Below are 112,687 nucleotides of genomic sequence, written 5' to 3' on the forward strand. Positions count from 1 at the left end.
CCGGAGAGGAAGAACCAGCAGCAGGTGGGACGGGTGGTGAACCCGGTGCCCTCGGCCACCCCGGTCAGATCCCCCGCGCCGATGAAGTTTGCCTGCTGGGACTGCCCGTGGAACGTGGTCGGGCCGGTCGGGGTCGGGAAGTGCACTGTGACCACCAGGTCGCTGTCGTCCGCGACCGGGAAGGCCAACGGGTCGCTGAGCAGTTCCGCGCCCCGGTTCATGGTCGCCGTGGTGGCTCCGGTGAAGGTCAGCGGGCGCACCGACGCCGCGTCGATGTCGGAGAGGTCGTCGGGGGTCGCGGTGTTCGGCCGGGCGACGGTGGCCCGACCGACTTTCACCGCCTGCTCGCCGTAGAGGTTGCTCAGGCGTACCCGCAGCGCGGGGCCGCCCACCGAGACGTGCACGATCATCCGGACGCTCTGGTCGTTGAGGCCGGTGTTGGTCAACCCGACCGAGTTGCCCCGGGTGACCGCTGTGGCCCAACTGCCCGCCCACTCGGCGCGGTCGGGTCGACTGGCGGCGGTGCCGGACGGACCGGCGCTGGCGACGACGGCGGGTGCGCCGGCGACCAACAGCGCGGCCGCAGCGGCGATGACAGGCCATCTCTTCGGGGTTGCCGTTGCCATGGAACCTCCATCGTGTGGCAGCCCAGGGCCGTCCGCTGACGGCGCCCGCCTGGACGATGGTCCAGAAACCTAGCCGCCGCCGCTGACGGGCGTCAATCAACCTGATCGACGCGATCAAATGTCCGGCGGGCCGCTCGGATCGCCCGTCGGCACGGTTCCGACCAGCCGTTTCGCGCCTAGGCTTCCAGGCGGCGGCGGTGCGGTCGCCCGAGCGCGCCACCGTCGCGTCGTCACCGGGAGCTTCCCGGGGACCGCCGATTTCTCGGATGGGGGCTGCCGGATGACTGACGGACCCGGGCACACCACTACCTACGTGCACAGGGTGTTGGACCTCTTCGCCGAATTCGGCGACCGGGAGGCGCTTGTCGGCGCCGATCGGCGACTGACCTACACCGACGCCGCCGCGCGGGTCCGGGCGATGGCCGCGACGTTGACCCGGCACGGCGTACGGCCCGGGTCGGCGGTGCTGGTGACCGTCGCGAACGCGGTGGAGGGTCCGCTACTGCAACTGGCCCTGCATCTGCTCGGCTGCCGGACGATGTGGGTCGCCCCGGTGACCGCGCGCCGGGAGGTCGACGAGTTCATCCGGTTGGCCCGCCCGGACGCCCTGGTCTACGACGCACGGGACCCGGCCAGTCTGGGCCCGGAACTGGCCGCCGCGCTGCCCGGCACCCCGGTCTGCTGTCTGGGCGCGGGCGGCGCCGGCCCCGACCTCACCGCCGACACCGACGTGACGGACCTGCCGGCGTCCGTGCCGGCGCCCGAGTCGTTCCTGCAGACCAGCGGCACCACCGGAAGCCCCAAGCTGGTGCACCACCGGGAGAGCTTCTACGCACAGATCCTCACCCTGGCCGCCGACTTCCGCGCCGCCGGGTTCCCGCTGCTGCGGCACCTGTCGCACTCGCCGATGTGGCTGGCCAGCGGGCAGATCACCACACTGTTCAACCTGTTCACCGGCGGGGTGCTGTTCCTGCGTGACGACTGGGACCCGGTGGCCTTCGTGGACACCGTGCAGCGGGAGCGGATCAACTCGACCTTCGTCACCCCGCCGATGCTCTACGAGGTGTTGGACCACCCGGCGCTGGTCGGCGCGGACTTCTCCGCCATGTTCATGTTCAACGTGGGCGCCGGGCCCGCCGCGCCCGCCCGGCTGCGCCAGGCCATCGGGCGGTTCGGCCCGGTGCTGCGCATCGTGTACGGCCTCAGCGAGGCGGTGGTGATCACCGCGCTGCCCGGGCTGACCGACGATCCGGAGCACCCGGAGCGGCTGCGCTCCTGCGGGCGGCCCTACGGCGACGTCCGCGTCGAGATCCGCGACGACGACGGCACGGTGCTGCCGACCGGCCGCGACGGCGAGGTGTGGGTGCGGACCCGACTGAGCTTCGCCGGCTACCACGGCCAGCCGGAGCTGACCGCGCAGACGCTCGTCGACGGGTGGGTGCGCACGCGCGACATCGGCCACCTCGACGACGACGGCTACCTCTACCTGGTCGACCGGGCGCACGACATGATCGTCACGCATCGCCGGAACTGGGCGATCTTCTGCCGTCCCATCGAGGACGTGCTGGTCGGGCACCCGCAGGTACGGGCCGCCGCCGTGATCGGCGTACCGGACGAGACGGTCGGCGAGGTGCCGCACGCGTACGTGGTGCTCGGGCCGGGCGCGACGGTCACCGGGGCGGAGCTGATCGACCTGGTGACCGCCGAACTCAACGAGATGTGGGCGCCGGCCGCTGTGGAGTTCCTCGACCGGCTGCCGGTGAACCGGTCGATGAAGGTGGACAAGCGGGCGCTGCGGGCGCGGTACGCGGCCCGTCGGGCGGCGGCGGTCGGGGCGTGACCCCCCGCCGGCAACTGGTCGTCCTGGTCAGCGCCGACCTGATCTCCAACCTGGGCACTCGCATCTCGGTGGTGACCATCCCGTGGCTGGTGCTGGTCACCACCGGCAGCCCCACCAAGATGGGCCTGGTCGCGTTCGCCGAGACCCTGCCGTACCTGCTGTCCAGCGCGCTGGGCACGCCCTGGGCGGACCGGATCGGTCTGCGCCGTACCTCCATTTTCTGCGACGCGGGCAGCGCGGTGGCGATGGTCGTCGTCGCGCTGACCCCGTGGTTGGGCTTCGTCCCGCTGGTGGCGCTCGTCGCGGTGGCCGGTGCGCTGCGGGGCATCGGGGACCGGGTGAAGCACGTGATGTTCCGCCCGGTCGCGGAGGCCGCCGGGGTGCCGCTGATCCGGCTGACGTCCGCGTACGACGGGCTCAGCCGGGTGGTGACCCTGTTCGGCGCCGCCGTGGGCGGTCTACTGATCGCCGTGTTCGGAGTGACCGAGGCGATCCTCATCGACGCGGCCAGCTTCGGCGTCTGCGCGCTGCTCATCGGCGTCCTGGTCCGCCCACCGGCCGCGCCGACGCAACCCGCCCAGCCGGAGAGCTACCTGCGTGCGCTGCGGGGCGGCTTCAGCTATCTGGGCCGGGACCGGCCGCTGCTCGGCATGCTCGCCGTCATCTCGGCGCTGAACATGGTGGCCAACGCCAGCGTGGCCGTGTACATCCCGGTCTGGGTCGCCCGGGAGCTACCCGGCCCGAGCGGTCTCGGGCTGGTGCTGGCGGCGTTCTCGGCGGGCGCGCTGCTGGGAAACCTGGTGTTCACCGCACTCGGGCCCCGGCTGCCCCGGCGGCTGACGTTCCTGATCGGCGCACTGGTCGCCGGCACACCCCGGCTGGTGGCGCTGGCGATCAGCGACGAACTGCCGGTGGTGCTCGTGGTGACGTTCCTGTCCGGAATCGGCATCGCGGCGGTCAACCCGCTGCTCGGGGTGGCGCTCTACGAGCGGGTGCCGCCGGAGTTGCAGACCCGGGTGATCGGCATCGCCGGTTCGTTGGCGTTCGTCGGGTTGCCGGTCGGCGCGCTGCTCGGCGGCTGGTCGGTGGACGCGCTGGGGCTCACCCCGGCCCTGCTGACCATGGCGGCGGCGTGTCTGGTGATCACCGCGTACCCGCTGCTGAACAGGACATCCGGCCCGGATACACCAGCGCGGCCGACCCCCGTCGCCACCCGGTAAACCCGTTGCGGGGCATGCCCGGCTGCCGCAGGCTCGGACCGGTGAACGCACAGCCGCCGCCAGGCGTCCCCGTGACCGACGATGTCGTAGCCGACCGGATCGACGTGGCGCTGGTCCGCCGACTGGTGGCCGAGCAGTTCCCCCGGTGGGCGGAGCTGCCGATCCGCCCCGTCGCTGTCGACGGCTGGGACAACCGCACCTTCCACCTGGGCGGGGAGATGAGCGTGCGGCTGCCCAGCGGCGCCGGGTACGCCCTCCAGGTCGCCAAGGAGCAGCGCTGGCTGCCGGTGCTCGGGCCGCAGCTGCCGGTGGAGGTGCCGACCCCACTCGGCCACGGCCGGCCCGGGGCGGGTTACCCGTACCCGTGGTCGGTCTACCGGTGGATCGACGGGCGGACCGCCCACGCTGAGCGAATCGACGACCTGACCCGGTTCGCCACCGACCTCGCCGCCTTCCTGCGCGCCCTACGCGGCGTGGACGCCACCGACGGCCCGGCGGCCGGCCCGCACAGCGCCTGGCGGGGCGGTCCGCTGTCCACCTACGACGCCGAGACCCGGGCGGCGATCGAGACGCATCGCGACCGGGTGCCCGTCGACGTCGTCACCGGCATCTGGCAGGCCGCCCTCGACGCCACCTGGACCGGGCCGCCGGTCTGGTTCCACGGCGACGTCGCGGACGGCAACCTGCTGGTCCGCGACGGCCGGCTCGCCGCCGTCATCGACTTCGGCTGCTCCGGCGTGGGCGACCCCGCCTGCGACACAGTGATCGCCTGGACCCTGCTGCACGGCCCCAGCCGGGCCGCCTTCCGCGCCGCGCTCGGTCTGGACGACGCCACCTGGGCCCGAGGACGAGGCTGGGCGCTGTGGAAGGCGCTGATCACCCTCGACGATCGGGACCCGGCCAAGGCCGAGTGGGCCGGGCGGGTGCTCGGCGAACTCCTCGCCGAGCGCCGCGTGGCCCGCTGAACCCCTTAGAGGCCGTGGCCCGTCAGCGCCCGGCCGCGGCCGGGGTGGCGTGTTCGGTACGGCAGCGCGGGCACCGCAGTCGCGTCCCGGCCGCCGTCCGGGGCACCCGGAGCCGCTGACCGCAGCCGCAGGTCACCACCGGGGCAGACGCCCGCAGGTATTCGTCCCGCTCCCGGCGCGGCCACCGGCCGTGGCAGCGGGCGCACCACTTCGGTGGGTAGCTGTGGTAGTGGGCCAGGCCGAACGCGCCCGCGACCATCAGCGCCGCGGGAACCAGCAGGCCGAGCGGCGCGAGCAGCGCGGTCGGCACTCCGCCGACGCCGTCGGAGACCAGCACGGCGACCACAGTGAGCACGACCACCGGCACACCGAGCACTGTGAACCCGAAACCCCAGGCGAAGGCCAGCACTGACGGCAGGAACATCCACATGCCGCCGGGCGCCCACCGGCGCACCCCGTACCCGCCGCAGCGTGGGCAGTTCGGCGAGGCACGGTGCGGCACCGACCGCAGCGCCTTCGGCGCCAGCCACTTCACCAGAAGCTTGAGGATCTCCTCGACCAATTTCGACGCGAGGGCCTGAAGGAACGAACCGAGCATGCCGTCACCTCCCTCGCCGATCGATTCCGCTGTCGGCCCACCACCCATCGTGGGCGACGGGTGCCATCAGCCCACCCCAGCGCGCCGACGCCGTGACGCCCACGACGCCAATCCGACAGCACCCCCACGTTGTTCGTCGGACGTTCGGCTGCCGGTCGCGCGGGCGTCGGCCCGGGGCGGCTAGCGTCGACCGTCGTCACCGCACCTGGAGGCCGCCGCGCATGACGTCGTCACCCACCCGCCGCCGCACCGCCGAGGTCACCGCCGTGCGCCGGATCGGCGACAGCGCGCCGCACAGCGCGTTCACCGACCTCGTCCGGTACGCCGGGAGCTGGTTCTGCGCCTTCCGGGAGGCCCGCACCCACCTCAGCGACGACGGCGTGATCCGGGTACTGACGTCGACCGACGGCCGGGCCTGGACCTCCGCGACCGTCATCGCGCGGCCCGGCACCGACCTGCGCGATCCGCGCTTCGTGGCGCGACCCGACGGGCGACTGCAACTGCTGGCGGCGGTCGCCACCGGCGCGGCCACCAAGACGTTCCAGACGGTGACCTGGCTCTCCACCGACGGGTACGCCTGGGGCGATCCGATCCCGGTGGGCGAGCCGGGCGTCTGGGTGTGGCGGGCCGCCTGGCACGACGACGCGATGTACGGCGTCGGCTACGCCACCCGGGAGCCGAGGTTCGCCCGGCTCTACCGCAGCACGGACGGGGTGGACCTGCGGCAGTGGGTGCCGACGCTGTTCGAGGACGGGTACCCCAACGAATCCGGTCTGGTCTTCGCCCCGGACGGCACCGCCCTCTGTCTGCTGCGGCGGGACGCGGGCACCGCGAGCGCGCAGCTCGGCCGGGCACTGCCGCCGTACCGGGACTGGACCTGGACCGACCTGGGCGTCCAGGTGGGCGGGCCGACGCTGCTCCGGCTGCCGGACGGGCTGCTGCTGGCCGGGGTGCGCCTGCACGACGGCGAGGTCCGCACCGCGATCTGCGTCGTGGACCCGGACCGGGGCGAGCTGACCGAGCTGGTCGCGCTGCCGTCCGGCGGCGACACCAGCTACCCCGGCCTGGTCTGGCACGACGACCTGCTGTGGGTGAGCTACTACTCCTCGCACGAGGGGCGGACAAACGTCTACCTGGCCGAGGTCAGGTTGACCGGCTGAGCCTGGCCGGGCAGCCCGCCGGCCGGTTAGCGTGCCGGCATGCCATCGACGCTTACCGAATCGACGGACCCGTACTGTCTGCGCCCCGGGGAGGCCGTCGACCTGCTGCACGGGCACCCGTGGCGGCGGTTCGTGGCGCTCGGCGACAGCGTCGTGGAGGGCATGTGTGAGCCGACACCCGGCTACCCGGACGTGCAGTGGGTCGACCGGGTCGCCGCCGAGCTGACCGTCGTCCGCCCCGAGCTGGCGTACCGGAATCTGGGTCGACGCGGGCTGCGCGCGCACCAGGTGCGGGCCACCCAGCTTGCCCCGGCGCTGGCCTTCGCACCGGACCTGGCGCTGGTCGTCTGCGGCGGCAACGACGCCTTCCACAGGGCGTACGACGCGGAGGCGGTGGACGCCGAGCTGACCGCGATGATCACCGCGCTGCGCGACGGGGGCGCCGAGGTGATCACCGTGGGCATGTTCGACGTCTCGCACAGCCCGGCGGTCCCCGAACACCTCCGGCCCGGTCTGGGTGAGCGAATGCGCCGCCTGTCCGCCCACACGGCAAACCTGGCCGAGAGCCTGAACACGATCCACGTCCACCTGACCGACCATCCCCTGACGGCCGACCCCACCCTCTACAGCACCGACGGCCGCCACGGCAGCGCCCGCAGCGACGCCATAGCAACGGCCGAAACCCTCCGCACCCTCTCCCACCGGCTCCCCTCACCCGGGTGATCATGAGGTTGGCGAGGCCAGGAGCGACCCAGAGCCCCGCTAACCTCATGATCAACCGGGAGATTGGCCCGGGGGGTGGTTCAGTCGGTTAGGAGGATTCCGGTTAGGAGGACGCCGTGGGCCAGGTTGAGGATTCCGTCGCAGCCGGGATAGCCGACCCTCGCCAGGCCGCCGGAGGCGTGGCGGCCGAACAGGTACGGGGCCAGCGAGTACGGGACGTCGGCGGTGACCGTCTCGCCCGTCTCGATCTGGACGAAGTCCATCGACACACGGTCGGTCGGTAGGTACTCCTGGAGGATCGCGCCGCCCTGGTCGACGGCGGCGCGCACACCGTCGGCCCAGTCCGCCGCGCTCAACTCCGGGCCGAGCAGCACACCGTGCCCGGCCGAACCGTCGGCCGGCTTCGCCACCAACGTGGCCTGCTCGGCGATGGCCCGGTCGAGCACCGCGGCGGTCAACGGCACCGTGTACGGCACGTGCCGGCGGATCAGCGCCTGGTCGTCGGCGGGCAGCCCGTCCACGTCCTCCCACAGCCAACCGAACGTGGCCTTGTTGCCGAGCAGCCAGGCCGCCGCCGACACGAACATCGGCAGGGTGCCGGCGGCGAGGGCCACTGCCACCGCGTCCAGGCCGGCGGTCGGTGTGACCCGGTTGGGCACGAACAGCCGGAACAGCGCGTCGACCGGTGCGCCGTCGACGACGAGGCGGTTGCCGGCGTCCACTGTGGCGGTGGACACCGGGGCGATGACCAGGTCGATGCCGAAGTCCCGGGCCCGTACGGCGAGGGGGTCGAGGATCCGGATGAACGTCTGCGGGTCGTCGAGGCCCGGGTAGTCGCCGTCGAAGTCCATCAGCAGCGCCACCCGGGCGCCCTCGGGCAGCCGCAGCTCCTCCCGGATCGCCACGAACCGCTGGTCCAGCAGGGACGGCGCGGCCCGCACCGGCAGGTCGTCGAGGATCCCGTGCTCCCGGTAGAGGCGCGCGTACCGCTGGATGACGGTGTCGGCGTCGAACCCGCCGCCGAGGCTGCTGTCGATGTTGTACTCGACGAACTTCGGCACCCCGGCGGAGAAGATCACGTCCGGGCGGTACGCGGCCAGCAGCGCCTCGGTCAGCGGCTCGGACTCGTCCAGCAGTCGGGTCTCCCCCGCGGGTACGCCGAGCAGCTGGCGCAGCTCACCAGCGGTGCCGGCCCGGCGACGGCAGGCGTCGAGGATGAGCTGGGCCAGCCGGTCGCAGACCTCGTTGAGCTCCCGCCAGGCGTCGGCGGTGAGCACCGGGGGGCGGGCCAACCGCCACTGCTTGTTGTAGGTGGCCCGGCCGTGGAAGACCTGCTCCCAGGCCGCCGCCCCACTGGCCACCATGGCCCGACGGGCCGGCTCCGGCAGGTCGGTCCAGGCCCGGTCGGCCGCCGGCCACTGATAGTTCGGGTCGATCATGATCCGTCCTTCATGGTCAGGTGGATGGCGGTGGCGAGCTGGTCGCGGCCGGGCTGGACGGCCCGGTCCAGTGCGGGGGCGAACGGCAGCACCGCCCCGTCCGGTCGGGTGACCCGGCGTGGCGGGGCGAGCAACCGGACCCGTTCCACCACCGACGCGATGATCTCGGCGGCCATGCCGCAGGAACGGTTACCGTCGTCGAGCACCACGAGGCGTCCGGTGCGGGCCACCGACTCGGTGAGACCCTCGATGTCGAACGGGTACAGGGTGCGCGGGTCGAACACCTCCACCGAGACCTGGTCGGCCACCTCCTCGGCGACGGCGAGCGCGTCGTGCACCAGGTGCCCGATCGCGACCACTGTCACGTCGTCGCCGAAGCGGTGGATCCGGCCCCGGCCCAGCGGCACCGGCGTCAGGTCGTCGACGTCCTCGCGCACGTCCATGGCGCCGGCCGGCGCGAACACCACCACCGGGTCGTCGTGGCGGATCGCGGTGACCAGCAGCCCGTACGCGTCGGCCGGGGTGGCCGGTACGACGGTGACCACGCCGACGTGGGCGAAGAGGCTGTACGGGTGGTCGGAGTGCTGCCCGGCCCACCCGGTACGCGAACCGGAGCCGGGCACCAGGTAGGTGACGGGGACACTGCACTGGCCCCCGGTCATCAGCGGGAACTTGTGCGCGTGGTTGACGATCTGTTCGAAGACCAGGAACAGCAGCGACGGGATCTGGAACTCGATCACCGGCCGCAGCCCGGCCAGCGCCGCCCCGGTGGCGAAGCTGGTGAACGCCTGCTCGGACAGGGGGGTGTCCCGGATCCGGTCGGTGCCGAACCGCTTGGCCAGCCCGGTGGTCACCAGGGACGCCCCGACCTGGACGTCCTCGCCGAGCAGGAACACCGCCTCGTCGCGGGCCAGCTCGTCGGCGAGGGCCCGGGTGAGGGCCCGGCGGTACGACAGTCGGGGCACCTCAGCCACCTCCGGTGCGCGGGGTCATTCAGCCACCTCCGGTGCGGGCGGTCAGGCCGCTGGCGTACAGGTAGGTCAGCGCGTCGGCCGGGTCGGGTTCCGGGCTGTTCAGGGCGAACCGCACCGCCGCGTCGAGGATCGCCTCGACCTCGGCGTCCACGGCGGCGCGGTCGGTGTCGGTGAGGCGCTCACCCTGGATGCGCACCGGATCCCGGGCCCGGGCCCGGCTCACCTCGTCGGGCGGGCGGTAGTCGAGGCGTACCGCGTGTTCGAAGGTGTGGTGGGCGTCGAAGCGGTAGGTCCGGGCCTCGATCAGCTCGGGGCCGCCGCCGGCGCGCATCCGGTCGACGGCGGCGGACGCGGCGACGCGTACGGTCTCGGGGTCCTGACCGTCGACCTGGACGGCCGGGATGTCGAACGCGGCGGCCCGGCCGGCGATGCTGCCGGCCACCGCGCCGGCGACCGGCATGGTGGTGGCGTAGCCGTTGTTCTCGCAGACGAACAGCACCGGCACCCGCCAGAGCGCGGCCAGGTTGAACGCCTCCAGCAGCATCCCCTCGTTGACCGCGCCGTCGCCGAAGAAGCTCACCCCGACGGTGTCGCGGCCCCGGCGGCGGTGGGCCCAGACCGCGCCCGTGATGATCGCCCCGGAGGCGCCGACGATCGCGTTGGCGCCGAGCACGCCGATGCTCAGGTCGGCGGCGTGCATCGAACCGCCCCGGCCGGCGTTGAGGCCGGTGACCCGGCCGCACAGCTCGGCGAGCATGCGGGCCGGGTCGGCCCCGCGGGCCAGGACGTGCCCGTGCCCGCGGTGGGTGCCGGCGAGCACGTCGTCGGCACCCAGTGCGGCGCAGACGCCGGCGGCGATCCCCTCCTGACCGAGGTACGGGTGGATGCCGCCGACGATCTGCCCGCCGTGGACCAGCTCCACCGCCCGTTCCTCGAACCGGCGGATCAGCCGGACCGTGCGGTAGAGCCGGACCGGGTCGGCGTCGGTCACGCAGGCCCCTTGATGGCGGCCAGGATGTCGTCCCAGAGCCGGGCCCGAGCAGCGAGGGCGGTGTTGACAGTGTCGGCGCACTCCTGCCACTTGGTGTCGTCGTCGCCGCACAGGTCGGCGAGCATCTGCATGGCCATCGGGGTGTGCTGTTCGCCGTCGACCTCGATGTGCCGCTCCAGGTAGTCGACGAACGCGTGCAGCCGGTCGCTGCTCTCGTTGACCGAGACGACCTGGGTGAACATGTCCGGGATCAGGTCCTCCCGACCGAACGCGAAGGCCGCCGCCTGGCAGTGCACCGGGGTGGACTCGATGATCTGCCAGGTCGTCGCGGCGAACCTCGCCGACGCGGCCGGCACCCCGGCCTCGGCGAGCGCCTCGGTGACCGGCCGGCCGGTGCGCAGCCTGTCGATCAGGGCGTTCACCGCTGTGGTGTCCGCGCCGGCCTCGGCCATGCCCTGCACGTACAGCTCGAAGTGGCTGATGTAGCCGCCGCCCAGTTCGTCGCTCTCCTCGACCATCACGATGTCGTTGATGAGGCGGCGGCTGCCGGTCGGCCCGGTCGGGATCCACGGCACTGTGACGCAGGTCAGTTGCCGTTGCAGCGACTTCAGCAGGGACATGAAGTCCCAGACCGCGAAGACGTGGTGCTCCATGAAGGTGACCAGCGCCTGGTGGGTGTCGAGGTTGGCGTAGAGCGGGTGCTTGACCACGGCGTCGCGCCGGTCGGTCACCGCCCGCTCCAACCGTTCGATGCCCGGGTGCGTCTTACCCCAGTCGTACCGTGACATGTCAGCCTCCCTGCTGGGCGCGGTGGCGCCAGATGACCGGGCAGTAGTCGGGGTCCGCGTAGTCCGGCCGCCCGTCGTGGGTGCGGCGGACCAGCACGTCGTGGTTGTACGCGGCGAGCGTGCCGTCGGAGAGCGGATACTCCCGCCAGGCGTTGTCGCCGTCCTGCAGGTGCAGCGAGATCGCCTGTCGGGGGCGACCGCTGACGTTGGGGCCGCTGCCGTGGTAGGTGCGGCAGTGGTGGAAGCTCACGTGTCCCTTGGGGATCACCATCGGGATCTTGCGGATCTCCGCGCCGTTGTACGCGGCGTTCTCGGCCAGCATCTCCTCCAGCTGGCTGCGGTCCCGGTCGGCGAAGTGCCGCACCACAGTGTCGTCCGCGCCGATCTCCTTCCACCGGTGCGAGCCGTCGACCATGGTGATGGTGCCCATCTCCTCCCCGCAGTCGTGGAAGGGGATGAAGGCGGTGAGCATCTTCTCCGACGACGAGGACGCCCAGTAGTGCTTGTCGAAGTGCCAGGGCACGATGTTGCTCGGCTCGCCGGAGATCGGCGGCTTGTAGATCAGCGTGGACTGGAAGACCCGGATCTCGTCGGCCTGGGCGAGCCGGGCGGCGACCGCGCCGAGCAGCGGCTTGCGCAGGATCGCGCCGAGCCCGTCGTGTTCGTGGTGGACGTAGTCGTTGTGCCGCTGCACCGGGCCCAAGGACTGCTCCCAGTAGGCCAGCTTCGGTGGGCGTACCGGCAGCCGCCGGTCCCGCTCCCCGTCGTAGTAGCGCTGCGCGGCGGCGGCGAGGGCGTCCACCTCGTCGTCGGTGAACACCTTTCCCGACAGGTACCAGCCGTGCTCGGCGTAGTGCCGCACGTCGTCGTCGGACGGCAGCAGCGCCTGCTCCTCGGCGGTCAAGCTCACGCCCCCACCCCCTGTGGTGTGGCCGCCACGGCGGCCAACTCCCGTTCCTTGGCCTCGTAGAGCGCCTTGATGTTGCCGCTGCCGAAGCCCCGCGCGCCGCGCCGCTCGATCAGCTCCAGGAAGAGCGTGCGACGCACGTGCATCGACTCGGCGAAGATCTGCAACAGCTGACCGTCGTGGTCGGAGTCGACAAGCACCCCCAGCTCACGCAGCCGGTCCAGCGGGGCGTCCACCCGGCCGACCCGCGCCTCCAGGGCGTCGTAGTAGCTGGCCGGGGTGCCGGCGAAGCGCACCCCGCGCCGGCCCAGCGCCTCCACCGCGCCGACGATGTCGTCGGTGCGCAGCCCCAGGTGCTGCACTCCCCCACCGGCGTGCTGGTCCAGGAACGCGTCGATCTGCCCGGGCCGCCGGGAGCGGTCCGGTTCGAGCAGGACCACTGTGACCCGCCCGGACGGGCTCTGCACCACCTTGGAGTTCATCCCCTGTCCGTCGACCTCGATGTGCTCCTCGAAGATCTGCGCGAAGTCGAACAGCGCTTCGAAGTGCCGGACCGTCTCGTCGAGCTGGCCGGGCGGCACGCAGACCGCCAGGTGGTCGATCTCGGCGAGCACCGGCGGGTGGCCGTCCGTCGTGGACGCCGCAGCGGTGATGGCACCGGGCAGGAACTCGCCCCGGTCACCCCGGCGCTGCACCAGCCGGTGCCGCACGTCGGCGAAGCCGTCCACCTCGGCGATCACCACCTCGGCGTCCGCGCCGGCGCGGGTGGTCGGTGGCGTCACTCCTGTCGCACCCCGACCCACCAGCTCGGCGTACGCGGCCGACACGTCGTCGACCTCGACGGCGACGACAGCGATGCCGTCACCGTGGCGCTGCACGTACCGCGCGGCCGGATGCTCGGCGCTCAACCCGGAGGTGAGCAGCAACCGGATGTCGCCGTGGCAGAGCAGCACTGTGCGCTGCCCCGCCAGCCCGGTCTCCGGGCCACCCTGGCCACAGATCTCGAAGCCGACGGCGGTGCTGAAGTAGAAGGCCGCCTGTCGGGCGTCCCCCACGTAGAGTTCGATGTGGTCGATACCACGGATGTCCATGTCCCCTGAAACCCTTCCCACCCGATTCCCCCTGTGTTGCCGTCCGGGCACTCACCGCCCGGGATGCCGCCCCGATCACCCCCTCGGCTCGGCGACGCGGGCCAGCAGCAGGCTCACGTTCTGGCCGCCGAACCCGAACGAGTTGGTGACCGCGTACTCCAGGTCGGCCTTGCGGGGGGTGCCACGGATGTGGTCCGCCGGGCAGGCCGGATCCGGATCGTCGAGGTGGTACGTCGGCGGCAGCAGCCCCCGACCGAGCGCCACCGCGGTGGCCGCCGCCTCCAGCACCCCGGAGGCACCGAGCAGGTGACCGGTGAGCGCCTTGGTGGAGCTGACCGGCACACCGCCGACGCCGAAGACGTCGGCCAGGGCGGTGGTCTCGGCGATGTCACCGAGCTTCGTGCCGGTGCCGTGCGCGTTGACGTAGCCGACCGCCGCCGCCGGCACACCGGCGCTGCGCAGCGCCCGGCGGATGCACGCCGCCGCGCCGGCGCCGTCCGGGCGAGGGGCGGTCGGGTGGTACGCGTCGGTCGTCGCGCCGTGGCCGGCAACCTCGGCGTACCCGACGACGCCACGCGCCGCCGCGTGCTCGGCGCGTTCGAGCACCAGCAGCGCGGCACCCTCGGACAGGACGAACCCGCTGCGGGAGGTGTCGAACGGCCGACTCGCCCGGCCCGGGTCGGTGCCGGCGCGCGCCAACGCCCGCGCGTTGCCGAACGTGTCGGCGAAGGTGGGGAAGAGCGGTGCCTCGCTGGCCCCGCAGAGCACCACGTCGACCTCTCCGGTCGCGATGAGCCGCACCCCGTCGGCGACCGCCTGTGCGCCGGAGGCGCAGGCGGTGCCGACCGACGAGCTGTAGCCCCGGATGCCGTGCGCGATGGCGATCCGCGCCGCCGGCATGTTCGGCAGGATCCCGGTGAGCAGGTACGGGCTGACCGCCGCCCGACCCCGGGCCGCCCGGGCCAGCACCTGCGACTCCAGGGTGGCCATCCCCCCGACCCCACCGACGATCACCCCGATCCGGTCGGGGTCGACGTCGCGGCCCACCTCGATGCCGGCGTCGGTGAGGGCGTCGGCGGCGGCGAGCAGGGCGAGGACGACGATCCGGTCCAGCACCCGTGTCTCCGGCCCGGACGCGACGGTCCGCGGGTCGATGTCGGGCAGCAGGCCGGCGACGTCCAGCGACTCGCTGACCGGGTGTCCCTCGGGCGGGCGGGTCAGCCCGGACCGGCCGGTGGTCAGCGCGTCGAAGGTCTCCTCGACGCCCCGCCCGACCGGTGTGAACAGACCCATCCCCGTGATCAATGCGGTCATGAAGGGGCCTCGGTGAGGTAGCGCTCGCGCAGGACCACCTTGCGGACCTTGCCGGTCACGGTGACCGGGATGTCGGCGGAGCGCACCGGCACGACCCGGCGCAGCGTGGCGCCGACGTCCGGGCCGAGAGCGGTGCGGACCCGCTCGGTGCGGTCCTCGGCCTCGTCGGCGCCGGCGGCCAACTCCAGCAGCACGTCGGTGACGACCACGCCGGCCTCGGCAACGATCACCACAGTGCAGTCGGTGACGTCCGGGCAGGCCGCGAGGATCCGCTCCTCGGACAGCGCGGTGTAGAAGCGCCGCCCGTCACCGGCGTCGACCGAGTCGACCGCCCGGTCCAGGTGGTAGTAACGGCCGTCGGCGTCGGCACGGACCAGGTCCCCGGTGAGGTACCAGCCGCGCTGGCGGAAGCGGTGGGTGGTGACCGAGTCGTTCCAGTAGCCCCGGAACAGCGACGGCGAGTCGATGCCCAGGAAACCCACCTCGCCGACCGGCACCGGGTCGCCGTCGGCGTCGAGCACCGCGACCTTGGTGAACCGGTACGGGCGGCCGATGCAGCGGCCGTACCGGTCGGTGTCGGCGCGGTGGGTGATGTGGAACATGGAGTGCCCCATCTCGCTGGAGCCCAGACCGTCGATGAAGACCGAACCGGGCACCTTCGCCACCCCGTCGCGGGTGACCGTGTCGTGCCAACCGACCGCGACGAGGCGACGGATGTGCGGCTCGTGCGAGGCGTCGCCGGTGTTGAACCACAGCCGTACCGAGTCCAGGTCGTACCCGGACAGGTCGAAGCGGGCCAGCTCCGCCCAGGTGACCGAGAAACCGAACACCCCGTCGGGGCGCCAGCGCTGGATCGCGTCCAGCACCCGCTCGCCGCCCTGCTCGGACAGCAGGAACATCTGCGCGCGGTTGCCCAGCGCCTGGTTGACCATCAGCACCGTGGCGGTGTGCGGGGCGGGCAGCGCGTTGAGGATCCGGGTGGTGCCCTGCGCCTGCGGCATGGTGAGCAGGTGCCGGGTGGCCGCGAACAGGCTGGCGTGCGAGTGCAGCACCGCCTTGGGCACCCCGGTCGTCCCGGAGGTGTGGGTGATCACGATCGGGTCGTCCGGGTGGTGCCGGTAGTGCGCCGGGGCCGTGGCCGGGTCACCAGCGCCGGCCTGCGCGGGGGTGCCGAGCAGCGGTACGCCGAGGTCGTGCCCGGCCAGCAGCGCGGTGTGCGCGTCGTCGGCCAGCACACCGACGCCCCGCAGGCGGCGGATGTACTCGGCGGCGATCTCCGGACGGAGTTTGCCGTTCATCAGCGCCGGGATCGCCCCGAGCCGGGCCAACGCCAGGAAGCTGAGCACCATGTCGGCGGCGGCGGTGGCCCAGACGGCGACCGGGTCGCGGGGGCGTACCCCCTGTTCGTGCAGCCAGGCGGCGCGGGCGGCGACCCGCTCGTCGAGCTGCCCCAGCGTCAGTGGCGTCTCGGCCGGGTGCCCGTCGACGGCGGTGTCGAAGGTCAGGCCGGGCCCGTCCGGGTCGGCGCCGTGCGCCAGTACCCGGGCCAGGACGTTGCCCGCACCCAGCTCGGTGTCGGCGGCCAGTGCGCCGCGCAGTCCTTGCGTCCTCATTGTCGTGCTCCTCCCCCCAGCAGCACCGCGACCGCCTCGGTCGGCCGGTCGGGTGCCTGTTCGATCAGGATCAGCAACACCTCGTCGGCGTCGCCGTCGTCGCGCAGCAGGTCGGCCTCGGCGACGCCGTCGCTGTACGGGTCGCCGGTCGGGCTGAGACAGACCACCGGGCCGCGCAGGTCCCAGCGGGCCGCGATGTGCCCGGCGACGCTGTTGGGCACGGACTGGAAGAAGAACAGCGGGCCGACCCGCCCGCCGGCCTCGACGGTCTCCCGTACGTGCTGGGCGCTGGCGAGATCGCCGCTGGCGCTGACCAGCACGATCCCCGTCCGCACCCCGGCGGGCACTCCCGCCGACCCGTACCCCCGCCGCAGACACCGCTCCGCGACGGCCACCACCACCGGCGCGAAGTCCGAGTGCACGAACCCCGGCACCCCCGCCGCCCCACCCGCGACGTCCCCACCCTCAGGCCAGCAGGCCCGCGCCCTCTCCCCCGCCGATCTTGCGGTTTCGGTCGTCGTTTCGAGTGGTTGGTCGGATTCGTCGGGGCAGAAAGTGCAAGATCGCGGGGAGTGGGGGGCGGTCATCCGACGCCGACCAGGAGAGCGGTGTTGGCGCCGCCGAAGGCGGCGTTGAGGGTCAGGGCGTGGGTTGCCGTCGTCTTCTGTGGTTGGTCCTTGACGACGTTCAGGGGGCAGGAGTCGTCGGGTCCTAGCCAGCCGGCGTTGACCGGAAGCTCGCCGTGGCGCAGCGCGAGGGCGGTGACCACCAGTTCGAGCAGCCCGGACGCCTCCAACGCGTGCCCGTGCACCGACTTCGTGGAGCTGACCGCGACCCGGGTGCCATGCCCGCCGAGGGCCCGACGCAGGGCGGCTGCCTCGGCGGCGTCGCTCTGCGCGGTACCGGTGGCGTTGGCGTTGACGTAGCCGACGGCCTCCGGTGGCAGCCCGGCCCGGCGCAGCGCGGCGTCGACAGCGCGGGCCAGTCCGGTGCCGCCGGGCTCCGGCTGGCAGGGATGGAACGCGTCACCGGCCCGCCCCCAACCGACCACTGTGGCCACCGGATCGACGCCGCGCCGCCGGCCGGTGCTCGATTCCAGCACCACCGCGACCACGCCGTCACCCAGTAGCAACCCCCGCCGGCCGGCGCTGAACGGGCGGACCGCCCCGTCGACAGCGAGGGCGCGACCGGCGTCGAAGAGCGCGAACTGGTCCGATTCGACCAGGTAGCCGGCCGCGACCACCACCCGCTCGACGTCACCGCGGGTGATCTGGGCGGCGGCGTCGGCCACCGCCGTGCTCGCCGACACGCAGGCGCTGGTGTAGACCCGGGTGTGACCGGACAGTCCACATCGGGCGGCGAGCTGACCGGCGAGCACGGCCGGGGCCGTACCGAGGGCCGGTCCTGCACCGGCGGCGGGGGCCGGACCCGCACCGAGGGCCGGGCCGCCGTGCACGGCGAGCAGCAGGGCGCAGCCCGTGCGCTGCGCACGGTCCAGGCCGGCCGCCCGGCAGGCCGCGTCGATCGCGGCGGCCAGCTCGTCGGGGAGCGTGCCCACCTCGGGCACCGTGGCCGCCACTGTGACCCGGCGGGCAGCGGTGTCGAACCGGCTCACCGGTCCGAACGCCGGCACCCCGGCCAGCGCACCGGCGAGCTGCGCGTCGGCGCCCCGCCCCAGGGCACTGACCGCGTACACGCCGGTGAGCTGGGCGACGCGCGCCTCAACCATCTGCGGAGGCGGTCAGCGACGCCCGGAACACCACCAGGGCGTCGTCGACGGTACGGATACCGGCCAGTTCGTCGTCGGTGAGGTCGAGCCGGCAGTCGTAGCGCTGCTCGACGAGGTGCACCAGCCAGGCAAGCTCCATCGAGCCGATCCGGTCGGACACCTCGGCAGCCGGTTTCGCGGTGAGTTCGGCGAGCATGGTCATCAGGTCAGCTCGCCCCAGATCGGGCTGACCGCTCATCAGGCTTTGTCGCTCGTCGCCTCGGTGACGCGGTTGGCGACCATTGTGGTGAACTCGCCGACCGTCATGAGGGCCAGCTGCTCCGACTCGTCGTCGGCGAACGTCAGGCCGTAACGGTCCTCGACCCGGACGGACAGGTCGGCCAGGGCGAGAGACTCCAGGTCGACGCCGGACGGGCCGAGCGTGGTGTCGTCGTCGAGCCCCTCGACGTCGTAGTTCATGTCGGCGAGCTGCTCGACGACGAAGGCGCGGACCTCGGCTCTCATGGATACCCTCTCTGCGTGGATCAGTTGACGGTGTCCGGTCGGGACACCGTCTACGTGTGGGTCGGCCGGGACACCGGCGGTCAGCCGGATCCGGCCGCTGTGCTGGTGCGGCGGGCGGGTTCGCTGCTGCTCGGTCGCGCGGAGACCGCTGTGGTGCTGACGCACGACCGCGAAGGACGGCCGGTCGTCAGGGTCGACGACGTCGGGTTGGCGGTCAGCGTCAGCCGCACCGCCGGGCTGGTGGTGGTCGCCGCCCGCCGCGCTGGCGCCGTCGGGGTGGACGTGGAGCGGATCCGCCCGCTGCCGGCGCTCGCGCTGGCCCGCCGCTGGTTCCCGCCCACCGAGCTGGCCCGGTTGGGCGATCGGCCCGAGGCTGGCCGGACTGTGGACTTCCTGCGGCTGTGGACCGCGAAGGAGGCGGTCGGCAAGGCGCTCGGGCGGGGGTTGCGGGACGACGGGCTGCGCCGGCTGATGCCGCCGCCGGGGCTGCCGTTGCGGCCGGTGCCCGGTGTCGAGCACCTGCGGGTCGGTCACCCGCACCTGGACGGGGGCCTCGTCCTGGCCGTCGCCGCGCACGCGAACGCGCCTGTCGACGTCGAGGTGGTGCAGTGGCCCGGTCACGGGGTGACCGCCGAACGCAGCGCGTCGGTCGAGCGGACCAACTTGCCGGTGGTGGTACGGGGCAACTGATCGAGCAGGTGCAGCACCCGGGGCCGTTTGTAGCCGGCCAACCGCTCGGCCAGGAGTTTGTCCAGCGTCTCCTCCGACAGCGGGCCGTCGGGTTGGACGTACGCGGTGATGCCGTCGTCCCAGACCACCACGGCGGCGGCCACCCCGGTCAGCTCGGCGACGGTGGCCTCCACCTCGGTCAGGTCGACCTTCATCCCGCCGACGGAGACCTGCGAGTCGAGTCGACCGCGCACCGTGACCAGGCCGGTGTGCTCATCGACGGTGCCGGCGTCGCGGGTGTGCAGCCAGCCGTCGGACCACCGGGTCGGGTCGCTCAGTCCGACGTACGGCGACGCCGGGCAGGACACCCACAGCTCACCGCCGGACTCCCGGACCTCGATCCCGGGCGCGGGGGCGATCGACGGTCGGTGCGCCCCGTACAGGTCGGTGCCGATCACCCCGACCTCGGTCATCCCGTACATGTTGCCCAGCGGCACCCCGTACCGGTCGGTGAACGCCCGGGCAACGGCCGCCGGCACCAGCTCGCCCCCGGTGGTCATCCGCCGCAACTGCGGCAATGGCCCGGTCGGGCGGGTGGAGGCGAGCAGTCCGATGTGGAACGGCACACCGAGCACGGTGGCCGGTGTGGTGCCGGCGCTGATCGCGGCCAGCGCGGCGTCGCCGCTGAGCCGCTCCGGCGGCACCAGTTCGACCCCGGCGTGCAGCCCGTAGAGCAGGCCGCCGACCAGGCCGAGCACGTGCACCATCGACGGCAGCAGGATGATCCTCTCGCCGGGCAGCGCCACCCCGTCGATCCGGGTGTAGCGGTGCACCTCGGCGACCAGGTCGGCGGCGGTGCGGCCGATCACCTTGGACGGGCCGGTGGAGCCGGAGCTGAGCTGGATCACGGCGTGGCGGCTGACCGCCGGCCGGTCGGCGTACCGGGTGACGCCCTCGGTGACGTCGACGAAGATCTTCAGCGCGCCGCCACCGGTCCGCACCGGGGCGACCACCACCTGCGGGGTCAACCGGGCCAGTGCGCGGTCCACCTCGTGGTCGGTGAGCCGGTGGTCGAGCAGGATCGCCTGCCCCCCGGCGCGCCAGGTGGCGAGCAGGTTCACCACGTACGCCAGCGACGGCGGCAACCGCAGCGCTGCGGCGCCACCGGGGCGCAGTCCGGCGGCGGTCAGCCGGTCCTGCGCGGCGGAGACCAACCGATGCAGGGTGGCCCGGTCGACGGGGTCGGGCAGACGGAGACAAACGTCGGTCGGGTGGCCCCCGAAGAGGACTTCATCCACCCAGCCAGGGTCTGTCGCCGTAGGATCTTCTGCCGTCACTGCCGTTCACCGCCCAGCATGAAAGAGGGCGAATCCGCCCATCACGTACGCTTGTCGGGGTGCTGCGGGGAACCATACGACGCCCACAGGGCCATTGCTAGATGCGAATGGATGGATCAAAAGCAGCGGCCAGCCGGATTGCCGACAGCCCGTTCGGCGGGCAGGATCGGGCGGGCGATCCGGCGGAGCGTCACCGAGGCATGACGCCTCGTACAACCGTCGCGTGGCCCCAGCCGGACGGCCGATGGCGTCACGCTCACCGGGTGAGTCCGACGGTTCGCGCGCGCTAGCTGTACTGCCCAGGGACGTTGGTCAACCTGGTGATGGGTGGTTGGCCTTTGGTGGCGGTGTGGGGTCGGTGGTGGTTGTAGTGGTGGAGCCAGGCGGGGAGGGCTGCTCGGCGGGCGTGTTCTGAGCTGTAGAAACGTCGTTTCGCCCAGCCGTCGGTCATGGTGCGGTGGAAGCGTTCGACCTTGCCGTTGGTTTGGGGCCGGTAGGGGCGGGTCTTCTTCGGGCGGATGCCGAGTTGGTGGCAGGCGTCGCGCCAGGCGTGTGATTTGTAGGCCGAGCCGTTGTCGGACAGGACGCGTTCGGTGGTGATGCCTCGCTCGGCGAACCAGGCGACGGCGTTTTGGAGTACGTCGACCGCGGTCAGGGCGGTCTCGTCGTCGCGGATCTCGGCGTAGGCGACGCGGGAGTGATCGTCGATGACGGTGTGCACGAACGCCGTGCCGATGCGCGGGTCGTAGTGGGTGTTGCGGGCGCCGGTGCGGTGCGCGGTGCTTCGCCGATGGCGTTCGCCCTGGGCTCGGCCGACGTAGCGCCAGCCGCCGCCATCGGGGATGTTGCCGTACTTCTTCACGTCGACGTGCAGCATCGCGCCGGGCCGGTCGTGTTCATAGCGGCGGATCGGCTCGCCGGTGGCGCGGTCGATGTGTGTCAGCCGGTTGATCCGGCAGCGGGTCAGAACGGCGTGCACGGTCGAAGCTGGCATGGCCAGCTGGCCGGCGATCTGCACGGGCCCGAGGCGTTGTTTCCACCGCAGGTGCACGATCTTGCGCACCACGGGCTGGGCTGTCCTCGTGGGGCTGTGGTGCGGGCGCGACGACCGGTCATCCATTGCGGCGGGCCCGTGCTCGGCATACCGCACCGCCCAACGTTTCGCAGTCGGCCAGGACACGTCATAACGTTCAGCCGCCCGGGCGACCGGCCAGCCCTCATCAACGATCAGACGCGCCAGGCGCAGACGTGCACGAGGAGTCAAAGCGGCGTTAGCGTGGGACACGAAGGCCTCCTGTTGCCGGAGCGGTTCCTAGACAGCTCCACTCCACAACCGGAGGCCTTCACCTACCTACGACATCAGATCGTGTCGTCACACAATCTCGACCAACGTCCCTGGGCAGTACAGCTAGCTCGGTTTGATGCTGGCGAGTTGGACGAGCAGCTGAACCAGCCGGTACGCCTCGGCGACGTCGGCGGCGTGGAAGGCGACCGTCCGGCCGCCGCCGACGCGGGTCACACCCGGCACCAGAACCGCGAGGTCGACCATGTACGGCCCGTACAGGTCGACCTCCACGTCCAACGGCCCCGCCAGCTTCATCGGCGGGATCAAGGCACGCCGGGCGACCGCGGCGGCGGCAGCGTGGCGCAGTCGCTCCCGCGCCTCCTGCGGATGCAGGGCCACCGCGGCGGCCTGCCCCAGGGTCTGCTTGACGGCGACGGTGACTGCCGAGGGCACCAGCTCACTGAACTCCGCGCAGGCGGTGTCATCCCCACTGAGCAGGACGACGGGCACGTCCAGGTGCCCGGCCATGGCGACGTTGAGGCCGATCTCGCCCACCGATCGTCCGGCCATCCGCACGTCGAGGATGGCGTCACTTATCGTGTGGGCCAGCACGGCGGGGCCGGCACCGGCCCGAGCGTGATAGCCGACGAGCAGAACGGCATCCGTGTGCTCGTCCAGCCCCTCGAGCATGCCGAGCGGGCGGGGTTTGCCCCGCACCAGGTGAGCACGCCGGTCGAGGTCCTCCGGCAGGAGGTTCCGAAACGTTCCGTGTGCGTCGGCGACCCACACGACGGCGTCGCGTTCGGCATCGAGAACACCGCCGATCACCGCGTTCGCCTCGGCCGTCATCAAAGCCCGGCCGCGCTCGTAGTCGTACCGATCCGGATTCGTCTCGGTGGGATGCACGATCCCCGAGATGCCTTCCAGGTCCACCGAGATCAGTACCTTCATGGCTCCAGGACCCTACGCGCTCCCGCCCCGATGTCGACCCCGCGCGGCGCAGCCCAGGCGTCGCCCCGCCGCGCCGATCTTGCACTTTCGGTCGTCGAGACGCGTGAAATGCCCCCGATGTCGCGACAGTAAGTGCAAGATCGCGCGGCGCGGCGCGGCGCGGGGCGGGGCGGGGCGGGCGCGGAGCCGTCAGGGCAGTGCCGGCGTCTGGGCGTGGATGTGGAAGCGCAGCGAACGGGCGTCGGTGAAGCACTCCCGCATCGGGCGCACCAGGTCCCGGTGCTCCGGGGTGCGTTCCCAGTCCTCGAAGTCGGCCAGGCTCGCCCACTCACTGGTGATCAACCACTGTTCCGGGTCGGTCGACGAACGGCACACCTGGTCGACCAGGTGCCCCGGCACGCCGCCAGCGACCAGGTGCCGCACCTCCTCGTACGCGGCGAGGAACTGCTCGGTGCGCGGCACCGGCACCCGTACCAGGAAGACCACCCGGGCCCGTTTGTCGCTCATGACGCCTCTCCCCTCATCGGCGCGGCCCCACGCAGGACCAGCGCGCTGTTGAACCCGTCGAAGCCCCGCGCGCAGACCAGCGCGAGCCGGCTGCGCGGCCGGCGGTGCTCGCGCAGGAAGTCCAACTCGCAGCCCTCAGCCACCTCGTCCGGCCCCGCCGACGCGGGCAGCGTGTCGTGGGCGAAGGCGAGCAGCGCGGTGGCCACGTCCAACGCCGAGCCGCCCTGGTACGCCCGACCGGTCAGCGGTTTCTGCGTGGTCACCGGGGGCGGCCGGTCGGCGAACACGGCACGCAACGCCTCGGCCTCGCTGCGGTCGTAGCGGGGCACCCCGAGCGCGTCGGGCAGCACCACGTCGATCCCGGCCGCGGCGACGCCCGCCCGGTCCAGGGCCAGGCGCATCGCCCGCGCGTACTGGGCCGGGTCACCGGTGCTCTCCGCCGTGGTGTGTGCGGCGTCGTGGGTGGAGCCCCACCCGCTCACCTCACCGTAGACCCGGGCGCCCCGGGCCAGGGCGTGCCCCAGTTCCTCCACCACGAACACCGCTCCCCCCTCGGCCGGCAGGTAGCCGCTGGCCGTGGCGTCGAACGGCCGGTACGCCCGCTCCGGGTCGGCGACGTCACTGAGCAGCCCCGAGCGCAGCTGACAGGCGAGCGCGTACGGGCTCAGCGGGCACTCGGTGGCCCCGGCGATCACCACCGGGGTGCCCCGGCGGACCGCGCGGGCGGCGTGCGCCAGGCTGTCCAGTCCGCCGGCCGACTCCGCGACCAGCACCCCGCTCGGGCCCTTGAACTGGTGGTGGATGGAGAGCTGCCCGACGCTGGCCGCGTAGAACCAGGCGATCGACTGGTACGCCCCGACCGTCCGCGACGTGCCGCCCCACAGGCGTTGCAGCTCCCGCTGACCGAACAGGTTGCCCCCGGACGAGCTGGCCAGGGTCACCGCGTAGCCGTACGGGTCGGGGGCGCGGTCGGGCAGGCCGGCGTCGGCCAACGCGAGCCGGGTGGCGGCGAAGCCGAGGTGCGTCCACCTGTCGGTCTGCACCAGTTGCCGACTGTCGGCGTAGGAGTCGGCGGTGAAGCCGGGCACCTCCCCACCGAAGCGGGTCGGATAGCCGGACGGGTCGAACAACGTGATCGGCCCGGTCCGGCGGGTGCCGGCGAGGACCGTGCGCCAGTGCGCGTCCGCGCCGATGCCGCTCGGTGCGACCACCCCGATGCCGGTGACCACGGCGCGAGCGACCTCGGCACTCACGCCAGCACTCCGCTTCGCTCCGCGCCGGCGCGAGACGCCACGCTGCTGTGCCTGATGGTTCGCTCGCTACGCTCACTCACGCCGCCACTCCGCTTCGCTCCGCGCCGGCGCGAGACGCCACGCTGCTGTGCCTGATGGTTCGCTCGCTACGCTCACTCACGCCGCCACCGTGCCGAGCATCCGGCGGAAGACCATCGCCGACTGGAAACCGCCGAACCCGCTGCCCACCGAGAGGGCGACGTCCACCGGGACCTCCCGCGCCTCGTTGGGTACGTAGTCCAGGTCGCACTCCGGGTCCCGGGTGCTCCAGTTCGCTGTCGGCGGCACCACACCGAACTCGATGGCGAGGGCGCACGCGGCCATCTCGATCGACCCGATCGCGCCGAGCGAGTGCCCCACCATCGACTTGATCGAGCTGATCGGTACCCGGTACGCGGCCTGGCCCAGCGCTCGCTTGAACGCGGCCGTCTCGTGCCTGTCGTTCTGCCGGGTGCCCGAGCCGTGCGCGCTGATGTAGGAGACCTGCTCGGGCAGGATCCGGCCCTGCTTGAGCGCGTCGGTGACGGCGAGGCCCATCTCCAGCCCGTCCGGCCTCAGCCCGGTCATGTGGAAGCCGTTGCTGCGGCTGGAGTAGCCGGCCACCTCGCAGTAGATGTGCGCCCCGCGCCGCCGGGCGTGCCCAGCCTCCTCCAGCACCAGCACCGCCCCGCCCTCGGCCAGCACGAATCCGTGCCGGTCGGCGTCGAACGGGCGGGAGGCGTGGGCCGGGTCGTCGTTGTCCGGGCTGGTCGCCTTGATCGCGTCGAACGAGGCAACAGTGACCGGCGAGATCGGCGAGTCGGCCGCGCCGGCCAGCATCACGTCCGCCTCACCGTCCACAATCATCTGGTGGGCGTACCCGATGGCGTCGATACCGGAGGTGCAACCGGTGGAGACCACCTGCGCCGGGCCGTGCAACCCGTGCCGGCAGGCCACGTCCGCCGCAAGGCTGCTGGGCACCAACGCCTGATAGAGGTACGGGCCACCGCGCGCCCCGTCCACGAGCCAGCGCCGGCCGTGCTCGCTCACTGTGACGTACTCCTGCTCCAACGCCATCGTGCCGCCGACCGCCGTGCCCAGCACCACTCCGGCCCGGTCCCGTTCCGCGTCGGTGAGCACCAACTGGGCGTCGGCCACCGCCTCGGCGGAGCAGGCCAGCGCGAACTGCACGTACCGGTCGGCCCGCCGCAGTTCGGCCTCGCTGAGCCCCGCCGCCACCGGGTCGAAGTCGCACTCCGCCGCGATCTGCGATCGGAACGCCGACGGGTCGAAGAAGCTGATCCGCCGGGTGGCGGTCCGCCCCTCGGTGATGGTCTTCCAGAAGCGGTCCCGGCTGGCGCCGCCCGGGGCGACCACCCCAATCCCGGTCACCACCGTGCGGCGCCCGGTCATCGAGTCACCTCTGTTCGCGACTGCGGGGCTCGCAAACCCGGCTCACTCCTCGCGCTCACGCTGCCATCGATGGTTCGCGACTGCGGGGCTCGCAAACCCGGCTCACTCCTCGCGCTCACGACGTGCCCCGCTGTTCGACAAGCTCGGTGTCGACGTGACCCAGCTCGGGCCGGGGGGCGAGTGGGCCCAGGTGGAAGACCACCTCGGCCGGCTCGACGCCGGTGTTGCGCAGCCGGTGCCGCACGTTCACCGGTACGAACAGCCCCTCGCCGGCGGCCAGCAGCGTCGGCTGGTCGTCCAGGTCGACGGTGATCGCGCCCCGCACCAGGTACAGGAACTCCTCGCTGTACGGGTGGTAGTGCTCGGCGATCCGCTCCCCCGGTTCGAGGGTGGCCACCCCGAGGAAGCCCGAGGTGCTGCCGACGGTGCGGGGGCCGAGCAGCACCCGCAGCTCACCGCCGCGACGGCGGTCGGCGGGTACGTCCCGGGCGGCGATCGGGCGGGTGCTCAGGTCACTCATCGTCGGCTCCCGTCGGCGCGTCGCTGGCGGTCGTGCTGCCCTGGTCGGCGCGCTGCCAGGCGATCCGCTCCAACCGGTCCTTGATCACCGCGAGTTGGATCACGCTGTTGGTGTTGATCCGCTCGGTCATCGCCGCGTTGTCGACCGGCGCGGTCGGCTTCATCGCGAAGTCCTGCGTCCAGGTCATCCGGGTGCCGTCGGCCTCCTCGGTGTAACGCCAGTGGATGCGCATGTACTCGAACGGCCCGGTCTCCACCCGGTGCGCCCGCACCTGCCTGCTCACCGGGTCGGCGGTGCGCTCGCTGACCCAACTCCAGGACACCCCGTTCTCGTCGGGGTACATGGTGAGCCGGAACCGCACCGTGTGCCCCTCGCGGTGCAGGATCTCCACCACGGCGTACTCGGTGAACAGCTCGGTCCAGTTCGCCACGTCGTTGGTGACCTCCCAGACCAGGCCCAGCGGCGCTTGGATGACCACGCTGTTCTCGGTGTGCCCGGGCGGGTCGGCGCGGCGGGCGACCAGGTCGGCCACGGCGGGGATGCTCAGCTGCCCGGCCTGCTCGGGGATGCTCACCTGCCAGCGGTCGGATACGACCGCCGACAGTTCCAGCAGGGCGAGCGAGTCCATGCCCAACTCCTCCAGCGACGCGGCGGGCGCCCGGGCCGCGGCGTCGGCGTCCAGCCCGCAGTGCGCCACCAGGATGTCGGTGATCTCGGCGGTCATCGGGCGACCATGGGTGACGGTCATCGGGTCCTCCTGTGGGTTGCGTCGGGATCTGCGGCGGGCGCGGTGCGCGGTGCGGGAGTGGCCGCCGGCCCCCGCGCCGGGGCGGCGAGCAGGCGGTCGACCAGGCCGGTGGTGTAGCGGCCCTTGCGGAATGCGGCGTCGTCGAGCACCCGCCGGACGAACGGGATGGTGGTGTGCACGCCCGGACCCGCGATGTCGAACTCGTCCAGGGCCCGCTCCAGGCGGTTGAGGGCCAACTCCCGGTCGGGCGCCCAGACGATCACCTTGGCGAGCAGGGAGTCGTACCAGGGGCCGACCAGGTATCCGGCGCTGGCGTGGGTGTCCACCCGGGTGAACGGGCCGCCGGGCGGGGTGAACCGCTCCAACCGTCCCGGGGTGGGGGCGAAGCCGCGCGCGGGGTCCTCGGTGTTGACCCGGCACTCCACAGCGACGCCGTGCAGGCGGATCTCCTCCTGCCGCCAGCGCAGCGGCACCCCGGCGGCGATGTGCAGTTGCTCGTGCACCAGGTCGATCCCGGTGACCATCTCGGTGACCGGGTGCTCCACCTGGATCCGGCAGTTGATCTCCAGGAAATGGAACTTCTCCTCGGCGTCGACCAGGAACTCCAACGTGCCGGCACCGACGAAGCCGACCTCGAGCGCCCCCCGCAGCGCGGTCTCGGCGATGGTGTCGAGAACGGCGGCGGGCAGTGCCGGGGCGGGGGCCTCCTCGACCAGTTTCTGGTGCCGGCGCTGCACCGAGCAGTCCCGGGTGCCCAGGTGCACGCCGTTGCCGTGGGCGTCGCAGAGCACCTGCACCTCGACGTGCCGCGCCTCGGTGAGGTACCGCTCGACGTACACCCGGTCGTCGCCGAAGGCGGCCTGCGCGGCGGCCCGGGTGCGCGCGTACGCCCGGCGCAGCTCACCCGGGGTGTGCACCACTGTCATCCCCCGGCCCCCGCCCCCGGCGGCGGCCTTCACGATCACCGGGTAACCGACGGCCTCGGCCACCTCGGCCGCCGCGGCGGCGGTCGGCACCGGCGCGACACTGCCCGGCGACAGCGGCAGGCCGGCGCGGCTCATCAGTGCCCGTGCCGAGGACTTGTCGGCCAGCGCGGCCATCACCGCAGGTGGGGGGCCGATGAACGTCAGCCCGTTGTCGGCGCAGATCTCGGCGAAGTCGGCGTCCTCGGAGAGGAAGCCGTAGCCGGGGTGTACGGCCTGCGCGCCCACCTGCCGGGCCGCCTCCACGATGGCGGCGGCGTTGAGGTAGCTGCGCCGACTGGACGCGGGTCCGATCCGGACGGCCTGGTCGGCGAGGCGGACCGCCGCCGAGTCGGCGTCGGCGGCGGAGTAGACCACCGCAGTCCGGACGCCGAGCTCCTTGCAGGCGCGCAGCACCCGCAGCGCGATCTCGCCCCGGTTGGCGATCAGCACTGTCTCGAACATGGTCAACCACCCCGCGCCGTCACGCCGGGTCCAGTTCGACGAGCGGCTGGTCGTACTCGACCGGCTGGCCGTCCTCGACGAGGATCGCGGCCACCCGGCCGGCCCGGTCGGTGGTCACCTCGTTCATCAGCTTCATCGCCTCGACGATGGCGACCGGCTGGCCCGGGCGGACCAGGTCGCCCACCGCGACGAACGGCCGCGCGCCGGGCTCCGGCGCCCGGTAGAAGGTGCCGACGATCGGTGCCCGCACCGCGGCGGGCCCGGGCACCGGCGGCCGGATCGCCGCTGGCGGCGGCGCCGTCGGCGTCGCCTGGGCCGGTACGGCGGGTAGGTCCGGTCGGCTCGCGTCTTCGGGGTGCCACTCGACCTCCAGCACCGCCGGCCCGCTGCGCAGCCGGATCCGGCGCACCGGCCCGGCCAGTTCGGCGATCAGGTGCTGCGCCTGCCGGCGTAGCCCGGCCAGCGCCTCCTCGCCGTCCACCCCGACCTCGTCGGACGCGTCGACTGTCGACAGCGCACCATCACCGGCGGTCATCGCAGGCCCGCCCGGGCGCCGGCGCGGTTCGCGCCGAACCGCCGGAAGCGTTGCCGGCGCAGGCGGACCAGCATGGCGGGCGGCACGTCCAGCAGCGGCAGGAGATTGGCCAGCAGGGCCGCCCGCAAACGGTGGGCGGTCTCCGCCGGGTCGTCGTGCGCGGCGCTCGTCGGCTCCGACACGACCTCGTCGACCACCCCGAGCCGACGCAGGTCGGGCGCGGTCAGTCGCAACGCGCGGGCCGCCTGCGGCGCCGCGGAACGGTCCGGCCAGAGGATCGCCGCACACCCCTCGGGGCTGATCACCGAGTAGACGGCGTTCTCCAGCATCAGCACCCGGTCGGCCACCGCCAGCGCCAACGCGCCGCCGCTGCCGCCCTCGCCGGTGATCACCGCGAGCACGGGGGTGGGCAGCACGGTGAGGGTGAGGATGTTCTCGGCGATGGCCGCCGCCTGGCCCTGCTCCTCGGCGCTCACTCCGGGGTCGGCGCCCGGGGTGTCCACGAGGGTGACCACGGGCAGGCCGAGGCGGGCCGCGAGGCGCATCAGCCGCAGCGCCTTGCGGTGCCCGGCGGGGCTGGCCATGCCGAAGTTGCGGGCGACCAGCTCGGCGGTGGTGTGCCCCTTCTGGTGGCCGATGACCATCACGTGCCGGCCGGCCAGCCGCGCCACTCCACCGACGATGGCCGGGCAGTCCGCGCCGAGCCGATCGCCGTGCAGCTCCACGAACCCGTCGAAGACGGAGTCCAGGTAGTCCAGTGTGGTCGGTCGTCCGGGGTGCCGCGCCATCCGGACGGTGTCCCACGCGTCGCGTACCGCCGGGGTGTCGCCCGCTCCCGGGGTGCCGGCGTCTCCCTCGACCGCCGGCCGCGCGAGAGCCAGGCCGTCGTCGGCGAGACGCTCGCGGTGCGACGCCGGCTCCTGCCGGGGTACGGGCGGACGCGCCGGACGGCCGGCGCGGGTCGCGGCGAGCAGCGCCACCAGCCGTCCACGCAGCGACCTTCGCTGCACCACCATGTCGACCTGCCCGTGTCGGAGCAGGAAGTCGGCAGTCTGGAAGCCCTCCGGGAGGGCCCGACCGGTGATCTGGCGGATCACCCGGGGGCCGGCGAAGCCCATCCGCGCGCCGCTCTCGGCGAGCACCAGGTCGGTGTTGGTGGCGAACGAGGCGGCCACCCCGCCGTAGGTCGGGTCGGTGAGGACGCTCACGGTGAGCAGCCCCGCCTCGCGCAGCGCGGCGATGGCCTGGCTGACAGTGGCCATCTGCATCAACGACAGCGCACCCTCCTGCATCCGCGCCCCGCCGGAGGCGGTGACCAGGACGAGCGGAGTGCGATCGTCCAGCGCCCGTTCGGCCGCCCGGGTGATCAGCTCGCCCACCGCGCAGCCCAGGCTGCCGCCGAGGAAGCGGAAATCCATCACCGCCAGGGCCACCGGGTGCCCACCGATGGTGGCCGTGGCGCAGACGACCCCCTCGGCCAGGCCGGTGCTGGCCCGGGCGCCGGTGAGCCGGTGCGAGTACGGCAGCACGTCGACGAAGTCGAGCGGGTCCGCCTCCGGCAGCAGGTCGGGCAGCAGACGCAGGGAACCCGGGTCGACCAGCTGGCGCAGGCGTTCCGGCGCGCCGAGTCGGGCATGTTCCCCGCACTCCGGACAGACGTCGAGGTTGCGGCGCAGCCGTTTGCGGTAGAGCAGGCTGGCGCATCCGGCGCAGCGGGACCAGAGCTGCTCTTCATGCGGCGCGGTGGCCGTCACGACCGCCGCCCGGCGTCCGGCGCGTCGAACCGGTAGAAGCACCGCGCCATGGCGTCGCGCGGCGAGCGCCAGGTCGGCAGGTACGGCGAGACGTACGGTCGCAGGCGGTCACTGACCCGGACGAACTCGGGGTGGTCACGAGCGGCCTCCACCGCGCCCTCCGCCGGCTGCGCGGTCTCGAGCAGATGCACGTAGAGGTCGTGCAGTCGGTACAGCGAGCGGTGCCGGACACCGACCAGGCGCGGCAGCTCCGTCGCGTCCGACTCGGCGAAGATCTCGGCGACTCGCTCCTCGGCGGTCGGATCCACCTTCGCGACGATCAGCGATCGCTCCATACTGGGCCTCCCCCCACGACGTCCGGCCGGCGACGGGTGGCCCCCGGACGCGCTGGACGACTGCCGACACGATGCGCCGATCCTCGTCACGGCGGCGTCACCGCGCCGGGCCGACCAGCGACGCATGGCGGTGACGCTGCGTTGACGCAACCTGTGTATCAGCTATGCGCCCAGCGCTCTCCGCTCGCTGATGTTTATGCAGTTCAGAACCGATCTCGGGTTGACTGTCACTAATAGACGGCGCCGCTGGCGTTGACTCAACGTGACCATCATTGATAATCTTCAGATTGGTCAGCCCGGCGGCCTCGGTGGGCGGGGCCGCGCCCGACCACGCCTCCGTCGGCGGGGTCGACAGTGGCGTCGCGGGCAACCGATCCGGGACACAGCAGACAGTCGGGACGAGCGTTCCGCAGGGGGTGCCGCCGTGGCCGCTGATCCGTCCGTGCCGACCGCCGGAGACCCGCCCGACGAGGGCGTCTCACTGCACCTGCTCGGAGGCTTCCGACTCCTCCGCGAGGCCGTGCCGGTCGTGGTGCCACGCGGGCTGCAACGGGTGATCGCGCTGATCGGGCTCCGCCCCGGCGCCACCCGCAGCCAGCTCGCCGGGCTGCTCTGGCCCGACGCGTCGGAGGAACGGGCGCTGTCCTCCCTACGTACCGCCCTGTGGCGGCTCCGACAGGACCCGTGCTGCCCGATGACAGTGGCCAGCGACACCGTACGCCTCGGCCCGGCGGTCCGGCTCGACGTGGACGACCTGGTCGGCACCGCGGCCCGGGTCCGGGACGGCGACGACCCCCGCACCGCGGCCGGGGCACTCGCCGCCGGGCGGTACGACCTCCTCCCCGGCTGGTACGACGACTGGGTGCTACTGGACCGGGAGCGCCTGCGCCAACTGCGCCTGCACATGCTGGAACAGGTAGCCGGGCACCACCTGGCCGCGGGGCGGCACGGCGAGGCCCTCGAAGCGGCGCTGGAGGCGATGGCCGCCGAGCCGCTACGGGAGACACCACACCGGCTGGTGGTCCGCATCCACCTGGCCGAGGGCAACGCCTTCGAAGCGGTGCACGCCTTCTACGTCTACCGGGACCTCCTGCGCCGGGAGTTGCGGCTGGAGCCGAGCCCCGCCATGAGCGCCCTGCTCGACGACACGCTCGCCCCGATCCGGCAGGCCAGCCGCGAGGCCATCACCGACCGCCCGTCACCCGCCGTCCGGCGTACGTGACGCGCCGCCCGTCACCGACCGCCCGGCGTACGTGACGGTGATGTGACAGGTGCTGCGGCACGGTGGGCGCACAGAGCACGTGGCACCGGTCCCCGAGGGGTCGGGCAGGCCACCGGCGGAAGGGGTCCCATGAGTCGTCTACTGATCGTCAGCCGGATCATCCCAGGAGCGGAGGGGCGGGTCGCGCAGATCTTCGCCGAATCCGACGCCACTGAACTCCCCGGCCTGACCGGCGTCACGCACCGATCCCTGTACTGCCTGCACGACCTGTGCGTACACCTGCTGGAGACCTCGGACGACGTCGACCCGGACGCGCTCGCGGCGGCCCGCAACCACCCGCTCTTCAAGCAGGTCAACGAGCGGCTCTCCGCGCACACGTCGCCGTACCTGCCGACCTGGCGCTCCCCCCGGGACGCGATCGCTGGCTGCTTCTACCGGTGGGACGCGGCCGAGGCGCCCACTGCGCGCCCAGCCAGCGCCGACGCGCCCGCTCCACGACCGGCCAGCAGCGAGGCGCCCGCCGCGCACCCGGCCGGCTGACATGTCCGCCGCGCCGCCGCACGTCCTGATCATCGGCGCCGGCACGGGAGGGCTGTGCCTGGCGCACGGCCTGCGCCGCGCCGGGATCAGCGTCGCCGTCTACGAACGACACCGCGACCGCACCGAAGGGCTGCTCGGCTACCGGGTCGGCATCGGCCCCACCGGTAGCCGGGCGCTACGGGAGTGCCTGCCCCCCGAACTGTTCGCCACCTTCCTGGCCACCTGCGCCCGGCCGCCGCACTACTTCAACGTCGTCACCCAGAGGCTCCGCCAGACCGCGACGTTCGGGCTGCGGCCGAGCGCCGACCCGGTACGCACCGAACACTCGGTGGCCCGGATGGTGCTGCGCCAGGTGCTGCTGACCGGCCTGGAGGACGTGGTGCAGTTCGACAAGACCTTCACCCGGTACGAGCAACGCGACGACGGCACGGTCACCGCGCACTTCGCCGACGGCACCAGCGCCACCGGCGACCTGCTGGTGGCGGCCGACGGCACGCACTCCGCCGTACGCCGCCAGTACCTGCCGCACGCCGTCACCCGCGACGCCGGGACGATCAACATCGCCACCCGGATCCCGCTGACCCCGCACACCAGCGGTCTCATTCCGGAGCGGGTTCAGCAGGGCATCTCGCTGATCTTCGGCGTCGGCGGGATGATGGGCGTGCTGCACGTCATGGAGTTCAAGTGGGACGCCGACCGTGCGATCAAGCCCGGCGTCAGCGAGGCCGACGCCGCCCGGCTCCGGGACTGGCCCGGCCTGGCCCACGACACCACCACCGACAACATCAACCTGATCATCTGGAGTGCGGCCAACCGGTTCCCGGCCGACATCATGGAACGCCGCGGCGAGGACCTGGTGCAGGTCGCCCTGAACCTCACCTCGAACTGGCACCCGCACCTGCGGGAACTGCTCGCCCACGCGGACCCGGCCAGCGCCCTACCGATCAAGGTGTCCACCTCCGAGCCGGTGCCGCCCTGGAAGAGCAGCACCGTCACCCTGCTCGGCGACGCCATCCACACCATGACCCCGGGTCGCGGCGTGGGCGCGAACACCGCGCTGCGCGACGCCCGCCTGCTCTGCGCGCAGCTCAGCCGCGCCACCGCCGGCGACAAGACACTGCTCCAGGCGGTCGCCGACTACGAGGCGGTGATGGCGCCGTACGGCTTCGCCCGGGTCGCCGAGTCGTTGAACCGCAGCGGCACCAACGGCGACGACCGGATGTACCGGCCGGTGGTGGGCCGGCTCGCGCTGCTCGGCGCGCGCGGCTACTTCGGAGTGACCAGCCGGGTGCCGCCGCTCCGGCGCCGGTTCGTCGACGAATTCCACACCTACGAGGGTGACTGAGACTGAACCCCGCATCGCCCGACCCGGGCTCGGCGTCCCTCGCCGGGCCCGGGTCGCATCATGTCCGGCGCGGTTGTGCCGGGTCGGTCTCGCCGAGGTCCGTTCCGTACCCGGCTCGATCTCATCGCGTCCGGGCCCTGCCAGGTCACGGTCTTTCCGGTCCTCGTCTCAACCTGTCGGATTCTGGTGTGATTGGGCGACGCTGTGTCACCCGGCAGGCACCGACTGAGGTGGCTGGCCCACCCTCAACGCTGTCGGCCGATCCTCTCTCTCGCCGGCAACACGCGTGTGCGAAGCTGCGGCGAGTTTTTCTCGTGACTTTTCCAACGAGCTGAGAGGGAGGTTCGCCGTGGCGTGGTCTTTCGGACACTCGCTGATACTGGTGCTGGCACTGTTGCTGGGCCTGGCCGCCGGGTGGCTGCTGCGCGGCCGGCGGGGCGTACAGGGCAATTCGATAGTGGATGGTGACCCCGTCGCCGGCCTGGCCGTCATCGAAACGCCCACGCCCGCTGCCACCACCGACGAGGCCCGGCCCGCGGCCGCCGTCGACCCGGCACCCGCCGCGGTCGCCGACGAGCCGGTGCCGGTCGACACGGTCAGCGCGCCAGCCGCGGTGACCGGACCGGACGGTCCCACGCCGGTGCCCGTGCCGGCGGACGCACCGAACACCGCCGACCCGGCGGACATGGCGCTGACCGAGGACCCGCCACCGGTACCGGCGACCGAGCAGTCCGACGTCGAGGAACTGCGTCAGGAATCGACCCCCGAGCCGGTCACTGTCGACGAGCAGCCCGCCCCGGCCGCCGCCGTGGTCTCTCCCCGGCAGCCCGCGGACGACCTCCCGCCCGCCAACGACGCGCCGGTCGCGGCCACCACCGTCGACAGCGCGCCCGCCGACACGACGCCGGCCGACGACGCGCCGGCCTCCGTCGGCGCGGCCGACGATGTGGAGACCAAGGCCACGACTGTGGACCCGGCAGAGGCACCGGCGACCGCCGATCCGTCGGCCGCCGATCCGGCGCAGGCCGACTCCGTGAACGCCGAGCCGGCCCAGGCCGATTCCGCAGTCGACGCTGCGGAGGCCGAGCGGTCGACGGTGGCCACGCCTCCGGTCCGGCCGGTCAGCACCGCGACCCCTCCGGTCCGGTCGGGCTCCGACACGACGATCAGCAGCGTCGACGCCGACCCGACGGGCCCGGCCGACGACTTCCGCCGGATTCAGGGAGTCGGGCCGAAGATGGCGGCCGCGTTGCAGCACGCTGGCGTGCGCACGTACGGCCAGCTCGGCGAGTTGGACGAGCCGGCGCTGCGCGACCTGATCCGGGCCGCCGGCCTGCGCGCCGCACCGGGGCTGGCCAGTTGGCCGCAGCAGGCGCGCGTGCTCGCCGGCGCCGGCGAGGAGATGGCGGCAGTGCTGCCGAACGGCAACCAGGCCTGACCGCCTGTTTTCGAGCCCCCGGCAGCCGTCACTTCGACGGCGCGCCGGGGGCTCGCCCGTAGCTGCCGAGAATCCCCCACGCCACCGTCTCGGTGATCGACTCGGCTTTCAGGAAACCGCGCCATCCACCCGCCCCGGACACCCCGACTTGCAGGAACCCCAGGCCGCGCGGCTGCGCCGCGTTAGCGCGGGAGTGACGTGCAGCCTCAGGCGCGCAGCTCGGCCGCGAGGTCGCCGATCGACGCCATCGCGTACCGCTGCATGCCCGGGCCGAAGGTGATGCGTGTGGCGCCCTGCCGGCCCAGCTCGGCCACGGGCTCCCGGTCCGGTCCGGCGGCCATGTTGATCGGCCCGGAGATGCCCTCCCGCAGCTGCGGGAGCACCTGTGGTGGCGCCAGGATCGGGTAGACGCAGTCGGCGCCGGCCGCCACGTAGAGGCGGGCGCGTTCCACCGCGTCGGCCGGGTCACCCGTCCCGACCAGGAAGGTGTCGACGCGCGCGTTGATGAAGAGATCGTCGCCCGCCTCCGCGCGTACCTCGGCAAGCCAGTCGGCGTGCCGCCGCGGGTCCTTGAGGGTGGCGTGTCCCTCCGAGTCCTCCAGGTTGCAGCCGACGGCGCCGGCCTCCAACAGCCGCCCGACCAGCTCGCGAGGGGCGAGGCCGTAACCGCCCTCGACGTCCGCGGACACGGGAACGGACACGGCGCGGACGATGCGGGCGACCGCCGCGAACATCTCGTCCGGCGGGGTCGCGCCGTCCTCGTAGCCGAGCGAGGCGGCGACACCCGCGCTCGGGGTGGCGAGCGCCGGGTAACCGGCGTCGGCCAGCACCCGGGCACTGGCGGCGTCCCAGGGGCCCGGCAGGACGAGCGGGTCGCCGGCGGCACGGTCGTGGTGCAGGGCACGGAAAGTGGCGGCTGTCATCGTTGGGGTCTCCCGACGGGGCTGCGGAGGGGCGGGGCTCAGGCGGTGTATCCGCCGTTGGAGTCAAGCACGGCCCCGGTGATGTACGAGGCCGCGGGGCTGGCCAGGAACACGATGGCCGCGGCGGTCTCGGCGGGGTCGCTGACCCGTTGGATCGCGAGGCTGGACACCATGCCCTTGAGCATGTCCGGGGACGGTGGCTCCATCCCGGTCAACATCAGCCCGGCCTGCAGCATGTTGACGGTGATGCCGCGCGGCGCCAGGTCGCGGGCGACACCGCGGGTGTAGCCGACCAACCCGGCCTTGGTCGCGGCGTAGTCGGCGAGGCCGGGTACCCCGACGCGGGTGCCGATTCCGGAGCCGATGTTGACGATCCGCCCGTTGTCGCGCAGCACCTTCGCCGCCGCGCGGATGATCGCGATGACGCCGGTGTAGTTGGTGGCGTGCATCCGGTCCAGGATGGCCACGTCGACGTCCGGGTCGTCGACCGTCCTGCCCTGCTCCAGGGAGATCGCGGCGTTGTTGACCAGGATGTCCAGGCCGCCGAGCCGGGTGACGACGTCGTTGATCAGCTGCGGTGCGCGGGAGCTGTCCGCCTGGTCGTTCTGCAGGGCGAGGGCGCGTACCCCCCGGCCCTCCAGTTCCTCCACGACGGCGGCGGCCTTGTCGGCGGAGCCGACGTAGGTGATGGCGACGTCCGCGCCGGCGTCGGCCAGAGCGCGGGCCGTGGCCGCGCCGAGACCGCGGGAACCGCCGGTGACGAGGGCGACCTTGCCGGCAAGAGGCTGTGTCATGGGTTGGTCCTCCAGGCGATCTGGTTATTGACTGATCGGTCCACCATACGTTTGGTGGACCGATCGGTCAATAATTGCTACGCTGGTCACATGGCCAGGCCACGACAGTTCGACGAGGAGCAGGTGATCCGCGCCGTCCGGGACCAGTTCTGGGACGCCGGCTACGCGGCGACCTCGCTGGAAGACCTGGTGCGCGTCAGCGGGCTGGGCAAGGGCAGCCTCTACGGCGCCTTCGGTGACAAACACCGGTTGTTCCTGCGGGCGCTGCGGGAATACACCGACACCAGCGGCGGCTACCTGCGCGAGATGCTCGCGTCCGCTCCCCGCGCCCTGGACGCGCTGCGCGCGTTCGTCATGGCGCCGGTGAACGACCCGGGCGGAGCCGCCGCTCGGCGCGGTTGCCTCATGGCCAACAGCACGTACGAACTCGCCACCAGCGACCCCGACGTTCTCGCCGAGGCGCGGCGCACCTACGAGGCGACAACCGCCCTGGTCGCCGAGAGCGTCGGGCGGGCCCAGGACGAGGGTGACCTACCGCGCGACGCCGACCCGGTGGAGACGGCGCGCGCGCTGCTCGCCGCGCAGCAGGGGCTGGTGTTCATGGGGCGGACCGGGCTGGACATCGACACCCTGACCGCGACCGCCCGCACCCTCGCCGCCACGCTCCTACCGGACGCCTGACAACGCCCGGCGGCGCGCGCTTATTTGATCTTGCGGGTGGACCGGACCACGATGCTCTCGTACTCCGGGTGCTTGACCACCCAGTCGGCGATGAACGGGCAGATCGGCACGACGGTCCGACCCTTGCCCCGGGCGTCGTCCAGCACGGCCCGCGCCAGCGTCGACCCGACGCCCTTGCCCTCGTACGCCGGATCGACCTCGGTGTGGGTGTAGGCGATGATCGCGCCGGTCAGCTGGTAGGTGACGAACCCGACGACCGCGCCCGACTCGTCGCGCGCCTCGAAACGCTCCCGCGCCGGCGCGTCTGTCACGGTGAACTGCACCCGACCATCCAACCACCCGGCCTGGCGGCGCTCCCGGCGAGGCCGGCAGGGACGCGGCGCCCCGCGCATTGTCGCTGCCGAAACGGGAACGCAGCGCCGCCGGCCAGACCGTGGGAGGAGACACGCCACCATGACGAATCCATCGGCCGACGGCGGCTTCGCCGTCGTCGAGATGTTCACGTCCCAGGGCTGCAACAGCTGCCCTCCCGCGGAGGAGTTGCTGAGCGAGATCGAGCGCGACGCACGGGACCGGGGACAGAACGTCTTCGCCCTCGGTTTCCACGTCGACTACTGGGACGACCTGGGCTGGCCCGACCAGTTCGCGGACGCGGCGTACACCGCGCGGCAGGAGGCGTACGCCCGCGCGTTCGGCACCCGAGGTCTGTACACCCCACAGATGGTCGTCAACGGCACCGTCGAGTTCGTCGGTTCCGATCGCCGGCGGGCGGCCGGCGCGATCATGTCCGCCGTGGCCGCGACCGCCACCACACCACTGACGCTCTCCATCGCCAACCTGGGCAATGACCGGGTGATGGTGGACTACCGGGCCGAACGGCCGCCGGAGCGCGCGGTGTTGCACGTGGCGGTCGTGGAACGGGATCTGACCAGCGACATCGCCCGGGGCGAGAACGCCGGGCGGACGCTGCGGCAGGACAACGTCGTACGCGCCTTCCGGTCGGTGGGCCTGGACGCCGAGCGGGGGCAGATGGAGCTGGCCACGCCACCTGATCTCGATCCGCGGAACGCGAGCGTGGTCGGCTATGTCCAGGAGAACGGCGAACGGGCGATCGTCGGCGCCACAGCCGTCGAGCTGTCCACCGCGTAATCTCGGCGCATGCGGATGGTGCGCGGTGCGAGGGGGTTCGGTGGCTGACGCGGACGACGTACGCCGGGTGGCGTTGGCCCTGCCGCACACGGTGGAGATTCCCAGTGACGGCTTCGACTTCCGGGTGGCCGACAAGGGTTTCGTCTGGTCCTATCCGGAGCGGATACCGGGCAAGCCTCGGGTGATCCGGCTCGACATCGCTGTGCTGTTCGTCGGCGACGAGGCCGAGAAGCAGGCTCTCCTGCTCGGGGAGCCCGAGATCTTCTTCACCACGCCCGGCTACCACGGCCTGCCCCTGGTGCTGCTGCGCCTGGCGGCTGTCGACCTGGACCGGCTGACCGAGCTGGTGACCGACGCGTGGCGGATGCGTGTGCCGGACTCGCTGGTGAGCGACCGTGAGGGCGAACCGCTGGGGGACCGTGCCGCCGCCGGCAAATAGCGACATCAGCACGCAACGGGTTGGACACATTGACGGGGATCTCGGTACTCCATTACCGTTGCCGAGAGAGCGCTCTCTCACCTGACCTTCCCCCCAATTCAGACGCAAAGCGCTGGACCCGGCAAGGGCCGCACCCGGCGCGCGCGATGGAGGCACGATGAAACCTCCCGTCCCCCACCGCCGATGGGCCCTGGCCGCCGCCACCGCGCTGGCCCTGGTCGTCGGCGGCCTCGCCATCCCCGTCACCCGCGCGGCCGAAGCCGCACCCGTCGGCGCCGGCAGCTACACCACCACCCCGGTCGGCCCGCTCCCCAGCGGCTGCGGCGCGATGTCCAGCAACCCCCGGCAGTTCGCCACCGCCAACGCGCCCACCGGTCCGATACCCACGAACGACTGGTGGTCCTCCCTGCTGTGGAAGCGCACCGACTGCTCCTTCAGCGAACCGCTGCACGCCCACCCGATCTCGTACGACACCTTCGGTGACGGGCTCGGCTTCTCCGCCAACTCCACTCCCGCCATCAGCGGCACCGCCACCGGCGTCGGTGAGTTCCACTACCCGTACGTGCAGGACATCCGGGTCGGTGTGGCCGGGCTCGCCGCACCCCTGGTCAAGGTCGACGGCTGGACGGACTGGACGGTCAGCCCGCACTGGAGCGACGGAACGCGCACCATGCGCGCGACCATCGGCCACGGTCTGCCCTTCGCGTACTTCCAGACCACCGGCGGGAACGCGCAGATCAGCACCGCCGGCACCCCCGACGTCTGGTCCAACAGCGGCGCCACCATCGGCTTCCGGGTCAACGGCCACGACTACGTCGGGTTCGCGCCCAGCGGCGCCAGCTGGACCGTGGCGTCGGGTCGGATCTCGTCCACCCTGGCCGGTCGCGGTTACTTCTCCGTCGCCCTCCTGCCCCCGACGTCGAGCGCGACCGAGCGCGCCGCGCTGGCCGCTACCTACGGCCGGTACGCCCACGCCCACGTGACCGGCACCCAGGTCTCGTACGCCTACAACCCCGCGACCAGCGGCCTGACCACCACATACGCGTTCACCACTACCGCCCGGGAGGGCACCGCCACGCAGACGGTGGTCAGCCTCTACCCGCACCAGTGGAAGTCGCTGAGCGGCTCCACCGCGATCACGCCGACCTACCCGTCGGCGCGCGGCCGGATGAAGGTGCTCACCGGCGTCAACCAGTTCCGCACCGCCATGAAGTTCCAGGGCATCCTGCCGGAGCTGCCGGCCGTCGGCGACGGCAGCGGTGGCGACCTGGCGACGCTCACCGGGCACCTGGCCGCCACCCGCGCCAACCCGATGGACCAACGTGGCAACGACACCTACTGGACCGGCAAGGGGCTCGGCCGGGCCGCGCGGATCGCCGAGATCGCCGACCAGGTCAACGACGTCACGACGCGCGACAGCGCGCTGAACGCGATCCGCAGCACGCTCACCGACTGGTTCACCGCGTCCAGCGGCAAGACCAGCCGGGTCTTCTACTACGACAACAACTGGGGCACCCTGATCGGCTACCCGGCGTCGTACGGGTCCGACCAGGAGCTCAACGACCACCACTTCCACTACGGCTACTACATCGCCGCTGCCGCGACCCTGGCGAAGTTCGACCCGACCTGGGCGGCCACCAGCCGCTACGGCGGGATGGTCGACCTGCTGATCCGGGACGCCAACAACTACCGTCGCGACGACACCCGCTTCCCGTACCTGCGGGACTTCGACATCTACGCCGGCCACGACTGGGCGTCCGGGCACGGGTCCTTCGGCTCCGGCAACAACCAGGAGTCCTCGTCGGAGGGGATGAACTTCGCGAGCGCCCTGATCCAGTGGGGGCAGACGACCGGCGACACGGCAGTCCGCGACGCCGGCGTCTTCCTCTACACCACGCAGGCCGCGGCCATCCAGGAGTACTGGTTCGACGTCAGCGACCAGAACTTCCCCAGCGCGTTCGGGCACTCGACGGTCGGCATGGTCTGGGGCGACGGCGGCGCGTACGCCACCTGGTTCAGTGGCGAGCCGGAGATGATCCAGGGCATCAACCTGCTCCCGGTCACCGGCGGTCACCTCTACCTGGGCAACAACCCGGCGTACGTGCGGACCAACTACGCCGAGCTCGTCCGCAACAACGGCGGACAACCGACAGTGTGGCAGGACATCCTCTGGCAGTTCCAGGCCCTCGGCGACCCCGACACGGCACTGGCGAACCTCCGCGCGAACCCGGGCTACACCCCGGAGGAGGGCGAGAGTCGGGCACACACGTTCCACTGGATCCGCAACCTCGCGGCCCTCGGCAATGTCGACACGACCGTGACCGGCAACCATCCGCTGTCCGCGGTCCTCTCCCGCAACGGGGCTCGCACCTACGTGGCGTCGAACCCGACGGCGGCGCCGATCACTGTGACGTTCTCCAACGGCACCACGCTCACCGTGGGAGCCGGCAAGACGGCCACGACCGGGGCGTACACCTGGAGTGGTGGCAACGCGGCCGGCGGCGTCCCCCCGACGACGCCGACAGACCCGCCGCCGACGACCACCCCGCCGCCGACGCCGGGCAACCCGACGCGGTACCTGTTGCCCGGCGGTGGGTTGGGCGCCGCCGGTAGCGCGGCCACGACGACGGTCGCGGCGGCGAACGGAAACCACGACGGTACGCCCACCAACGCCCAGGTCTTCACGGCGACCGGCCTCAACCTCGCCTACGCCGGCGGGCAGACGGCGTTCGACCTGTTCGTGGACGCCGGGACGGCGGTCGGCAACGGCGTGCAGGTGCGGATCTCCTACGACCTCACCGGCAACGGCAGTTGGGAACGGGTGGAGACGCTGCGTTACTTCGCCACCGACCCGGTCACCGGCTACGAGCACTACACCCAGAACGCCGGCCTGTCCTCGGCCACCGGCACGTTGGGCGCGCTGAGCAACGGCACGGTCCGGGTGGAGGTGTGGTCGGCTATCGGCAACAACCCGACCACTGTGGGCATCGGCAATCAGTCGGTGCTGCGGCTTCCGTACTCCTGATCGACCTGATCGTCGCGACACGACGTCGGCCGGTGTGGAGGACCAGTATCGGTCCCCCACACCGGCCGACGTGTGCGGTCAGTCAGTCGTGCTCAGGAGGCGGTGCAGGTCGGCGTGATGCCGGCCCCACTGCCCGTGCCCTGGAAGCCGAACTCGGTGACCTGGCCCGCGCCGAGCCGGCCGTTGTAGTCCACGTTGGCGAACCGGACCGTGCCGCTGGAGCCACTGGCCGTCGCGCTCCAGGTGTTCGTGACACTGGCACCGCTCGCAAGCGTGGCGCTGACGTTCCACCCGCTCGTTCCGGCGGAGCCGGCGGTCACCTTCACGGTGGCCACGAAACCGCCCGTCCACGAGTTCAGCGACACCGACGCCGAGCAGCCACCGGTTCCCGGCGGCGGGGTGGTCGGCGGGTCCGTGGGGATGGCGGGGCCGGCGTTGAGGGCGTTCAGAACGCTGGTGTACGCGGCCTTCTTGTTGCCGTTGCAGTCGAACAGCAGGGCGTTGTCGGACCCACGCCACGAGTCGCAGTCCCGCACCCCCCACACCGTGATGCCGGTGCAGCGGGAGACGTTCATGCAGGCGCGGGTGACGGCGCCGAAGATGTTGGCCTGGTTGCCACCGGTCATCACGTCCAACTCGGTGATCTGCACATCCACACCGAGATCAGCGAAACGCTGCAGGTTGGCCTGGTAGTCACCGGCCAGCGAGGTGCCCAGGTGCGACTGGAAACCCACGCAGTCGATCGGCACGCCACGGGACCTGAAGTCCCGCACCATGTTGTAGATGCCCGTCGACTTCGCGTTGATCCCGTCGGTGTTGTAGTCGTTGTAACACAACTTCGCACCCGGATCCGCCGCCCGCGCCGCCCGGAACGCCGCCTCGATCCAGTCGTTCCCGGTGCGCTGAAGGTTCGAGTCCCGACGCCCGCCACTACCGCCGTCGGCGAACGCCTCGTTCACCACGTCCCACGAGTGGATCTTGCCTCGGAAGTGCGTCGCCACCTGCGTGACGTGGTTGATCGCCGCGTTCCGCAACGCGCTGCCGGACATGCCCTGCGCCCAGCCCGGCTGCTGCTGGTGCCACAGCAGCGCATGACCCCGCACGCTCATGCCGTTGGCCTGCGCGTGACTGACCAGACGATCACCACCGGTGTAGCTGAACCGACCCTGCTGCGGCTCGGTGGCGTCCCACTTCATCTCGTTCTCGGCCACGACACTGTTGAACTCACGGTTCAGGATGGTCGCGTACACGCTGGTCGAAAGCTTGCCCGTCGCGACGGCCGCGCCGAAGTAGCGGCCCTTCTCGGCCGCCGAGGCCCGGAGGGTCGTGCCGGCGCTGGCCGTGGAGGTCAGCGTCAACGTCATACCGGCGGCGAGGGCGCCGGTAACGGCGATGGTCACCGCCGCTCGCAGGGCTCTTCTGTGATTCATGCGGATTCCTTCTCTGTGGTGGTGCAGCGATGGAGACGCACGCCCGAATCTGCTCCTGCGACATCGGAGACGTCAGCAACGGTCGCCGTCGCGGCAGCGGGTGCGGGAAAGTCCTGACCCGACGTCCGGCATGCCCTGGGCGGACGTCACGGGTCGAGGTGCCACAGCAGGTTCGCCCGGTGAACCACAGGTGCGGCCGCCCTCAACCATCGACTGTGAGCGATAACATGCCGTTCGTCAAGTCGTCACCAACCACGCCTGGCACCTGTCGCCCCGTCGCAGTGGCCGGGCACGTCGCCGTGCTGCCGGAGCCGCGCCGAGCACGGCTCCGGCAGCACCCGTCACTGGAACGAGGCGTCGTCGACGAGGAGGCTGTCGGTGCCCTCGGCCGTCTCGACGTAGAAGGCGGCGCTGGTCAGGGTGCCGCTCCACGACACGGTCGTGGTGCCGGTGAGCAGGGTCCAACCGTTGACGTTCACCCCGACCGCCGGGGTCAGCTGGAGGTAGTTCGTCGTGCCGTTCGCGGTCAGCGACAGTGTCGCCTTCGCCGACGGGGTGCCGCCCTGTGCTCGTACCCAGACGTTCGTGGTGTAGCTCTTGCCGTTGGTGAGCTTGCTGGTCACGTCCTGGCTGGGGCCGTTCCAGGCGCCGGTCCGGCCGGTGATGGACAGCGACCCGGTACCGCCGTGCGCGACTGTGGTGTTCCTGGCGAGCGTTCCGCTGCCGTGCACACCCCAGCCCGTCGTGCCGTTCTCCACATCGCCGTTGGTGATCAGGTTGGTGGCGCTGCCGCCGCCGGTGCCGCCGAACTGCCACCAGTTGATGTTGAACAGGTTGCCGCTGCCGCCGGCGAAGCGCAGGTAGAGATCATGGGTGCCGGTCGCTCCGCTGACCGAACAGGTGCTGGTGGTCCAGGTCTGCCAGCCGCCGGTGCCACCCACGGTGCAGGTGCCCACGGTCGGGCCGTTGGCGCTGTCGAGGCGTACCTCGATCCGGCCGCCGCTGGTTGCCGACGCGACCCGGGCGCTGAACGCTGTCGCACCCGCGCCGAACGCGACGCCCTTGACCTTGATGTAGTCGCCGTTCTCGATCCAGCCGACGTTCATCCCGCCCTCGCTGGACACTTCGGTCTCGATCCCCGAGCCCCACGCGATCGTCTCGGCCTCCTGCCGCACGTACGGGTTCAACGTGCCCACCTGCGGGGCACCCGTACTCGTCATCGTGATCGTCGGGAACAGACCATTGCTGGTGTAACTGAACTTCTCCACAGCGACCGAACGCGTGTAACCACCGCCACCGGGCAGTGCGCCGTTGTGATAGAAGAAATACGAACCACCCTGGAAATCGATCACACCCGCGTGATTGGTGAAACTGGCGCCCTGCCGCGGCATGATCGTTCCCCGATATGTCCACGGCCCCGTCGGTCCCGTGGCCGTGGAGTACGCGATGAACTCCGAGCAACACTCCGCCGCGAACACGTTGTAATACAACCCGTTGCGCTTGAACACCCACGGCCCCTCCTCGTAGAGGGTCGGCCGACTCGCGTTACCGCTACGGGTACCGAACCCCGCCGTGGTGAGCGGGATACGCGTCGCGCTGCCGGAGAACGAAATCATGTCCGGGTTCAACTTCACGTACCACAGACCCGGGTTACCCCAGTACAGATAGGCCTGCCCGTCATCGTCGATGAACGCGTGCGGGTCGATTTCGTTGTTGCCGACCAGTGGCCGACCGAGCGCGTCGCGAAATGGCCCGGTCGGGCTGTCCGCCACCCCGACGCCGATGACCATCTGCCCGTTGGAGCGCTGGCGCACCGGCACGTACCAGTAGAACTTCCCGTTACGGGGAACGACCTGCCCGGCCCACGCGTTCGCGTCCGCCCACGCGAACGTCGCCAAATTCATTGGCGAGCCGTGATCGGTCCAGTTCACCATGTCCGCGGACGAGTACACCCGCCACTCACGCATCGTGAAGTAGGTGGACCCGTCCTCGTCATGTCCGGTGTAGAGGTACACCCGGCCGTTGTGCACCATCGGCGCCGGGTCGGCTGTGTAGATGTTCTGGACGATGGGGTTGTCGGCCTTGGCCGTACCGGGGATCAGGGCGAGGACGCAGGCCATGCTGGCCAGCCAGGCGATGACCCGCCTGGCCCGGCGGGTGGCCCGGGTTGTGGTTCGATCTTCCACCTTCACGATTACTCCCACAGAGAGTGCGCCGTGCGCGATGCCTGACTGGGTGACGTGTTAGCGCTAACAGGTTGTTCCTGAGGACCCCTCCCCCGTCTGACCTGGATTTTTGCGGGTGCGAGATGACAGTCGTAACCACATCGCAGCAGTGATGTATCGACGTTGACATCGATAAGTTACGATGCACCGTACTGAGCGGCCGGGCGAGCGTCAACGGAAGAGCAGTCCTCGACATCCGTCACGCACGGTTACGCTCCACTGGTCGCAAGGCCGGCGGGTGTCCGTTTCGGACCATAGCTGCCATCTGAGCCCGGCACGCCAGGTCAGCCGCTCCGAGGGATGAGTCGGCGAGGCGCCTTGGGGGTTGCGGGCGTGTTAACGACCAACTATGTTAGCGATCACATCGATGTGCCGCGATAAGCGCAGGGGTGGGCACCCAGCGTCCACGGCGCCCCCGTCCCACCACCCACACCGCACCCGTCGCCGGCCCTCTGCCGCCGACGATCCCCCGCCATCGATGGCGGCCCCGACGTACCCGGCCACCTGGAGGTTCCCCATGCCACCCCCATCCCTCAGCCGCCGCCACCTGCTTCAGGCCGCCGGAGCCACAGTGGCGCTCTCCGCGGCCGGCACCGCCGTCTCCCCCGGGAGCGCGTCCGCCGCCGTCGTGCCCCCGGTCCGGTCCGACATCGGCGTCTCGGCGTACGCGTTCGACCTCGGTCAGGTGCGGCTGACCTCCGGCCGCTGGATGGACAACCAGTCTCGGACGCTCAACTACCTGCGGTTCGTCGACGTCGACCGGATGCTCTACAACTTCCGCGCCAACCACCGGCTGTCCACGAACGGCGCCGCCACCAACGGGGGCTGGGACGCACCGAACTTCCCGTTCCGGACCCACATGCAGGGCCACTTCCTGAGCGCGTGGGCGTACGCGTACGCGGTGCTGGGCGACACCACCTGCCGGGACAAGGCGAACTACATGGTCGCCGAGTTGGCCAAGTGTCAGGCCAACAACGGCGCCGCCGGCTTCGGCGCGGGATACCTCTCCGGCTTCCCGGAGTCCGACTTCAGCGCGCTCGAGGCACGGACGCTGTCCAACGGCAACGTGCCCTACTACTGCATCCACAAGACCCTCGCCGGGCTGCTCGACGTCTGGCGCTACATCGGCAACACACAGGCCCGTACGGTGCTGCTGTCACTGGCGGGCTGGGTCGACACCCGGACGTCGCGTCTGAGCTCCAGCCAGATGCAGTCGATGCTGGGCACCGAGTTCGGGGGCATGAACGACGTGCTCGCCGACATCTACCAGCAGACCGGCGACAGCCGGTGGCTCGCCACCGCACAGCGGTTCGACCACGCCGCCATCTTCGACCCGCTGGCCTCCGGCCAGGACCAGCTCAACGGTAAGCACGCCAACACGCAGGTGCCCAAGTGGATCGGCGCGGCCCGTGAGTTCAAGGCCACCGGGACCACCCGTTACCGGAACATCGCCAGCAACGCGTGGAACATCACCGTCGGCGCGCACACCTACGTCATCGGCGGCAACAGCCAGGCGGAGCACTTCCGGCCGCCCAACGCGATCGCCGGCTACCTCACCAACGACACCTGCGAGCAGTGCAACACGTACAACATGCTCAAACTGACCCGGGAGCTGTGGCTGCTCGACCCGAACCGGGCGGACTACTTCGACTACTACGAGCGCGCGCTGATGAACCACCTGATCGGCGGACAGAACTCGGCCGACAGCCGCGGCCACATCACCTACTTCACCCCGCTGCGGCCGGGTGGTCGTCGGGGTGTGGGCCCGGCGTGGGGTGGCGGCACCTGGAGCACCGACTACAACTCGTTCTGGTGCTGCCAGGGCACCGGCCTGGAGATCAACACGAGGTTGATGGACTCCATCTACTTCTACAACGGCACCACGCTGAGCGTGAACCTGTTCACGCCGTCGGTGCTGAACTGGACGCAGCGCGGCATCACCGTCACCCAGACCACCAGCTTCCCGGTCAGTGACACCACCACCCTGACCCTGAGCGGCTCGATGAGCGGCTCATGGAGCATCCGGGTGCGGATCCCGTCCTGGACCAGCGGTGCGACGATCGCCGTCAACGGCACTGTGGAGAACGTCACCACCACACCGGGCAGCTACGCCACGGTCACCCGCACCTGGGCCGCAGGCGACACCATCACCGTGCGGCTGCCGATGCAGGTCGCCATCAAGGCCGCCAACGACAACGCCAACGTCGGCGCGATCACGTACGGCCCCGCGGTGCTGGCCGGCAACTACGGCAACACAGCCCTGAGCACCCTGCCCACCCTCACCGTCTCCTCGATCACCCGGACCAGCACCAGCTCGCTCGCGTTCACCGCCAGCGCCAACGGGTCCACTGTGAACCTCGCCCCCTTCTACGACGCCCACGGCTACAACTACACGGTCTACTGGAACACCAGCGGAAGCGGCGGCCCCACCGGCAGCTACCGCCTGGTCAACGTCGGCACCGGGCTGGTCCTCGGCGTGCAGAACATGTCCACCGCCGACGGCGGTCTGGCCGTGCAGTGGGGCGACAGCGGCACCGCGGACCACAACTGGGTGGTCATCACCGACGGCAACGCGGTCCGGTTCCGCAACGTGCACAGCGGCAAGGTCCTGGGCGTGGAGAACATGTCCACCGCCGACAACGCGCGGGTCCTGCAGTGGGCCGACAACGGCACCGCCGATCACCGGTGGATCCTCGTCGACAACGGCGACGGCAGCTACAAGATCCGCAACGTCAACAGCAACAAGCTGCTCGGGATCCTGAACGGGTCAACCGCCTGGGGAGCGCAGGCCGTGCAGGATTCCGACAACGGCAGCGCGGACAACCGGTGGAGGCTGGTCCGCAACGCCTGACAGCCGCCCCGCTCGACGGGCTCACCGGCGCGGTCACCCGAAGGCCGCGCCGGTGACGCCGGGCGGGTGCCCGCCAGCGGTCGTACAGTGGGGAGGGTCCTGGCCCCAGTGAACGTGGCGGACGTGTCGGCTCGTGCCGCTTCCGCCCGGAAGGAGCACAGTGAACCGCCCCCTCCGCACCACGCTCGGCGGCGCGTTGACCGCCGCCATGCTGGTCACCGTCGCCGTCGCGCCGGCGCAGGCGCACCCCGCAGGGCGGCCGCCGACCGTCCTCGCCCTTCCCGACGGCTTCCAGCCCGAGGGCATCGCCACCGCCGGCCGGTACGCCTACTTCGGCTCCCGCGCGACCGGCGCCATCCAGCGCGTCGACCTGGTCACCGGCCGGGGCACGACGATCGGCGCGGCCACCGGCACGCCGTCGCTCGGCCTCAAGGTCGACCCACGCGGCCGGCTCTTCGTCTCCGGCGGCACGGCTGGCGACGCGCGCGTGCTCGACACCCGCACCGGCGAAGTCCTGGCCCGCTACCAGTTCGCCACCGCCCCGACGTTCGTCAACGACGTCGTGCTGACCCGCGACGCCGCGTACTTCACCGACTCGAACCGGCCGGTGCTCTACCGGCTGCCGCTCGGTCGCGGCGGGGCGCTGCCTCCCGCCGACGCCTTCACCACGATCACACTGACCGGCGCGTACGAGCAGGTCGGCACCGGCGTGAACCTCAACGGCATCGCCACCACACCGGACGGCCGGGCGCTGATCGTCGTCCAGTCCACCACCGGCACGCTGTACCGGGTCGACCCGGCGACCGGCGCGAGCACCGTCGTGGACGTGCCGGGCCACACCTTCACCAACGGCGACGGACTGCTCCTGCTCGGCCGCACCCTCTACGTCGTGCAGAACCGCCTCAACCAGGTCGCTGTGGTCCGGCTGAACCACACCGGCACCGCCGGCACGCTCACCAGCATCATCACCGACCCGACCTTCGACGTGCCCACCACCGTCGCCAAGTCGTTGGGCAGGCTCTACCTGCCCAACGCCCGGTTCACCACACCGCCGACCCCCACCACGCCGTACACCGCCGTCGCGGTCCGCACCCACTGACCGACCCGAGGGGGCACCCGCCGCGGGTGCCCCCTCTCGGCCCGCCGCTCTGGATCCCGATCGCCGATCGGCCGCCAGTAGGATCACTGGTACCTCGGCGATGACTGTCGCCTCGTGCACCCCGGAGTCCGTGTGGCCGCCCGTTCGTACCGGTTCCTGCGCCGCACCCTGGCGGTGGGCTGCCTCCTCGCCGCCGCCGCACTGCCGGCCACCCGGCCGACAGCGCCGCCGACCGTCATCGCCGACGCCACGGACGCCCCGCAGCCCACGGTCCTGCTGATGCTCCAGCTGAACCTCTGCAACAGTGGCCGCGCCGGCTGCTACACCGGACGAGCAATGGCCAGGGCCGCCGAGGTGATCACCGCCGAGGCACCCGACCTGGTCACCCTCAACGAAATCTGCGCGGGCGACCTGTCCGCCCTGCACGGCGTGTTCCAAACCGTCCACCCTGGCCGGACCGTGGTGGCCGCGTTCCAGGCCGCCGGCGACCGCCCGAGCGGCGACGACACCCGCTGCCGCAACGGCCAACGGTTCGGCATCGGGCTGCTGACCCACGTGCGGACGTCGGCCACCCCGCACACCGTGTACGCCGGAACCCACCCCACCCAGGACCTCGCGGACCCCGAGGAACGAGCCTGGCTCTGCGTCGACGTCGACGGCGCCCTGCTCGCCTGCACCACGCACCTGTCGGCCACCGGCTACCGCATCGCGCTCACCCAGTGCGACCACCTGCTCGACACCATCCTGCCGACGATCAGCCGCGACGCCGGGGACGAGCCCACAGTGCTGGGCGGCGACCTCAACCTGCGCGCCGGGCACGACCCCGACGTGCGGTCCTGTACACCACCGGGCCATCAGCGGATCGACGACGGTCGGCTGCAACACATCACGGCGACCACCGACATCACGCTCTGCTGTCGCGAGCTGGTGCCCATGCACGGCGCGACCGACCATCCCGGGTTGCTGGTCACCCTCACCATCGGCCCCAGCCGCCGGCCGGCCTGATCCGCGCCGCGCGGAAGGCGGGGCCGGCCGCACGTCGTCAGCGCGGCGGCGTGTCCCGGCGGGACGGGAACGGGGTTCCCGGCTGGCCGAGGGTGGACCGGGCGCGCAACCCGACCGGGTCGGGAGCGGCCGTGGGCGTCGAGGGCGCCGGTTCCGCGAGCCGGCGCCCGTCGAGGTACGCGGCGGCGGCCCGGTCGTCGTCGGTCGGGGCGGCGAGCAACGCGTAGAGCAGACCGACCACCCCGAAGAGCACCGCCAGCACGATCGGCACCAGCAGGGTGCTCACCCCGGCGCCGGTCACCTCACCCGCCCGCTCGTGGCGGTGCACCGACAGGGCGCTCATACCGGTGAAGTGCATACCGTTGACGGCAATCCCCATGACCAGCGCGGAGGCGAAGATCGCCAACCCCCGCCGGACGGTCATCGCGAGCCACAGCGCGACGGTGGACGCGACCACGGCGATGACCACCGAGAGCACGACCCGGACGGTGTCGTAGCCGAGGCTGCCGTTGAGGCGCATGGCGGCCATTCCGGTGTAGTGCATGGAGGCCACCCCGGCGCCGGTGAAGACGCCGCCGGCGATCAGTCGTACCGGATTCAGCCGACCGGTGCCCACGATGGCCAGGCCGATACCGACCGCCACCACGGCGATGGCCGTGCTGGCCGCGGTCAGCGGCACGTCGTAGCGGATCCGGGTGTTCTCGACGGCGAAGCCGAGCATGGCCATGAAGTGCATCGCCCAGATGGCGGTGCCGCCCAGCGCCCAGGCCGACAGCAGACCCCACCACGCCCGCTGACGGTTCGTCCGGGCCGTACGGATGCGTCCCGCGCAGACCAGACCGAGGATCGAACCGAGCACGGACAGCGCGTAACTCAGGGCGGGCGTGATCCACCCGTACTCAAAGTGATTGATCTCCGCCACGGCGTCTTTCTCCCCATTCGTTACCGACGCGTCAACAAGACGCCTCGGCAATGATCAGGGGTGCTGTGATCAGGCGCAACAGTGCCCCCCGGGCTATTCGCGGGGTGCCGCGGCGGTGACGGTCCGCTGCGTCGATTCGACAGCCGAAAATGACTGGGCGTAGTGGTCAGCCTGACGTGTGGTACGCGAGAACGCCTCGATTGACGGCCGCTATAGCCTGTCGCGCGGTCGAGCGCAGCTCCGTTGTGGCACCACCGGAGTCGGCAATCTGACCGAGCAGGTCGACCACCTGTCGGGCCCACCGGACGAAGTCACCGGCGGGCATCTCACCATCGATCTCGTGCCCGCTGCCGAGCACCTTGGCCAGCGCCTCGCCCCGCGCCCACCGGTAGACGGGCCAGGCGAAACCGAGATCCGGCTCCCGGGTCGCGGTCAGCCCTCGCGCCGCCTCGTCGGCCTCGATCTCCCCCCACAGCTTCAGCGTCTCGTCCACCGCGTCGGCCACCGGCCCGCGCGGCAGCGACGCCCGCTCGTCGACATCACGACGCGCCTCGAACACCACCACGGACACCGCGGCGGCCAACTCGGCCGGCGACAACCCGTTCCACACCCCCCGGCGCAGACACTCGGCGACCAGCAGGTCCGCCTCGGTCCAGATCCGGCCCAGCATCCGACCGGCGTCGGTGACCGCGCCGTCGTGGGCGAGGTAACCACGCTCGGTCAGCAGTGCCACGATCCGGTCGAACGTCCGAGCGAGGGAGCCCGTACGGCCACTGACCCGCTCGCGCAGCTCCTCGGTGTCGCGTTCCAGCCGCCGACGCCGCTCCGCCCAGCGGGCATGCTCCTCCCGCTCGGGGCAGGCGTGGCAGGGGTGGTTGCGCAGCTCGGTGCGGAGCTGGGTGATCCGGTGGTCCTCGCCGCTCACCTGGCGGGAGCGGCCCCCGCGTCGGCCACCATGCCGGTCCAGGCCGGTGCCGCTGACCTCGGCGGCCAGGTCCCGCCGGGCGCCCGGGGACCGGTGGTTGAAGTGCTTGGGCACCCGGATCCGGGCCAGCACCTCGGCCGGGGTGGTGAAGTCGCCGGGGCTGACCCGCCCGGCCCACCGGTCCTGGGTGAGCACCAGTGGCCGGGGCTCACCGAACCCGCCGGTCGCCGGGTCCAGCACCACGGCCAGCCCGGCTCGCCGGCCCGACGGCACCCGGATCACATCGCCGACCCGCAGCCGCTCCAGCGACGCCACCGCGGCGGCCTTGCGCTGGGTCTGCCCCTGCCGGGCGATCGCCTTCTCCCGCTCGGCGATCGCCACCCGCAGCGCGAAGTACTCGTCGAAGTCGCCGTGGTGGCAGGCGGCCTCCACGCCGTACGCCTCGATGGTCTCGGTGTTGCGCTGCACCTGCCGGGCCAGGCCGACCACCGACCGGTCCGCCTGGAACTGGGCGAACGAGGACTCCAGCAGAGCCCGGGCCGGCTCCGCGCCGACCGTGCCGACCAGGTTCACCGCCATGTTGTACGACGGCCGGAAGCTGGAACGCAGCGGGTAGGTGCGGGTGGACGCGAGCCCCGCGACGTGCCGTGGGTCGGTCTCCGGGGACCACACCACCACGGCGTGCCCCTCCACGTCGATGCCACGGCGACCGGCGCGCCCGGTGAGCTGCGTGTACTCCCCCGGGGTCAGGTCGACGTGCGCCTCGCCGTTGTACTTGACCAGCCGTTCCAGGACCACGCAGCGGGCCGGCATGTTGATGCCCAACGCCAGCGTCTCGGTGGCGAAGACCGCCTTGACCAGGCCGCGGACGAACAGCTCCTCGACGATCTCCTTGAACACCGGCAGCATGCCGGCGTGGTGGGCGGCCAGACCGCGTTCCAGGCCGTCCAGCCACTCCCAGTAGCCCAGGACCGACAGGTCCTCGCCCGGAATGGCGGTGACCCGGGACTCGACGACCCGACGGATCTCGGCCCGCTCCTCCGCCGAGGTGAGCCGCAGCCCGGCGGCGAGACACTGCTGAACGGCGGCGGCGCACCCGGCCCGACTGAAGATGAACAGGATCGCCGGTAGCAGACCCTCCCGGTCCAGTCGGTCGACGATGTCCGGGCGCATCGGGCCACGCCAGCGCGGGCCACGCCGGCCGGCACCGGGGCCTGCGCTGCGCCCCTCCCCCAACTCCAGGCGACGCACGGTGTCCCGGGTGTACCGCAGCAGCTCCGGGTGCACGTCGTGCTTGCGGGCGGCGTCGGCGTCGTGGAACAGGTCGAACATCCGCTTGCCGACCAGCATGTGCTGCCACAACGGCACCGGCCGGTGCTCGCTGACCACCACGGCGGTCTCGCCGCGCACGGTGACCAGCCAGTCGGCGAACTCCTCGGCGTTGGAGACGGTCGCCGACAACGAGACCAGGGTGACCGAGGCGGGCAGGTGAATGATCACCTCTTCCCACACCCCGCCGCGGAACCGGTCGGCCAGGTAGTGCACCTCGTCCATCACCACGTACGCGAGGCCCTGGAGGGTGCTGGAGCCCGCGTAGAGCATGTTGCGCAGCACCTCGGTGGTCATCACCACCACCGGCGCGTCGCCGTTGATCGCGTTGTCGCCGGTCAGCAGGCCGACCTGCTCGGCACCGTACCGGGCGACCAGGTCGTGGTACTTCTGGTTGGACAACGCCTTGATCGGCGTGGTGTAGAAGCACTTGCGCCGGGCCGGTGGGGTCGTCGCGTCGGCGGCGGGCGCCGGGTCGTCGGGCCGCCCGCGCAACGCCAGGTGGACGGCGAACTCCCCGACCACCGTCTTACCCGCGCCGGTGGGAGCGCAGACCAGCACACCGCTGCCCCGCTCCAGCGACTGACACGCCTCCCGCTGGAAGTCGTCGAGGTCGAACCCCAACTCGAGGGCGAACTCGTCCAGCGCCGGAAACTGTGCGGCTTGTGCGGCCTTGCGGCGCGCCGCTGCGTACCGCTCGGCGGGGCTCGACATGGCTCCAAGATTAGTGCGTGCCGAGTCACGTCACCGCACAAGGCCGTCCGGCGGTGCGGTCGGAGGCGGTCGGTAGGGTGCACGGCGTGCCGGACCATGCCGAACCGCCCCAGACCAGTCCGCCGGGCACCGCCGAGGCGCCCGCCGCCCGCCGGGCGTCCCGACGCCCTGTCAAAGCGGTGCTCTTCGACTTCCACGGCACCCTCGCCCAGGTGGAGGACCCCCAGCGGTGGGTGCTGGAAGCCGCGGCGGCGTGCGGCGTCACCCTGAACCGGGTCCGCGCCACCTCGCTGGCCGACCGACTGCTGACCGCCGGCCGGGCCGGCGGGCCACTTCCGGCGCGGGTGCCACCCCGACTCGCCGAACTGTGGGCCGACCGGGACCTCTACCAACACGCCCACCGGGGCGCGTACACCGGACTGGCCGAGACCGTCGACGCCGGCATCGACGGCTTCGCCGACGCGCTCTACGAGCGGCTGCTGACCGCCGAGGGGTGGCTACCGTACGCCGACACCGCCGCCACCCTGACCGCACTGCGCGACGCCGGGGTGCCGGTGGCAGTGGTCAGCAACATCGGCTTCGACCTACGACCACACTTCGACACCTGGGGGCTGACCGACCTGGTCGGCGCGTTCGTGCTCTCGTACGAGGTGGGGCGCTGCAAACCCGACCCGGCGATCTTCTGGCGTGCCTGCGGCATGCTGGGCGTCGACCCGGAGCAGACCCTGATGGTCGGTGACACCCCGGCGGACGCGGGCGCGGTGGCCGCCGGCTGCTCGGTGCTGGTGCTCCCGGCAGCCGAGCCGGGCCGGGAGAACGGGCTGGGCGCGGTGCTCGACCTCGCCCTGCCCGGCTGACCTGCGGTTGCCTCGGCCACGCCGGTGGACGCCGCCGCACAGTGGCCGACGAGGACCGCCTACCGTCGTGCCCGTGACGGAGACCCTGCTGCCCACGCCACCCGCGGGCGAGACACGACAAGCCCGGCGCGGCGGTGTCGCCGCCGTGGGGCTGGTGCTCGGTGGGGCGCTGTCGGTGCAGTTCGGTTCCGCAGTGGCCGCGTTGCTCTTCCCGCGTACCGGGGTGGCCGGCGCGGTGACACTGCGGCTGACCATCTCGGCGGTGCTGCTGCTCGTCGTGTGCCGTCCCCGCCTGCGCGGGCACGACCGGTCGGCCTGGCTCGCGGCCGGCGCGTTCGGGCTGGCGTTGGCCGGCATGAACTCGCTGTTCTACCAGGCCATCGAACGCATCCCGCTGGGCCTGACGGTGACGCTCGAGGTGCTCGGCCCGCTGGCGCTGTCGGTGTTGACCGCCCGACGACTGGCCAGTTGGGCCTGGGCGGGGCTGGCGCTGGCCGGGGTGGCGCTGCTCGGGCAGGGCGGCTTCGACCGGCTGAACCCCGCCGGAGTGGCCTTCGCCTTCGGCGCGGGCGCCATGTGGGCCGCGTACATCGTGCTGAGCGCCCGGGTCGGCGGCCGCTTTCCCGGCGCGGACGGGCTGGCCCTGGCGCTGGCCCTCGCCGCGCTGGTCACCCTGCCGCTGGGCATCGTCGACGGCGGCGCGGTGCTGCTCGACCCGCAGGTGCTGGCGCTGGGCACCGCCCTCGCGGTGCTCGCCTCCGGGTTGCCCTACACCCTGGAGCTGCTGGCGCTGCGGCGGATGCCCACCGCCACCTTCGCGGTGCTGATGAGCCTCGGCCCGGCCGTCGCCACGCTCGCCGGGTGGCTGGTGCTGCGGCAGGCGCTGACAGTGCTGGAGTGCGCCGCCATCGTGCTGGTCATCGCGGCGAGCATCGGCGCGGTACGGGTCAACGCAGCAGCCGCAGGGCGCCCGGAACGGCGCTGATCGTCACCGGCAGTTCCAGGGAGCGTTCCCCGTCGGCGTACGAGGTGATGCCCTCGGCTGCCAATTCGACGGTGCGGGCCCGGAAACTGCGCACCAGCGGGTGGCTGACGTGGGTGCCCTGGTAGATGCGTGGCTTCACCCGGACCAGGGTCCTCCGGTTGACCCGACCCGCCACCACCACGTCGAGCAGCCCGTCGGTCGGGTCCGCGTCGGGGCAGATCCGCATCCCACCGCCGTAGGTGGGGCAGTTGCCCACCGCCACGAGCACCGCGTCCAGGTCGTGCGGCACCCCGTCGAGGCGCAGCGTGTAGCGGCGGGGGCGCAGCCGGGCCAGCTCGACCAGGATCGCCAGGTCGTACCGGCGCGGACCGCGGGGCCAGCGCATCCGGTTGGCCCGCTCGTTGACGATCGCGTCGAACCCGGCCGCGAGGACCGCCCCGTACCAACGCTCGGCGCCGTCGACGGCGACCATCCGGGCCAGGTCGACCGGTTGGCTGCGCCCGTCGCGCACCGCCTCGGCGATCACCGCCGCCGCCGCGAGGGGGTCGGCCGGAAAGCCGGTGTCCAGGGCGAAGTCGTTGCCGGTGCCGGCCGGGATCGGCCCGAACGGTACATCGGTGCCGGCGACGGCCTGCAACGCCCGGTGCACGGTGCCGTCCCCACCGACCGCCACCAACGCGCCAGCGCCCTCGGCGACGGCGGCCCGGCACGCCGCCTCCGCCTCGGCGGGGCTGGACGCCGGCAGCAGCCGGACCGGCCGGCCGGCGGCGGCCAACCCGTCGAGCAGCCGGGGCAGCAGCGCGCGGTGCCGTCCCCGGCCGGCGGTCGGGTTGACGAGCACGGCGACCGGGCCGGGCAGGTGATCGTCTGCGGTCACGGGCAGCACCGTACCGGTCGGACACCAGCCGTTCACCAGGGGCAGGTGCCGTCACCATCAGTTCCGCTGCCGGCGCGCGTGGTGATGCAGCGACGCCGCCCCCGGTCAATGGGGGCGGCGTCGGCAGAACGGGTGGTGCGCGACCGTCAGGTCATGTCGTCGTAGCGGCGTTCGATCGGTGCCGGTGGGGCGACCGGTTCGGGTACGCCGATCGGCGCTGCCGAGTCGACCCGCTGCCCGGCCACGACCGGGTCCGCGTCGAACTCCAGCGGCGACACCTCGTCGTCGTCGATGCCGGCGTAGATCTCCTTGCCCCGCCCACGCCGCTTGTCGTTGAGGAAGGCGATGCCCACCGCGCCGAAGTACAGCGCGGAGAGGCAGATCGCCAGGGCGGTCATCCCGAACGGGTCCGGGGTGGGGGTGACCACGGCGGAGAAGGCGAAGAACACGAAGATCGCCACCCGCCACCAGCTGAGCAACCGTTTCGCGCTGGCGATGCCCACGAAGTTGAGCATCAGCACGACGAGCGGGAACTCGAAGGCCACACCGAACAACAGGATCAGGTTGGTGACGAAGGAGATGTACTTGGTGATCTCCAGTGTCGTGCTGATCTCGCTGTCCGAGATGCTGAGCAGGAACTCCAGGCCCTTGGCCGTGACGAAGTACGCCAGCACCGCACCGGCCGCGAACAGCGGCGCGGCGAGGGCGGTGAAGAAGTACGCGTAGCGCCGCTCGTGCCGGTGCAGGCCGGGCGCGATGAACGCCCAGAGCTGGTACAGCCAGATCGGCGCGGCCACGATCAACCCGACCCAGAGCGCGACCTTCAGGTTGAGCAGGAACAGGTCGGCCGGGCCGAGCTGCACGAACTCGCACTTGCCGTCGACATATCTGGCCTGCGGCAGGTCACAGTAGGGCTGCTGGAGCAGGTGCAGCACCGGCTTGGCCAACCAGAAACCGAAGCCGAACCCGACGAGGATCGCCACGGACGCGCGGAACAGCCGGTTACGCAGTTCGCGGACGTGCTCGATGAGCGTCATCGAGCCGTCGGCGGCCCGCTCGAACGCCTTTGGGCCGCGTTTACGCAGTGCGAAGGCCACGGTGGTGGGGCCCTTCGGTCAGTTGTCGCGGACGCGGTGCACCGGGTCGACGACCGGCTGCTGCGGCGGGGTCTGCTGGTACGGGGCCTGCTGCGGCTGGCCGGCGTACGGCGCCTGCTGCCCGGCGTGCGGCGGCAGCGGCTGGTAGCCGGCCTGCGCGTCGGCCTTCTCGGCGAGGTCGCGGTCGTCGTCCTGCAGGCTCTTGGTCTCGGCCTTGATGATCCGCAGCGACCGTCCCAGCGAACGGGCCGCGTCGGGGAGCCGCTTCGCACCGAAGAGCAGGATCAGCACAACCACGAGAACAGCGATGTGCCACGGCTTGAGGGCACCCATGAGAAGCTCCAGTCGCTCTGTGTCCGGGGGGTGGTACGCAGCCCATCGTACGTGCGGATCGGCTGCCCGCCACCCGCTGGGTGGTGGTGGTATGGCCGGGAGGGTGAAGTCTTGACCAACCCGCGATGATCCGTCAACCACCGCCGGGTGCGTACACGATCAGCCGCGCTTGGCCTTGATCACCGCGAGTCGATGGGATGTGATGTCGAGCCGACGTTGGACGTCCTCGGCACGCTGTTGCAGCGCCTCGGCGGTTTCCCGCAGCGCCTCGGCCTCGGCGGCCCGCCGCTGCAACGCCACGGCGGCGCGGCGCAGTCGGGGCAGCCGGGCCAGCACCGGCCGCACGGCCAGCGCGAGCGCCACGAGGGGTAGCAGCACCACGGCGAGCACGATCCAGATCAGCACGGCGGTCAGCCTACTGGGTGCGGCCGGCCACCGCCGGGTCACCCGACGGGGTGCGCTCCGGCTCGACCTCGGCGGGCCGGGGCACGGCCGTGGGCGTGGGCGTGGGCACGGCGTACGCGTCCAGCGCGGCGGCCGCCGTCGCCCGCACGTGCTCGGCCAACTCGACCGGGGCGACCACGGTCACCTCCGGGCCGAGGCCCAGCACGAACCGGCGGGCCCATCCCAGGTCGGTCACCCGCAGGGAGACCAGCCACTGGTCGCCGTCACCGGCCTCCACCCGCTCGCACGGGTAGTACTCGGTGATCCACCGCTCGCCCCGGCCGATGCGCAGGGTGATCAGCGGCAGGTCGGCCGAGGGGCGGAACACACCCTCGGTGAGGTCGTGCGGGACGGCCTGCGGCGGCACCGCGGCCGGCTCGTCCAGTTCGGTGATCGCGTCGATCCGGTCGCCGCGGAACAGCCGAACGGCCTCCGCACGCCGACACCACGCCTCCACGTACGCCCGGCCGCCGACCATGAGCATCCGCAGCGGGTCGATGACGCGCTCGGTGGTCTCGTCCCGGGCGGCCGTGTAGTAGGTGATCCGCAGGGCCTTGCCGCCCTCCACGGCGGCGCGCAGCGCCTCGACCCGACGGGTGTCCCCGGGCAACCGGACCGCCACCGGGGCACCCACCAGGTCGCCCGCGTCCTCGATCTTGGCGAGGGCCCGTTCGACCGCCTCCCGGTTGGCCACCCCGGGTGTCTCGGCCAGCATCCGCAGCGCCACCACCAGCGCGAGGGCCTCGTCGGGCGTCAGCCGCAACGGCCGGTCGATGCCGGCGTCGTAGGTGATGGTCACCCGGTCGCCGTCGAACGCCATGTCGATCAGGTCACCGGGGCCGTAGCCGGGGAGCCCGCACACCCAGAGCAGCTCCAGGTCCTCCCGGAGCTGACGTTCGGTGACGCCCAGGTCGCCGGCCGCCTCGGCGATCTCGATGCCGGGCCGGGCCAGCAGGTAGGGCACAAGGTTCAGCAGTCGGGCCAGCCGGTCGGCGGACGCGCGGGAACCGTTGCGGGCGGCCGGGCGGGTCACCGGGCACCCCCGCTGCCGGCCAGCTCGTCGTGGCGCACGGCGATCTCCTTGAGTCGTTGGATGACCGCCTCGCGGACCTCCGGTGGGTCGAGGACCCGCACGTCCGGGCCGTAGCCGACGAGATGGCCGGCCAGCCCGTCCGGGTCCGCGTACGGCAGGACCAGCCGGTCGCCGTCCGGCCCGGCGGTCACCTCCACCGCCCAGCGGCGCAGCCCGGCGGCCCGCCCCGGCGCGGCCAGCACTGTGGCCCGGCCGGTGCGCTCCACCGGGCCCGACCAGCGGGCCACGTGGCTGATCAGGTCGACGTTTGCCGGCGGCTCGTACGCGCCGGGGGCGCCGGTCACCCGGACCGCGCCGACGACCCGGGACAGCCGGAAGCAGCGGGTCGCCTCACGGTCCTGGTCGTGGCCGACCACATACCACCGGCCGCGCCAACAGACCACGCCCCACGGTTGCAGCCGGCGCCGGCTGGGCGCGTCGCGGTCGGGCACCCGGTAGTCGAACCCCACCTCGCGGCGGTCCCGGGCGGCGGCGGTCAGCGGCGCGAACGCCGGGTCGACAGTGACCATCGGCTCCAGGCCGAGGGTCGCCTGCGGGTCCACGTCCACCCCGGCGGCCCGCAGCTTGGCCAGCCCGGACGACGCGGCGGCGGCCAGCCCGGCGTGCTGCCACAGCCGGGCGGCGATGCCGACCGCGGCGGCCTCGTCCGGTTCGAGGAGGATGTCGGGCAGCGCGTACTCGCGGTGGGCGATCCGGTAACCCGGCTCGGCGTCGAAGGCGCTTGCCGTGCCGGTCTCCAACGGCACACCCAGCTCGCGCAGCTCGGCCTTGTCCCGCTCGAACTTGCGCTGGAACGCCTCGTGGTCGCGCGCGTCGTCCGGATCGTGCTCGTAACCGGGCACGGTCGCGGCGATCTGCGCGGCGGTCAGGAACCGTCGCGTGGACAGCAGGCAGATCACCAGGTTGACCAGGCGTTCGGTGCGGGTCCGCGACACGCGGTAGACGCTAGCAGCCGACCCGCCCACACCGTGCACCCACGCGGGCGTGCCGCACACTTGTTCGGATCGGGCCTCCCCCGGCGCGTCGCCGTCCCCGGTCATAGGGTGATCCTCATGTCGCAAGCGGAGGCCAGGCCCGAGAGCGAGAGCACCGGCACAGTCGTCGTCGCCGGCGCCGCCAACCTCGCCATCGCGGTGGCCAAGCTGATCGCCGGGCTGATCTCCGGATCCGCCGCGATGCTCTCCGAGGCGGCGCACTCGGTCGCCGACACCACCACCGAGGTGCTGCTCTTCCAGGCGCTGCGCCGCGGCGCCCGTCCGGCCGACCAGCGACACCCCTTCGGGTACGGCAAGGAGAGCTACGTCTGGGCGTTCTTCGCGGCCATGTTCACGTTCGTCGCCGGCGCCGGTTTCGCCGTCACCCACGGCGTCACCACGATCCTGGTGCACGAGCACAGCGGCGACTACCTGCTCTCGTACATCGTGCTCGGGGTGTCGTTCGTCATCGAGTCGATCTCACTGGCCCGGGCCGTGCGGCAGGTCCGCCGCGAGTCGCGGCGCTGGCGGACCACGCCTCGACGGTTCCTGCGGCTGACTGCCGACACCACAGTCAAGGCGGTCTTCCTGGAGGACAGCGCCGCCCTGATCGGTCTGGTGCTGGCCGGGCTCGGCGTCGGCCTGTCGCACGCCACCGGCGACGAGGTGTGGGACGGCGTCGCGTCGATCCTGATCGGGCTCCTGCTGCTGACGGTCGCCGGGGTCCTCGCCGGCAACAACCTGTCGCTGCTGGTGGGCCGGGCCGTCCCGGAGCGGCTGCGTCACGAGATCGAGCAGGATCTGGCCGGGCTGCCCGAGGTGGAGCGCATCGACACCCTGTTGACCATGCAGCTCGGCCCGCAGGACATCCTGGTCGCCGCGAAGGTCGACTTCCGCGACGAGGCCACCGGCGCGCAGATCGAGGCCACCGCCGACGAGGCCGAGCGGCGGCTCACCGACCGGTACCCGGAGATCCGCTTCGTCTTCCTCGACCCCACCCGTTCGATGCCGGGCGCCACCGGCACCGCCCGGCACACCCAGGCCGGGCCGAGCCCCGACGCCGGCGGCGCCGAACCGACCTGACCCACACCCGGGCGCGGGCCGCCGGGCCCGCGCGGCTAGCGTGCCCGTCATGGTGCGATGGCGTACGGGGACGGTGGCGACGCTGCGACGGCAGTGGACCGGGGCGGTGGAGCTCGACGTCGACCTGCCCGACGGCACGCGGATGCGGGCGTTGGCCTACCCGGAGCTGGTCGGCACGCCCGAGCCCGGCGACCGGGTGCTGCTCAACGCCAGCGCGCTGCTGATGGGGCTGGGCACCGGCGGGTACGCGCTGGTGGTGGCCCTGCCGGACCGGCTGCCGCCGGACCCGCCGGACGTCGCCGACACCCGCGACGCCGGGCACCTGGTCAAGGCCCGCTACACGCCGTTGCAGCCGATCCTCCTCGGCGTCGACGAGGAGGCCTCTCCGCACCGCGACGTGCTGGCCGACGCGGACGACCTGGACGGTCTGCCGGTGGTCACCGCCGACCTGCACTCGGCGCTCCCGGCGATCCTGGCCGGCATCCGGGCCGACGCCCCGCAGGCGCGGGTCGCGTACCTGCTCACCGACGGTGGGGCGCTGCCCGCCTGGTTCTCCCGCACCCTCGCCGGGCTGCGGTCCGAGCTGGCCGGCACGATCACCGTCGGGCAGGCGTTCGGCGGTGACCTGGAGGCCACCACCCTGCACGGCGGTCTGCTCGCCGCCCGGCACGTGCTCCACGCGGACGTCGCGATCGTCGCTCAGGGCCCCGGCAACCTGGGCACCGGCACCCGGTGGGGGTTCTCCGGCGTCGCCGTCGGCGAGGCGGTCAACGCGATCGCCACACTGGGCGGCCGACCGGTCGGCTCGTTACGCATCTCCGACGCCGACCCCCGCCCCCGACACCGGGGCGTGTCCCACCACAGCCTCACCGCGTACGGCCGGGTGGCGCTCGCCCCGGCGGAGCTGGTGGTGCCCGAGGACCTGGCGCCGTCCCTCGCGGCCGAGGTGCACGCGGCGCTGGCTCCCCTGGCGGCCCGGCACCGCATCGTCCGGGTGCTCGTCGACGGTCTCGACGCCGCACTGCGGGCCAGCCCCGTGCCGCTGTCCACCATGGGCCGCGGTCTCGACGGCGACAAGGCGTACTTCCTGGCGGCCGCCGCCGCCGGCCGCCACGCGGTAACCCTCCTCCCCTGACCCACCCTGTCGCGGGTGGGCGCCGGGGCGGGGGTTGGGGGTTGGGTCAGGCCAGGAAGATCAGGGCTAGCCAGCCGCCCACGATGAGCACCAGGGCAAGGGCCAGCACCCAGGTCGGCACCGTGTACTCACCGCGCCGGTTACGGTCGATCTCGGCGCGGATCTTCTCCCGCCGGCGTTCGACCCAGTTCTGCCGCTCGGAGCCGCGCTCGGAGCGGTCGGAAGGTCCAGAAGTCGTCATGGCGCGCTCAGCTTAACCGCTCGGTGCGCCGGACCGACCGGCCCCGTCGGCGCAGCGCACCGCCGGGGCCGGCAACCGGTCACATGCTGGCGATCAACCGCTCCACCCGCTCGTCGTACGCCCGGAACGGGTCCTTGCAGAGCACGGTGCGCTGGGCCTGGTCGTTGAGCTTCAGGTGCACCCAGTCGACCGTGAAGTCCCGGCGCTTCTCCTGGGCGTGCCGGATGAACTCGCCCCGCAGCCGGGCCCGGGTGGTCTGCGGCGGGGTCTCCTTGGCCTCGAAGATCTCCGGGTCGGTGGCCACCCGGTCCACGTCGCCGCGGCGCTCCAGCAGCCCGTAGAGGCCCCGGCCACGACGCACGTCGTGGTACGCCAGATCCATCTGCGCCACCCGGGGGTGCGACAGCGGCAGGTCGTGCTTGCGCTGGTAACGCTCGATCAGCCGCAGCTTGCTGACCCAGTCGATCTCCCGGGAGACGGGCTCCAGATCGCCGGTCTCCACCGCGTTGAGCACCCGGCCCCACAGCTCGACGACCCGCTTGGCGGCCTGGTCGCCACCGCGTCGCTCGACGAACTCGGTGGCCTTGGAGAGGTATTCCTGCTGGATGTCCAGGGCGCTGACCTCCTTGCCGTTGGCCAGCCGCACCTTGCGCCGGCCGGTGATGTCGTGCGACACCTCCCGGATGGCCCGGATCGGGTTCTCCAGGGACAGGTCGCGCATCACCACCCCGGCCTCGATCATCCGCAGCACGATGTCGGCGGTGCCGACCTTGAGCAGCGTGGTGACCTCGTTCATGTTGGAGTCGCCGACGATCACGTGCAGCCGCCGGTAGCGCTCGGCGTCGGCGTGCGGCTCGTCCCGGGTGTTGATGATCGGGCGGCTCCGGGTGGTCGCCGAGGAGACGCCCTCCCAGATGTGCTCGGCCCGCTGCGAGAGGCAGTAGACCGCGCCGCGTGGGGTTTGCAGGACCTTGCCGGCCCCGCAGATCAACTGCCGGGTGACCAGGAACGGGATGAGCACGTCGGCGAGCCGGCCGAACTCGCCGTGCCGGGAGACCAGGTAGTTCTCGTGGCACCCGTACGAGTTGCCGGCCGAGTCGGTGTTGTTCTTGAACAGGTAGATCTCACCCGCGATGCCCTCGTCGTGCAGCCGCTTCTCCGCGTCGACGAGCAGGCCCTCCAGGATCCGCTCGCCGGCCCGGTCGTGGGCGACGAGATCGGTCACCGAGTCGCACTCCGGTGTCGCGTACTCCGGATGCGACCCGACGTCCAGGTAGAGCCGGGCTCCATTACGCAGGAAGACATTGCTCGACCGACCCCAGGACACCACGCGACGGAACAGATACCGCGCGACCTCGTCCGGGGACAGCCGCCGCTGCCCGCGATAGGTGCAGGTGACGCCGTACTCGGTCTCGAGGCCGAAGATTCGCCGCTCCATGGTGTGACATTAGCCGCCCGGAGGCCCGGTTCGTCACTGTCAGACCACAGGTCGTGCCCCGAGCGCTGTCACATACCGGTTGAGTGCGACATTCCGTCCGGGCCGAGGCTCGCCACGAACCGCCGGCAACTGTTGTACTCCGGGAGCAGGCCCCGCTCGCGTGCCTGCGCGAGGGTCGGCGCGGCGTCGTCCCGCGCGGACAGCAGCGGCACCTCGGCGGGCCACTCGATGCCCAACTCCTCGTCCAGCGGGTGCACCGCGTGCTCGCCGGTCGGGTTGTAGGTGGCCGAGCAGAGATAGCTCAACGTGGCGTCGTCGGTCAACGCGCAGAACCCGTGCCCCAGCCCCTCGCTGAGGTAGACCGCCCGACGGTCGGTGTCGTCCAGCCGGACGCCCTCCCAACGGCCGAAGGTCGGCGAACCCACCCGCAAATCCACGATCACGTCGAGGACCGCGCCCCGCACACAGGTGACGTACTTGGCCTGCCCGGGCGGGACGTCGGCGAAGTGCACGCCGCGCACCACGCCACGCGCAGAGACCGACAGGTTGGCCTGGGCCAGCCGCAGCGGATGCCCCACCGCCTCGGCGAGCTTGTCGAAGCGGTACCACTCCATGAACATGCCGCGCGGGTCACCGTGCTGCTGGGGGGTGATCTCCCAGGCGCCCTCGATGCTCAACTCACGGATCTTCACCAGGAACCCCCGTCGCCGGACTGCTCGGTGAGCAGACGGAGCAGGTAGTCGCCGTAACCGCTCTTGGTCAGCGGCTCGGCGAGCGCGCGCAGCTGCGCGTCGTCGATCAGGCCCGCCCGCCAGGCGACCTCCTCGACACAACCGATCTTGAGGCCCTGCCGCTCCTCGACCACCCGGACGAACTCGGCGGCCTGCATCATCGAGGTGAACGTGCCGGTGTCCAGCCAGGCGGTGCCCCGATCCAGCACCGTCACCGACAGCTCCCCGGTCTCCCGGTACGCCTCGTTGACCGCCGTGATCTCCAGCTCGCCCCGGGCGCTCGGGGTGAGCTTGCGGGCGATGTCCACGACCCGGTTGTCGTAGAAGTAGAGGCCGGGCACCGCGTAGCGGGACTTCGGCCGGGCCGGCTTCTCCTCGATCGAGAGCACCCGACCATCGGCGTCGAAGTCGACCACGCCGTACTCCTGCGGGTTGGCCACCTGATAGGCGAAGACCCGCCCGCCGACCGGGTCACCGTGGGCGGCGAGCTGCCGACCCAGACCCACGCCGTGGAAGATGTTGTCGCCGAGCACCAGCGCGACCGACTCGGTGCCGATGAAGTCCGCGCCGAGGATGAACGCCTGCGCGATGCCCTCCGGACGCTCCTGGCTGACGTACTCCAGCCGCAGCCCGAACTGGCTGCCGTCGCCGAGCAGCCGACGGAACTGGTCCTGGTCGTCCGGAGTCGTGATCACCAGGATCTCCCGGACCCCGGACATCACCAGGGTGGAGAGCGGGTAATAGATCATCGGCTTGTCGAAGACCGGCATCAGCTGCTTCGAGACGGCCCGGGTGATCGGCCAGAGCCGGGACCCGGTGCCGCCGGCAAGTAGGATTCCACGCACCGGGAGAGCCTAGCCGCACCCGGGCACATTGTGCGGGGGTCGCATAGCAGGTGCCGCACCGCCTGTCGCGTATACTTCCGGACCCGTGAGGATCCTCGTCACCGGCGGAGCCGGATTCATCGGGTCGGAGTACGTTCGCCTGCTGCTGGGCAAGCCGCTCGGCAGTGCAGCCGGCGTGCCGCCGCTCGAGCCGGCCGTCGTGACCGTGCTGGACAAACTGACCTACTCAGGCAACCTGGCCAACCTCGAACCCGTCCGCGACGATCCGCGACTGCGGTTCGTGCAGGGCGACATCTGCGACCCGGTCGTTGTCGACGAGGTGGTGGCCGAGCACGACGTGATCGTGCACTTCGCCGCCGAGTCACACGTCGACCGCTCGATCGCCGGCGCCGCACCCTTCGTGACCACCAACGTGCTGGGCACCCAGACGCTGCTCGACGCGGCCCTGCGCCACGGCACCGGCCGGTTCGTGCACGTCTCCACCGACGAGGTCTACGGCTCGATCGACGAGGGCTCCTGGACCGAGACGTGGCCCCTCGCCCCCAACTCGCCGTACTCGGCGTCCAAGGCCGGCTCCGACCTGCTCGCGCTGTCGTACCACCGCACCCACGGCATGGACGTGGTCGTCACCCGCTGCTCCAACAACTACGGCCCGTACCAGTTCCCCGAGAAGGTCATCCCGCTGTTCGTCAGCAACCTGCTCGACGGTGGCACCGTCCCGCTCTATGGCGACGGCGGCAACATCCGCGACTGGCTGCACGTGCACGACCACTGCCGCGGCATCGCCCTCGTGCAGCAGAAGGGCCGCGCCGGTGAGGTCTACAACATCGGCGGCGGCACCGAGCTGACCAACAAGGAACTCACCGGCCTGCTCCTGGACGCCTGCGGCGCCGGGTGGGACCGGGTCGTTCCGGTCACCGACCGCAAGGGCCACGACCGCCGGTACTCCCTCGACATCACCAAGATCAGCGACGAGCTCGGCTACCAGCCCAGCATCACCCTGGAGCAGGGCCTCGCCGACACCGTCCGCTGGTACCGGGACAACCGCGGCTGGTGGGAGCCCCTCAAGTCCGCGCCGACCGCATGACCCGAGTACTCGTCACCGGCGCGGGCGGCATGCTCGGCCGGGACCTGGTCACCGTGCTGGGGACACGGCCCGACCTCAAGGTGACCGCCGCCACCCGCGCCGACCTGGACGTCACCGACCGCGCGGCGGTGGACGCCGCCGTCGCCGGGCACGACCTGGTGATCAACGCGGCGGCGTGGACCAACGTCGACGCCGCCGAGGCCGACGAGGCCGCTGCGACGGCCGTCAACGGCCACGCCGTGGCCAACCTGGCCGCGGCGTGCGCCACCGACGGAACCCGGCTCATCCAGGTCTCCACCGACTACGTCCTCGCCGGCAACGCGGACACCCCCTACCCGGAGGACGCGCCCACCGCGCCGGTCAACGCCTACGGCCGCGGCAAACTGGTCGGCGAACAGGCCGTCGCGCGGCTGCTACCCGACACCGGGTACGTCGTACGCACCGCCTGGCTCTACGGCGCGCACGGCCCGAACTTCGTGGCCACCATGCTCCGACTCGCCACCCAGCGCGAACACCTCGACGTGGTCGACGACCAACACGGCCAACCCACCTGGTCCTACGCGCTCGCCGAGCGGCTCGTCGCGCTCGCCGACGCGGCGCTGGCCGGTCACGCGGCGCCCGGCGTCTACCACGGCACCTGCGCCGGGCAGACAACCTGGTACGGGCTGGCCCGCGCCGCGTTCACCCTGGCCGGGCTGGACCCGGACCGGATCCGACCCACCACCAGCGACCGGTATCCGCGTCCCGCCCCCCGGCCTGCGTACAGTGTGCTAGGGCACAGCCGCTGGGCAGCCGTGGGTCTGGCCCCGCTTCCGGACTGGCACAGCGCCCTGGTCGACGCGTTCCACTCCCCCGCTCCACCCGCCCCGTGGAAGGTCGCATGAAGCTCACACTCGTCACCGGACTGACCGGCCTGCTGCTCCTCGGCACCATCGTCGAGCTGCTGCGCCGCCGTCAGCTGCGCGAGAAGTACGGCATGCTCTGGCTCGCCGTGCTGATCATCGTGATTCCGCTGTCGCTGTTCCCCCGGCTGCTCGACAACGTCGCCGAGACGCTCGGTGTCGCCTCCGGTGTCAGCCTCGTGCTCTTCCTCGGCATCGTCTTCCTGCTGCTGGTGTGCGTCCACCTCAGCTGGGAGGTCAGCGCCCTGGAAGAAGAGACCCGGACCCTGGCCGAAGACCTCGCCCTGCTCCGCGCCGAGATCGACGCGGACCGGGCAGCCCGAGACGAACTGGTGTCGACCGATGGTTAACGGCAAGCGCACCCTGATCATCATCCCGGCTCTCAACGAGTCGGGCTCGATCGCCGACGTCGTCGGCGAGGTCCGCGGCGAACTGCCCGGCGTCGACGTGCTCGTTGTCGACGACGGCTCCACCGACCGCACCGCCGCCGTCGCCGCCGCCGCCGGCGCGAAGGTCGCCAAACTGCCGTACAACCTCGGCGTCGGCGGGGCCATGCGCCTGGGCTACCGCTACGCCCGCGACCACAACTACGACGTCGCCATCCAGATCGACGCCGACGGCCAGCACGACCCCCGGTACGTGCCGAAGCTCGTCGACCTGCTCGAGGACAACGACCTCGTCATCGGCGCCCGCTTCGCCGGTGAGGGCGACTACAACGTCCGCGGCCCCCGCCGCTGGGCGATGGTGATGCTCTCCGCCGTGCTGTCCCGGGTCGCCCACACCAAGCTCACCGACACCACCTCCGGCTTCCGGGCCGCCAACCGGCGAGTCATCGAGATGTTCGCCAGCTGGTACCCGGCCGAGTACCTCGGTGACACGGTGGAGACCCTGGTACACACCGCCCGACGCGGATACCGCATCCGGCAGGTCCCGGTCGCCATGCGCAAGCGGATGGCGGGCACCCCCAGCCACTCCCCCGCCAAGGCGATGGTCTACCTCGGTCGCGCGTTCGCCGTCCTCACGCTGGCGCTCATTCGCCGGTGATCCGCCGCCTGCTACGCCTGATCCCGCCCGGCACCATCGCTGTTGGTGCCGGGCTGGGTCTTCTCGGCCTCGCCTCCTACGTCCACCTCGCCGTCGCCGGCCACAGCCTCAGCGGCGCCGACTACAACCGCCTGTCGGTGCTCTGGTCGATCGTGTTCACCCTCGGCATCGGCGTGTTCCTGCCGATCGAGCAGGAGGTCGCCCGGGTCGTCGCCGCCCGGCACAGCCAGGGGCTCCCCCCCGGGCCCGTGCTGGCCCGGGGCGTCACCGTCGCCGCCGCGATGCTCGCCGTGCTGGTGCTGGCCGTCACCGCCGGGCGCCAACTCCTCGCCGACCACCTCTTCCACGGCGACGGCACCATGGTCACCGTCCTCGTCGGCGCGCTCGCCGCGATGGCCGTCGCCTACGCCACCCGCGGTGTCCTCTCCGGCCTGCAACTCTTCCCCTGGTACGGCACCCAACTCGGCATCGACGGCGGGCTGCGCATCGCCATGGTCGCCCTGCTCGGGCTGGCCGGCGTCACCTCCCCCGTCTGGTACGGCGTCGTGCTCGTCGTCGCCCCGCTGGCCAGCGTCCTGCTCACCCTGCCGCCGGTCCTGCGCGCCATCGGCGGCGGCCCACCGGTCGCCTGGGCCACATTGCTGCGCGGCCTCGGGCTGCTCACCGCCTCCAGCCTGCTCTCCCAGGTCGTGGTGAACGTCGGCGTGATCAACCTGCAGCTGCTCGCCCCCTCCGACACCGCAGCCGCCGGCGCGCTGCTCTCCGCCCTCGTGCTGGTCCGCATCCCGCTGTTCGTCTTCGGCTCCCTACAGGCGTCACTGCTGCCCGGCCTGGCCACCACCGCCACCACCGGCGACCAGGCCGGCTTCCACAGCCTGCTACGCCGGGCGCTCGCCATCGTCACCGCGCTCGGCCTCACCGGAGCCGTCGGCGCCGTACTGCTCGGCCCGTGGCTGGTCGGCGTACTCTTCGACGCCCCCGGCGTCCTCGGCCACGGCGACTTCGCCTGGCTGGCCGCCGCCACGCTCGCCTACCTCTGGGCGATGGTGCTCGGCCAGGCCCTCCTCGCCCTCGACCGGCACCGCGCCCAAGCCCTCGCCTGGACCGTCGGCGTCGCCGCCCTGATCATCGTGACGCTGCTCCCCGCCCCGGTGATCCTCCGGGTCGAGCTGGCCTACACCGTCGGCTCCGTCATCGTGGCCGCCACCATGGCGGTGCTGCTGCTACGCGGCGGCGTCCGCCGACCCACCACCCTCACCCGGCCGCTCGCCGACGCCGTCACCCCCGCCGTATCCGGAGGCATCCGATGACCCGCCCACAGGTGACCGCGGTAATGCTCGCCTACGGCGCCGAGCCATACCTGGTCGACGCCGCCCGGGCCGTACTGGCCAGCACCGACGTCGAGATCGACCTCGTCGTCGTCGACAACGGCTGCACCGGCGACGGCATCGACATCGTCAAGGGCCTGCCCGGGGTGCGGGTGATCCGACCGGAAGAGAACACCGGCTACTCCGGCGGTTGCCGCGTCGGCGCCGCCGAGGCCACCGGAGACTGGCTCGCCTTCGTCAACTCCGACGCCGTCGTCGCCCCCGACGCCCTCGCCAAGACGGTGGCGGTCGCCGCCGAACCCGGCGTCGGCGCCGCGATGGCGTCGATCCGGCTGGCCGACACCCCGGAGCTGATCAACACCTCCGGCAACCCGCTGCACTTCACCGGGCTGTCCTGGGCCGGCGGCAACGGCGAACCCGCCACCGCGCACGCCGCCCGCACCAGCGTCCCGTCGCTCAGCGGCTGCTGCTTCGTGATCAGCCGCCAACGGTGGCAGGAGCTCGACGGCTTCGCCGCCGAATACTTCGCCTACCACGAGGACACCGAGCTGAGCCTGCGGCTCTGGCAACGCGGCCTGCGACTGGAGTACGTCCCCGACGCCGTCGTGCGCCACCACTACGAGTTCTCCCGCAACGACCTGAAGCTCTACCTGGTGGAACGCAACCGACTCGTCACGCTGCTCACCGCGTACCAGACCCGGACGCTCCTGGTGCTCGCCCCGATGCTGCTGCTCACCGAGGCCGCCATGCTCGCCGCCGCGATGGCCGGCGGCTGGACCAAGCAGAAGACCCGCGGCTGGGGCTGGCTGTGGCGCAACCGGGCCTGGGTCGGTGCCCGTCGCCGCCAACTCCAGACCGAACGGACAGTGCCCGACGGGGTGATCGCCGAGCTGATGACCGCCCGGGTCGCCCCCTCGAACGTCGACTCGCCTCCCGGCATGGGCGTCTTCAACGCGGTCGCCGCCGGCTACTGGGCTCTCGCCCGGCCGCTGCTCCAGCGCCGCTGACCCGGCCCGTACCCAGACGACAGCGCCGGGGCCCACTCACGCGGGCCCCGGCGCTTTCTCGTCACACAGTCAGCTGTCGGCCTGCCCGGGCCGATCCTCCAGGTCCGCGGAGCCCGCCGAACTGGTCGGCTTACCCGACTCCCCGGTCGGCACGCTCGGCGTGTCCGGGAGGTCGCTCGCCGGCGGCGCCGCCTTCCCGTCCAACAGCGCGGTCAGCGCAGCCCCGGTGATCCGCCGGAACGTCCGGCCGACCCGCTGACGGTCCAGTACCGCCACCTCGAGCTGGTTCGCGGCGATCGTCCGGGCCGCCCCGCCCTCCCCGCCGACACTGCTCAGGGCCTGCACGGCGACCTTCGCGGCCTCCCCGAGCGACATGTCCGGCCGGTGGTTGGACTTCAGCACACCGGTGATGGCCTCGGCCTGCCCGCCCATCGCCATCCGCCCCGGCTCGTCGTTCACCGAACCGTCGTAGGTGAGCCGGTACAACTCGTCCTCGGCGGCGGTGGCCCCCACCTCCGCCACGCAGATCTCCACCTCGAACGGCTTCGACTGCTCGGTGAAGATCGCACCCAGGGTCTGCGCGAACGCGTTGGCCAGGGCCCGCCCGGTGACGTCCCGCCGGTCGTAGCTGAGCCCGTTCAGGTCGGCCATCCGCACACCGGCCCGACGGAGATTCTCGAACTCGTTGTACCGACCGACAGCGGCGAAGCCGATCCGGTCGTAGATCTCACTGACCTTGTGCAGGGCGCTGGAAAGGTTCTCCGCGACGAAGAGCACGCCGCCGGAGTAACTCAAGACCACCGCGCTGCGCCCCCGGGCGATGCCCTTGCGGGCCAACTCGGAACGGTCGCGCATGATCTGTTCGGGCGAGGCGTAGAACTGCATGGCCACGGCGGCGGTTCTCCTTACGGCGCTGTGCTGACGACTGCTGGCTGGTGGGGGTGGACGAGACTAACCGCCCGGGTTCTCCATCCGGCCGGCGACCACGCCCTCGGCGATCGTCGCCGTCTCGGCGTCGGTGAGCCGGTAGGTGCCCTCGGCGGTAGCGGTCATCACCACCGGGTAGATCCGCCGGGTCAGGTCGGGCCCGCCGGTCGCGGTGTCGTCGTCAGCCGCGTCGTAGAGCGCCTCGACCGCCAGGCGGGTCGCGTCGGCGACCGACAGCCCGGCGCGGAAACGCTTCTTCAACGCGGACTTGGCGAACAACGACCCGGACCCGATCGCGTCGTAGCCGGTCTCCTCGTACGGGCCACCGGTCACGTCGAAGCTGAAGATCCGACCGGCCCGCGCCGGGTCGGCGGCAGCCAGGTCGAAGCCGGCGAAGAGCGGCACCACGGCGAGCCCCTGCATGGCCGCGCCCAGGTTGCCCCGGATCATCGAGGCCAGCCGGTTGGCCTTGCCGTCCAACGAGAGCATCGCGCCCTCGATCTTCTCGTAGTGCTCCAGCTCCACCTGGAACAGTCGCATCAGCTCGATCCCGATGCCCGCGGTGCCCGCGATGCCGACCAGCGAGTACGCGTCGGCCGGGTGCACCTTCTCGATGTCGCGCTGAGCGATCAGATTGCCCATGGTGGCCCGTCGGTCACCGGCCATCACCACACCCTCGGCGGCCGCGATGGCCACGATGGTGGTCGCGTGCGGTGCCAGGTCGGCGGCCATGCCCGGCGGCAGCGGTCGCCGACCGGGCAGCATCTCGGGGGCCACCCGACTCAGAAACGTCGTGAAGGAGGACGTCCCCGCGTTGGTGAACACATCTGGTAGACGCCCGGATGGATCAAAGCCCGCTGCCACGTGGTTCCTCTCAGGTACGTGATCGCCCTGGCCAGCCTCATGGGACTGTCACGGAACTGGCCAAGACCACCGTTGCAGTTGAAGCAGAGTATCCCGCGCACCCATCCGGTGCGATGATCGTGGTCCAGATGTTGCGGGTCGGCACCGCCACAGATCGCGCAGACCCCGCCCTGCTCGGCCAGGAGCTCCTGAAACTCCTTCTCGCCCACGCCGTACCGCCGCCGCAGGTGGTACTCGCGAGTCCCGCCGTAGAGCCGCTGCGCTGTCTCCTTACCCCGGGCATTATGGCAGGGTTTGCAGTAGCTGTGCCGGCCGCTGGCCTTGGTAGTCGTGGTGGGAAAATCGTCCAGAGGCTTGATCTGCTCGCAGTCCGGACACCACTTGAGACCTTCCCCGACGGGCGTGGGCGACTTCCGCTGCGGAGCAATGCCGCGCTTGCGCCGGCTCGCCTCCGACCGGACAGCGGCACAGGCTTTGCAGTAGAAGGCGAGCCCGTCTACACGTCGGCGGTCACGGTGAAACTCCGTGCTGCACAGCGTTCTCTTGCACTGCGGGCATACCTTGTCCGGAAGGCCTGCCGAATCGGACATATGCCTCTATTCCCCCCCTTTCTGGACGTAACCTCTCACGAATTCTTCTGCGTTTTCTTCGAGGACGGAGTCGATCTCGTCGAGGAGGTCGTCGACGTCCTCGGTGATCTCGGCGTGCCGCTCGGCCACCTCGGGGTTGGCCTCGGTGGTGACGTCCTCGATTTCCTCGCCCTGACGGGACTTGCCGGACTGCGACTGGCCGCCGCTGTCATGAGTGGCCATTGCTGCCTCCTCCACGATCGTCTGCGATGAACTTACCTCGCGCAGGCGACGAAAAGCCCGCCGCGCGCCGGCTTGCGGCACACGGCGGGCATTCGCACCGGGGCTCAGCCTCCGGTCAACGTCTCCAGCAGGTCCTTGGCGCTGGCGCAGCGGTCGAACAGGGCGCCGACGTGCGCGCGCGTCCCCCGCTCCGGTTCCATCATCGGCACCCGAACCAGCGACTCCCGGCCCACGTCGAAGATCACCGAGTCCCAGCTCGCCGCGACCACCTCGGAGGCGTACTGGGCGAGGCAGCGCCCCCGGAAGTAGGCCCTGGTGTCCTCCGGCGGCTCGGTCATCGCGCTGCGCGTCTCGTCGTCGGTGAGCAGCGTCTTCATCGCCCCCCGGCTGACCAGCCGGTGGTAGAGGCCCTTCTCCGGCCGGACGTCGGAGTACTGAAGGTCGACGAGTTGCAGCTTGTGCGCGCCCCAGCCGAGCTTCTCCCGCTCCCGGTAGCCCTCCAGCAGTCGCAGCTTGGCCACCCAGTCCAACTCGTCGGCGCAGAGCATCGGGTCCCGGCCCAGCCGGTCGAGGACGCTCTCCCAGCGGTCGAGCACGTCGATGGTCTGCTCGTCGGCGTCGGTGCCGTACCGGTCGTCGACAAAGGACCGGACCCGCTCCAGGTACGCCCACTGCAGGTCGAGGGCGGTGAGCCGACGGCCGTCGCGCAGTCGCATGCGGTGCGTCAGGGCGGGGTCGTGGCTGACGGCGCGCAGCTCGCTGACCGGGTCGGCGATGCCGAGGTCGGCGCCGAGCGCCTTCTCCTCGATCATGGTGAGGATCAGCGCGGTCGTGCCGACCTTGAGGTAGGTGGAGATCTCGGAGAGGTTGGCGTCGCCGATGATGACGTGCAGCCGGCGGTACTTGTCGGCGTCGGCGTGCGGCTCGTCGCGGGTGTTGATGATGGGCCGCTTCAGGGTGGTCTCCAGGCCCACCTCGACCTCGAAGAAGTCGGCGCGCTGGGAGATCTGGAAGCCGCTCTGGCCGCCGTCCTGACCGATGCCGACCCGGCCGGCGCCGCAGACGATCTGCCGGGTGACGAAGAACGGCGTCAGGTACGCCACGATGTCGGCGAACGGCGTCTGCCGGCGCATCAGGTAGTTCTCGTGGGCGCCGTAGCTGGCGCCCTTGTTGTCGGTGTTGTTCTTGTAGAGGTGGATCGGCTGGGTGCCGGGGATGGTGGCGGCTCGGCGCGACGCCTCGGCCATCACCCGCTCGCCGGCCTTGTCCCAGCGCACGATGTCGCGGGGGGTGGTGACCTCCGGGGTGGAGTATTCGGGGTGGGCGTGGTCGACGTAGAGCCGTGCGCCGTTGGTGAGTATCACGTTGGCCAGGCCGAGGTCTTCGTCCGCGAGGGCCTCGGCGGGGTCGTACGCGGCACCGGAGTAGGTGAAGCCGCGGGCGTCGCGCAGCGGCGACTCTTCCTCGTAGTCCCACCGTGCCCGGCCGCCCCGGTTGAGTTCCGGACGTGCCCCGTAGGCGTTGACCACCTGCGATGAGGTGACCATCGGGTTGGCCCCGGCCTGCCCGGGCACGGAGATGCCGTACTCGACCTCGGTGCCCATGATCCGTCTTACGCTCATCGACCTACCCGCTTCGCTCGCCCGACCCGGTCCACCGTCAGGTCGAGCGTAGTCCGCCCTGGGCGCCTGCACTCTGTAGGTGAGTGCCGGCGGGGCGGAACAGTTCGGTGGATTCGGTGTCGGAATTCGCTGCCGGGGCGACGCCCTGACCTACCCGCAGCGAGGGTGTCCGCCGGGATGGCGGACACCCTCGCTGGTGGGTCAGAGGTACTGGCCGGTGTTGCTGGCGGTCTCGATGGACCGCCCGGCCTCGGCGCCCTTGCCGCCGGAGACGAGCGTGCGGATGTAGACGATCCGCTCGCCCTTCTTGCCGGAGATGCGCGCCCAGTCGTCGGGGTTGGTGGTGTTGGGGAGGTCTTCGTTCTCGCGGAACTCGTCGACGCAGGCGTCGAGCAGGTGCTGCAGGCGCAGCCCCTTGCGACCCGAGGTGAGGAACTCCTTGATGGCCATCTTCTTGCTCCGGTCGACGATGTTCTGGATCATCGCGCCGGAGTTGAAGTCCTTGAAGTAGAGGACTTCCTTGTCACCGTTGGCGTAGGTGACCTCGAGGAATCGGTTCTCCTCGGTTTCGGAGTACATCCGCAGCACCACGGCGTCGATCATCGCCGCGACGGTGGCCTGGGCGTCGCTGCCGTGTTCGGCCAGGTCGTCCGGGTGCAGGGGCAGCCCGGAGAGGATGTACTTGGAGAAGATGTCCTTGGCCGCCTCGGCGTCCGGTCGCTCGATCTTGATCTTCACGTCGAGGCGACCGGGGCGCAGGATCGCCGGGTCGATCATGTCTTCCCGGTTGGAGGCGCCGATGACGATGACGTTCTCCAGCCCCTCCACGCCGTCGATCTCGCTGAGCAGCTGCGGGACGATCGTGTTCTCCACGTCGGAGGAGACACCGGAGCCGCGGGTCCGGAAGATCGAGTCCATCTCGTCGAAGAACACGATCACCGGCGTGCCCTCGCCGGCCTTCTCCCGGGCGCGCTGGAAGATCAGCCGGATGTGCCGCTCGGTCTCACCGACGTACTTGTTGAGCAGCTCCGGGCCCTTGATGTTGAGGAAGAAGCTGGTGTGCTTCTCCTTGCCCTGCCGCTCGGCGATCTTCTTGGCCAGCGAGTTGGCCACCGCCTTGGCGATGAGCGTCTTACCGCAGCCGGGCGGGCCATAGAGCAGGATGCCCTTCGGTGGGCGGAGCTGGTGCTCACGGAACAGGTCCGCGTGCAGGAACGGCAACTCCACCGCGTCGCGGATCTGCTCGATCTGCGACTGGAGGCCACCGATGTCGCCGTAGTCGACGTCGGGCACCTCCTCCAGGACCAGCTCCTCGACCTCGCTCTTCGGGATCCGCTCGTACGCGTACGCCGAGCGGGGCTCGATCATGAGCGAGTCGCCGGCCCGGATCGCCGAGCCGATGAGCGTCTCGGCGAGGTGCACGATGCGCTCCTCGTCGGAGTGGGAGACCACCAGCGCCCGGTCGCCCGGCCCGCCGTTCGGTCCCTCCAGGATCTCCTTGAGCATCACCACTTCGCCGACCCGCTCGTAACCGAACGCGTCGACGATGTTGAGCGCGTCGTTGAGCAGGACCTCCTGGCCGCGCCGCAGGTCACCCACGTCGAGCGAGGGCGAGACCGCGACCCGTAGTTTGCGGCCGCCGGTGAACACGTCCACCGTGCCGTCCTCGTGCTTGGCCAGGAAGACGCCGTACCCGCTCGGCGGTTGCGCGAGCCGGTCGATCTCCTCCTTGAGCGTCACGATCTGCGTGCGAGCTTCCTTGAGGGTGCTCACCAGCCGGTCGTTGTTCTCGGTCAGCCGCGCCAACTGTGCCTGGGTGGCCGCCAGCCGCTCTTCGAGCTGCCGGACGTGTCGGGGGCTTTCGGTCAACTTGCGCCGCACCAGGGCGAGTTCCTCTTGCAGGAACGCGACCTGCGTGGAGAGATCGTGGGCTTCCTTCTCCCACCGTGCGGCGCGCGAGTCCGCGTCGTCGCTACGTGCTGCCACGTCCCACCTCCCCGGGGGGCTTGAACGTTCTGCCCTAACACTAGCCGCTATGAGGCCGATTCGGTCCCACGCAACACCCTCGTCACCGAACCTTGATCGCCAAGGGTGGCCTGACGGGCCGTTACCGGCGTTCGGGTACCGTCGGAGCGTGGCACGGGAGAACATGGGGGGTGCACAGGTGGCCGAGGTCGCGACCGACGAACTGCAGGTCTGGGTCGACCAGGACCTCTGCACGGGCGACGGGCTCTGCGTGCAGTACGCGCCGGAGGTGTTCGAGTTCGACATCGACGGCCTGGCCTACGTCAAGGGCGTCGACGGTGAGCTGCGGATGGCACCGGGCAGCCGGGTCGACGTCCCCGCGCACCTGCGGCTCGAGGTGATCGACTCCGCGAAGGAGTGCCCGGGCGACTGCATCCACGTGGTGCGCGGCGACGGCGTCGAGGTCGCCGGCCCGGACGCCGAGGAAGACTGACCCACCGGCCGGGCCACGCGGCCCGGCCGGGCCCGGTACGGGGTACGCCTCAGAGCAGCGGACGGCCGACCACCGAGGCGACCAACCGCGCGAACTCCTCCAACCGGGCGATCTGCCCGGCCCCGCCGTCGTCGAGGGTCTTGCCGAAGCGGAGCGCGTCGTGTCGGGGGGTGCCCGCCATCTCCTCGCTCGGCGGCGCCTCGTCCAACGAGGTGAGCAGCAGGTAGACGTCGATGCTGTCGACCCTGATCTCGCCGCTCTCGGCACGGTTGAGCCGCCGACGGCAGCCCACCTCGGTGACTGTGGAGACCGGCACCACCCGCAACGACGAGGTCATCGAGCCCGGCGGGCCCTCCTCCGGCGGTACGTCCTCGCCGTGCCAGAGAATCAGCCGACTGCCATCGCAGACGACGACCTCCTGCCACACCCCGTTGACCTCGTTGACGAAGCGTTCCAGGGTGAAACCGAGCACCGACGCGCCACGCAGCACGCCGCCGAGCGCCTCCAGGGCGACGTCCGGGTCGCGCAGGTAGGCCCGCGCCGCTGATTCCAGGTCCTGGTAGGGCGACCAGTCGGGAAAGACCGCGGGGAGGTCTCCACCGCCGTAGCCCGGTCGGCTCATGCCAGCGTCTCCCAGTGCTCGGCGGTGCCGACACCCAGCTCGATGGTCACGGCCTGTCCATCTCCCCCGCACCGTCGGCCTGGGCGCCTGCCGCCTGGGCGGCCGCGGCCTGTCGGGCCGCCTCCGCCTCGCGCAGGTCCTGGCGGCGCTGCGCGTACGCCTCGGTGCCCTTGCTGGGCTTGCGCCGGCGCGGCGGCGCGGTGACCCCCGGGGCCAGCTTGCGCGCGGACACCAGGAAGGCGGTGTGCGCGATCATCCGGTGGTCCGGGCGGACGGCGAGGCCCTCGGCGTGCCAGTCCCTCACCAGGGACTCCCAGGCCCGCGGCTCGGTCCAGCCGCCGCGCTCGCGGAGCGCCTCCACCAGCTCGGAGAGCTGCGGTGTGGTGGCGACGTAGCCGATGAACACCCCACCGGGGACCAGCGCCCGCTCGACCATGTCGAGGGTCTCCCAGGGGGTCAGCATGTCCAGGATGATCCGGTCGAAGCCGGTCTCCTGGCACTGCGCGACGTCGCCGACGTGCAGGTTCCACGAGGGGTGCGGCCCGTTGAAGAACGCCTCGACGTTGCGCTTGGCGATCTGGGCGAAGTCGTCACGCAGCTCGAACGAGTGCAGCTCACCCTCGGTGCCGACGGCGCGCAGCAGGGAGCAGCTCAGCGCGCCGGAGCCGGCGCCGGCCTCGAGGACCTTGGCGCCGGGGAAGATGTCGCCCATCGCGACGATCTGCGCCGAGTCCTTCGGGTAGATGACCTGGGCGCCGCGCGGCATGGACAGCACGTAGTCCGACAGGAGTGGCCGCAGGGCCAGGAAGGCGGTGCCGCCCCCGGAGGTGGTCACCACGCTGCCGTCGGGGAGCCCGATCAGCGCGTCGTGCGCCAGGATGCCGCGGTGGGTGTGGAACTCCTTGCCGGGCTCCAGCGTCACTGTGTGCATCCGCCCCTTGGGGTCGGTCAGCTGGACCCGGTCGCCGGGCCGGAACGGCCCCCGGTGCACGGGTGTCAGCGCCGGGTTGGCGGGGTCGACGGCGACGGTGGAGGGAGTTGCGGTCACGGTGTCATCTTCCGGTTGGGTTCGAGGAGCTGGGCCAGGTCCGCGATGTGCAGAATGCCGACGACATCTTCGCCTGACGTCACCACGTACTGCGCGCCCGGGTGGGTCTGTACGGCCTCCATCACCCGCTCGCCGTCCCAGCCGACCGGCAACGTGGGAAGTGTGCCCAGTGACCGGGCTACGGCGTCGACCGCCAACCACGGTCGGCGCTCGACCGGCACCGCGTCGGCGGCGGCCGGGTCGACCAGCGCCACCGGTCGACCGGTGGAGTCGGTGACCAGCAGCGCGGAGCCGGGCTGCCCGCTCTCGGCGTGTCGGCGTTGGGCCTCGGCCAGCGGCGTTCCGGTGGCCACCGGCCAGGCCGGCCGGGCCAGCCGGGCGAGGTCGATCAGCGGGAACCGGCGGCTGACCCGGGCAGCCCGGATCGACTGCCCGGCGCCGCGCCAGAGGGTGACGGCGACCAGCAGCATCAGCGGCAGCGCCAACGGCGCCAGCCGCCGCTCGACGGTGAGCAGCAGGACCAGGGCGGCGGTGCCGACGGCGACGATCCGGCCGGCCCACCCGGCGACCTCGGTGCCGAGGTGCCGGTCGCGGGTCAGCCCCCAGACGGCGGCGCGCAGCGCCCGGCCGCCGTCGAGCGGCAACCCGGGCAGGCTGTTGAACAGCGCCACGATGACGTTGCTGACCGCGAGCTGGAAGGCGAGCTGGTGTGCCACGGTCCCCTCGGGCAGGGCGAGAGTGGCGGCGACCGCCAGGATGCCGAGCACCGCGGAGACCGCCGGTCCGGCCAGCGAGACCAGCAGGTCGACGCGGGGCGACGGGGCGTCCCGGTCCATCTCGGTGTAGCCGCCGAGCAGTTCCAGGGTGATCCCGCGCACACCGATGCCGTAGCGCCGGGCGGTGAGGGCGTGGCCGAGCTCGTGCAGCAGCACCGAGCCGAGGAGCGACACGACGAACCCGAACCCGATCAGGTAGCCGCTGAGCTGCGGAAGGTCCAGTTGTCGGCGGGCGAACTCGCCGTACAGCACCGCGATGAGCACCGCGAGCAGGACCATGGAGCCGTTGAGGTGCAGCGGCACCCCGAACACCCGGCCGACGTTCAGGCCGAGGCGTCGGTCTGGTCGGCGCGGCGGCCTGGTTGTCTGCTCCATCGCCACGATGCTACGGACCGTCGCTGTGTGGGGCGGGCGGCGGTCGGTGTCACACCGGTGCCCTAACCTTTGCCGACATGACGGCGGAATCGGTCACCACCTCCCAACCCTCCCCCGCGACGCCGCCGACGGTGCGGGCCTCGCTGTCCCCGTCGCGGGCGGCGGATTTCAAGACCTGCCCGCTGCTCTACCGGTTCCGCAGCATCGACCGGCTGCCCGAGCGCACCACCATCGAGCAGGCCCGGGGCACGTTGGTGCACGCGGTGCTGGAGCGCCTGTTCGACCTGCCGGCCACCGGCCGCACACCGGAGGCGGCCGGCGACCTGGTGGCCCCCCAGTGGGACCGGCTGGTCGCCGAGCAGCCGGAGCTGGCCGGGATCTTCGACGGCGCGGAGCCGGCCGGCCCGGTGGAGTTCCTCCGCTCCGCCGCCGGGCTGTTGCAGGGTTACTTCGCGGTGGAGGACCCGACCCGGCTGGAGCCGGCCGAACGCGAGAGCCTGATCTCCGCGGTCGTCGACGAGGAGTTGCTGATCCGGGGTTACCTCGACCGGCTCGACGTCGCTCCGGACGGCGCTCTGCGGGTGGTCGACTACAAGACCGGCGGCGCTCCGCGGGAGGCGTTCGAGGCGCGGGCGCTGTTCCAGCTGAAGTTCTACGCCCTGGTGCTGTGGCGCACCCGGGGGGTGGTGCCCCGGGTGCTGCGGCTGCTCTACCTGCGCGACGCCGAGGTGTTGGACTACACCCCGGACGCCGACGAGCTGGTCCGCTTCGAGCGCACAGTGGTGGCGTTGTGGCGGGCGATCGAGCAGGCCACCGCCCGGCAGGATTTCCGGCCCCGGCCGAGCCGGCTCTGCGACTGGTGCAGCCACCAGGCGCTCTGTCCCAGCTTCGGTGGCACCCCGCCGCCGTTCCCGGTCGCCGCGGCGAGCGCCGACCCGCTGCGCGACTCCCGGTCCACGCCGGTGGCACCGGGCGCCGACGAGTGACGGCCTGCTGACCGACCCGTACGCCCGGCGCGGCGATTCGGGCCGCCGAGAATCGCCTGCCACGGGCCGACGCCGGAGACCCGACCGCAGCGGTGCCGTCGCGGTCGGGACAGGGCGACCGGCCGGCCTCTACGGTGATCCGCGACGCACCGGCTCCGGTACGCGAGGATGACCGGTGCGCGCCAGGACGTCGGCGGGACGGGAGACGAGATGAGCGATCAGGCGCCCTCGGCGCGGCCGGTGCGGATCCTGCTCGCCGACGACCAGCCGCTGCTGCGGACCGGGTTCCGGATGGTGCTGGGCGCCGAGAGCGACCTGGACGTGGTGGCCGAGGCCGGTGACGGCGTGGAGGCGGTGGAGCTGTCCCGCCGGCTGCTGCCCGACGTCGTGCTGATGGACATCCGGATGCCCCGGATGGACGGGGTGGCGGCGACCCGGGCCATCGTCGATGCCCGGTTGCCGGTACGGGTGCTGGTGCTCACCACCTTCGACCTGGACGAGTACGTGGTGGGTGCGTTGCGGGCCGGCGCCAGCGGGTTCCTGGCCAAGGATGTGCCGGCGGAGGACCTGATCGCGGCGATCCGCACGGTCGCCGGCGGGGACGCGGTGGTGGCCCCGCGGATCCTGCGGCGACTGCTGGACCGCTTCGCCGAGTTGCTGCCCGACCCGGCGGCGACACCGTCGGCGGCGCTCAACGCGCTCACCGACCGGGAGCGCGAGGTGCTCGTGCAGGTCGCCCGAGGGCTGTCCAACGCCGAGATCGCGACGGTCCTGTCGGTGAGCGAGACCACCATCAAGACCCACGTCGGGCATGTGCTGACGAAGCTGCGGCTGCGCGACCGGGTGCAGGCGGTGGTGCTGGCGTACGAGTCGGGACTGGTCCGCCCTCGGGCGTAGCCGGACCGGCCCGGGTACCTCACCCGGCGTACTCGAAGATCCCTCCGTGGGGGGACGGCCACCGTTGCCGCCGTCACCTACCGTGACCGGAGATGGCCTGGTTCGGTTGACCCTCCTGTGGCGTCAGGTGGAAGTGTCGGTGCTGCCGCCCGCCGCCGTGGGGAAAAACGGTCGACCGGCCGTCGACTCAGGGGCAACCCTGATGCGGCATGGGGGTGCACCCGCAGCGGGAAATCCGCGCCGGGTCCCCCCAGGGTCGGACGGGGTGGGCGTACTCAGCACCGATGATTGAACAGTCGCGCCGGACCATCGGGGGGCGGCGTGCATTTTCGGACAGACGGAAGAGGTAGATGACGTGACCGCGACGGTAGGCCAGCAGGCGCAGGCCGCGGCCCGGGCGAACGACGTGTGGAAGGTGTACGGCAGCGGCGAGGCTCAGGTCGTCGCGCTGCGGGGGGTCAGCGCGGAGTTCGAACGTGGCCGCTTCACCGCGATCATGGGCCCGTCGGGTTCCGGTAAGTCGACGCTGATGCACTGCCTGGCCGGCCTGGACTCGGTGACCCGGGGGACGGTGTCGATCGGTGAGACGACGGTCACCGGGCTGGGCGACGCGGGGCTGACGAAGCTGCGGCGCGACAAGGTGGGCTTCATCTTCCAGCAGTTCAACCTGCTGCCGACGCTGACCGCCAAGGAGAACATCCTGCTGCCGCTGTCGATCGCCGGGCGCAAGCCGGACCCGGCCTGGTACGACACGGTGATCGAGACGGTGGGTCTGAAGGACCGGCTGGACCACCGGCCGGCGCAACTCTCCGGTGGGCAGCAGCAGCGGGTGGCGTGCGCGCGGGCGCTGGTGTCCCGCCCCGAGGTGATCTTCGCGGACGAGCCGACCGGCAACCTGGACTCGCGCTCCGGCGCGGAGGTGCTCAACTTCCTGCGTAACTCGGTGCGGGAGCACGGCCAGACCATCGTGATGGTGACCCACGACCCGACGGCCGCCGCGTACGCCGACCGGGTGGTCTTCCTCGCCGACGGCGAGATCGTCTCGGAGCTGATCGAGCCGACCGCCGAGACGGTGCTGGACACCATGAAGAAGCTGGACACCCCGGCCGAGGTGGGCAACTGATGTTCCGCGCGACAATGAAGAGTCTGCTGGCCCGCAAGGTCCGGCTGATCCTGTCCGGCCTGGCGGTGGTGCTCGGAGTGATGTTCGTCTCCGGCGCGTTCGTGCTCACCGACACGCTGGGTCGCTCCTTCGACTCGGTCTTCGCCGACGGTTTCTCCGAGATCGACGTGAACGTCGCGGCGAAGCCGAAGGTGCAGGTCAACGAGATGGAGGGCGAGCAGACCGTCGCCCCGCTGCCGGCCGCCCTGGTGGACCGGGTGAAGCAGGTGCCGGGGGCGGCCTCGGCGACGGGCGTCGTCAACGCCGATGGTGCCCGGGTGATCGGCAGCAACGGCAAGGTGGTCACCTCGTTCGGCCCGCCGCAGTTGGGCGAGAACTGGACCGGCGAGAGCGAGCTGCTGAAGCTGCGCGAGGGGCGGGCGCCGCAGGCCGAGGACGAGATCGTCATCAACAAGGCGTTGGCCACTGCCGCGAAGGTGCAGGTCGGCCAGAAGGTCGGCGTGCTCACCGCGTTCGAGTCGAAGAAGCGGGACTTCACACTGGTCGGCGTGTTCGGTTACAGCGGTGACCGGGACTCGATCGGCGGGGTCAACGAGGTCTTCTTCACCACCCCGGTGGCGCAGCGGCTGATGCTCGGCGAGCCGGATGTGTTCAGCAGCATCACCGTGCAGGCCGCCGACGGGGTCTCCGACGAGAAGCTGCGCGACGACGTGGCCCGCACCCTGGGCGCGGACTTCGAGGTGAAGACCGGCGAGCAGGTGGCCGCGGACGCCTCGGCCAGCCTGAAGGAGGGCCTGTCCTTCTTCAACAAGATCCTGCTCGGCTTCGCCGCGGTGGCGCTGCTGGTGGGCACCTTCCTGATCCTCAACACCTTCTCGATCATCGTGGCGCAGCGGACCCGGGAGTTGGCGCTGATGCGCGCCATCGGGGCCAGCGGCCGGCAGATCATCGGTTCGGTGGTGCTGGAGGCCATCGCGGTGGGCTTGATCGCGTCGGTGCTCGGCCTCGCCGCCGGCATCGGGGTGGGCGCGCTGCTGGCGTACCTGTTCGGCAAGCTCGCCGGTGGGCTCACCCTCGCCGGCATCGGTGTGCCGGCGGCGGCGGTGATCGGTTCGTTCGCCGTCGGTCTGGTGATCACCGTGGTGGCGGCGTTGCTGCCGGCGCTGCGGGCGTCCCGGATCCCGCCGATCGCGGCCATGCAGGACGTGGCCACCCCGGACCGGCCGTTGACCAAGGTCACCGTGGCCGGGTCGCTGGTCACCGGTATCGGCGCGGTGCTGCTGTTCCTTGGGCTCAGCGGCAACGCCGGTGGTCAGACGTTGTCGACCATCCTCGGTGGGGTGCTGTTCGCCTTCATCGGGGTGGCGCTGCTGACCCCGCTGATCAGCCGGCCGGTGGTGAGCCTGCTCGGGGCGATCTTCTCCTGGTCGGTGCCGGGCAAGTTGGGCCGGCTCAACTCCGGGCGCAACCCCCGTCGTACGGCCATCACGGCCGCCGCGCTGATGGTCGGCATCGCGCTGGTCACCGGCGTCACGGTCATCCTCGACTCGGCCAAGGGCAGCATCAGCGCGCTCGCCCAGGACACCATCAAGGCCGAGCTGGTGATCGCCGGCCAGCAGGGCGGCCCGCGTCCGCCGACCTTCGACCCTGCGGTTCTGGACCAGGCCAAGGCCCTGCCCGGTGTGCGGTTGGTCGACGGCGAGTACGGCGACATGGCGCGGATCGACGGCGAGGGCACCTGGGTCGCGGCGAGCAGCGACATCACGTCACTGCGGCAGATCTTCGGCGCGAAGCCGACCGCCGGTGATATCGACCGGCTCGGGCCGACCCAGATGCTCGCCAGCTCCGACACGGCCACGTCCCGTGGCTGGTCGGTGGGCTCCACCGTCAATGTGCAGCTGACCCGGGGCGAGGCACGCACCTACACGATCAGCGGCATCTACGAGTCGTCGCAGCTGACCAACCCGGTGACGCTGCCGGTGACCGCGGCGAAGGACTTCGCCATCCCGCAGCCCATCCAGGGCTTCATCCAGCTGGCCCCGGGCACCCGGGTGTCCGACGTTCAGCCGCAGGTGGAGGCGTTGCTCGCGGACAGCCCCGAGGTGTCGGTGGCCGACCGGGACGCGTTCATCAAGCAGCAGACCAGTTCGCTCGACGGGCTGCTCACGATGATCCAGATCCTGCTCGCGCTGGCCATCGTGATCGCTGTGCTGGGCATCATCAACACCCTGGCCCTGTCGGTGCTGGAGCGGACCCGCGAGCTGGGTCTGCTGCGGGCGATCGGCCTACGCCGGTCCCAGACCATGGGCATGATCACCGTGGAGGCGGTGGTGATCTCGGTGTTCGGCGCGCTGCTCGGCGTGGCGGTGGGCACCGGCCTCGGCGCCGCGGTGGTCGAGGCACTCAAGGACGAGGGCATCACCGACCTGATCCTGCCCTGGGGGCAGATGGGTGTCTTCCTCGGCCTCGCCGCCATCATCGGCGTGGTGGCCGCAGTGCTCCCGGCCGTTCGGGCGGCCCGGATCAACGTCCTGGGCGCCATCGCCCACGACTGATCGGCACTGCCGAGGCCCCCGGTCGCCATCCGCGCGACCGGGGGCCTCGGCCTGTCCCATTCCCCCTCGGCCACCCGTGCACGACTGCCAGGCTGGTGCTGCCGGCAGGGCGCCGGCCCGCCCGCGACCCGGGCGGCCGGAGAGCCGGAGCCGGTGACATGACCGATGAGGACGCGTACCAGGGGGCACTCGACAACGCCGAGCGGCTGCTCGGCCAGCCGTTGGTCCTACCGCTCGGCGAGGGCGAACCGTCGGTGGGGCACGACTTCCGTCGACTCGCCACCGTGCAGACCTTCGGCGCGGCCTGGCCCCGGGAGGGCCTGGACCTGCGCGCCCGGTGCCTGGTCTCGGTGGCGATCGCCGCCGCCCTCGGCACCCACGAGCCGCTGCGCGGGCAACTGCGCATCGCGCTGACCTCGGGCGTGACCAGGGAGGAGATCGTCGAACTGTTCATCCACCTGGCCGCGTACGCGGGGGCCGCGCGGGCGTTCGACAGCTACCAGGTGGTCGCCGCGGTCTTCGCCGAGCGCCAGTGAGCCGACACCCCGGGACCGCCAGTCGGGGTGCACGGCGCCGGCCGGTCCCATCAGCCGAGCGCCCCTGACCCGCGCCGGGTTAGCTCAGCCGGTCGTCGCGGCCCGATCGGTCAGCAGCGCCGCGAGCAGTTCCAGGTCCACGCCGGCCAGGCTCTCCACCTGGTGTACGCCGACGGTGCGCGGCAACGCCACCTCCGCCGGTACGGCCAGCACCGCCGCACCCGAGGCGAGCGCGCTGGCCACCCCGGTCGGCGAGTCCTCGATCGCCACGCTTCGCTCGATCGGCACACCCAGCAGCCGAGCCGCGGTCAGGTACGGCTCGGGGTGCGGCTTGGCCGCCACCACCTCGTCGCCGGCGACCACCGTGTCGAAGTTGTCCCGACCGAGGGTGTCCAGGGCGATCTCGACCAGTGCCCGAGGGCTGGAGGTGACCAGCGCGGTGGGGATTGCCGCCGCGCGGACCGCACGCAACAGGTCGTACGCCCCCGGACGCCAGCGCAGACCGGTCCGGAACAGGTCCAGGATCCGGGCGTTGATCCACGCCGCGCTGATCTCCGGGTCCCGCTCGGGCTGCCCCAGGTCGTCGTGCAGGATGCGCATCGACTCGGCCATGGCGGTACCGATGATCGACTGGCGGGCGTCGACGGAGAGCTCCCCGCCGTACTCCTTCGCGAGTTCCTGCAACGCGACGTCCCACAGCTTCTCGCTGTCGACCAACGTGCCGTCCATGTCGAAGAGCACAGCGGCGGGGTGATGGCTGCTCAGCGGAACCTCCAGGGTCGTGACCGACACCGGCGATCCTGCCAGCACGCCCCGTGGCCAGCGGCGGCAACGGGCGTCAGGGTGATCCGGGCAACCCCGCTCAGCCCAGGTCGCACTCCTTCAGGGAACCCTCGTAACCCCGGAAGAACATGTCGGTGCGCTGCTCGGCGGTGCCGTGCGCCCCTTCCGCGAACCACGGCTGGTCCGGGTCGTCGCCGACCGCGGCCACCCCCTCGCGGAACTCGTCCAGGTCGCCCTCGGCCAGGGTCAGGGCGCCCGAGCGCACCGAGTCGCCGAGGTACGCCCCGGCCATGCAGTCGGCCTGCAACTCCTGCTGGATGGTGAAGCTGTAATTGATGCCGAGCCGCACCTGGATGGCGTGCGCGTACTCGTGCCCGAGCAGGTAGAACACGAACGCGTCGCCGACCTGGCGGAACGCCGCCACCGACCAGGCGACGTCGTACGCGATGAAGTCGCCCTGCGAGCAGTAGACGGCGTTGTTGCGGGGCAACGGCTGGCCGCCGCAGGACACCTCGCCGTCGCGCTGGTACGGGGTGATCCGGCGGATCGGTCGGAACCGCTGCCCGGATTCCTTGAACTGGGCCGTCCAGTACCGCTCGGCGACCTCCTGCGCGTCGGCGACGTCCTGCTCGAACTCGGCGACGCTCGTGGTGCTGTCGGCCCGGGTGGTGCTCGGTCCCGGCGAGGCGGCCGTCGGGTTCGCCCCGGGCCGTTCGGCCTCCGGCTCGGCCAGCCCACCGCCGGCGCAGGCGAGGGAGACCAGGGCGGCGATCAGCAGACCCGCCAACGGGCCCCGCGCGTCGCGTCCGAACCGTGCCCCCACTGTGCCTCCCCAGACATCGGTGCTCAGGCTGGTAGTACCCCGACGATAGGACCGAAACGCCCGTCACCGGTGTCACGCACGGCACGGCCGGACGGTTCACCCGCCGTGGGGCCGGATGGGCTGCGGCGCAGCGAGTGTCGCGCGGCGGGCTCGGGTGGGCGCGGGGCGCCACTGCGGGGCCGCCACAATGCTCCGGGGCGGGTGTCGCCGTCCAGGAAAGGAGGGGCCGTGGTGCACGAGCTGGGCAGTCGCAGCCGACGTCAACCGGCACCGGCGCACGTCCTGTGGCGGTCGCTGCGCGACCCGTACGAGGCCGGCAGCCGGCCCTGGCTGGAGTTGCGCGACGACGAGATACCGCCCCGGGTGGTGGCGGGCTACGCGCCGGTGCTGCTCGTCTGGTCGTCGCTGTGGCCGCACCGACCGTTGGACCGGATCCGCTTCGACCTGACCGCCGGGCTGCCCGGCGGGGACTGCACGCTGCGCTGGACGCTCACCACCGACGGGGAACTGCCGAGTGAGAGCACCCTCGGCCACCTACGCCACCGCCTCAACTACCTGGTCAACCACCGGCTGCGCCGCTCGTACGGCCAGTAGGGTCGCTCAACCGCCCGACTCCCGACCGCGCTGCCACGTGTCACCCTGGTCACCGTGCCGCTCGGTCTCGTACCGCTGCTGCCGCGCCCGAGCGTCCCGCCCGGCCCGAGGCTCGTCGCCCCCAACCTCATCGGCCCGCCCCCGGCGCACCACAACGCCAAACGCCACCCCCGCCACCAGCACGAAACCCCCGACCACCACCCACACCACAGTCATCCCGCCAACCTAGGCCCCACCCACCACCCCGAACCATTGTTGATCAGGGGCTGTCTCGCTAACGGTGTTTCCGGCGATCTTGGTTAGTAGGTTTCAGCGGCTGGGAAGCGGTCGCTGAAGGTGATGGCGAAGGCGTTCAACGCGGGTTTCCAGCGCATCGTCCATCGGGTTCTGCCTGCTCCGGTGGGGTCCAGGGACCGGGTCACCAGATACAGACACTTCAACGCGGCCAGCTCGTTGGGGAAGTGGCCGCGGGCCTTGACCGCCCGCCGGTAGCGGGCGTTCAACGACTCGATCGCGTTCGTGGAGCAGATGACTTTGCGGATCTCCACGTCGTAGTCGAGGAACGGGATGAACTCGGCCCAGGCGTTGTCCCACAGGCGGATCACCGCCGGATACCTGCCGCCCCACTTCTCGGCCAGGTCGTCGAACGCGGCCCGGGCCGCGGTGGCGTTGACGGCGGTGTAGATCGGTTTGATGTCGTGCTTGATCGCGTCCCAGTACTTGCGGGAGGTGAGCCGGAACGTGTTGCGGATCAGATGGATGATGCACGTCTGGACCACGGTCTGGGGCCACACGTTCGTGACCACCTCGGGCAGGCCTTTCAACCCGTCGCAGACGAGGAAGAACACGTCCTTCACACCCCGGTTACGCAGGTCGGTCAGCACGCTCATCCAGAACTTCGCACCCTCACCACCGGTGCCGGCCCACAGTCCGAGGATGTCTTTCTCCCCGTCGAGGGTGACTCCGATCGCGGCGTAGAACGGCCGGTTGGCGACCTGCCCATCACGGACTTTGACCACGATCGCGTCGATGAACACCGCCGCGTAGATCTCATCCAACGGCCGGTGCGACCAGTCGGTCATCTCCTCGATCACCTTGTCAGTGATCCGCGAGATCGTCTCCTTACTGACCGAAGCGCCATAGATCTCAGCGAAGTGAGCACTGATCTCTCCGGTGGTCAGCCCTTTGGCATACAGCGACAACACCACCTCGTCGACCCCGGACAACCGGCGCTGCCGCTTACGGACGATCTGCGGCTCGAACGTGCCAGCCCGATCCCGCGGCACCTCGATGGGCACCGGCCCCGACGCGTCGGTCAGCACCGTCTTCGACCTCGTGCCGTTGCGGATGTTGCCCGACCCGGCGCCCACCGCGTCGTGTTTCTCATAGCCGAGGTGCTCGGTCATCTCCTCGTTCAGCGCGGTCTCCAGGACCGTCTTGGTCAACTGCTTGAGCAGCCCGTCCGGGCCGGTCAGCGACAGGCCCTGTTCCTTGGCCGCCCGAACCAGCTCGGCCGCGGCCTTCGCCTCCGCCGACGGCTCAGGCCGCTTCCTTCGTCCGGTCTGATCGTTCAGTGTCGCGGTCATCACGGCACCCTCCTCACCAGGCACAACGCCCGATGGGTCAGGCCGGAAACACCGTTAGATCCACAGACCCGTTGATCATGAAGTTAGCGTCATCCCGCTCGGCGTGTCGTGACGCTAACTTCATGATCACCGGATCGGGTGGGGGTGGACCCGGGGACGGTGGGATGTCTGGGTGGGGGTTTGGGGTTCGACGTTTCCTGTGGGGGCGCCGGGGTGGTGTCCGTGGGAGAAGGGAAGAACCGTGAAGTACATGATTTTGCTCTACGGGTCGCAGCAGGACTACGACGTGCTGTCGGGACGGGCTTCCGACCGGCCGGCGATGTCGGCCGAGCAGATCGCGGCGATGCACCAGCACATGGAGACCTTCCACCAGGCGCTGGCCGAGTCCGGAGAGCTGGTCGACGCCCGGGGGCTGAGCGAGCCGGTACACGCCCGCCGGGTGCAGGTGCGCGCGGGGGCACCGGTGGTCACCGACGGCCCGTACCCGGAGACGCAGGAGGTCCTCGCCGGTTACACCATCGTGGAGTGCGCAAGCTTCGACCGGGCCACCGAGATCGCCGCCGGCCTGGTCGACCCGGACGCCCCCGGCGGGTACGTGGACGTGCGACCCGTGCTCGACGGTGTCGAGGACCTGGCCGGCTGACCCGTGCCGGAGACCCCCGCCGAGGATCTGCTGCGCGAGCTGGCGCCGCAGGTCCTCGGCGCGCTGGTCCGCCGCTACGGGCACTTCGACACTGCCGAGGACGCGGTGCAGGAGGCGCTGATCGCCGCGGTGAACGGTTGGCCGCGCGACGGCGTACCGGAGAATCCGCGTGGTTGGCTGATCACCGTGGCGTCCCGGCGGCTGACCGACCTGCTGCGTCGCGAGCAGGCCCGGATGCGACGCGAGGACACTGTGGCGCGGTGGGTGCTGCCGGAGCAGTGGCGCGCCCCCGCCGCCGACCAGCCTCCGGCGGACGCCGACGACACGCTCATCCTGCTGTTCCTGTGCTGCCACCCGGCACTGTCGGCGGCGTCGCAGATCGCGCTCACCCTGCGCGCGGTGGGCGGGTTGAGCACCGCCGAGGTGGCGCGCGCGTTCCTGGTGCCGGAGGCGACGATGACCCGGCGGATCAGTCGGGGCAAGCAGCGCATCCGCGACAGTGGGCTGCGGTTCGCGCCGCCCACCGGCCCGGAGCGCGCCGACCGGCTCGCCGCCGTGCTGCACGTGCTCTACCTGATCTTCACGGAGGGGTACGCCCGCACGGCCGGGCCCGGGTTGCTGCGCGCCGACCTGACCGCCGAGGCGATCCGACTGACCCGCCTGGTGCGCCGGCTGGTGCCCGAGGATCCCGAGGTGACCGGGCTGCTCGCGTTGATGCTGCTCACCGACGCCCGCGCGCCGGCCCGGATCGGCGCGCACGGCGAGTTGGTGCCGATGGCCGAGCAGGACCGTTGCCGGTGGCGGGCCGACCAGATCGCCGAGGGGGTCGAGCTGATCAGCGGGGCGCTGCCGCGTGGGGTGGTCGGGGCGTACCAGCTCCAGGCGGCCATCGCGGCCGTGCACGACGAGGCGCCCAGCGCGGCGGACACCGACTGGGCGCAGATCACCGCCCTGTACGAGGTGCTCCTCGGGATGTCCGACAACCCGGTGGTGGCGCTCAACCACGCGGTGGCGGTGGCGATGAGCCGCGGCGCACCGGCCGGCTTGGCGCTGCTCGCCGACCTGGCCGACGACCCCCGTCTCGCCGACGACCCGCGACTGCCGGCCGCCCGCGCCCACCTGTGGGAGCTGGAGGGTGAACGGGTCGCGGCGCGGGAGGCGTACCGGATGGCGGCGGCGCGCTCGACGAACCTGGCGCAGCAGCGCTACCTGAACGCCCGCGCGGATCGTCTCGCCGGCGACCCGCCGCCCGCCGGCTGAGCCGTGCGGTCACGGACCGAGCCGGCGGGCCGCGCGGGTGGCGTCGGGTCAGGGGCTGGCGGCCAGGAAGACGAAGGCGGCCATCAGCACCAGGTGTACGCCGCCCTGCAACACGTTGGCCCGGCCGGGCACCACGGTGAGCACGGCGGTCACGGCGGTGAGCGCGAGCAGGGCGAGTTGGGTGCCGCCGAGGCCGAGCAGCAGCGGGCCGTCCAGCCAGATCGAGGCGATCGCGATGGCCGGGATGGTCAGGCCGATGCTGGCCATCGCCGAACCGAGCGCGAGGTTCAGGCTGATCTGCACGCGGTCACGGCGGGCGGCGCGGGCGGCGGCCAGGGTCTCCGGCAGCAGCACCAGCAGGGCGATGATCACGCCGACGAACGCGTGTGGCAGGTTCGCCGCGGCGACGCCGGCCTCGATGGTCGGGGAGACGGTCTTGGCGTCGCCGACCACCGCGACCAGCGCCACCAGCAGCAGCCCCAGGCTCATCAGCGCCGCGCGGGTGGTCGGCGGCTTCGCGTGCTCCTCGGCGTCGATCACCTGGCCCTGGCTGTCGACAGGCAGGAAGTAGTCGCGGTGCCGGCCGGTCTGCACGAGCACGAACAGCCCGTAGAGCGCCAGCGAGGCGACGGCGGCGAAGGCGAGCTGGGCCGGGCTGAACTCCGGGCCGGGACGGGCCGTGGTGAAGGTCGGAATGACCAGACTCAGGGTGGCCAGGGTGATCACGGTGGCCAGGGCCCCGCCGGTGCCCTCCGGATTGAACACCGCGACGCGACGGCGCAGCGCCCCGAGCAGCAGGGACAGGCCGAGTATCCCGTTACAGGTGATCATGACGGCGGCGAAGACGGTGTCGCGGGCGAGCGACTGGGTCTTCTCCGGCCCGCTGATCATCAGCGTGACGATGAGGGCGACCTCGATCACGGTGACCGCGACGGCGAGCACCAGCGACCCGTACGGCTCCCCCACCCGGTGGGCGACCACCTCCGCGTGGTGCACGGCCGCGAGCACGGCACCTCCCAGGAGCAACGCGACCACCACAATGACCGGGCCGGGCAGGTTCCGCCCCCAGGTGACGATCAACACCAGGACGGCGAGCACGGGTACGGCGAAGGTCCAGTCGGTCAGTCGGGAGCGAAGCAGGGCGGCCATGCCGTACAGAGTGCCAGGCCAGGTGATCATGTGCCCACCATCGACGCACCGACCTGCGGTGCCGACGGTCCACAACGGGCAAACCCGTAACCCATAGGTTACGCTTCTGGGGTGGATGAGGTGGCCGTCGCGATCGCGGACCCGGTGCGGCGGCACATTCTGACCCTGTTGCGCGACGAGCCGCTCTCCGCCGGCGACATCGCCCGACGGTTCACGATCAGCCGGCCCGCCATCAGCCGACACCTGCGGGTGCTGCGCGGCAGCGGCCTGGTCCGTGACGAGTTGGTGGGACGGCAGCGGATCTACCGGCTCGACCCGGGCCCGCTCGCCCCGCTGTTGGACTGGCTCACCGCGCTCACCACAGTCGACCGGTGGGGCCGGCACCTCGACGCGTTGGAGACCGAGGTCTATCGCACCCGCCGAGAGCGCCGCAGCCGCGGCCCGGCGGAGCACCGAAGGGAGCACACGGCATGACCCGCACACCCGCCGGACGCCTGTTTCGCACCGACACCGGCCATGATCTCGTCCTCACCCGGACCTTCCGCGCTCCGGCGGCGGACGTCTGGGCCAGCCTGACCGAGCCGGAGCGTACGGCCCGCTGGTTCGGCCCGTGGGAGGGCGACGCCGGGCCCGGACAAACCATCCGGGTCCAGATGGCGTACGAGGAGCAGCAGCCCTGGTGTGAGATGCGCATCGACGCGTGCGAACCGTCGCGACGCCTCGCCGTGTCGATGGTCGACGACTACGGCAGCTGGCTGCTGGAGCTGTCGCTGACCGAGACCGACGGCACCACCGAGCTGCGGTTCGTGCAGCACCTCACCAGCGTGGAGGGCATCGCCGAGGTGGGCGCCGGTTGGGAGTACTACCTGGACCTGCTGGTCGCCTCCCGGGACGGCTCACCCCGCCCCGAGTTCGACGAGTACCACCCGGCGATGCAGCCCTACTACCAGGGGCTGGTCACCTCGGCCGGCTAGGCGTCGAGTTCCCGCCGCAGCTTGGCGAACTCGGCGGTCAACGCCGGCAGGGGGAAGTGCGCGTTCAGGCCACTGGGGTTCGGCAGCGCCCAGACCCGGGCCGGGCCCAGCCGGTCCGGCTGCGGCCCCAGCCCGGCCTTCGGTCGGACGAAGGCGATCCGGTACGCGGTCACCCCGAGGATCGCCACCCACCGCGGCCGGTAACGCTCGGCCCTCACCGCCAACCCGGCCACGCCGGCCACCAGTTCCTCCGACGTCAGCTCGTCGGCGCGGGCGGTGGCCCGGTTGCTCAGGCTGGTGATGCCCAGACCGTGGCGCAGCAGCTCGTCGTGCTCCCACGGGCGCAGCTCCCGGTCGGTGAAACCGCCGCCGTGCAGGGCCGGCCAGAACCGGCTGCCCTTGCGGGCGAAGGGCAGGCCCACGGCGGCCGAGTAGAGGCCGGGGTTGAAGCCACAGAACAGCACCCGCAGGCCGGGGCCGATCACGTCCGCCAGGCCCCGACCGGCGGCCGCCGCCACCTCCTGCGGGGTCGGCCGCCGAAACGGCCCCGCCTGCTCCGCGCCCATCTGACCGATCCTGCCGTACGCCGGGGTGTCGGGCCCGGCGCACGCCGACGATCACGCTTTGACACCCTCAACGCATGCAGTCAACCGACCACCTCGCCGCCAGCCGCTACGCCCGGATGCGCTGGAACACGCCGCTGTCGCAGGAGCACGCCGCGTTGCTGCTGCAACGACTCGACGTCCGTCCCGGCGCGCGCGTGCTCGACCTCGGCTGCGGCTGGGGTGAGCTGCTGCTGCGGGCGGTCACCGCCGGCGGTGTGTCCGGCCCGGTCGCCACGCGGGGAGTCGGCGTCGACACCGACGAGGCCGCGCTCGCCCGGGGGCGGCGACTGGCCGCGGGTCGGTCGCTGAACCGGCACGTCGCCTTCGTGATGGGGGAAGCGGCGGCCTGGCAGGAGCCGGCCGACCGGGTGCTCTGCATCGGCTCGGCGCACGCCTTCGGCGGCACCACGGCCGCCCTCGACGCCCTCGCCGACGTGGTCCGCCCCGGTGGACGGCTGCTGTTCGGCGACGCCTACTGGGAACGGTCCCCCACGGAGGAGATCGCCGAGGTCTTCGGCCCAGAGGTCCCGACCCTTCCCGGCCTGATCGAGGCCGCCCGCGAGCGCGGCTGGCGGTTGCTGCACCTGAGCACCGCCGACCAGCGGGAATGGGACGACTTCGAGTCGACCTGGCTCGCCGGCCGGCAGGAGTGGCTGCTGGCGTACCCGGAGGATCCCCGGGCGGCCGACGTCCGCGCGGAACTCGACGACCGGTTGCGCCAGTACGTCGGCGGTTACCGAGGTGTCCTCGGCCTCGCCTACCTCGTCCTCGGCCGCTGACGGTCGGCCGTTGACGCCGCTGGCTACGCTGCGCGTGGTGAGCGCCGGACCTCGTCTCGCCCTGCCCTGGCGTGTCCTCGTCGTGGCCACCGGCGCCGTGCTGGTGTGGCTGTTCCTCGGCGCCCTGCTCGACAGTGACTACGACCGGCCCACCCATGCGGTCGGGGCGGTCCTCACCACAGCTGTCGTCGTACCGCTGGTGGTCGTCGCCCGTCGCGTCCTGGACCGACGCCCCTGGGCCGGCCTGGGGCTGCTGTCGCTACGCGCCGGCTGGCGGCGTCTGCTGTTCGGCATGGCCTGCTGGCTCGTCCCCGCCGCGGCGGGATTCGCGCTCTGCCTCGGTCTCGGCTGGGTCGAGATCAGCGTCCGGACGTCCGTCGGAGACGTGCTGCGCGTGGCGGTGCTGCTGGTCGTGCTGGTCTTCCTGAAGGAGGCGCTGCCGGAGGAGCTGGTGTTCCGTGGGTACCTGCAACACCACCTCGCCACCCGGCTGCCCGCCTGGCAGGCGGTGATCGGGCAGGCCGTGCTGTTCACAGTGTTCGGGTTCCTCATCGGGGCGGCCAGGTCCGTCGATCGACTGGCGCTCTTCCTCGTCTTCGCGCTGCTGCTGGGCGCCTTCCGCGCCGCGACCGGCGACATCTGGGCCGGCATCGGCCTGCACGTCGCCTTCCAGACGGTCGCTCAGCTGTTCGGCGACGTGGGGGCGGTGTTCGACGTGGTCGGCGGGGACGTCCTCGGTGTGGTGGCCATGGGGGTCATCCCGTTCTCGGTCAGCTGGATCGTCCTGCGTCACCGCTACCGGGACCACCTGGACTGGCGCGCCCTCGCACCGGACCCGGTGCGCTGAGCGGCTGAAGCCTGGGCGTTTGGCACACCGGGCCGACCGGCGTGGGGAAAAGTGGCGGGCGAGAGTTGTCGTCGACCGGCGAGCGCGTGGGGGTTCCAGATGAGTGACACGTCTCCGGCCACGCCCGCGCGCAACGTCGTCCTGGTCCATGGCGCCTACGCCGACGGCTCCTCCTGGTCCGACGTCATCCCGCTCCTGCAGCGGGCCGGGCTGACGGTCACCGCGGTCCAGAACCCGCTGACCTCCCTGGCCGACGACGTCGCGGCCACCAACCGCGCCCTCGACCGGCAGGACGGCCCGACGGTGCTGGTGGGCCACTCCTGGGCCGGCACGATCATCAGCGAGGCCGGCAACCACCCGAGGGTCACCGCCCTGGTGTACGTCGCGGCCCGCGCTCCGGACGCCGGCGAAGACTACAACGCGCTCGCGGCGAAATACCCCACGCCGCCGGCGAACGCCGGCCTCGTGCACCACGACGGGTACGCACAGCTCAGCGAGAGCGCTTTCCTCGCCGACTTCGCCGGGGGAATCGAGGAGACCCGTGCCCGCGCCCTGTACGCGGTGCAGGGCCCGATCGCCAAGGACCTCTTCCAGGGCCGCACGACGACGGCCGCCTGGCGGGACCGACAGTGCTACTACTCGATCTCCATGCAGGACCGCACGACCGCGCCGGAGCTGGAGCGGTTCCTGGCCGATCGGATGAATGCGACGACCATCGAGGTCGAATCATCGCATCTCGCCATGGTCACCCACCCCGAGACGATCGCCGACCTCATCCTCATGGCCACCCGGGGCACCGGACCCGCGTAGGGCGGCAGCCGAGGCCGACCGCCGTGGTGGTCAGGTCAGGGCGCACGCGGACCGGCAGCGCCACGAGCTGCCCCGCGGGCCGTTCTCGATAGTCGTCGGTGGCCACGCCATCGAGCATACGTCATACGTATCATCTCGGCGCCGACCCCGACCGTTCGCGGGCACACTCGGGACCGAGCACGTGGGCTTGACGGGGCGTAGACATCGGAGGTTTACTGCGTCAACGATGCCAGTCGATGAATTCTGACCGTCCATTGTGGGGCGTTTGGATCGCCGTCGGCTGGTTTCACCCCCACCCCCGCACCCCCACCACCCCGCACCACCTCAGCCGAGCATCGGCGGCCCGGCTTCCGCACCACCGCCATCACGGCCTTCGGCCTGCCCGCCTGCACAGCCTGAGGTCGACGCTCAGCAGAGGAGCAAGACCATGCGTTCCCGTCCCCGCCTGTTGGCACTCGTCACCGGCCTGGCCGTCATGCTGGCCAGCCTGGTCGCCCTGCCGACCCCCGCCTCGGCGGCACCACTGACCAAGGTCCTGGTGTTCAGCAAGACCGCCGGTTTCCGGCACTCCTCCATCCCCAACGGCATCGCCGCGATCCAGCAGCTCGGATCGGCCAACGGCTTCACAGTGACCTCGACCGAGGACGCCGCCCAGTTCACCACCTCCAACCTGGCCCAGTACCAGGCGGTGGTCTTCATGTCGACGACCGGCGACGTCCTCAACGCCAGCCAGCAGACGGCGTTCGAGTCGTACATCGCCGCCGGTGGTGGCTACGTCGGCGTGCACGCCGCGGCCGACACCGAGTACAGCTGGCCGTGGTACGGCTCGCTGGTCGGTGCGTGGTTCGACTCGCACCCGGCCATCCAGAACGCCACCGTGAAGATCGAGGACCAGACCAACCCGTCGACCGCCCACCTTGGCACCACCTGGGTCCGCTCCGACGAGTGGTACAACTACCGCACCAACCCGCGCTCCAGCGCACGGGTCCTGGCCAGCCTCGACGAGTCGTCCTACAGCGGCGGCAACATGGGCGGCGACCACCCGATCACCTGGTGCAAGGCGTACGGCGGCGGGCGTGCCTGGTACACGGGCCTCGGACACACCGAGGCGTCGTACACCGACCCGAACTTCACCCGCATGCTGCTCGGTGGCCTCCAGGTCGCCGCGGGCTCCGTGACGGCCGACTGCTCGCCGCGCACGACGACCCCGCCGCCCACCGCCAGCGGTTCCACCCTGCGGGCCCGCGCCAACAACCAGTACGTGAGCGCGCCCAACGCCACCACCTCGCTGATCGCCAACAAGACCTCCGTCGGCACCACCGAGCGGTTCGACCTGGTCAACCTCGCCAACGGCAACGTGGCGCTGCGCGCCAAGGGCAACGGGCAGTTCGTCGCGGCCGAGAACGCCGGGGCCGCCGCGCTGATCGCCAACCGGGCCACCGCCGGCGCCTGGGAGACGTTCCAGCTGGTCCGTAACTCCGACGGCACGGTGAGCCTGCGGGCCACTGTGAACAACCGCTACGTCGCCGCCGACAACGCGGGCGCGTCCCCGCTGATCGCCAACCGGACCTCCATCGGTCAGTGGGAGAAGTTCGACCTGGTCACCACCAACTGACCTGGTTCCCCGCTCGTTCTCCACCACCCCACCTGGTCGTGGTGCGCCCCCGCGCGCCCGTCCCCCGGTCGTCGAGAAAGGACGATCATGCTCTCGTACCCCCGGCGCTGGCCCCGGGCGCTCTTCGCGGCGGTCCTCACCGTCGCGAGCGCGGCCCTCGCTGTGGCTGCACCGTCCACCGCCCAGGCGGCGGTGATCCCCGCCTCCGACTATCAGCAGGTCAAGCTCGCCACCGGTTCGGGTGAGCTGGGTGAGGCCATGTCCCTGGCCGTCCTGCCCAACCGTTCGGTACTGCACACCGCCCGCAACGGCGTCCTGCGGGTGACCGACGTGGCCGGCAACACCAAGGTCTCCGGCACCCTGTCGGTCTACACGCACGACGAGGAGGGGTTGCAGGGCGTCGCCGTCGACCCCAACTTCGCCACCAACCGGTGGATCTACCTGTACTACTCCCCCACGCTGAGCACCCCGTCCGGGGACGCCCCGACCACCGGCTCGCAGTCTGACTGGGACCGGTGGAAGGGGCACCTGCGGCTGTCCCGGTTCACCCTCAACAGCGACGACACGCTCAACCTGGGCAGCGAGAAGATCGTGCTCCAGGTCGCCAACGATCGTGGGCAGTGCTGCCACGTCGGCGGTGACCTGGACTTCGACGCCGCCGGCAACCTGTACCTGACCACCGGCGACGACACCAACCCGTTCGAGTCGTCCGGCTACGCGCCACTTGACGAACGGACCAACCGCAACCCGCAGTTCGACGCCCAGCGCTCGGCGGGCAACACCAACGACCTGCGGGGCAAGGTGCTGCGGATCAAGCCGCAGGCCGACGGCACGTACACGATCCCGTCGGGCAACCTGTTCGCCCCCGGCACGTCGGGCACCCGCCCGGAGATCTACGCCATGGGCCTGCGCAACCCGTTCCGGATGAGCGTCGACAAGGCGACCGGCGTGGTCTACCTCGGTGACTACGGCCCCGACGCAGGCAGCACGAACTCCAGCCGGGGCCCTCAGGGTCAGGTCGAGTTCAACCGCATCGCGTCGCCCGGCAACTACGGCTGGCCGTACTGCACCGGCAGCAACACCAGCACGGAAACATACAATGAATACACCTTCCCGTCCGGGCCGTCGCAGTCCAAGTACAACTGCACGGGCGGGCCGACCAACAACTCGTTCCGCAACACCGGGCTCGGCACGTTGCCCGCGGCGAAGCAGGCCTGGATCAAGTACGCGGGCGACTCCGGTTCTCCGTCGGAGTTCGGCAGCGGCTCGGAGTCGCCGATGGGTGGGCCGGTCTACCGGTACGACGCCTCGCTCAACTCCAGCATCAAGTTCCCGGCCTCGCTGAACGGTCAGTTCTTCGCCGGCGAGTACGGCCGCCGCTGGATCAAGGCCATCGCGGTCAACTCCGACGGCTCGCGTGGGGAGATCTCCAACTTCCCGTGGACCGGCACCCAGGTCATGGACATGGCCTTCGGCCCGGACGGCGCCCTGTACGTGCTGGACTACGGCACCGGCTCGAACAACCAGGCGCTCTTCCGGATCGAGTACATCGGTGGTGGCAACCGCAGCCCGATCGCGGTCGCCTCGGCGAACCCCACGTCGGGGGCCAACCCGCTGACTGTCAACTTCTCGTCGGCCGGCAGCTCCGACCCCGAGGGCGGCGCGCTCAGCTACCTGTGGACCTTCGGTGACGGCACCACGTCGACGGCGGCCAACCCCACCAAGACGTACACCACCAACGGCACGTACTCCCCCACGTTGAAGGTCACCGACCCGACCGGCCTGTCCGGAACGGCGAGCCTGATTGTCACCGTGGGCAACACCGCGCCGACCGTGTCGCTCACCACGCCCGCCGACGGGCAACTGTTCACCTTCGGTGACACGGTGCCGTACCAGATCTCGGTGAGCGACCCGCAGGACGGCACCATCGACTGCTCCAAGGTGAGCCTGACCTACGCGCTGGGCCACGACAGCCACGCCCACCAGATCACCTCGAAGACCGGGTGCAGCGGCTCCATCACCTTGCCGACCGACGGTGAGCACGACTCGGCGGCCAACATCTACGGGGTCTTCGACGCCGCGTACACCGACAACGGCGGACTCACCACGCACAGCATCAAGACGCTGCAACCCAAGCACCGCCAGGGTGAGCACTTCGGCGCCCAGTCCGGTGTCCAGGCCACCGACCACACCAACGCCGAGGGTGGCCGCACGGCCGGGTTCATCGAGAACAACGACTGGATCTCCTACCAGCCGTACAACCTGGCCAACGCCAACCGCATCACCGTAAGGGCGTCGTCGGCCGGCGCCGGTGGCACCATCGAGGTCCGGGCCGGGTCGGCCACCGGCACCCTGCTGGGCACCGTCACGGTTCCGGTGACCGGCAACTGGGAGACCTTCGTCGAGGCGTCCGCCACGATCAGCAACCCGCCCACCGCGTCGACGACGCTGTACCTGGTGTTCAAGGGTGGGTCCGGCTACCTGTTCGATGTCGACGCGTTCACCTTCACCACCGGCACCGGTAGCAGCGCGCCGGCGACCACCTTGCGGGCGCAGGTCAACAACCAGTACGTGTCGGCGGTCGGCAGCACCGCGTTGATCGCCAACAAGGCCAGCGTCTCGACGACCGAGCAGTTCGACCGGGTGGACGCTGGCAACGGTGCCATCGCCCTGCGGTCGCGCGCCAACGGGCTCTACGTCTCCGCCGAGAACGCGGGCGCGGAGCCGTTGATCGCCAACCGCACGTCTGTGGGTGCGTGGGAGACCTTCCAGCTCATCAACAACTCCGACGGGACGGTCAGCCTGCGCGCCACGATCAACAACCAGATCGTCGCTGCCGAGAACGCCGGGGCCGGGTCACTGATCGCCAACCGGACGTCGGTCGGATCCTGGGAGAGGTTCGTCCTGACCACGGGCTGACGAACGAGTGGTGGGCCCGGCCTGGACGGTGACCAGGCCGGGCCCTACCGCGTGAAGTAGGCGGCGCTCTGCGGGTCCGCCGGGTAGTAGGACTCCACAGCGATCTCCTCGATGGTGATGTCCATCGGAGTGCCGAACGTGGTGATGGTCGAGAACAGCCGCAGCTCGCGTCCACCGACCCGCAGGATCATCGGGAGCACCACGTCGGCGTCGACCCGTTGGCCCGTCGGCTCCTCGGGCAGCGGGCTCAGCAGTTCCTCGTAGAGCGCCGCGAGTTCCGCGTCGGGAGCGGCGGCGAGCTGGCGTGAGATCCGGCTGCGGAACACCGCCCGCACGTCGCCCAGGTTGACGACCAGGGGGGCCAGCCCTCGCGGGTCCAGGCCCAACCGGACCAGGTTCACCGGCGGTCGCAACAGCTCGGGCGCCGCGTACGCGAAGAACGGGTCGACCGCGCGGTTGGTCAGCACGATGTTCCACCGGCGGTCGAAGACCAGCGCCGGATACGGCTCGTGCGCCTGAAGCACCCGGCGGACCGCGTCGAGGGCACCGGACAGGGCGGCGTCGTCGAGCGGACGCTGCGGGTACCGAGGCGCGAAGCCGGCGGCGAGCAACAGCTGGTTGCGATCACGCAGCGGCACGTGGAGCTGGTCGGCGAGCCGGAGGATCATGCCGGCGCTCGGCGTGGACTTGCCGGTCTCGACCAGGCTGACGTGCCGCGCCGAGACATCCGCGGCGATCGCCAGGTCGAGTTGGCTGAGCCCTCGGCGCTTGCGCCACTGCCGCAGGAGTTCCCCGACCGCATACACGATCATGAGCCTACTCATCGTCGCTCGGAACACCATGAAGTGCGATGTCATCGACAGGCACCCGGGCCGCGCAAATACTTGCGGCCATGACCACCGAGAACAAGAGCATCGTCGGACGTGCGTTGGCAGGGCTGGTCGACACCGGCGACGTCGACACGCTCGCCTCGTTCCTGAGCGAGGACTTCATCCACCACCGGTCGGATTCGACGACCTCGACCAGGACACAGTGGCTCGCCGCGGTCCGCGCCGCGCTGGGCCCGACCGCCGGCATGCGGGTCGACGTCCTGCACCTCCTGGCCGACGGTGACCACGTCGTGGTGCACTCGCGACGCCGACTCCCCGACGCGGGGCCGGAGATCGTGGTGGTCGACGTCCTGCGGATCGCCGACGGGCTCATCGCAGAGGGGTGGGAAGTCATCGAACCGGCGGCCCGGGCGGCCGTCAACGACGCGTGGTGGGACGCGGACGCCTAGATCGGGAAGCGGCCGTGGCGCCAGTGCCAGTGGCCGCCGGCCCGCAGATGGTCGACGATCGCGCGCTGGAGCGCGGTGCGGCGCGGCAACTCGTCGAGCGGCGTGGTCAGGGTGCGGAACCCGAAACGCAGCACCTCGATGTCGGCGTCCGGCCCCGCCGACTCGTCGTAGGGCTCCAGCTCGAACCGGCGCTGGAACCGCACGATGTTGGAGTCCTCGGGGAGGTACTCCCGCAGCTGCGGGTCGAGCAGCCACGAGGCGCAGGAGAACGCGGTGTAGCGCTCGTCGGGAAAGTGCCGGGGAAAGAACGCGCGGGCCTCGTCCAGGGACGCCTCGACCGCCCCCGGGGTCAACGGCCCCGAATCGGGGACGTGCAGGCCGATGGCGCCGTCGCCACGCTGGTGCTGGAGCCGACCCAGCTCGTAGACGCTGCCGCGCGAGTGCAGCGTCAGCCAGCTCTGCATGATCGGCCAGCCCTCGCCGCGCATCCGTCGGTCGATGGCGAGGTTGCGGCCCAGGTCAGCCAGGGTCACCCAGGTCACGGCATCGGGGACCCCGTGGTCGCTGTGGTACCCGCGCACCACGTCGACCAGGGCCAGGTACGCGTACACGTAGAGGTGCCGCCAGGCGGGCCCCCGGTCTCGGGGCAGCTCCGGGCCGGGCGACAGCCAGTCGTAGCCCGCGAGGTCGGCGCGGACCACGGCGATCGACCGGTCGAGCAGCCAGCGCAGCTCGGGAGTCCACAGCGGAGAGTCGGGGTCGGGCCAGCCCGCCATGATCTCGGCGGCGTCGTCCGGCGGCACGGCGAGCCGGTCGAGGAGCGCGGGCGCGTCGGCCTTGGCCGGCAACGGTGCTGACGGCCCGTCACCGGCGAGCCGGTGCACCCGGTCGACCTCCTCGACGGGCACCCCGAGCCGGGCGGCGATGTCGTCCAGATCCACGCCGACGACCCTACCGGCCGGCGGGGGTCTCAGGAGTCCGCCGGCACCCCGGCGTCGAGCTGCCCGATCATCGGCGCGAGGAGGTCGTTGAGCTCCCGCGCCAGCACCGCCACGGCCCGGCGCGCCGCCGCGGCGACCTCGTCGTCCGGACCGTCGGGCGTCGGCGGCAGGTCGTCGAGCGGGACCGGCGCCTCCACCTGAAGCAACGCGCGCAGATGCGGGCGGCGCGTCTGGTCCTCCTCGGTGGGCGTGGTGAACTGGCCGAACAGCTGGGGCCAGTCCTGCCAACCACGGTCGCGCTGCCACTGCTTGGTCCAGGTCAGCTCGGCCGGCCAGCGGGAGGCCACTGTCACCGCGCAGACCAGGCTGCCGTCCCACGGGCTGCGCGCGCAGGTCGCCGAGATGACCCGCCGGTGCCAGCGGACGAAGCCGGGCGACAGCTCGGTGGCCAGCCGCCAGGCGGTCACCGCGAACGCCACGGGCGCGAAGTCACCCCAGGTGTCGGCGAACTCGTCGATCCGACGAAACACCTCGGCCTCATACCGGCCGCGCCCGTCGCTGCCGTGCTCGCGGTCGAACTGCTCGTCCAGCCAGAAGGCGCGCGGTTCCGGCATCCTCAACCCCCGTTTGTGAGAAGTTCTCGGACACGCGGCGGCGCATCTCGCAGTCAGGCAACCGTCACTGACCGTATACGACATGCCCACTGTAGACCCTTCGCCCGAGCCTAGCGTCTAGGGAAGGACATCGGAGCGTATCGGCTCCGACCACCAACCTCAGGAGGCTTCGTGCGTCGGCGACTCGGATTCATCACCGTGGGCAGCATTGTGCTGGCCGCTCTCACTGTCGCGCAGGCGCCGGCCCAGGCGGGTGCGACCGCTGCCGCCGGGTCCGCGACAGTGGTCGAAGCGCGTGCCACCATCCACGGACGGCCGTCCACCGACGCCGACACCGCGGCGAGGTTGAGCACCGCCTACTGGACCCCGGAGCGCATGCGAGCGGCGCGACCCGCTCCCATGCCGGACGGGGTCGACGCACCCGACGGGGAGGCCGCCGACCGCCCCGGCCGAATCGGCGCGCCCCGCGACGTGGCAGCGCCAGCGGCACCACGGACCTCGACCACCACCCTGAGCGCGGCGGGCAGCGGCCAGGGAACTCAGGCGGTGAACGCCTCACCCGGCGTCGGTCGGGTGTTCTTCACCCACGACGGCGAGGACTTCTTCTGCTCCGGTGGCACCATCAACAACCCGCAGGCGAACCTGGTGTCCACCGCGGGCCACTGCGTACACCCGGGTGACGGCGGATCGGTCTGGTTCGACAACTGGGTGTACGCGCCCGAGTTCACCGAGGGCGAGCCCCTGCACGGCCTCTGGTCGGCCAAGGAGTTCACCTCGGTCGAGGGCTGGGTCGACTGGGGTTACGTCTGGTGGGACTTCGCGTTCGTCACCATGCACCCACTTGACGGTGACCGGCTCGTGCACGTCACCGGCGGGCAGGGACTCAGCGTCAACAAGTCCAAGTCGTTCTCCGCGATGCTGCTCGGCTACCCGGGCGAGCCGCCGTTCGACGGGCAGTCGCAGTACTACTCCTCCGGCACCACCAAGGTCGCCGGGGCCCAACGGGTCAAGCTGAAGAACTGCCCGCTCAACAAGGGCGCGAGCGGCGGCCCGTTCCTGCGCGCCTGGGACAACGACCTTCGGTTCGGGTACGTCAACTCGGTGATGTCCTACAAGTTCTCCGGGAACATGTACGGCCCCTACTTCGACGACGACGTCCTGGACATCTACACCGTCGCGAAGAACAAGCAGTGACCCGCCGGTCGTGCTGATCGTCAACCGGACGTCCATCAGCCAGCGGGAGAAGTTCGACCTCGTCACCGGCTGAACGGCGGCGGGCCCGGCCTGGACACTGAGACCAGGCCGGGCAACGCCAGGAGGCGACGGAGAGTCCTCAGCTGTGCTGCGGGATGTCCGTCGTGTACGACAGCTCGCGGCCCGCCTCCACGTCGGAGGTCAGCGCATCGATCCGGGCCTTGGCCAGCGAGTAGGAGTCCGAGCCGAGCAGTTGGTGCAGAGGGGCTTCACCCGAGACGGCCACCTTGATGATGGCGGTTGCGGCACGGACCGGGTCACCGAGCTGGGTGCCCGGCATCGCCAGGTGCGCCTCGGTCATCTCCCGGATCGACTCGTAGCCGGACACGGTGGTCGGCGGCAGGCCAAGGGAGTGCGTACGCAGAAAATCGGTCTGCATGTAGCCGGGCTCCACGAGGTTGACCTGCACGCCGAAATCGCCGACTTCCGCGGCCAGTGACTCGGTCAGCCCTTCCAGGGCGTACTTTCCGGCGCAGTAGAGACCCCAGCCCGGGAAGGAGGTCAGACCGAGGATCGAGGAGATGTTGATGATGTGACCGCTGCGCTGGGCGCGCAGGGACGGCAGCACCGCACGAAGAACGTTCCAGAGTCCAAAGATCTGCACGTCGAACATCTGCCGGACGTCGGCGTCGGTGACCTCCTCGATGGCGGCGAGGAAGCCGTAGCCGGCGTTGTTCACGACCACGTCGATCGCACCGAAACGGTCGGTGGTGGAATGGATCGCCGCCGCGACCGCCGGCTCGTCCGCGAGGTTCAGCTCGAGTGGCAGCAGCCGGGCCCGGTCCACGGATCCCAGGGCCGCGTCGAGACGCTCAGTCGACCTGGTCGTCGCCGCGACGTTGTCACCGCGCGCGAGGAGCTGCTTGACCAACTCCAGGCCGAGGCCCCGGGAGGTCCCCGTGACGAACCAGGTGGCGGGTCGGGTGGTGGGGTACGACATCGGTGTTCTCCTTGTGACTGGAGTGGCAGCGCTGTGACCTGCCGGGAACGCATTCCATGCTGCTGCCGGGCGGGCGAGCCGAACACGTCTGGCCAGGCCCAGCCGTACCTGGGAACGCCATGCCCACCCAGCCCTTGGGCGCGGGCCGCCGCGCGCGCCATCATTGGCGACATGGTGCGACGCACAGAACTGGCCGACTTCCTGCGGAAATGCCGGGCTGACACGACGCCGGAGGCAGCGGGAATCCTCCCGCTGCCGGGGCGACGCGTCCGCGGCCTGCGCCGGGAGGAGGTAGCTCAGCTCGCCGGGGTGAGCGTCGACTACTACACCCGACTCGAACAGGGCCGGCACAGCAGTCCGTCGGAGGCGGTCATCGACGCGTTGGGCCGTGTCTTCCAACTCGACGCGGCCGCCCGGGCTCACCTTGTCGACCTGGCCCGGCCGGCCCGGCACCGCACCGGGCAGGTGCCGGGCCAGCGGGTCCGGCCGGCGATGCACCAGATGATCGCCTCGATGGTCGACCACCCGGCCTTCATCGTCGGGCGCCGCACCGACATCCTCGCGTCGAACCTGCTGGCCCGCGCCCTCCTCACCGATTGGACCCAACTGCCACCCCGCCAGCGCAACTACACGCGCTGGGTCCTCCTCGACCCCGGCGCCCGCGAGGTCTACCCCGAATGGGCCACCGTGGCGGCTGACGTCGTGGGCACGCTGCGCCTCTACGCCGGCCGGAACCCCGACGACCCGCAGCTCAATGAACTCGTCGGCGAGCTGACCATCAAGAGCCCGCAGTTCCGTACGTGGTGGCACAACCACCGGGTGCACGAGCGGACCCACGGCACCAAGCACATGGTCCACCCCGCGGTGGGACCGATGACCATCCGATACGAGGCGCTGGCACTACCCGGCGACGACGACCAGACGCTCTTCATCTACACCACGGATCCCGGCAGCAGCTCACACGACAACCTGCGCCTGCTCGCGCTCTGGGCGGCACAGCAGCGGTACGACCCAACGACCGGCGCATCCAAGGCCGCTCCCGCCCAGATCGAGGACAGCCCGACCAGGTCTCCGGGCTCAGCCTGATTCCGACGGGCGCCGATCGCCCCTTGACAATCGGTGGTCTCCACCGTGGACGATGCACCGTGCGAATTCTTGTGGTGGGTGGCAGTGGCCTGATCGGCGCTCACGTCGTGGACGTGCTCCGGGAGCGTGGCCACGCCGCCACCACTGTGGCGCGTACCGCCCAGCCGGGCATCGACCACCTGCTCGACGTCGGGTCCGCCTCGATCGAGCAACTGCGGCCGTTGCTCGCCGGCAACGACGGCGTCGTGTACGCCACCCGCACCGAGGAGCAACGGCCGCTGCCCAAGCCGATCTATCCCGAGTTCCGCCGCGACAACGTCGACCCGGTGGTACGTCTGTTCACCGCCGCACGCCTCGAAGGTCTCACCCGGGGTGTCGTGATGGGCTCCTACTACACCTACTTCGACCGGCTCCACCCGCAGTGGCGCCTCGCCGAACGGCACACGTACATCCGGTGCCGCCTGGAGCAGGCCCGGGAGGGGCGGGCCGCCGCCGGTGACAGCCTGCCGGTCGCCGTACTCGAACTACCCTTCGTCTTCGGTCGGGCCGGCGACCGGCTGCCCAACTGGGCCGGTCCGCTGGACCGGTGGGCCCGCTCGCGTACCCCCCTGGTCGCCCCGACCGGCGGAAGCGCCGCGGCGTCCGCCCGCAGCGTGGCCGAGGTCGCGGTCGACGCCCTGGAGCAGGCCAGCGGCGCGGACGTCCCGGTCGCCGACGAGAACCTCAGCTGGCACGACATGATCGCGCGCATCGCCGACGCGGTGGGCCGACCCCGCCGGGTCCGCCGCCTACCGGCCGGGGCGGCGCGGGCCGCGCTGCGACTCGGCGGCGCGGCGCAGGCCCTCGGCCGCAAGGAGTCCGGGGTGAACCCCAGCTACCTCGCCGACCTCCTGCTCGCCGACCTGTTCATCGAACCGACGAGCGGCCGGCCGTTGGAGCCGGCCCTACGCGAGACCTTCCCGGTCGGCGCCGCCTGACCCCCCTTGACGTCGATCATGTGATTGCCTGGCCTGCCGGGCGGCGATCTCCACGAACTCGTGTACCAGGGGTGACTGGTTGTCCTCGGCCCAGGCCAGGCACACCTGGTTGTGTCCGAGGTCGGCGACGGACACGTGGACGACATCCGGTCTCGTGTAGAACGTCGCCGTCGACAGCGGCAGGATCACCATCCCGGCGGACGCGGCGACATGCTCCAGCTTCTCCTCGACGGAATTCAGCTCGGGCCGGGGGCCGGAGTCGGGGTCCGTCGGGCGGTTCGGCAGGTCCCGCCACTCCGGCACCGCGTCCGGGTCCTGCAGCAGCCGTTCCTCGACCAACTCGGCGAGATCGACCGACTCCTTGCCGGACAGGCGGTGATCCGTGGGCAGGACGACGACGCGGGGCTCGGTGAACAGTGGGCGCAGGCGCAGGCCGCGCTGGTCGACCGGCAGCCGCACGTAACTGACGTCCGCGCGCCCCTCGCGGACGATCTCGGCCTGGTCGTCCCAGGACGTACGGACGACGTTGACGGCCAGGTCGGGGTGCCGCTGACCAATGGCACGGGCTTCGGCGGTGACGAGAACGCCGGGCATGAACGCGATGGTGAAGGTCGGCCTGCCGTGCACGGCCCGTTGCACCCGCCGCCGCAGGGCCTCGGCCGAGGCGAGCAGCGGACCGGCGTCGGTCAGCAGCTGGCGGCCGGCGTCGGTCAGCACGGTGGAGCGGCGGTCCCGGACGAAGAGTTCGGCGCGCAGTTCGTGCTCGAAGGCCCGGATCTGGCGCGACAGGACCGGCTGGGCGATGCGCAGCCGCGCGGCGGCCCGACCGAAGTGCAGCTCCTCCGCGACCGCCACGAAGTAGCGGAGCTTGCGCAGATCGACGTCCACCCTGCCCCCGTCCGGTTTCCGCTCCGGGCGGTTCCACGATACCCGCCGGGCATGACCGGGGTGATGCTCAACGGGCATCACAGGAGGTGAAAGAGGTCTTGGACGCGGACGTTCCCGGCGGAGCACGGTGGTAACCGCTCCCACCACACCATCCGGAAGGACACGATCATGACCCTCATCGACAAGCGCGTCGTCGTACTCGGCGGAACCTCGGGGATCGGCCTCGCCACCGCCGCCCGCGCCGCCCGCGAGGGCGCCCAGGTCGTGGTCGCCTCCAGCAACCAGCGCAGCGTGGACCGCGCCCTCACGATCCTGCCGACCACCACCCAGGGGTACGTCGCCGACCTCACCGAACCCGACGCCGTGTCCCGGCTGTTCCACGGTCTCGGCTCGTTCGACCACCTCGTCTACACCGCCGGCGAACCCCTCGCGCTGATGTCCGTCGACGCCCTCGACCTCGCCGCCGCCCGGGCCGCCTTCGACCTGCGCTACTTCGGCTCCCTGTCGGCGGTCAACGCGGCACTGCCCTACCTACGCCCCGGTGGATCGATCACCCTCACCACCGGCACCGCCAACCACCGACCCAGCGCCGGCTGGTCGGTCGCGGCCAGCATCACCGGGGCGATCGACGCGCTCGTCCGCGCGCTCGCCGTCGAACTCGCCCCAATCCGGGTCAACGCCGTCTCCGCAGGCGTGATCCGCTCCCCGCTCTGGGACTCCCTGCCCGAGGAGACCCGGGAGCAGATGTACGCGCAGCTCAGCGAATCGCTGCCGCTCGGCCGGGTGGGCGAGCCCGAGGAGGTCGCCGAGGCGTTCGTCTACCTCCTGCGGGCGACCTACGCCACCGGCACTGTGGTGACCGTGGACGGCGGCACCCTGGTCGCCTGACCCCGTCACCTGCTGCCGGGCTCTGCACCCCGCGCCCCGCG

Annotated in this window: 111 protein-coding genes (1 of these 111 cut by a window edge); 48 read left to right on the forward strand and 63 right to left on the reverse strand. The window is 71.5% G+C overall.

What is annotated here, in order from left to right:
* Positions 1-593, reverse strand: partial view of an SGNH/GDSL hydrolase family protein gene (locus tag OH804_RS12290; protein ID WP_406066518.1) — the 5' portion only. Its footprint begins 685 nt before the window's first position; only the first 593 of its 1,278 coding nucleotides appear in the window; the start codon lies at positions 591-593; the stop codon falls past the left edge of the window.
* A 313-nt stretch (positions 594-906) separates the two neighbouring features.
* Here OH804_RS12290 and OH804_RS12295 point away from each other — a divergent pair, with 313 nt between their 5' ends.
* The 3 genes from OH804_RS12295 (at position 907) to OH804_RS12305 (ending at position 4,651) form a co-directional block, all read left to right on the forward strand.
* Positions 907-2,466 (forward strand): AMP-binding protein, encoded by a 1,560-nt coding sequence (locus tag OH804_RS12295; RefSeq protein ID WP_406065153.1) that lies wholly within the window; start codon positions 907-909, stop codon positions 2,464-2,466.
* Entirely contained in the window at positions 2,463-3,686 is a 1,224-nt protein-coding gene (locus tag OH804_RS12300) for an MFS transporter (protein ID WP_406065155.1), read from the forward strand. Before OH804_RS12295 ends, OH804_RS12300 begins: the two co-directional genes overlap by 4 nt.
* 71 nt (positions 3,687-3,757) lie before the next feature.
* A complete protein-coding gene (locus OH804_RS12305) occupies positions 3,758-4,651 on the forward strand; it encodes an aminoglycoside phosphotransferase family protein (RefSeq protein ID WP_406065157.1) in 894 nt (297 codons plus the stop codon).
* Positions 4,652-4,673: 22 nt separating this feature from the next.
* Here the strand turns inward: OH804_RS12305 and OH804_RS12310 are convergent, their stop codons facing one another.
* Entirely contained in the window at positions 4,674-5,249 is a 576-nt protein-coding gene (locus OH804_RS12310; protein ID WP_406065159.1) for a hypothetical protein, read from the reverse strand.
* Between the two features lie 221 nt (positions 5,250-5,470).
* Here OH804_RS12310 and OH804_RS12315 point away from each other — a divergent pair, with 221 nt between their 5' ends.
* A complete protein-coding gene (locus tag OH804_RS12315) occupies positions 5,471-6,409 on the forward strand; it encodes a sialidase family protein (protein ID WP_406065161.1) in 939 nt (312 codons plus the stop codon).
* 39 nt (positions 6,410-6,448) lie between these two features.
* Positions 6,449-7,132: an SGNH/GDSL hydrolase family protein gene (locus OH804_RS12320; protein ID WP_406065163.1), complete on the forward strand. Its 684-nt coding sequence runs from the start codon at positions 6,449-6,451 to the stop codon at positions 7,130-7,132.
* Positions 7,133-7,212: 80 nt separating this feature from the next.
* Here OH804_RS12320 and OH804_RS12325 read toward each other — a convergent pair whose 3' ends face one another.
* The 12 genes from OH804_RS12325 to OH804_RS12380 all read right to left on the reverse strand — a co-directional run bounded on the left by OH804_RS12325 (position 7,213) and on the right by OH804_RS12380 (position 18,482).
* On the reverse strand, positions 7,213-8,571 hold the full coding sequence (locus OH804_RS12325) for a hypothetical protein (RefSeq protein WP_406065165.1): 1,359 nt from the start codon (positions 8,569-8,571) through the stop codon (positions 7,213-7,215).
* Positions 8,568-9,536 (reverse strand): alpha-ketoacid dehydrogenase subunit beta, encoded by a 969-nt coding sequence (locus OH804_RS12330; RefSeq protein ID WP_406065167.1) that lies wholly within the window; start codon positions 9,534-9,536, stop codon positions 8,568-8,570. Before OH804_RS12330 ends, OH804_RS12325 begins: the two co-directional genes overlap by 4 nt.
* 28 nt (positions 9,537-9,564) lie before the next feature.
* A complete protein-coding gene (locus OH804_RS12335) occupies positions 9,565-10,536 on the reverse strand; it encodes a thiamine pyrophosphate-dependent dehydrogenase E1 component subunit alpha (RefSeq protein WP_196922969.1) in 972 nt (323 codons plus the stop codon).
* Positions 10,533-11,324: a DUF3050 domain-containing protein gene (locus OH804_RS12340; protein WP_196922968.1), complete on the reverse strand. Its 792-nt coding sequence runs from the start codon at positions 11,322-11,324 to the stop codon at positions 10,533-10,535. The genes OH804_RS12335 and OH804_RS12340 overlap by 4 nt, the downstream gene beginning before the upstream one ends.
* A 1-nt stretch (position 11,325) precedes the next feature.
* The gene (locus OH804_RS12345; protein ID WP_406065169.1) at positions 11,326-12,234 is read right to left on the reverse strand and encodes a phytanoyl-CoA dioxygenase family protein; all 909 of its coding nucleotides are present in this window, start codon (positions 12,232-12,234) and stop codon (positions 11,326-11,328) included.
* Entirely contained in the window at positions 12,231-13,322 is a 1,092-nt protein-coding gene (gene hppD, locus OH804_RS12350; protein WP_406065171.1) for a 4-hydroxyphenylpyruvate dioxygenase, read from the reverse strand. The genes OH804_RS12345 and hppD overlap by 4 nt, the downstream gene beginning before the upstream one ends.
* A gap of 75 nt (positions 13,323-13,397) precedes the next feature.
* On the reverse strand, positions 13,398-14,636 hold the full coding sequence (locus OH804_RS12355; RefSeq protein WP_406065173.1) for a beta-ketoacyl-[acyl-carrier-protein] synthase family protein: 1,239 nt from the start codon (positions 14,634-14,636) through the stop codon (positions 13,398-13,400).
* Positions 14,633-16,249, reverse strand: coding sequence for a class I adenylate-forming enzyme family protein (locus tag OH804_RS12360; RefSeq protein ID WP_406065175.1), 1,617 nt, complete (start codon positions 16,247-16,249; stop codon positions 14,633-14,635). The genes OH804_RS12355 and OH804_RS12360 overlap by 4 nt, the downstream gene beginning before the upstream one ends.
* On the reverse strand, positions 16,246-16,683 hold the full coding sequence (locus OH804_RS12365) for a beta-ketoacyl synthase chain length factor (RefSeq protein WP_406065177.1): 438 nt from the start codon (positions 16,681-16,683) through the stop codon (positions 16,246-16,248). Before OH804_RS12365 ends, OH804_RS12360 begins: the two co-directional genes overlap by 4 nt.
* Before the next feature lie 149 nt (positions 16,684-16,832).
* Entirely contained in the window at positions 16,833-17,978 is a 1,146-nt protein-coding gene (locus OH804_RS12370) for a beta-ketoacyl synthase N-terminal-like domain-containing protein (protein ID WP_406065179.1), read from the reverse strand.
* Positions 17,971-18,216: an acyl carrier protein gene (locus OH804_RS12375; protein ID WP_112638592.1), complete on the reverse strand. Its 246-nt coding sequence runs from the start codon at positions 18,214-18,216 to the stop codon at positions 17,971-17,973. Before OH804_RS12375 ends, OH804_RS12370 begins: the two co-directional genes overlap by 8 nt.
* Positions 18,216-18,482, reverse strand: a complete 267-nt coding sequence (locus OH804_RS12380; RefSeq protein WP_196922961.1) for an acyl carrier protein — start codon at positions 18,480-18,482, stop codon at positions 18,216-18,218. Before OH804_RS12380 ends, OH804_RS12375 begins: the two co-directional genes overlap by 1 nt.
* 15 nt (positions 18,483-18,497) lie before the next feature.
* Between OH804_RS12380 and OH804_RS12385 the strand changes: the two genes are divergently transcribed.
* Positions 18,498-19,172, forward strand: coding sequence for a 4'-phosphopantetheinyl transferase family protein (locus tag OH804_RS12385; RefSeq protein WP_406065181.1), 675 nt, complete (start codon positions 18,498-18,500; stop codon positions 19,170-19,172).
* Here OH804_RS12385 and OH804_RS12390 read toward each other — a convergent pair.
* From OH804_RS12390 to OH804_RS12445, 12 genes are all read right to left on the reverse strand, one after another.
* Entirely contained in the window at positions 19,100-20,449 is a 1,350-nt protein-coding gene (locus tag OH804_RS12390; protein ID WP_406065183.1) for a class I adenylate-forming enzyme family protein, read from the reverse strand. The genes OH804_RS12385 and OH804_RS12390 overlap by 73 nt on opposite strands.
* A gap of 325 nt (positions 20,450-20,774) precedes the next feature.
* Positions 20,775-21,773, reverse strand: a complete 999-nt coding sequence (locus OH804_RS12395) for an IS481 family transposase (protein ID WP_196922395.1) — start codon at positions 21,771-21,773, stop codon at positions 20,775-20,777.
* Positions 21,774-21,896: 123 nt separating this feature from the next.
* On the reverse strand, positions 21,897-22,724 hold the full coding sequence (locus tag OH804_RS12400; RefSeq protein ID WP_406065185.1) for a M55 family metallopeptidase: 828 nt from the start codon (positions 22,722-22,724) through the stop codon (positions 21,897-21,899).
* Positions 22,725-22,913: 189 nt separating this feature from the next.
* Positions 22,914-23,231, reverse strand: a complete 318-nt coding sequence (locus OH804_RS12405; RefSeq protein ID WP_406065187.1) for an antibiotic biosynthesis monooxygenase family protein — start codon at positions 23,229-23,231, stop codon at positions 22,914-22,916.
* A complete protein-coding gene (locus tag OH804_RS12410) occupies positions 23,228-24,484 on the reverse strand; it encodes a beta-ketoacyl synthase N-terminal-like domain-containing protein (RefSeq protein ID WP_196922955.1) in 1,257 nt (418 codons plus the stop codon). The genes OH804_RS12405 and OH804_RS12410 overlap by 4 nt, the downstream gene beginning before the upstream one ends.
* A gap of 156 nt (positions 24,485-24,640) precedes the next feature.
* Complete coding sequence (locus OH804_RS12415; RefSeq protein ID WP_196922954.1) at positions 24,641-25,915, reverse strand: beta-ketoacyl synthase; 1,275 nt, start codon at positions 25,913-25,915, stop codon at positions 24,641-24,643.
* A gap of 115 nt (positions 25,916-26,030) precedes the next feature.
* Entirely contained in the window at positions 26,031-26,435 is a 405-nt protein-coding gene (locus OH804_RS12420; RefSeq protein WP_196922953.1) for a cupin domain-containing protein, read from the reverse strand.
* Entirely contained in the window at positions 26,428-27,183 is a 756-nt protein-coding gene (locus OH804_RS12425; RefSeq protein WP_196922952.1) for an SRPBCC family protein, read from the reverse strand. Before OH804_RS12425 ends, OH804_RS12420 begins: the two co-directional genes overlap by 8 nt.
* The gene (locus OH804_RS12430; RefSeq protein ID WP_196922951.1) at positions 27,180-28,610 is read right to left on the reverse strand and encodes an acetyl/propionyl/methylcrotonyl-CoA carboxylase subunit alpha; all 1,431 of its coding nucleotides are present in this window, start codon (positions 28,608-28,610) and stop codon (positions 27,180-27,182) included. Before OH804_RS12430 ends, OH804_RS12425 begins: the two co-directional genes overlap by 4 nt.
* Positions 28,611-28,629: 19 nt before the next feature.
* Positions 28,630-29,145 (reverse strand): biotin/lipoyl-containing protein, encoded by a 516-nt coding sequence (locus OH804_RS12435; protein ID WP_196922950.1) that lies wholly within the window; start codon positions 29,143-29,145, stop codon positions 28,630-28,632.
* On the reverse strand, positions 29,142-30,899 hold the full coding sequence (locus tag OH804_RS12440) for an acetyl-CoA carboxylase carboxyltransferase subunit alpha (protein ID WP_406065191.1): 1,758 nt from the start codon (positions 30,897-30,899) through the stop codon (positions 29,142-29,144). Before OH804_RS12440 ends, OH804_RS12435 begins: the two co-directional genes overlap by 4 nt.
* Positions 30,896-31,234, reverse strand: a complete 339-nt coding sequence (locus tag OH804_RS12445; protein ID WP_406065193.1) for a TcmI family type II polyketide cyclase — start codon at positions 31,232-31,234, stop codon at positions 30,896-30,898. Before OH804_RS12445 ends, OH804_RS12440 begins: the two co-directional genes overlap by 4 nt.
* 424 nt (positions 31,235-31,658) lie before the next feature.
* On the opposite strand from OH804_RS12445, the gene OH804_RS12450 reads away from it, so the two are divergent.
* From OH804_RS12450 to OH804_RS12465, 4 genes are all read left to right on the forward strand, one after another.
* Entirely contained in the window at positions 31,659-32,456 is a 798-nt protein-coding gene (locus OH804_RS12450; RefSeq protein ID WP_406065195.1) for a BTAD domain-containing putative transcriptional regulator, read from the forward strand.
* A 129-nt stretch (positions 32,457-32,585) separates the two neighbouring features.
* The gene (locus tag OH804_RS12455; RefSeq protein WP_231392645.1) at positions 32,586-32,996 is read left to right on the forward strand and encodes a TcmI family type II polyketide cyclase; all 411 of its coding nucleotides are present in this window, start codon (positions 32,586-32,588) and stop codon (positions 32,994-32,996) included.
* Position 32,997: 1 nt separating this feature from the next.
* Positions 32,998-34,341 carry an NAD(P)/FAD-dependent oxidoreductase gene (locus tag OH804_RS12460; RefSeq protein WP_196922946.1) on the forward strand — a complete coding sequence of 448 codons (1,344 nt, stop codon included), beginning with the start codon at positions 32,998-33,000 and terminating at the stop codon, positions 34,339-34,341.
* Positions 34,342-34,690: 349 nt separating this feature from the next.
* Positions 34,691-35,779 carry a hypothetical protein gene (locus OH804_RS12465; protein ID WP_406065198.1) on the forward strand — a complete coding sequence of 363 codons (1,089 nt, stop codon included), beginning with the start codon at positions 34,691-34,693 and terminating at the stop codon, positions 35,777-35,779.
* A gap of 206 nt (positions 35,780-35,985) precedes the next feature.
* Here OH804_RS12465 and OH804_RS12470 read toward each other — a convergent pair whose 3' ends face one another.
* Both OH804_RS12470 and OH804_RS12475 read right to left on the reverse strand, forming a co-directional pair.
* Positions 35,986-36,702: an isocitrate lyase/phosphoenolpyruvate mutase family protein gene (locus OH804_RS12470; protein WP_406065200.1), complete on the reverse strand. Its 717-nt coding sequence runs from the start codon at positions 36,700-36,702 to the stop codon at positions 35,986-35,988.
* A gap of 38 nt (positions 36,703-36,740) precedes the next feature.
* Complete coding sequence (locus OH804_RS12475; protein ID WP_406065202.1) at positions 36,741-37,496, reverse strand: SDR family NAD(P)-dependent oxidoreductase; 756 nt, start codon at positions 37,494-37,496, stop codon at positions 36,741-36,743.
* 90 nt (positions 37,497-37,586) lie between these two features.
* Here OH804_RS12475 and OH804_RS12480 point away from each other — a divergent pair, with 90 nt between their 5' ends.
* Entirely contained in the window at positions 37,587-38,177 is a 591-nt protein-coding gene (locus OH804_RS12480; protein ID WP_196922943.1) for a TetR/AcrR family transcriptional regulator, read from the forward strand.
* A 20-nt stretch (positions 38,178-38,197) separates the two neighbouring features.
* Here the strand turns inward: OH804_RS12480 and OH804_RS12485 are convergent, their stop codons facing one another.
* Positions 38,198-38,500 carry a GNAT family N-acetyltransferase gene (locus OH804_RS12485; protein ID WP_196922942.1) on the reverse strand — a complete coding sequence of 101 codons (303 nt, stop codon included), beginning with the start codon at positions 38,498-38,500 and terminating at the stop codon, positions 38,198-38,200.
* Positions 38,501-38,630: 130 nt separating this feature from the next.
* Here OH804_RS12485 and OH804_RS12490 point away from each other — a divergent pair, with 130 nt between their 5' ends.
* The 3 genes from OH804_RS12490 to OH804_RS12500 all read left to right on the forward strand — a co-directional run bounded on the left by OH804_RS12490 (position 38,631) and on the right by OH804_RS12500 (position 42,790).
* The gene (locus OH804_RS12490; RefSeq protein WP_406065205.1) at positions 38,631-39,326 is read left to right on the forward strand and encodes a DUF1223 domain-containing protein; all 696 of its coding nucleotides are present in this window, start codon (positions 38,631-38,633) and stop codon (positions 39,324-39,326) included.
* Positions 39,327-39,366: 40 nt separating this feature from the next.
* The gene (locus OH804_RS12495) at positions 39,367-39,765 is read left to right on the forward strand and encodes an MmcQ/YjbR family DNA-binding protein (RefSeq protein WP_406065207.1); all 399 of its coding nucleotides are present in this window, start codon (positions 39,367-39,369) and stop codon (positions 39,763-39,765) included.
* Positions 39,766-39,922: 157 nt separating this feature from the next.
* Positions 39,923-42,790, forward strand: coding sequence for a glycosyl hydrolase (locus OH804_RS12500; protein ID WP_406065209.1), 2,868 nt, complete (start codon positions 39,923-39,925; stop codon positions 42,788-42,790).
* A 92-nt stretch (positions 42,791-42,882) separates the two neighbouring features.
* Here OH804_RS12500 and OH804_RS12505 read toward each other — a convergent pair whose 3' ends face one another.
* Both OH804_RS12505 and OH804_RS12510 read right to left on the reverse strand, forming a co-directional pair.
* The gene (locus OH804_RS12505) at positions 42,883-44,220 is read right to left on the reverse strand and encodes an endo-1,4-beta-xylanase (protein WP_406065211.1); all 1,338 of its coding nucleotides are present in this window, start codon (positions 44,218-44,220) and stop codon (positions 42,883-42,885) included.
* Positions 44,221-44,561: 341 nt separating this feature from the next.
* Positions 44,562-46,412, reverse strand: coding sequence for a family 43 glycosylhydrolase (locus OH804_RS12510; RefSeq protein WP_372432996.1), 1,851 nt, complete (start codon positions 46,410-46,412; stop codon positions 44,562-44,564).
* 550 nt (positions 46,413-46,962) lie between these two features.
* Between OH804_RS12510 and OH804_RS12515 the strand changes: the two genes are divergently transcribed.
* The 3 genes from OH804_RS12515 (at position 46,963) to OH804_RS12525 (ending at position 51,400) form a co-directional block, all read left to right on the forward strand.
* The gene (locus OH804_RS12515) at positions 46,963-49,296 is read left to right on the forward strand and encodes a beta-L-arabinofuranosidase domain-containing protein (RefSeq protein ID WP_406065213.1); all 2,334 of its coding nucleotides are present in this window, start codon (positions 46,963-46,965) and stop codon (positions 49,294-49,296) included.
* Positions 49,297-49,456: 160 nt separating this feature from the next.
* A complete protein-coding gene (locus OH804_RS12520; protein WP_406065215.1) occupies positions 49,457-50,395 on the forward strand; it encodes an SMP-30/gluconolactonase/LRE family protein in 939 nt (312 codons plus the stop codon).
* Between the two features lie 132 nt (positions 50,396-50,527).
* Positions 50,528-51,400 (forward strand): endonuclease/exonuclease/phosphatase family protein, encoded by an 873-nt coding sequence (locus OH804_RS12525; RefSeq protein WP_406065217.1) that lies wholly within the window; start codon positions 50,528-50,530, stop codon positions 51,398-51,400.
* A 37-nt stretch (positions 51,401-51,437) separates the two neighbouring features.
* On the opposite strand, the gene OH804_RS12530 is transcribed toward OH804_RS12525, so the two are convergent.
* Together OH804_RS12530 and OH804_RS12535 are read right to left on the reverse strand one after the other, a co-directional pair.
* Positions 51,438-52,322: an MHYT domain-containing protein gene (locus OH804_RS12530; RefSeq protein ID WP_196922934.1), complete on the reverse strand. Its 885-nt coding sequence runs from the start codon at positions 52,320-52,322 to the stop codon at positions 51,438-51,440.
* Between the two features lie 166 nt (positions 52,323-52,488).
* On the reverse strand, positions 52,489-55,290 hold the full coding sequence (locus OH804_RS12535; protein WP_196922933.1) for an RNA helicase: 2,802 nt from the start codon (positions 55,288-55,290) through the stop codon (positions 52,489-52,491).
* Between the two features lie 86 nt (positions 55,291-55,376).
* Here OH804_RS12535 and OH804_RS12540 point away from each other — a divergent pair, with 86 nt between their 5' ends.
* Positions 55,377-56,147: an HAD family hydrolase gene (locus tag OH804_RS12540; protein WP_196922932.1), complete on the forward strand. Its 771-nt coding sequence runs from the start codon at positions 55,377-55,379 to the stop codon at positions 56,145-56,147.
* Positions 56,148-56,214: 67 nt separating this feature from the next.
* Entirely contained in the window at positions 56,215-57,132 is a 918-nt protein-coding gene (locus OH804_RS12545) for an EamA family transporter (RefSeq protein WP_406065220.1), read from the forward strand.
* Here OH804_RS12545 and OH804_RS12550 read toward each other — a convergent pair.
* The 6 genes from OH804_RS12550 to OH804_RS12575 form a co-directional block, all read right to left on the reverse strand.
* Positions 57,095-58,018, reverse strand: a complete 924-nt coding sequence (locus OH804_RS12550) for a diacylglycerol kinase (protein ID WP_406066520.1) — start codon at positions 58,016-58,018, stop codon at positions 57,095-57,097. The two genes, OH804_RS12545 and OH804_RS12550, sit on opposite strands and share 38 nt — an antisense overlap.
* 137 nt (positions 58,019-58,155) lie before the next feature.
* A complete protein-coding gene (gene tatC, locus OH804_RS12555; protein ID WP_196922930.1) occupies positions 58,156-59,106 on the reverse strand; it encodes a twin-arginine translocase subunit TatC in 951 nt (316 codons plus the stop codon).
* 18 nt (positions 59,107-59,124) lie between these two features.
* Positions 59,125-59,439 carry a Sec-independent protein translocase subunit TatA gene (tatA, locus tag OH804_RS12560; protein WP_196922929.1) on the reverse strand — a complete coding sequence of 105 codons (315 nt, stop codon included), beginning with the start codon at positions 59,437-59,439 and terminating at the stop codon, positions 59,125-59,127.
* Positions 59,440-59,598: 159 nt separating this feature from the next.
* Positions 59,599-59,844, reverse strand: coding sequence for a hypothetical protein (locus tag OH804_RS12565; protein ID WP_406065223.1), 246 nt, complete (start codon positions 59,842-59,844; stop codon positions 59,599-59,601).
* A 10-nt stretch (positions 59,845-59,854) separates the two neighbouring features.
* The gene (locus tag OH804_RS12570) at positions 59,855-60,916 is read right to left on the reverse strand and encodes a helix-turn-helix transcriptional regulator (RefSeq protein ID WP_406065225.1); all 1,062 of its coding nucleotides are present in this window, start codon (positions 60,914-60,916) and stop codon (positions 59,855-59,857) included.
* Positions 60,913-61,911 carry a YafY family protein gene (locus OH804_RS12575; RefSeq protein WP_196922926.1) on the reverse strand — a complete coding sequence of 333 codons (999 nt, stop codon included), beginning with the start codon at positions 61,909-61,911 and terminating at the stop codon, positions 60,913-60,915. Before OH804_RS12575 ends, OH804_RS12570 begins: the two co-directional genes overlap by 4 nt.
* Positions 61,912-62,028: 117 nt before the next feature.
* Between OH804_RS12575 and OH804_RS12580 the strand changes: the two genes are divergently transcribed.
* Both OH804_RS12580 and OH804_RS12585 read left to right on the forward strand, forming a co-directional pair.
* Positions 62,029-63,033: a cation diffusion facilitator family transporter gene (locus tag OH804_RS12580; protein WP_406065227.1), complete on the forward strand. Its 1,005-nt coding sequence runs from the start codon at positions 62,029-62,031 to the stop codon at positions 63,031-63,033.
* Positions 63,034-63,082: 49 nt separating this feature from the next.
* Positions 63,083-64,168, forward strand: a complete 1,086-nt coding sequence (locus OH804_RS12585) for a DUF3866 family protein (RefSeq protein WP_406065229.1) — start codon at positions 63,083-63,085, stop codon at positions 64,166-64,168.
* A gap of 46 nt (positions 64,169-64,214) precedes the next feature.
* On the opposite strand, the gene OH804_RS12590 is transcribed toward OH804_RS12585, so the two are convergent.
* The 4 genes from OH804_RS12590 to rfbA form a co-directional block, all read right to left on the reverse strand.
* Positions 64,215-64,409 carry a hypothetical protein gene (locus OH804_RS12590; RefSeq protein ID WP_196922923.1) on the reverse strand — a complete coding sequence of 65 codons (195 nt, stop codon included), beginning with the start codon at positions 64,407-64,409 and terminating at the stop codon, positions 64,215-64,217.
* 79 nt (positions 64,410-64,488) lie between these two features.
* Entirely contained in the window at positions 64,489-65,847 is a 1,359-nt protein-coding gene (gene pafA / locus OH804_RS12595) for a Pup--protein ligase (RefSeq protein ID WP_124771093.1), read from the reverse strand.
* Positions 65,848-65,915: 68 nt separating this feature from the next.
* Positions 65,916-66,539 carry a dTDP-4-dehydrorhamnose 3,5-epimerase gene (gene rfbC / locus OH804_RS12600; RefSeq protein WP_406065231.1) on the reverse strand — a complete coding sequence of 208 codons (624 nt, stop codon included), beginning with the start codon at positions 66,537-66,539 and terminating at the stop codon, positions 65,916-65,918.
* The gene (rfbA, locus tag OH804_RS12605) at positions 66,536-67,423 is read right to left on the reverse strand and encodes a glucose-1-phosphate thymidylyltransferase RfbA (RefSeq protein WP_406065233.1); all 888 of its coding nucleotides are present in this window, start codon (positions 67,421-67,423) and stop codon (positions 66,536-66,538) included. The genes rfbC and rfbA overlap by 4 nt, the downstream gene beginning before the upstream one ends.
* A gap of 85 nt (positions 67,424-67,508) precedes the next feature.
* Between rfbA and rfbB the strand changes: the two genes are divergently transcribed.
* From rfbB to OH804_RS12635, 6 genes are read left to right on the forward strand one after another with little or no spacing between them, the layout of a single operon-like run.
* Positions 67,509-68,510 carry a dTDP-glucose 4,6-dehydratase gene (gene rfbB, locus OH804_RS12610; RefSeq protein WP_406065235.1) on the forward strand — a complete coding sequence of 334 codons (1,002 nt, stop codon included), beginning with the start codon at positions 67,509-67,511 and terminating at the stop codon, positions 68,508-68,510.
* Positions 68,507-69,394, forward strand: coding sequence for a dTDP-4-dehydrorhamnose reductase (rfbD, locus tag OH804_RS12615; RefSeq protein ID WP_406065237.1), 888 nt, complete (start codon positions 68,507-68,509; stop codon positions 69,392-69,394). The genes rfbB and rfbD overlap by 4 nt, the downstream gene beginning before the upstream one ends.
* On the forward strand, positions 69,391-69,762 hold the full coding sequence (locus OH804_RS12620; RefSeq protein WP_196922918.1) for a DUF2304 domain-containing protein: 372 nt from the start codon (positions 69,391-69,393) through the stop codon (positions 69,760-69,762). The genes rfbD and OH804_RS12620 overlap by 4 nt, the downstream gene beginning before the upstream one ends.
* Positions 69,755-70,456, forward strand: coding sequence for a glycosyltransferase family 2 protein (locus OH804_RS12625; protein ID WP_196922917.1), 702 nt, complete (start codon positions 69,755-69,757; stop codon positions 70,454-70,456). Before OH804_RS12620 ends, OH804_RS12625 begins: the two co-directional genes overlap by 8 nt.
* Positions 70,453-71,766 (forward strand): polysaccharide biosynthesis protein, encoded by a 1,314-nt coding sequence (locus OH804_RS12630; RefSeq protein WP_307788691.1) that lies wholly within the window; start codon positions 70,453-70,455, stop codon positions 71,764-71,766. Before OH804_RS12625 ends, OH804_RS12630 begins: the two co-directional genes overlap by 4 nt.
* A complete protein-coding gene (locus OH804_RS12635) occupies positions 71,763-72,791 on the forward strand; it encodes a glycosyltransferase family 2 protein (RefSeq protein ID WP_406065241.1) in 1,029 nt (342 codons plus the stop codon). The genes OH804_RS12630 and OH804_RS12635 overlap by 4 nt, the downstream gene beginning before the upstream one ends.
* 69 nt (positions 72,792-72,860) lie before the next feature.
* On the opposite strand, the gene prcA is transcribed toward OH804_RS12635, so the two are convergent.
* From prcA to arc, 6 genes are all read right to left on the reverse strand, one after another.
* Positions 72,861-73,682 carry a proteasome subunit alpha gene (gene prcA, locus OH804_RS12640; protein WP_406065243.1) on the reverse strand — a complete coding sequence of 274 codons (822 nt, stop codon included), beginning with the start codon at positions 73,680-73,682 and terminating at the stop codon, positions 72,861-72,863.
* A 60-nt stretch (positions 73,683-73,742) separates the two neighbouring features.
* Entirely contained in the window at positions 73,743-74,582 is an 840-nt protein-coding gene (prcB, locus tag OH804_RS12645) for a proteasome subunit beta (protein WP_196922915.1), read from the reverse strand.
* Positions 74,501-75,172, reverse strand: a complete 672-nt coding sequence (locus OH804_RS12650; RefSeq protein WP_406065245.1) for an endonuclease VII domain-containing protein — start codon at positions 75,170-75,172, stop codon at positions 74,501-74,503. Before OH804_RS12650 ends, prcB begins: the two co-directional genes overlap by 82 nt.
* Before the next feature lie 6 nt (positions 75,173-75,178).
* Positions 75,179-75,394 (reverse strand): ubiquitin-like protein Pup, encoded by a 216-nt coding sequence (locus OH804_RS12655; protein ID WP_088948111.1) that lies wholly within the window; start codon positions 75,392-75,394, stop codon positions 75,179-75,181.
* A 104-nt stretch (positions 75,395-75,498) separates the two neighbouring features.
* Positions 75,499-77,016: a depupylase/deamidase Dop gene (gene dop, locus OH804_RS12660; protein WP_372432995.1), complete on the reverse strand. Its 1,518-nt coding sequence runs from the start codon at positions 77,014-77,016 to the stop codon at positions 75,499-75,501.
* 201 nt (positions 77,017-77,217) lie between these two features.
* Positions 77,218-79,002, reverse strand: a complete 1,785-nt coding sequence (arc, locus tag OH804_RS12665) for a proteasome ATPase (RefSeq protein ID WP_196922913.1) — start codon at positions 79,000-79,002, stop codon at positions 77,218-77,220.
* A gap of 178 nt (positions 79,003-79,180) precedes the next feature.
* Between arc and OH804_RS12670 the strand changes: the two genes are divergently transcribed.
* Positions 79,181-79,474 (forward strand): ferredoxin, encoded by a 294-nt coding sequence (locus tag OH804_RS12670; protein ID WP_091408893.1) that lies wholly within the window; start codon positions 79,181-79,183, stop codon positions 79,472-79,474.
* A gap of 49 nt (positions 79,475-79,523) precedes the next feature.
* Here OH804_RS12670 and OH804_RS12675 read toward each other — a convergent pair whose 3' ends face one another.
* The 3 genes from OH804_RS12675 to OH804_RS12685 are packed head-to-tail and all read right to left on the reverse strand — an operon-like array spanning position 79,524 to position 82,232.
* A complete protein-coding gene (locus tag OH804_RS12675; protein WP_196922912.1) occupies positions 79,524-80,096 on the reverse strand; it encodes a hypothetical protein in 573 nt (190 codons plus the stop codon).
* A gap of 46 nt (positions 80,097-80,142) precedes the next feature.
* On the reverse strand, positions 80,143-81,144 hold the full coding sequence (locus OH804_RS12680; RefSeq protein WP_406065248.1) for a tRNA (adenine-N1)-methyltransferase: 1,002 nt from the start codon (positions 81,142-81,144) through the stop codon (positions 80,143-80,145).
* The gene (locus OH804_RS12685) at positions 81,141-82,232 is read right to left on the reverse strand and encodes a site-2 protease family protein (protein WP_406066522.1); all 1,092 of its coding nucleotides are present in this window, start codon (positions 82,230-82,232) and stop codon (positions 81,141-81,143) included. The genes OH804_RS12680 and OH804_RS12685 overlap by 4 nt, the downstream gene beginning before the upstream one ends.
* A gap of 140 nt (positions 82,233-82,372) precedes the next feature.
* Here OH804_RS12685 and OH804_RS12690 point away from each other — a divergent pair, with 140 nt between their 5' ends.
* The 5 genes from OH804_RS12690 to OH804_RS12710 all read left to right on the forward strand — a co-directional run bounded on the left by OH804_RS12690 (position 82,373) and on the right by OH804_RS12710 (position 88,392).
* Positions 82,373-83,281, forward strand: a complete 909-nt coding sequence (locus OH804_RS12690) for a RecB family exonuclease (protein ID WP_406065250.1) — start codon at positions 82,373-82,375, stop codon at positions 83,279-83,281.
* A 210-nt stretch (positions 83,282-83,491) separates the two neighbouring features.
* A complete protein-coding gene (locus OH804_RS12695; RefSeq protein WP_112700581.1) occupies positions 83,492-84,178 on the forward strand; it encodes a response regulator transcription factor in 687 nt (228 codons plus the stop codon).
* 355 nt (positions 84,179-84,533) lie between these two features.
* The gene (locus tag OH804_RS12700) at positions 84,534-85,301 is read left to right on the forward strand and encodes an ABC transporter ATP-binding protein (protein WP_112587338.1); all 768 of its coding nucleotides are present in this window, start codon (positions 84,534-84,536) and stop codon (positions 85,299-85,301) included.
* Positions 85,301-87,856 (forward strand): ABC transporter permease, encoded by a 2,556-nt coding sequence (locus OH804_RS12705; RefSeq protein ID WP_196922909.1) that lies wholly within the window; start codon positions 85,301-85,303, stop codon positions 87,854-87,856. The genes OH804_RS12700 and OH804_RS12705 overlap by 1 nt, the downstream gene beginning before the upstream one ends.
* A 158-nt stretch (positions 87,857-88,014) precedes the next feature.
* Complete coding sequence (locus OH804_RS12710; protein WP_406065252.1) at positions 88,015-88,392, forward strand: carboxymuconolactone decarboxylase family protein; 378 nt, start codon at positions 88,015-88,017, stop codon at positions 88,390-88,392.
* Between the two features lie 84 nt (positions 88,393-88,476).
* Here the strand turns inward: OH804_RS12710 and OH804_RS12715 are convergent, their stop codons facing one another.
* Entirely contained in the window at positions 88,477-89,133 is a 657-nt protein-coding gene (locus OH804_RS12715; protein WP_196924938.1) for an HAD family phosphatase, read from the reverse strand.
* A 121-nt stretch (positions 89,134-89,254) separates the two neighbouring features.
* Entirely contained in the window at positions 89,255-89,998 is a 744-nt protein-coding gene (locus OH804_RS12720) for a neutral zinc metallopeptidase (protein WP_406065254.1), read from the reverse strand.
* 228 nt (positions 89,999-90,226) lie between these two features.
* Here OH804_RS12720 and OH804_RS12725 point away from each other — a divergent pair, with 228 nt between their 5' ends.
* A complete protein-coding gene (locus tag OH804_RS12725; RefSeq protein WP_406065256.1) occupies positions 90,227-90,592 on the forward strand; it encodes a hypothetical protein in 366 nt (121 codons plus the stop codon).
* A gap of 6 nt (positions 90,593-90,598) precedes the next feature.
* On the opposite strand, the gene OH804_RS12730 is transcribed toward OH804_RS12725, so the two are convergent.
* Together OH804_RS12730 and OH804_RS12735 are read right to left on the reverse strand one after the other, a co-directional pair.
* A complete protein-coding gene (locus tag OH804_RS12730) occupies positions 90,599-90,808 on the reverse strand; it encodes a hypothetical protein (RefSeq protein ID WP_196922906.1) in 210 nt (69 codons plus the stop codon).
* Between the two features lie 83 nt (positions 90,809-90,891).
* Positions 90,892-92,178, reverse strand: coding sequence for an IS256 family transposase (locus tag OH804_RS12735; protein WP_406060189.1), 1,287 nt, complete (start codon positions 92,176-92,178; stop codon positions 90,892-90,894).
* Between the two features lie 250 nt (positions 92,179-92,428).
* Here OH804_RS12735 and OH804_RS12740 point away from each other — a divergent pair, with 250 nt between their 5' ends.
* Entirely contained in the window at positions 92,429-92,821 is a 393-nt protein-coding gene (locus tag OH804_RS12740) for a YciI family protein (RefSeq protein ID WP_231393993.1), read from the forward strand.
* A gap of 3 nt (positions 92,822-92,824) precedes the next feature.
* Entirely contained in the window at positions 92,825-94,081 is a 1,257-nt protein-coding gene (locus OH804_RS12745) for an RNA polymerase sigma factor (RefSeq protein ID WP_406065258.1), read from the forward strand.
* A gap of 48 nt (positions 94,082-94,129) precedes the next feature.
* Here OH804_RS12745 and OH804_RS12750 read toward each other — a convergent pair whose 3' ends face one another.
* Complete coding sequence (locus OH804_RS12750; protein ID WP_196924937.1) at positions 94,130-95,230, reverse strand: calcium:proton antiporter; 1,101 nt, start codon at positions 95,228-95,230, stop codon at positions 94,130-94,132.
* A gap of 111 nt (positions 95,231-95,341) precedes the next feature.
* On the opposite strand from OH804_RS12750, the gene OH804_RS12755 reads away from it, so the two are divergent.
* The gene (locus OH804_RS12755; protein ID WP_196922903.1) at positions 95,342-95,704 is read left to right on the forward strand and encodes a metalloregulator ArsR/SmtB family transcription factor; all 363 of its coding nucleotides are present in this window, start codon (positions 95,342-95,344) and stop codon (positions 95,702-95,704) included.
* The gene (locus OH804_RS12760) at positions 95,701-96,204 is read left to right on the forward strand and encodes an SRPBCC family protein (protein WP_406065260.1); all 504 of its coding nucleotides are present in this window, start codon (positions 95,701-95,703) and stop codon (positions 96,202-96,204) included. Before OH804_RS12755 ends, OH804_RS12760 begins: the two co-directional genes overlap by 4 nt.
* Here OH804_RS12760 and mug read toward each other — a convergent pair.
* Positions 96,201-96,770, reverse strand: coding sequence for a G/U mismatch-specific DNA glycosylase (gene mug, locus OH804_RS12765; protein WP_196922901.1), 570 nt, complete (start codon positions 96,768-96,770; stop codon positions 96,201-96,203). The two genes, OH804_RS12760 and mug, sit on opposite strands and share 4 nt — an antisense overlap.
* A 74-nt stretch (positions 96,771-96,844) precedes the next feature.
* Between mug and OH804_RS12770 the strand changes: the two genes are divergently transcribed.
* The 5 genes from OH804_RS12770 to OH804_RS12790 all read left to right on the forward strand — a co-directional run bounded on the left by OH804_RS12770 (position 96,845) and on the right by OH804_RS12790 (position 103,779).
* The gene (locus OH804_RS12770; RefSeq protein WP_196922900.1) at positions 96,845-97,588 is read left to right on the forward strand and encodes a cyclopropane-fatty-acyl-phospholipid synthase family protein; all 744 of its coding nucleotides are present in this window, start codon (positions 96,845-96,847) and stop codon (positions 97,586-97,588) included.
* A gap of 37 nt (positions 97,589-97,625) precedes the next feature.
* On the forward strand, positions 97,626-98,435 hold the full coding sequence (locus OH804_RS12775) for a CPBP family intramembrane glutamic endopeptidase (RefSeq protein WP_196922899.1): 810 nt from the start codon (positions 97,626-97,628) through the stop codon (positions 98,433-98,435).
* A 99-nt stretch (positions 98,436-98,534) separates the two neighbouring features.
* Complete coding sequence (locus tag OH804_RS12780) at positions 98,535-99,245, forward strand: alpha/beta fold hydrolase (RefSeq protein ID WP_196922898.1); 711 nt, start codon at positions 98,535-98,537, stop codon at positions 99,243-99,245.
* Positions 99,246-99,672: 427 nt separating this feature from the next.
* The gene (locus OH804_RS12785) at positions 99,673-100,860 is read left to right on the forward strand and encodes a ThuA domain-containing protein (RefSeq protein WP_196922897.1); all 1,188 of its coding nucleotides are present in this window, start codon (positions 99,673-99,675) and stop codon (positions 100,858-100,860) included.
* 87 nt (positions 100,861-100,947) lie between these two features.
* Complete coding sequence (locus OH804_RS12790; protein WP_406065263.1) at positions 100,948-103,779, forward strand: PQQ-dependent sugar dehydrogenase; 2,832 nt, start codon at positions 100,948-100,950, stop codon at positions 103,777-103,779.
* A 44-nt stretch (positions 103,780-103,823) separates the two neighbouring features.
* On the opposite strand, the gene OH804_RS12795 is transcribed toward OH804_RS12790, so the two are convergent.
* The gene (locus OH804_RS12795) at positions 103,824-104,591 is read right to left on the reverse strand and encodes a helix-turn-helix domain-containing protein (RefSeq protein WP_406065265.1); all 768 of its coding nucleotides are present in this window, start codon (positions 104,589-104,591) and stop codon (positions 103,824-103,826) included.
* A gap of 80 nt (positions 104,592-104,671) precedes the next feature.
* Here OH804_RS12795 and OH804_RS12800 point away from each other — a divergent pair, with 80 nt between their 5' ends.
* On the forward strand, positions 104,672-105,058 hold the full coding sequence (locus OH804_RS12800) for a nuclear transport factor 2 family protein (RefSeq protein ID WP_406065267.1): 387 nt from the start codon (positions 104,672-104,674) through the stop codon (positions 105,056-105,058).
* Here OH804_RS12800 and OH804_RS12805 read toward each other — a convergent pair.
* Both OH804_RS12805 and OH804_RS12810 read right to left on the reverse strand, forming a co-directional pair.
* Positions 105,055-105,999 carry an acyltransferase domain-containing protein gene (locus OH804_RS12805; protein ID WP_406065269.1) on the reverse strand — a complete coding sequence of 315 codons (945 nt, stop codon included), beginning with the start codon at positions 105,997-105,999 and terminating at the stop codon, positions 105,055-105,057. The two genes, OH804_RS12800 and OH804_RS12805, sit on opposite strands and share 4 nt — an antisense overlap.
* A gap of 29 nt (positions 106,000-106,028) precedes the next feature.
* Positions 106,029-106,613, reverse strand: a complete 585-nt coding sequence (locus tag OH804_RS12810; protein ID WP_406065271.1) for a hypothetical protein — start codon at positions 106,611-106,613, stop codon at positions 106,029-106,031.
* Positions 106,614-106,784: 171 nt separating this feature from the next.
* On the opposite strand from OH804_RS12810, the gene OH804_RS12815 reads away from it, so the two are divergent.
* On the forward strand, positions 106,785-107,807 hold the full coding sequence (locus OH804_RS12815; protein WP_406065273.1) for a trypsin-like serine peptidase: 1,023 nt from the start codon (positions 106,785-106,787) through the stop codon (positions 107,805-107,807).
* 139 nt (positions 107,808-107,946) lie between these two features.
* Here OH804_RS12815 and OH804_RS12820 read toward each other — a convergent pair whose 3' ends face one another.
* On the reverse strand, positions 107,947-108,807 hold the full coding sequence (locus OH804_RS12820) for an SDR family NAD(P)-dependent oxidoreductase (RefSeq protein ID WP_406065275.1): 861 nt from the start codon (positions 108,805-108,807) through the stop codon (positions 107,947-107,949).
* A gap of 171 nt (positions 108,808-108,978) precedes the next feature.
* On the opposite strand from OH804_RS12820, the gene OH804_RS12825 reads away from it, so the two are divergent.
* Positions 108,979-109,893 carry a helix-turn-helix transcriptional regulator gene (locus tag OH804_RS12825; protein ID WP_406065277.1) on the forward strand — a complete coding sequence of 305 codons (915 nt, stop codon included), beginning with the start codon at positions 108,979-108,981 and terminating at the stop codon, positions 109,891-109,893.
* Positions 109,894-109,952: 59 nt separating this feature from the next.
* Positions 109,953-110,870, forward strand: coding sequence for an NAD(P)-dependent oxidoreductase (locus tag OH804_RS12830; protein ID WP_196922891.1), 918 nt, complete (start codon positions 109,953-109,955; stop codon positions 110,868-110,870).
* On the opposite strand, the gene OH804_RS12835 is transcribed toward OH804_RS12830, so the two are convergent.
* Positions 110,838-111,758, reverse strand: a complete 921-nt coding sequence (locus OH804_RS12835; RefSeq protein WP_406065280.1) for a LysR family transcriptional regulator — start codon at positions 111,756-111,758, stop codon at positions 110,838-110,840. The two genes, OH804_RS12830 and OH804_RS12835, sit on opposite strands and share 33 nt — an antisense overlap.
* 168 nt (positions 111,759-111,926) lie before the next feature.
* On the opposite strand from OH804_RS12835, the gene OH804_RS12840 reads away from it, so the two are divergent.
* Positions 111,927-112,646 carry an SDR family oxidoreductase gene (locus OH804_RS12840; RefSeq protein ID WP_406065282.1) on the forward strand — a complete coding sequence of 240 codons (720 nt, stop codon included), beginning with the start codon at positions 111,927-111,929 and terminating at the stop codon, positions 112,644-112,646.
* Positions 112,647-112,687: the final 41 nt, after the last annotated feature.

Source organism: Micromonospora sp. NBC_00860 (assembly GCF_045207375.1).
Lineage (GTDB): Bacteria > Actinomycetota > Actinomycetes > Mycobacteriales > Micromonosporaceae > Micromonospora > Micromonospora vinacea.

What these genes read in the sequence shown, in the direction of transcription:
- OH804_RS12295 (WP_406065153.1), top strand. Translation starts at nt 907, where the DNA reads ATGACTGACGGACCCGGGCACACCACTACCTACGTGCACAGGGTGTTG.
- OH804_RS12310 (WP_406065159.1), bottom strand. Translation starts at nt 5,249, where the DNA reads ATGCTCGGTTCGTTCCTTCAGGCCCTCGCGTCGAAATTGGTCGAGGAG.
- OH804_RS12315 (WP_406065161.1), top strand. Translation starts at nt 5,471, where the DNA reads ATGACGTCGTCACCCACCCGCCGCCGCACCGCCGAGGTCACCGCCGTG.
- OH804_RS12320 (WP_406065163.1), top strand. Translation starts at nt 6,449, where the DNA reads ATGCCATCGACGCTTACCGAATCGACGGACCCGTACTGTCTGCGCCCC.
- OH804_RS12325 (WP_406065165.1), bottom strand. Translation starts at nt 8,571, where the DNA reads ATGATCGACCCGAACTATCAGTGGCCGGCGGCCGACCGGGCCTGGACC.
- OH804_RS12340 (WP_196922968.1), bottom strand. Translation starts at nt 11,324, where the DNA reads ATGTCACGGTACGACTGGGGTAAGACGCACCCGGGCATCGAACGGTTG.
- hppD (WP_406065171.1), bottom strand. Translation starts at nt 13,322, where the DNA reads ATGGACATCCGTGGTATCGACCACATCGAACTCTACGTGGGGGACGCC.
- OH804_RS12355 (WP_406065173.1), bottom strand. Translation starts at nt 14,636, where the DNA reads ATGACCGCATTGATCACGGGGATGGGTCTGTTCACACCGGTCGGGCGG.
- OH804_RS12360 (WP_406065175.1), bottom strand. Translation starts at nt 16,249, where the DNA reads ATGAGGACGCAAGGACTGCGCGGCGCACTGGCCGCCGACACCGAGCTG.
- OH804_RS12370 (WP_406065179.1), bottom strand. Translation starts at nt 17,978, where the DNA reads ATGGTTGAGGCGCGCGTCGCCCAGCTCACCGGCGTGTACGCGGTCAGT.
- OH804_RS12375 (WP_112638592.1), bottom strand. Translation starts at nt 18,216, where the DNA reads ATGAGCGGTCAGCCCGATCTGGGGCGAGCTGACCTGATGACCATGCTC.
- OH804_RS12380 (WP_196922961.1), bottom strand. Translation starts at nt 18,482, where the DNA reads ATGAGAGCCGAGGTCCGCGCCTTCGTCGTCGAGCAGCTCGCCGACATG.
- OH804_RS12400 (WP_406065185.1), bottom strand. Translation starts at nt 22,724, where the DNA reads ATGAAGGTACTGATCTCGGTGGACCTGGAAGGCATCTCGGGGATCGTG.
- OH804_RS12405 (WP_406065187.1), bottom strand. Translation starts at nt 23,231, where the DNA reads ATGAGCGACAAACGGGCCCGGGTGGTCTTCCTGGTACGGGTGCCGGTG.
- OH804_RS12415 (WP_196922954.1), bottom strand. Translation starts at nt 25,915, where the DNA reads ATGACCGGGCGCCGCACGGTGGTGACCGGGATTGGGGTGGTCGCCCCG.
- OH804_RS12420 (WP_196922953.1), bottom strand. Translation starts at nt 26,435, where the DNA reads ATGAGTGACCTGAGCACCCGCCCGATCGCCGCCCGGGACGTACCCGCC.
- OH804_RS12425 (WP_196922952.1), bottom strand. Translation starts at nt 27,183, where the DNA reads ATGACCGTCACCCATGGTCGCCCGATGACCGCCGAGATCACCGACATC.
- OH804_RS12430 (WP_196922951.1), bottom strand. Translation starts at nt 28,610, where the DNA reads ATGTTCGAGACAGTGCTGATCGCCAACCGGGGCGAGATCGCGCTGCGG.
- OH804_RS12435 (WP_196922950.1), bottom strand. Translation starts at nt 29,145, where the DNA reads ATGACCGCCGGTGATGGTGCGCTGTCGACAGTCGACGCGTCCGACGAG.
- OH804_RS12445 (WP_406065193.1), bottom strand. Translation starts at nt 31,234, where the DNA reads ATGGAGCGATCGCTGATCGTCGCGAAGGTGGATCCGACCGCCGAGGAG.
- OH804_RS12455 (WP_231392645.1), top strand. Translation starts at nt 32,586, where the DNA reads ATGAGTCGTCTACTGATCGTCAGCCGGATCATCCCAGGAGCGGAGGGG.
- OH804_RS12460 (WP_196922946.1), top strand. Translation starts at nt 32,998, where the DNA reads ATGTCCGCCGCGCCGCCGCACGTCCTGATCATCGGCGCCGGCACGGGA.
- OH804_RS12470 (WP_406065200.1), bottom strand. Translation starts at nt 36,702, where the DNA reads ATGACAGCCGCCACTTTCCGTGCCCTGCACCACGACCGTGCCGCCGGC.
- OH804_RS12475 (WP_406065202.1), bottom strand. Translation starts at nt 37,496, where the DNA reads ATGACACAGCCTCTTGCCGGCAAGGTCGCCCTCGTCACCGGCGGTTCC.
- OH804_RS12480 (WP_196922943.1), top strand. Translation starts at nt 37,587, where the DNA reads ATGGCCAGGCCACGACAGTTCGACGAGGAGCAGGTGATCCGCGCCGTC.
- OH804_RS12490 (WP_406065205.1), top strand. Translation starts at nt 38,631, where the DNA reads ATGACGAATCCATCGGCCGACGGCGGCTTCGCCGTCGTCGAGATGTTC.
- OH804_RS12500 (WP_406065209.1), top strand. Translation starts at nt 39,923, where the DNA reads ATGAAACCTCCCGTCCCCCACCGCCGATGGGCCCTGGCCGCCGCCACC.
- OH804_RS12505 (WP_406065211.1), bottom strand. Translation starts at nt 44,220, where the DNA reads ATGAATCACAGAAGAGCCCTGCGAGCGGCGGTGACCATCGCCGTTACC.
- OH804_RS12515 (WP_406065213.1), top strand. Translation starts at nt 46,963, where the DNA reads ATGCCACCCCCATCCCTCAGCCGCCGCCACCTGCTTCAGGCCGCCGGA.
- OH804_RS12535 (WP_196922933.1), bottom strand. Translation starts at nt 55,290, where the DNA reads ATGTCGAGCCCCGCCGAGCGGTACGCAGCGGCGCGCCGCAAGGCCGCA.
- tatA (WP_196922929.1), bottom strand. Translation starts at nt 59,439, where the DNA reads ATGGGTGCCCTCAAGCCGTGGCACATCGCTGTTCTCGTGGTTGTGCTG.
- OH804_RS12580 (WP_406065227.1), top strand. Translation starts at nt 62,029, where the DNA reads ATGTCGCAAGCGGAGGCCAGGCCCGAGAGCGAGAGCACCGGCACAGTC.
- OH804_RS12585 (WP_406065229.1), top strand. Translation starts at nt 63,083, where the DNA reads ATGGTGCGATGGCGTACGGGGACGGTGGCGACGCTGCGACGGCAGTGG.
- OH804_RS12590 (WP_196922923.1), bottom strand. Translation starts at nt 64,409, where the DNA reads ATGACGACTTCTGGACCTTCCGACCGCTCCGAGCGCGGCTCCGAGCGG.
- pafA (WP_124771093.1), bottom strand. Translation starts at nt 65,847, where the DNA reads ATGGAGCGGCGAATCTTCGGCCTCGAGACCGAGTACGGCGTCACCTGC.
- rfbD (WP_406065237.1), top strand. Translation starts at nt 68,507, where the DNA reads ATGACCCGAGTACTCGTCACCGGCGCGGGCGGCATGCTCGGCCGGGAC.
- OH804_RS12620 (WP_196922918.1), top strand. Translation starts at nt 69,391, where the DNA reads ATGAAGCTCACACTCGTCACCGGACTGACCGGCCTGCTGCTCCTCGGC.
- OH804_RS12625 (WP_196922917.1), top strand. Translation starts at nt 69,755, where the DNA reads ATGGTTAACGGCAAGCGCACCCTGATCATCATCCCGGCTCTCAACGAG.
- OH804_RS12635 (WP_406065241.1), top strand. Translation starts at nt 71,763, where the DNA reads ATGACCCGCCCACAGGTGACCGCGGTAATGCTCGCCTACGGCGCCGAG.
- OH804_RS12650 (WP_406065245.1), bottom strand. Translation starts at nt 75,172, where the DNA reads ATGTCCGATTCGGCAGGCCTTCCGGACAAGGTATGCCCGCAGTGCAAG.
- OH804_RS12655 (WP_088948111.1), bottom strand. Translation starts at nt 75,394, where the DNA reads ATGGCCACTCATGACAGCGGCGGCCAGTCGCAGTCCGGCAAGTCCCGT.
- dop (WP_372432995.1), bottom strand. Translation starts at nt 77,016, where the DNA reads ATGAGCGTAAGACGGATCATGGGCACCGAGGTCGAGTACGGCATCTCC.
- OH804_RS12675 (WP_196922912.1), bottom strand. Translation starts at nt 80,096, where the DNA reads ATGAGCCGACCGGGCTACGGCGGTGGAGACCTCCCCGCGGTCTTTCCC.
- OH804_RS12690 (WP_406065250.1), top strand. Translation starts at nt 82,373, where the DNA reads ATGACGGCGGAATCGGTCACCACCTCCCAACCCTCCCCCGCGACGCCG.
- OH804_RS12695 (WP_112700581.1), top strand. Translation starts at nt 83,492, where the DNA reads ATGAGCGATCAGGCGCCCTCGGCGCGGCCGGTGCGGATCCTGCTCGCC.
- OH804_RS12705 (WP_196922909.1), top strand. Translation starts at nt 85,301, where the DNA reads ATGTTCCGCGCGACAATGAAGAGTCTGCTGGCCCGCAAGGTCCGGCTG.
- OH804_RS12710 (WP_406065252.1), top strand. Translation starts at nt 88,015, where the DNA reads ATGACCGATGAGGACGCGTACCAGGGGGCACTCGACAACGCCGAGCGG.
- OH804_RS12730 (WP_196922906.1), bottom strand. Translation starts at nt 90,808, where the DNA reads ATGACTGTGGTGTGGGTGGTGGTCGGGGGTTTCGTGCTGGTGGCGGGG.
- OH804_RS12735 (WP_406060189.1), bottom strand. Translation starts at nt 92,178, where the DNA reads ATGACCGCGACACTGAACGATCAGACCGGACGAAGGAAGCGGCCTGAG.
- OH804_RS12740 (WP_231393993.1), top strand. Translation starts at nt 92,429, where the DNA reads ATGATTTTGCTCTACGGGTCGCAGCAGGACTACGACGTGCTGTCGGGA.
- OH804_RS12750 (WP_196924937.1), bottom strand. Translation starts at nt 95,230, where the DNA reads ATGGCCGCCCTGCTTCGCTCCCGACTGACCGACTGGACCTTCGCCGTA.
- OH804_RS12760 (WP_406065260.1), top strand. Translation starts at nt 95,701, where the DNA reads ATGACCCGCACACCCGCCGGACGCCTGTTTCGCACCGACACCGGCCAT.
- mug (WP_196922901.1), bottom strand. Translation starts at nt 96,770, where the DNA reads ATGGGCGCGGAGCAGGCGGGGCCGTTTCGGCGGCCGACCCCGCAGGAG.
- OH804_RS12770 (WP_196922900.1), top strand. Translation starts at nt 96,845, where the DNA reads ATGCAGTCAACCGACCACCTCGCCGCCAGCCGCTACGCCCGGATGCGC.
- OH804_RS12780 (WP_196922898.1), top strand. Translation starts at nt 98,535, where the DNA reads ATGAGTGACACGTCTCCGGCCACGCCCGCGCGCAACGTCGTCCTGGTC.
- OH804_RS12785 (WP_196922897.1), top strand. Translation starts at nt 99,673, where the DNA reads ATGCGTTCCCGTCCCCGCCTGTTGGCACTCGTCACCGGCCTGGCCGTC.
- OH804_RS12790 (WP_406065263.1), top strand. Translation starts at nt 100,948, where the DNA reads ATGCTCTCGTACCCCCGGCGCTGGCCCCGGGCGCTCTTCGCGGCGGTC.
- OH804_RS12795 (WP_406065265.1), bottom strand. Translation starts at nt 104,591, where the DNA reads ATGATCGTGTATGCGGTCGGGGAACTCCTGCGGCAGTGGCGCAAGCGC.
- OH804_RS12800 (WP_406065267.1), top strand. Translation starts at nt 104,672, where the DNA reads ATGACCACCGAGAACAAGAGCATCGTCGGACGTGCGTTGGCAGGGCTG.
- OH804_RS12810 (WP_406065271.1), bottom strand. Translation starts at nt 106,613, where the DNA reads ATGCCGGAACCGCGCGCCTTCTGGCTGGACGAGCAGTTCGACCGCGAG.
- OH804_RS12820 (WP_406065275.1), bottom strand. Translation starts at nt 108,807, where the DNA reads ATGTCGTACCCCACCACCCGACCCGCCACCTGGTTCGTCACGGGGACC.
- OH804_RS12825 (WP_406065277.1), top strand. Translation starts at nt 108,979, where the DNA reads ATGGTGCGACGCACAGAACTGGCCGACTTCCTGCGGAAATGCCGGGCT.
- OH804_RS12840 (WP_406065282.1), top strand. Translation starts at nt 111,927, where the DNA reads ATGACCCTCATCGACAAGCGCGTCGTCGTACTCGGCGGAACCTCGGGG.